A 111650-nucleotide genomic window follows, 5' to 3' on the forward strand; every position below is an offset into this window, starting at 1 on the left:
GGCGAGGACGAGCTGCTGTCGTCGTGGAAGATCAAGTCCATCATCCGCAAGTACTCGGACCACATCTCGCTGCCTATCGTGATGCAGAAAGAAGAGTGGGATCAAGAGAAAAACGAAACCGTCCTCAAAGACGAGCTGGAAACCGTCAATCAGGCCAGCGCGCTGTGGGCCCGCAGCAAGTCCGACATCACGCCGGAACAGTACGACGAATTCTACAAGCACGTGTCGCACGACTTCCAGCCACCGCTGACCCACACCCACAACCGCGTGGAAGGCCGCAGCGAGTACACCCAGCTGCTGTACATTCCAACCAAGGCGCCGTTCGACCTGTGGGACCGCAACAAGCGTGGCGGCATCAAGCTGTACGTCAAGCGCGTGTTCATCATGGACGACGCCGAACAACTGATGCCGACCTACCTGCGCTTCGTCAAGGGCGTGATCGACTCCGCTGACCTGCCGCTGAACGTCTCGCGCGAAATCCTGCAAGAGTCGCGCGACGTAAAAGTGATCCGCGACGGCTCGACCAAGCGCGTGATCGGCATGCTCGAAGAACTGGCCAACGCCGACGAGCAAGAGAAGAAGGACAAGTACCAGACCTTCTGGACCGAATTCGGCCAAGTGCTGAAAGAGGGCATCGGCGAAGACGCGGCCAACAAGGACCGCCTGGCCAAGCTGCTGCGCTTTGCTTCGACCGCCAATGACAGCGATGAGCAAATCACCTCGCTGGAACAGTACATCGCGCGCGCCAAGGAAGGCCAGGACAAGATTTACTACGTCACCGCCGATAACTACGTGGCCGCGAAAAACAGCCCGCACCTCGAAATCTTCCGCAAGAAGGGTGTCGAAGTGCTGCTGCTGACCGACCGCGTGGACGAATGGATGCTGTCGTTCCTGACCGAGTTCGAAGGCAAGGAACTGGTCTCGGTGGCCAAAGGCGGCCTGGATCTGGGCGCGCTGGAAGATGAAGCCGAGAAGAAGGAACACGAGGAAACCGAAACCTCGTACAAGGATCTGGTCGCGAAGATGAAGGAAGTGCTGGCCGATAAAGCCAAGGACGTACGCGTGACTTTCCGCCTGACCGATTCGCCTGCCTGCCTGGTGGCGGACGAGCACGAGCTGTCGGGCAACCTGCTGCGCATGCTAAAGGCCGCAGGCCAGGCGGCGCCGGAGTCCAAGCCTATCCTCGAAATCAATCCTGACCACCCGCTGGTGCAGCGCTTGAAGACCGAAGACGTGGCCAGCTCGTTCAGCGACTGGTCTAACCTGCTGTTCGATCAAGCCTTGCTGGCTGAAGGCGGCTCGCTCAGCGATCCGGCTTCCTTCGTCAAGCGCCTGAACGAACTGCTGCTGGCAAAATAAGCTGTGCAGTGTCCCGGAGTGTTGTGATAACTTTACGTTTCACATCACTCCGGGGCGTTTATGAAGAAATCCGCACTTGCGCTGGCCGTTCTGGCCAGTGCGCTCCTTTCCGCACACGCGCAAAATTCGCTGCCGAGCGAAACGCCTGATGAATTCAAGGCGCCGGTCGACAGCTTCGATTACGTCAAGCGCTCGGTCATGATCCCGATGCGCGACGGCGTCAAACTTAATACCGTCATCGTTATCCCGCGCAAAGCCCGCAACGCGCCGATGCTGCTTACCCGCACGCCGTATAACGCCGCCGAGATGACCAATCACGCCGAGAGCTCGCAGATGGAATCCATCTTGCAGGGCTATGACAACGAAGCCGCCATCATTGCGCGCGGCGGCTATATCCGCGTGGTACAGGACGTGCGCGGCAAGTACGGCTCGGAGGGCGATTACGTGATGAATCGCCCGATGGCCGGCACCGCGCTCAATCCCACTCAGGTCGACCATTCCACCGATGCGTGGGACACCATCGAATGGCTCACCAAGAACGTGCCGGAGTCGAACGGCAAGGTTGGCATCATCGGCGGTTCCTACGATGGCTACTTGCCGCTGATCGCGCTGGTGAATCCGCATCCGGCGCTGAAAGTGGCCGTGCCCATGAATCCGATGGTGGACGGCTGGCGCGGCGACGACTGGTTCCACAACGGCGCTTTCCGCCAGATCAACCTGCCTTACATACTTGAGCAGGGCGTCACGCGCCGCAACGAGGCGCGCTGGTTCACCAGCCATTACGACGATTACGATGTTTATTTGCGCGCCGGGTCGGCCGGCGAGCTGGCGCGCCAGCGCGGCCTGGATCAGAGCGGTTTCTGGCGCAAGGTAGTGGCGCATCCTTCCTACGACGAGTTCTGGCAAAGCCAGGCCGTCGACAAGATACTCGCCAAGCAGCCGGTCACGGTGCCGACCATGCTGGTGCATAGCCTGTGGGATGCCGAAGATATTTACGGCGCCATCGCGGTCTACAAGGCGATGAAGCCGAACGACAAGGACAACAAGGTCTACCTCGTAATGGGGCCTTGGGACCACGGCGGCCAAAGCGGCGACGGTAACAAGCTCGGGCCGGTCAAGTTCAACAGCGATACCGGCCTGCTGTTCCGCGAAGAGATTTTGCGCCCCTTCCTCGACCGCTACTTGAAAGACGATGCGCCGTTCATCAATCTCGCGCCGGTGACCGCGTTCGAGACCGGCATCAACAAGTGGCGCGCGCTGGAGCGGTGGCCGGCCGGCTGCTTGTCCGGCTGCGCCATCACGCCCGCTACCTTGCGCCTGGCCGCCAACGCCAAGCTCAATTTGACCAACGCCGCTCCCGTGCCACTGGGCGCGCCCGCGCAAAAGAACGGCTACGACGAATACATTTCCGACCCTGCCAAGCCGGTGCCGTTCCGCCAGCGTCCGATCCTGCCGGTCGGCTACGACGAGGCCAAGGGCCAGACCTGGTCGCGCTGGCTGGCCGACGACCAGCGCGAAGCTTCCGGCCGTACCGACGTGCTGACTTATACCAGCGGCGTGCTGACCGCGCCGGTGAAGATTGCCGGCGAACCGATCGCCAACCTGCTGGCCTCCACCAGCGGCAGCGATGCCGACTGGGTGGTCAAGCTGATCGACGTTTATCCAGACCAAGTGGCGGCGCAGCCGGAGATGGGCGGTTACCAGCTGATGATTTCGGCCGACATCTTCCGCGGCCGCTACCGCGAAAGCCTGTCCACGGCCAAGCCGATTACCGCCAATACACCGCTGGCTTACCGCTTCGCGCTGCCGACGGCCAACCACGTGTTCCTGCCCGGCCACCGCATCATGGTGCAGATCCAGTCCAGCTGGTTCCCGCTGTATGACCGCAATCCGCAGACCTTTGTGCAGAATATCTTCTACGCCCAGCCTGCGGATTACAAGAAGGCCACCCAGCGCATCTACCACGACAGCTACATCGAGCTGCCGCTGGTCAGCGCAACGGTCAGGTAGCCCTGGGCTTGCGGCGGCGCGCCACCAGCAGTACCGCAGGCAGCCCCAGACCCAGCATGGCGATGCCGGCCGGCTCGGGCACCGGTGTGGCCGGCGCGAGGAAGCCGCGAATCTCGCCATTTGGATAAGCCGTGGTGTGGATGTTGAGGTAGGCGCTGCCAGCGTTGAGAGCCGCGAGCAGTGCCGCCTCGGCGCCGGCCGTAGTGCCGCCATTGGCGCTCAGGAAGGCTGAACTCCAGCTGGCAGCCAGCGAAGTGTTATAAACATTGTGGTAGGCGCCAGTTTGCACGCCCACGGGGAAGCCGCCAAAGGTCGGCGTCTCGGTCGCCACGCCTGCTGTGCCGTCGCCTGGCGTACTGGTGCAGCAATGGATATGGGCCGCCGTGCTGTCACTGAACAGGCCCGCGAAGGCCGCGTTGATTTCCAATACGTGGGTGGTAGTGTCGAACTTGACGGAGGCTGCACCGATCCCCTCCGTGGTGTTGGGCGGCGCCTCTTTGGCCCCAGTGAGGATGGTGGTGTAGGTGGCGGCGCTGGCGCTCGCCATGGCGGCGCACATCAGGCCAGTTGCGCCTGCTGCGGCCGCCCAGTTGCGGATGTTTTGTTTCATACTTCCTCCCTTTGTTGGTGTTTAACTTAGAGAGGGCAGCCGCGCGCAAGTTCCCTGGTTAGAGTGCTGTTCGGAGGGCGAACAGTTCGGGGAACAGTACCACGTCCAGCATCTTGCGCAGGTAGCTGACGCCGGCCGTGCCGCCGGTGCCGGTCTTGAAGCCGATGATGCGCTCGACCGTGGTCACGTGGCGGAAGCGCCAGAAGCGGAACGCGGTTTCCATGTCCACCAGTTTCTCGGCCAGCTCGTACAGCGCCCAGTAGCGGGTCGGGTCGCGGTAGACTTCCAGCCACGCTTGCTGAACCGATTCGTCGGCAGCGGTCGGCTGAGTCGGGTCGGCGTTCAGGCGTTCGACGGAAATCGGCAGGCCGTTGCGGGCCAGCAGCTTGATGGCCTCGTCGTAGATCGACGGCGTGGCCAGCGCTTCTTGCAGCAGCGGGAATTCCGGCGTGGTGGCGTGCACGTTGAGTAGCGCCGCGTTCTTGTTACCGAGGATGAACTCGATCTCGCGGTACTGGTAGGACTGGAAGCCCGACGAGGCACCGAGGTAAGGGCGGATCGCCGTGTATTCCGGCGGCGTCATGGTGGCCAGCACGTCCCATGCATGCACCAGCTGGTCCATGATGCGGGCCACGCGGGCCAGCATCTTGAAGGCCGGCGGCAAGTCGTCCGCCTGCAGGTGGGTGCGCACGGCGCGCATTTCGTGCAGCATCAGCTTCATCCACAATTCGCTGGTCTGGTGCTGGATAATGAACAGCATCTCATTGTGGTTGGGCGACAGCGGGTGCTGGGCGTGCAGGATCTGGTTCAGGCCCAGATAGTCGCCGTAGCTCATATCGTTGCTGAAGTCCATTTGCGCGCCGTGCCACTTGGCGTCGGCGGCAGGCGCGGCGGCATGCATCGGGCAGCCGGATGGTTTGTTATCGCTCATACTGTTTATCTCGTTATTAAGTGACGGCGTCGCGCTTGGCATCGACATTGTAGTCTTGGCGGTCGAGGATATCGCGCAGGATTTCCACCGCATCCCATACATCAGCATAGCTGGTGTACAGCGGCGTGAAGCCGAAGCGCATGATGGCCGGTTCGCGGTAGTCGCCGATCACGCCGCGCGCGATCAGGGCTTGCATCACTGCGTAGCCGTGCGGATGGGTGAAGCTGACGTGGCTGCCGCGCTGGGCGTGCTCGCGCGGCGTGACCAGGCCCAGAGGATGGGCGGCGCAGCGCGCTTCCACCAGTTCAATAAACAGGTCGGTCAAGGCCAGCGACTTGGCGCGGATGGCGGCCATGGTGGTCTGGCGATGCACATCGAGGCCGCATTCGACCAAGGCCAGCGAGACGATAGGCTGGGTGCCGCACAGCGCGCGGGCAATGCCGTCGGCCGGCTGGAAGTCGGGCGCCATGGCAAACGGCGCGGCGTGGCCCCACCAGCCGGACAGCGGCTGCTGGAAGCTGGCCTGGAGCTTCTTCGGCACCCAGATGAAGGCTGGCGCGCCGGGGCCGCCGTTCAGGTACTTATAAGTGCAGCCCACCGCGAGGTCGGCGCCGTCCTTGTTCAGATCGACCGGCACTGCGCCGGCCGAGTGCGCCAAATCCCAAACGATCAGCGCGCCGGAGGCGTGGGCGAGGGCGCTGGTGGCCTGCATATCGTACTGGTAGCCGGTGCGGTAGTTCACGTGGGTCAGCATCACCACGGCAGTGTCGGCGTCGACGGCGGCCGGCAGCTGTTCCGGGCTGTCGATCAGGCGCAGGGTGTAGCCGCGATCCAGCCATGCGGTCAGGCCTTGGGCCATGTAAATATCGGTCGGGAAGTTGGAGCGCTCGGTGACGATCACGCGGCGGCCGGCGCGCACCGGATCGTGCGCTTGCATCATCAAGGCGGCGGCCAGCGCTTTGAACAGGTTGATCGAGGTGGTGTCGGTGACGACGACTTCGCCGTCGACGCCGCCAATCAGCGGCGCCAGCAGGTTGCCGAGGCGCTTGGGCAGCTCGAACCAGCCTGCGCTATTCCAGCTGCGGATCAGGTCGTGCCCCCATTCCTGTGCAATCACTTGCTGGGCGCGGGCGAGGGCGGCTTTCGGGCGAGCGCCCAAAGAGTTGCCATCCAGATAAATAACGCCGGCCGGCAGGTCGAATTGATCGCGGAGCGGGGCGAGCGGATCCTGTGCGTCGCGCTCCAGGCAGTGATTGCGAGTAGTCATTTGGACAAATGTTTGAGGTCTAAAGCAGCGAGTTTAACCTGAAAAACACGCTGCCGAGCCGCTTTTTCAGCGGCCCAACCGCTCGCAAACCCGCATGAATGCTGGGCTTGAGCACTTTTTTAAAAATTTTTCGATTTTTTTCAAAAAAACCCTAAAGTTCCCAAAATCGCTGCCGTTACCGTTCTTAGATGTGCGGGAAACCGTGCATCGAAGCAGTTGAAAACTTTTTTGAAAATTTTTAAAAATTTTTCGAAAAAACCCTAAAGTTTCCAAAAGGGCTGCCGTTACTGGTTTAGATGTCGCAAAAAAGAGTCGTTTTCCCGCTTTATTTTTCGATCAAAACAAGGCTTTTCTTGAAGCTTGTATCCAGCAAGAAACCTACGCTGCAAGGGCGTAGATGAGTGATCTGCGAGTGTTTGTCAGACAAACACCGACAGGTCGCGTTCGTCATTTCCCGACTAAAAATACGGAGAGTTACCTCTTCTCGGCATTTTGTTGCTCAAGCAGAATGTATCTCAACGGAAACGCAAATGTGTTCCGACAGAGAGAAAACTGTGAGGAGTAGGGAAAATGACCGCAAACGACATGATGGCTGAAATTCGCGACGCAAACCTGAGCTACTTGATGCTGGCTCAGCAAATGATCCGCGCCGACAAAGTCACCGCGATCTTCCGCCTCGGCATCGCCGCCGAAATCGCCGACCTGATCGAAGGCATGAGCAATGCGCAGATCCTGAAGCTGGCAGGCGGCAATATGATGCTGGCCCGCTTCCGCTTTGACGACAGCGCCATCCTCTCCATGCTGACCAACTACAACAAGGATCGCGTGCTGGCCCAGTCGCACGCCGCCATCCTGATGGCCGGCCAGCCGGTTGAAGAGATCGTTTAATCGTCAGCGCACCGGAGCACAGATCATGGCCACCAAGAAAAGCGTCGTATCGGAAGCCCAGGAAATCCAGCTGGCCATTGAACTGATCCAGCTCGGCGCCCGCCTGCAACTGCTGGAGTCGGAAGTGTCGCTGTCGCGCGAACGCCTGCTCAAGCTGTACAAGGAGCTGAAAGGCGTGTCGCCGCCGAAGGGCATGCTGCCGTTCTCGACCGATTGGTTCCTGACCTGGCAGCCGAATATCCATTCCTCGCTGTTCATCAACATCCACGCCTTCCTCGTGACCCACGCCGGCGCCACCGGCATCGAGGCGGTGATGAAAGCGTACAAGCTGTATCTCGAACAAATGCCGCCGGAACCGGGCGAAGAGCCGCTGTTGTCGCTGACCCGCGCTTGGACGCTGGTGCGCTTCTTCAGCAGCAAGATGCTGGAAACCGCGCCGTGCACCAAGTGCCAAGGCAAATACGTGGTCAACGCCATGGATCTGAACGGCAGCTACGTTTGCGGCCTGTGCCACATGCCTTCGCGTGCCGGCAAGACCAAAAAATCCCGCGAAGTGGAAGCATTGGCGGCATAATGCCAGCGTGACCTCACCTTATTTTCAACGCATCGCCCGCGCACCTGCCGTCCGGGCCATGCTGATCCAGTGCGGCGCCATGCCGCTCACGCTGGCCGTCATCTACATGGCGGCCAGCTTTCGTTTCCCCGTTGATTATCTGACCGTGGCCGTGGTGCAGGGCGTGCTGGCGGCCGCGCTGACCTGGAAGCTGGCGCTGGCCGGCTGGTGGTGGCGTGCGATCCAGCTGCTGTTCCCGCTGGCGATTCTGACCGCACTGGCGCTGCAACTGCCAACGTGGCTGTTTGGCGCCGCCTTCCTGCTGCTGCTTGGCTGGTACTGGTCGACTTTCCGCACCCAGGTGCCGTACTACCCATCCAGCCCGGCCGTGTGGGATGCGGTGCGCCAGTTGCTGCCGGCCGACAAGGCGCCACGCGTGATCGACATCGGCAGCGGACTTGGCGGTTTCGTGCTGTATTTATCGCGGGTGCGGCCCGATGCGCAGGTCAGCGGTATCGAACTAGCGCCGCTGCCGTTCTTATATAGCTGGCTGCGCGCCAAGCTGGCCGGCGGCCGCGCCCAGTTCCTGCTCGGCGACTACGAAAAACTCGACTTCAGCCAGTTCGACCTGGTGTTCGCCTATCTGTCACCGGCCGCCATGCCGGGATTGTGGCGCAAGGCATCGGCTGAAATGTGTCCCGGCTCGATGCTGGCAAGCTATGAATTTATCGTCGAGGAAAGATCGCCGGATCGCATCGTGCATGCCACAGAGGGGGACGTTCCACTCTACATATGGTACTTTTAAGCATCATTTGACGTTATTCACTTGCCCGCCTACCCCTACTCAGGATATTGTAGTTCTATATGTAAATTATTTAAAAACCGGCCGCGACCAGACACAATTCGGCCGGTTTTCGCACTGGGGAGTCAGGACACTTGTTAGTCATCATTGGATATGTAGTGGTCTGCGTCGGCGTGTTCGGCGGCTTTGCCATGAATGGCGGGCATTTGGCCGCACTGTTTCAGCCGCTGGAGCTGGTCATGATCGGCGGCGGGGCGGCGGGCGCGTTCTTGGTTGGTAACAATACCAAGACCCTGAAATCCACGCTGGCCGCGATTCCGACCCTGTTCAAGGGCTCGCGCTACACCAAGGATCTCTATATGGAGATGATGTCCTTGCTGTTCGACGTGCTGTCCAAGGTGCGCAAGGAAGGCCTGATGTCGATCGAGGGCGATATCGATAGCCCGGAGCAAAGCCCGCTGTTCAGCAAGTACCCGAGCGTGCTGGAAGACCACCACATCGTGGAATTCATGACCGATTACCTGCGCCTCATGGTGTCGGGCAATATGGATGCGTTCCAGATCGAGAACCTGATGGACATCGAGATCGAGACCCACCACCACGAGGGCGCCGCGCCGGCCCACGCGATCGCCAAGCTGGGCGACGGCATGCCGGCTTTCGGTATCGTGGCGGCGGTGATGGGCGTGGTGCACACCATGGAATCGGTGGGCTTGCCGCCTGCCGAGCTGGGCATCCTGATCGCGCACGCGCTGGTCGGTACCTTCCTCGGTATTCTGCTGGCTTATGGTTTCGTCGGCCCGCTGTCGAGCCTGCTGGAGCAGAAGCTGGATGAGTCGACCAAGATGTACCAGTGCGTCAAAGTCACGCTGCTGGCCAGCCTGAACGGCTACGCGCCTGCGCTGGCGGTGGAATTCGGCCGCAAGGTGCTGTACTCGACCGAGCGCCCGACCTTCAACGAGCTCGAAGATCACATCAAGAAATCGAAGTCGAAGTAAGCCATGCAGCGCACTATTACTAGCTTAAGGAATCATCATGGCTGAAGAGGGCTTACGGCCTATCATCGTCAAGCGCATCAAGAAGGGCGGCGGCGGACACCACGGCGGCGCCTGGAAGATTGCGTATGCCGACTTCGTGACGGCAATGATGGCCTTCTTCCTGCTGATGTGGCTGCTCGGCTCGACCACCAAGGGCGACCTTAACGGCATTTCCGAATACTTCAAGACGCCGCTCAAGGTTGCTATGCAAGGCGGCTCGGGCAGCGGCGACAGCTCCTCCATCCTGCAAGGCGGCGGCAAGGACTTGACCCGCACCGAAGGACAGGTCAAGGCCAGCGACGACCCCACCGTCAAGAAAACCTTCAACCTGACCGCGGCCAAGGCGGCCATGGAAGCGGAAGAAAACCAGCGCCTGAAAGCGCTCAAGGAAAAGATCGAGAACAAGATCGAGGCCAACCCGCTGCTCAAGAAATACAAGGAACAGCTGCTGCTCGACATCACCAACGACGGCCTGCGGATCCAGATCGTCGACGAGCAAAACCGCCCGATGTTCGCGCTGGCCAAGGCCGAGCTGCAGCCGTACACCAAGGAGATCCTGCACGAGATCGGCTTCGTGCTGAACGACGTGCCGAACCGCATCGGCCTGTCCGGCCACACCGACTCCACGCCCTATATGAGCGAGACCGGCTACAGCAACTGGGAACTGTCGGCCGACCGCGCCAACGCCTCGCGCCGCGAGCTGATTGCCGGCGGCATGAACGACGCCAAGGTGCTGCGCGTGGTGGGGCTGGCCTCGGCCGTCAACCTCGACAAGGCTGATCCGTTCAACCCGATCAACCGCCGCATCAGCATCGTGGTGATGAACAAGCGCGCCGAAGAGAGCGTGCTGCGCGATGGCCGCAAGATGGAAGTCGGGGCGGAGGAAGAGCCGGCGCCGGCCGCCGCACCCGCTGCCGCGCGCTCCGGCCCACCGGTGAGAAAGTAAGCAAGCGAAGTAGAACGAGACTGTTATGACGAGAAAAAAAATTCTGGGTTCCCACGTCAAGCGCCTGCTGTCCGGCGTGTCTGACCACGGTCGCCGGCACCTGACCGAAGTCGAGACCGACCTGATCCAGACTGGCCTGCTGCTGGAGGAAGCGATAGAAAAGCTGTCCTTCAACTTCATGGCCATCCACCAGACGGTGGAGGCGGAACAGGCCACCATCCAGTTGCTGCTGGACGGCGGCACCGCCACGCCCGAGCAGCGCGCCCAGCTGGAGGCGCTGCAAGGGCAGGTGGGCAATTACGTGAACGCCGCTATCACCAGCCTGCAATTCCAGGACATGACCAGCCAGTTGCTGGACCGTACGCTCAAGCGTGTGACCGGCTTGCGCGAGTTTCTCGGTACCTTGGGCGCCCATGGCGCGGAAATGCTGCCCGAAAGCGATAACGAGCAAATCGTCGAGCTGCTGGGCAAAGTCAGCATGGCGCTGGCCATTCAAAGCCTGGAGTTGCGCAGCGTGCTGCGCAAGGCGGTCAGCCAGCAACACCTGGAGAGCGGCGACATCGAGCTGTTCTAAGAACTATTAAACATGATTTACTGAGTGAGAAAAAGATGGCTAAGACTATACTTGCGGTTGATGATTCCAGTTCCCTGCGCCAGATGGTGGCCTTCAGCCTGAAAGCGGCCGGCTACCAGGTGGTGGAAGCCGTGGACGGCCAGGACGGCCTGGAAAAAGCCAAGCTGCAGAACGTCGACATGGTGCTGACCGACCAGAACATGCCGCGCATGGACGGCCTGGAACTGATCAAGCTCCTGCGCGAGCTGCCAAGCTACGCCAAGACCCCCATCCTGATGCTGACCACCGAATCGTCCGACGAGATGAAAGCCAAGGGCCGCGCCGCCGGCGCCAATGGCTGGCTGGTCAAGCCTTTCGACCCACAGCGGCTTATCGAGGTAGTGAAAAAGGTCATCGGCTGATAGAGAGCGCGCAATGATGCTGACTGTACAAGCCATCCGTATCGGAGTATCACCATGACCATCGATATAAGCCAGTTTTACCAGGTCTTTTTCGATGAGGCCGAGGAACTGCTGGCTGAAATGGAACGGCTGCTGCTGGCCGTCGACGTGGAATCGCCCGATGCCGAAGATCTGAACGCGATCTTCCGCACCGCCCACTCCGTGAAGGGCGGCGCCTCCACGTTCGGCGTGACCGACATGACCGAGGTCACCCACGTGCTGGAAACCCTGCTGGACCGCATCCGCAAGGGCGAAATGGCGTTGACCGCCGAGCACGTGGACGCCTTCCTGGCCGCCAAAGACATCCTGAAAATGCAGCTGGACGGCCACCGTCTGGGCAGCGACGTCGATCAAGACGCCGTCGCCAACGTGCGCATGATGCTGCAATCGCTGGCGCAAGACGTGCCGGTGGGCGCGCTGGCGCCGGTGGCGCCGGCCTTCAATGCGCCGGAGACCAAGCAGGTCGATCACAGCGGCGGCCGCCGCTACCGGCTTGAACTGCCGGCCATGCAGCACCGCGAGGTGCAGGCGCTGGGCGAGGAGCTGGGCCTGATGGGCCACGTCTCGATCACGCCGCTCGATAAAGACCGCAATTCGATGGTGGTCACCACGCACGAAAGCCTGGACGACATCATTGCCATCTGCTCCTTCGTGCTGAACCCGGACGAGATGAAGATCGACGAGTTGCCGGCGCTGACCGACGACCAGGCCAGGCTGGAAAACGCCGCCCGCGCCAAGGTCGAGGACGAGCTGGGCTACGGCTTCTTCGACGTGGCCGAGCTGAAGCCGGCTGGCGCCAGCGGCGAAGGCTATGGTTTCTTCCAGCCGCTCGACGAGATCCGCGCCAACGCCAGTGCCGCCTCTGAAGATGCGCAAGGCTATGGCTTCTTCCAGCCGGTCGAGCAAATCCGCGCCGCTGCCGGCATCGTGATTGAAACGCCGCCGGAAGAAGAAAAGAAAGTCGTCAAGAAGGAAGAAAAGGAAAAGGAAAAGGAAAAAACGCCGCAGGGCGCCGAGTCTTCCTCGATCCGCGTGTCGATTGAAAAGGTCGACCAGCTGATTAACCTGGTGGGCGAGCTGGTGATCACGCAAGCGATGATCGAGCAGCGCGTCGACACGCTCGATCCGATGGTGCACCAGCGACTGCTCAACAGCGTCAGCCAGCTGACCCGCAACACCCGCGACTTGCAAGAAGCAGTGATGTCGATCCGCATGATGCCGATGGACTTCGTGTTCTCGCGCTTCCCGCGCATGGTGCGCGACCTCGCGCACAAGCTGGGCAAGAAGGTCGATTTCATCACCAACGGCGCCGCCACTGAGCTGGACAAAGGCCTGATCGAGCGCATTGTCGATCCGCTGACCCACCTGGTGCGCAACTCGATCGACCACGGCATTGAAATGCCGGACGTGCGCCGCGCCGGCGGCAAGAGCGACGCCGGCCGCCTGTTCCTGTCGGCCTCGCACCAAGGCGGGAACATCATCATCGAGGTGTCGGACGACGGTGGCGGCCTCAACCGTGAGAAAATCCTCGCCAAGGCGCAGCAGAACGGCTTGCCGGTGTCGGACACCATGAGCGATGCGGAAGTCTGGCAGCTGATCTTCGCGCCGGGCTTCTCCACCGCCGAAACCGTGACCGACGTGTCGGGCCGAGGCGTGGGCATGGACGTGGTCAAGCGTAATATCACTGCCATGGGTGGCGTGGTGGACATCCGCTCGGCCAAGGGCTTCGGCACCACCATCTCGATTTCGCTGCCGCTGACGCTGGCGATCCTGGATGGCATGTCGATCCGCGTGGGCGAGGAAATCTACATCCTGCCGTTGGGCTTCGTGATCGAGTCGCTGCAGCCGGCGCCGGAAGACGTCAAGGAAATCAGCGGCAAGGGCCGCGTCATCAAGGTGCGCGGGGAATACCTGCCGCTGGTGCCGCTGTACCAGATGTTCGACATCACGCCGCGCTTCGCCGACCCGTGCAAGGGTATCGTCATCATTGTTGAAACCGATGGCCGCAAGGCCGGCCTGTTTGTGGACGAGCTGGTCGGCCAGCAGCAGGTGGTGGTCAAGAACCTCGAATCCAACTACCGCAAGGTGGCGGGCATTTCCGGGGCCACGATTTTGGGCGACGGCGGCGTGTCGCTGATTCTGGATGTCGCCGCGCTGATCCGCTCGTCGCGCCAGCTGGCGGACGAATCGATTTTTTCTTCATAGGGGGCCAACATGGCAGAGATACAAACCGCGGTAGCAGCAAGCGACATCGCCGGCCACGAATACCTGGCCTTCAAGCTGGGTTCGGAAGAGTACGGCATCGACATCCTGAAGGTGCAGGAAATCCGCGGCTACGAGGCGGTCACCCGCATCGCCAACGCGCCGGAATTCATCAAGGGCGTGATCAACCTGCGCGGCATCATCATTCCGGTGGTCGACATGCGCATCAAGTTCAACCTGGGCTCGCCGGTGTATGATCAGTTCACCGTGGTCATCATCTTGAACATTGCCGGCCGCATCGTCGGCATGGTGGTGGACTCGGTGTCCGACGTCACCACCCTGACGCCGGAACAAGTGAAGCCGGCGCCGGAAATGGGCACCGCCTTCAGCAGCGATTACATGATCGGCCTGGGCACCATCGATGAGCGTATGCTGATCCTGGTGAACATCGACAAATTGATGTCCAGCCCGGAAATGGGCTTGATCGAACAACTGGCCGCCTGATTCCAGGCAGCCAACCCGCCGGCGCCCCGAACCTGCGCCGGCCTCGCATGACTACGGACGCGTCCCAAAAAGAAGGCCGCGCCGCCATATCACGACACAGCATAGACAAGAGGGGAGATTCACAATGAATTTACGCGACTTCAAAATCGGCGCACGGCTGCGCATCGGTTTCGGCATTATTTTGCTGATCTTGGTCGCCATTGTTTTAATGACCAACTACCTGAACTACAGCAATAAGAGCAAGCTGACGCAGGGGTTGGAAACGGCTACGACCAAGAATCTGCAAGCCGGTACCATGAAGAGCGCGATGCTGGAAACCGGCATTGCCATGCGCAATATCGGCCTGCAATCGGACGTCAGCCTGATGCAGAAGGAAGAGCAAAAGGTCAAAGACCAGCGCACCCGCTACGACAAGGCCTTGAACGAATTGAAGGCGCAGGGCGTGAACGAGGCCGAGAAGAAAGTGCTGGCCGACCTGGCCGCGCTGGAAGCCGACACCGACGCCGCGTTTAAAGAAGCTATCGGCCAGATCCTGGCGTTTAACAGCGAGGGCGGCGCCAAGGTGATTTCCGGCCGCATCGACCCGCTCAATAACCAGACGCTGGTACTGATTAACAAGCTGGTCGATATGCAGCAGGCCAACGCCAAGGAAGTGATGGCCGGTTCGGTTACCGCCGACCGCAGCCTGATGGTGGTGCTGTTCGTGCTGGGCGGCGTGGCCGTGGCGCTGGGCGTGGTATGCGCGACCGTGATTACCCGTTCGATTACCATGCCGCTGTCGGGCGCGGTGGGAGTGGCGCAGAAAGTGGCTGCCGGCGAACTGACTTGCCACGTGCAGGTGGAAGGCAAGGATGAAACCAGCGAGCTGCTGCAGGCGCTGAAAGACATGGCGGAAAGCCTGGCCAAGACCGTGGGCGACGTGCGCAACGGCACCGAGCTGATCTCGACTGCCTCGCAGGAAATCGCTTCCGGCAATGCCGACCTGTCGGCGCGTACCGAGTCGCAGGCCAGCTCGCTGGAAGAAACCGCGTCGTCGATGGAAGAACTGACTTCGACCGTGAAGCAGAATGCGGACAATGCGCGCCAGGCCAACCAGTTGGCAGTGAGCGCGTCGTCGGTGGCGGAGAAGGGCGGTACGGTGGTGTCGCAAGTGGTGCAAACCATGGGCTCGATCACCGAATCGTCGCGCAAGATTGCCGACATTATTTCGGTCATTGACGGCATCGCCTTCCAGACCAATATCCTGGCGCTGAATGCGGCGGTGGAAGCGGCGCGCGCCGGTGAGCAAGGCCGCGGCTTTGCGGTGGTGGCGTCCGAGGTGCGCAACCTGGCGCAGCGTTCGGCTGGTGCGGCAAAAGAAATTAAAGAGCTGATCAGCGATTCGGTGGAGAAAGTCGATGCCGGCAGCAAGCTGGTGGACGAAGCCGGCCAGACCATGGATCTGATCGTGACCTCGATCCGCCAGGTGGCCGACATCATGGGCGAGATCACGGCGGCAACGCAAGAGCAGAGCAACGGCATTGAGGAAGTCAACCAGGCCATCTCGCAGATGGATGAAATGACGCAGCAAAATGCCGCGCTGGTGGAACAAGCCGCCGCCGCCGCCGAGAGCATGCAAGAGCAGGCCGAGCTGCTGTCGCAAGCGGTCAGCATCTTCAAGCTGTCGCACGACGAAGGCATGCGTCGCGCAGCACCGGCGCCACGTCGCGCTCCGGTGGCAGCTGCACCAGCACCGGCGCCGGCGCCAGCCATTGCCGCGCCGCGTCCGAAGCCAGTAGCCGCACCAAAGAAAGCCCCAGCCCCCGCCGCATCGGGTGGCGATGAGTGGGAAGAGTTTTAACCCGTCGCACCGGCGAAAGCCGGTGTCCATGCTGAGTGTGTATGGACACCGGCCTGCGCCGATGTGACGTGGCCATAAAGGATTTAAGCTATGCCGCCATCTAAAGACACAGTCAAGGAATTTGACTTTAACGCCAAGGATTTCGAGCGCGTTCGCGGCTTGATCTACAAGCGCGCCGGCATCTCGCTGGCCGACAGCAAGCAAGAGATGGTCTACAGCCGACTGGCGCGGCGCCTGCGCGCCACCGGCATTGGCTCCTTCGCCAAATACCTGGACGACCTCGAAGCCGGCCGCCTCGGCGAAGAGTGGGAATCGTTCACCAACGCCCTGACCACCAACCTGACCTCGTTCTTCCGCGAGGCCCACCACTTCCCGCTGCTGGCCGAGCACATCAAGAACAAGCGCGAGCCGCTGACCATCTGGTGTTCCGCCGCCTCCACCGGCGAGGAGCCGTACTCGATCGCCATGACCGTGTGCGAAGCGTTCAATACGCTGACGCCCAACTGCCAGATCATCGCCACCGACATCGACACCAATGTGCTGGCGCACGGCGCGCAAGGCGTCTACACCATGGACAGGCTGGACAAGATGGCGCCCGAACGCCAGCGCCGCTTTTTCCTGAAAGGCAAGGGCGACCGCGAAGGCCAGGCCCGCGTGCGGCCGGAGTTGCGTAATATGATCACCTTCAAGCAGCTGAATTTGCTGGCCGACAGCTGGCCGATCAGCGGCCAGTTCGACGTGATCTTCTGCCGCAACGTGATGATTTACTTTGATAAGGCGACCCAGCGCAAGATTCTGTCGCGCTTCGTGCCGCTGATGAAACCGGATGCACTGCTGTTTGCAGGGCACTCGGAGAATTTCCTGTATGTCTCGGAGTCGTTGAAACTGCGCGGCAAAACCGTCTACGAACTGGACGACAACGCTGCGGCCCGCAAAGCACCGCAACGCACATGAGAATAAAACATGGACCTCGAACAATTTGCCACGAACGTTTATTACGATAGGACGTTCGACTGCCAGGCCGCCAAGATTTTGCCGGGCGAGTACTATCACACCAACAAGGACATGCTGATCGTGACCGTGCTGGGTTCCTGCGTGTCGGCCTGCATCCGCGACCGCACCACCGGCCTGGGCGGCATGAACCACTTCATGCTGCCGGATGGCGGCGGCGATACCGGCAGCCCGGTGTCGGCTTCGGCGCGCTACGGTACTTACGCCATGGAGATCCTGATCAATGACTTGCTCAAGGCCGGCGCCAAGCGCGAGAACATGGAAGCCAAGGTGTTTGGCGGCGGCGCGGTGCTGAAGGGCTTCACCGCCATCAACGTCGGCGAGCGCAACGCGGCTTTCGTGCTGAACTTCCTCAAGGTGGAGAAAATCCGCGTGGTGGCGGAAGACTTGAACGATATTTATCCGCGCAAGGTCTACTTCTTCCCGCGCACCGGCAAGGTGCTGGTCAAGAAGCTGATGCAAAGCCATAACGATACCCTGGTCAAACGCGAAATCGAATACGCCAGCCGCCTCAAAGTGGCGCCTGTCGGCGGTGAGATTGACCTGTTCTAAATGCTTAAGAAGGTAGTACTGTGATGAAGACCAAAGTTCTAGTGTGCGACGACTCCGCACTGATCCGCAGTGTAATGACCGAGATCATCAATTCCCAGCCTGACATGGAAGTGGTCGGCGTGGCCCCCGATCCGCTGGTGGCGCGCGAACTGATCAAGCAAACCAATCCCGACGTGCTGACCCTGGATGTCGAGATGCCGAAAATGGACGGCCTCGACTTCCTCGAAAAACTGATGCGCCTGCGGCCGATGCCGGTGGTGATGGTGTCCTCGCTGACCGAGCGCGGCTCCGAGATCACCATGCGCGCGCTGGAGCTGGGCGCTGTCGATTTCGTCACCAAGCCGAAGATTTCGATCCAGGCCGGTATGCGCGAGTACACCGACCTGATCACCGACAAGATCCGCGCCGCCTCCAAGGCCCGCGTGCAGGCGCGCCGCCTGCCGCAGCCGGGCGCCGAGGGGCATGGCGCGACGCCGCTGTCGGCCTTGCGCAACCCGCTGCTGTCGTCGGAAAAGCTGATCATTATCGGCGCCTCCACCGGCGGCACCGAGGCGATCCGCGAATTCCTGATGCAGATGCCGTCCGACTGCCCGGGCATCCTGATCACCCAGCACATGCCGGAAGGCTTTACCCGCTCGTTTGCCAAGCGCCTGGACTCGCTGTGCAAGATCTCGGTGCAGGAAGCGCAGGGCAATGAGCGCGTGCTGCCGGGCCACGCTTACATCGCGCCCGGCCACTCGCACTTGTACCTGACCCGTAGCGGCGCCAACTACATGACCCGCATCGACCAGGCCGAGCCGGTCAACCGCCACCGGCCGTCGGTCGACGTGCTGTTCCGCTCCGCCGCGCAGTGCGCGGGTAAAAACGCGGTTGGGGTTATCCTGACCGGCATGGGCAAGGACGGCGCGGCCGGCATGTTGGAGATGAAGAACGCCGGGGCGTATAATTTTGCGCAGGACGAGGCGAGCTGCGTGGTATTTGGCATGCCGCGTGAGGCGATCGCAGTCGGTGCGGCGCACGAAGTTGGGGCATTGCAAGCACTGCCTGGCATGGTACTAGGTTACCTCGCGCAGCACGGTATGCGTGCTCTGCGTGTTTAAATCTACAACTGTGACGTTTTACTGCTACTTTGTTCGCCTTCAAGCAACGAAAATGCTATCCTACAACTTGTTGCCAATTGTAGGCACTATTAACAACCGCGTAGAGAATCAACGGAGCAATTCATGGCTGATCCAAAGATGAAATTTTTAGTTGTTGACGATTTTTCGACGATGCGTCGCATCGTCCGAAATCTGTTAAAAGAACTGGGTTATGCCAATGTCGACGAGGCAGAAGACGGCGTGATGGCGCTGGCTAAACTGCGTGCAGAGCAGTTCGACTTCGTCGTGTCCGACTGGAACATGCCGAATATGGACGGCCTGACCATGTTGCAAAACATCCGTGCCGATCCAGCGCTGGCCAAGCTGCCAGTGTTGATGGTGACTGCCGAAGCCAAAAAGGAAAACATCATCGCGGCGGCGCAAGCCGGCGCCAACGGCTACGTGGTGAAACCATTCACCGCGGCCACGCTGGACGAAAAACTGAACAAGATCTTCGAGAAACTCGGGGCTTGATATCGTTGAGCAATAAAGCGGGGTTGCGGGCCTGCTTCACGCGATAGCGCCATGCACCAAACCAACTTCCTCGTCCGTGAGCCCCTGCTGGATCCCAAACAGCGGGTGGTGGGGTACGAGCTGACGTGGCAACAAGCCACGGCAGGCGGCTCTTCAACGCTTGATGCGCTGGAGTCGCTGGTTGGATTTGTAGCCAGCCAAGTCCTGGATGAGGATGACGGTTGGCTGCTTCGTGACAAAATCCTTTTCCTAGAAGCAGTGCCGGCGATGTTATCGACCGACGCATTGCACGAATTACCGCCAGAGCGCACCGTACTCTCGATCAAGGCGGCAGAATTAGCCCATCCCGATACTATGGCAGCCGTGCAAGGCTTGCGCGCCGGCGGCGTGGGCGTATTGCTACGCGAGGCGGATCTGACTCGCATCGGCACCCGCTTGCCGACCATGGCCTCGTACGTGGAAATGCGCTTCTCGGGCGCCGACGTGGGCTCGCAGGCGCGTACCTATGCGGCGCTGAAACAGTCTACCGTGGGCATGATTGCGCGCCCGGTCAGCAATTGGGCTGACTTTGACGCTTGCGCGGCGCTGGGCTTGAACGCCTTTGTCGGCAAGTTGCACCTGACCCCGCGTCCCTCGACCGACAACAAGGGCCTGAATCCGGCCCAGACCATCATCATGCAACTGATGCAGATGGTGCGGCAGAATGCCGACATTGCCCAGCTGGAGGCGGTGCTCAAGCGCGATGCAACGCTGTCGTACAAGCTGCTGCGGTTTATCAATTCGGCGGGCTTTGGCGCGGGCAGGGAGGTGCAGTCCTTGCGCCAGGCCTTGACCTTGCTGGGCTACACGCCGCTGTACCGCTGGCTGACCTTGCTGTTGGCGACGGCCAGCACCTCAGGCTACTCGCCGGTGCTGCTGGAGACGGCGGTGGTGCGTGGCCGTCTGGCCGAGTTGCTGGGGCAGGCTGCCTTGGGCAAGAGCGAGGCGGAGAATATCTTCGTGGCGGGTATGTTCTCGCTGCTGGATCGGCTGCTGGGCATCCCGATGCAGGAAGTACTGGCCAACATCCAGCTATCCGAAGACGTGGTCGCCGCACTGCTGACGCGCAGCGGCAAATACGGGCCTTACCTGGCCTTGGCCGAAGCCTGCGAACTGAATTCCGACCTGGTGGCCTCGCTGGCCGCAACGCTAAAGTTGAGCCCGCTGGACGTCAACAAAGCCCACCTCTCGGCCCTGTCCTGGGCCCAAAACGTCGCCGCCTGATCTACATCAAACACTGAACGTGTGATCGTTGACGCACCGGATTGCGCGGCGCATAGTGGCTGCACTATGAACACCAATTCCGACAGAGAGTACATCGATGGCAAGGTTAATGACTTGCGCTCGACGACAGGTGAGCGTTTTGAAGGTGTGCGCATGCAGCACGAAGGGATCAACGCGACGCTAAAAGCGTTAGACCTTAAGATCGATAGCGTAGTCGAGGCCGCAAAGGCAGAGATTATCAAGTGGCTAGCAGGCCTGCTGGTTGCGATGATCACGATGTTTATTGCGACATTCCTCGGGATGGCCAGCTTGATGGTGAACCTGCTGTCGCATCAACCTTCCGCAGTGCTGCCCGCTGCGGCGTCCATCAGCACTCCGGCCGTCATCATCCAGCTAACGCCGCAGGGCACGACCGTGTTGCCGGCCGCGCCGCCTGCGGGTAAGCCTTAGATTTCCAGATTGTCGATCAGGCGGGTCGAGCCGAGCTTGGCTGCGGCCAGCACCACCAGCGGTGCGCCTTGGGCCAGGTCGCCGGCGTTTGGCGGTTGCAGGTCGTTACGCTTGCGGATCGAGATGTAGTCCGGTTTCCAGCCGCGCTTGGCCAGGTCGTCCATCGCCTTGTGCTCCAGCTGGAACACGTCCAGGTGGCCCGAGCGCATTTCGTTGGCGACGAAGTTCAAGGTCTGGTACAGCGCCGGCGCTTCAGCACGCTCCGTCTCCGACAAATACATATTGCGCGACGACAGTGCCAAGCCGTCATCGGCGCGCCACGTTTCAGCCGCGATAATCTCGGTCGGCATGGCGAACTGGCGCGTCATGTTACGGATGATCATCAGCTGCTGGTAATCCTTCTTGCCGAACACCGCCACGCGCGGCTGCACGCATGAGAACAGCTTGGTCACCACCGTGCACACGCCATTGAAGAAGCCCGGGCGGAACTCGCCCTCCAGCGTGTTGCCGAGGCCGTCCGGCGGCTGCACGCGGTATTCCTGCGGCTCTGGGTACAGGTCTTTCTCGGTTGGCGCGAACAGCACGTACACGCCTTCCTTCTCCAGCTTCTCCACGTCCGCCTGGAAGGTGCGCGGGTACTTGTCGAAGTCCTCGTTCGGGCCGAACTGCAGGCGGTTGACGAAGATCGACGCCACCACCGGGTCGCCGTGCTTGCGCGCCAGGCGCATCAGCGACAGGTGGCCCTCGTGCAGATTGCCCATGGTCGGGACAAACGCCGTGCGCAGTTGGCCGCTCAGTTGGTCGCGCAGTTCTTCAATGGAGGTGATGATTTTCATGGTGGTGTACTCATTCTGGTTGCCGGCTCACGCCGGCGAGTAGGCGAGCCGCACGTAAATCGGTGCGAATGGCTCGGCCTGGGTAATTTCAATCAGGGTTTCCTTGGCCAGCTCCAGCAGCGCCACAAAGTTCACCACGACCACCGGCACACCGCCGGCGATATCGAACAAATCGGCAAACTCGACGAAGCGGCTCGATTGCAGGCGGCGCAGGATGCCGGTCATGTGCTCGCGCACCGACAGCTCCTCGCGGCTGATCTTGTGATGCTGGGTCAGCTTGGCGCGCTTCATCACGTCCAGCCAGGCTTGCTGCAAATCGACGGCGGCCACGTCCGGCCAGGTCGGGATCAGGCTTTGCTCGATGAAGATTTGCGTGCGGACGAAATCGCGGTCCACCTGCGGGATCGCGTTCAGGTCGTAGGCGGCCAGCTTGATTTGCTCGTATTCCAGCAAGCGGCGCACCAGCTCGGCGCGCGGGTCGTCCGCTTCGACGTCCAGATCGGCCTGGCGCTGCGGCAGCAGCATGCGCGATTTAATCTCGATCAGCATCGCGGCCATCAACAAGTACTCCGCTGCCAGCTCGAGATTGGACAGGCGGATCTGGTCGACGTACTTCAGGTATTGCAGCGTCAGCTGCGCCATCGGGATGTCGAGGATGTTGAAGTTTTGCTTGCGGATCAGGTAGAGCAGCAAGTCCAGCGGGCCTTCAAACGCGTCGAGGAAGATTTCCAGCGCGTCGGGCGGGATGTACAGGTCGGTCGGCAGCTTGAGCAGGGGCTCGCCGTACAGGCGGGCGAGGGCGGAGACTTCCTCCGTGAGCGCGGCCGCCTCGGCGACTGCGGCATCATTGGCCGCAACCTCGCCAACCGGAACGCCGGCATCGGCTTCCGGTACTGGCGGCTCCAGGTCAGCCGTATCGTCTGGCAACATCCTTGCCGCCCCGCGTGGTGCTTAGACCTTGTTCTGGTAGACGTAAGCTTGTTGCTTCACAGCCGATTCCAGCTGACGCTGTTGCTCATCCAGCGAAATCGGTGGACGATCCCACAGCAGCGCGCGGCCTTGTTGCTGGCCAGCTTCAATGCCAGGATTCTTTTCCTTCAACGCCTTGATGAACAGGGTGTGCTCGGATTCGTACATCGAATGTTGTTTAGAAAGTTTCATATTATCTAAGTGGGTGGATCAGCAACGGCTATTTTACCGCGCCCCGGCGCTCCCGCGCTATTTCTATCGCTCGCCAATGGCGGGATCGGGTATGCTCTAGCCGATAATGTTGCAGGTTTCATAAAAATGAGCTTCCCATGACTGCGCGCCTCACGCCAAAAACCGTTTTCCTGCTGACTCTGCCGCCGCTGCTGTGGGCCGGTAACGCCATCGTTGGCCGCCTGGTGCACGATATGCTGCCGCCGGTGCTGCTGAATTTTCTGCGCTGGGGAATCGCCTTCTTCATCTTGCTGGCGCTGGCCGGGCCGGTATTCCGGCGCGAGGCCGGTTTGTGGCCGTACTGGAAGACCTACGCCTTGCTCGGACTGCTCGGCATTGGCATGTACAACGCGCTGCAATACATGGCGCTGCAAAGCTCGACGCCGATCAACGTCACGCTGGTGGCGTCCGGCATGCCGGTGTGGATGATGCTGACCGGCTGGCTGTTCTTCGGCGTGCCGGTCAGCCGCAAGCAGGTGGCGGGCGCGGTGCTGTCGATAGCCGGTGTGCTGCTGGTGCTGGCGCGCGGAGAATGGCGCCACGTGCTGGAGTTGCGGCTGGTGGCGGGCGACTTGTTCATGATCCTTGCCACGATTGCGTGGTCGCTGTACAGCTGGCTGTTATTGCGCGCCAAGGAGCCAGCTGCGATCCGCGCCAACTGGGCCAGCTTCCTGCTGGCGCAAGTGGCGTTCGGCGCGGTGTGGTCGGGCGCGTTTGCGCTGGGCGAACAGGCGCTGGGTGCTATCCCGGTGCATTGGAGCTGGACGCTGGCGGCGGCCTTGCTGTACGTCGCCACCGGCCCGGCGATTGTCGCCTTCGGCTGCTGGGGCGCTGGCGTGCGCGAGGCGGGGCCGTCGGTCGGCGCCTTTTTCGTCAACTTGACGCCGCTGTTCACTGCGCTGCTGTCGTCGGCGTTCCTCGGCGAGGCGCCGCACGGCTATCACGCCGTGGCGTTTGCGTTGATCGTTGGCGGCATCGTGGTTTCCTCCCGCCGGGGCTAGCCGCCGGTTGCCGCCTTGAGCGCATCGATAAACACGCGTACTTTTTGCGGCAGGTGCGAGCTGGCGGGGTAGACCGCGTGGATATCGCTCTCCGGCTGTGTCCAGTCCGGTAGCACGCGCACCAGCCGTCCCGCCGCCACATCTTCCTTGACCGAGAACGTGGTGGCGCGCAGCACGCCGTCTCCAGCCAGCGCGGCGGCGCGGGTGGCGTAGGCGGTGTTGGTGGAAAATACGGTGTTCTGCATGCGCACATCGGTCGAATTGCCGCTGCTATCGCTCAGCGTGAATTGCGCCGGTTGCGGCAGCACGGAGAGGGAGATGTAAGGCAGCTGCGGCAAGTCCTCCGGCGTGGCCGGGGTGCCATGGCGGGCGAGGAAGTCCGGGCTGGCGACCAGCCATCGGCTCAGCGTGTCCACACGGGCCGCCATGAGGCCGGAATCGGCCAGCTTGCCCAGCCGTACCGTCACGTCGATGCCCTCGGCGATCAGGTCGATAATGTGGTCGCCGCAAGTCAGGTCAATCTTCAACGCCGGGTAGCGGGCGCGCAGTTGCGACAGCACCGGCGCCACCACGATCAGCCCGTAATCAATCGGCGCCGCCACCCGCAGCGTGCCTTGCGGCATGTCGCGCCCGCTGCGCGCCTGCTCGATGGCTTGCTCGGCCGCTTGCAGCAGTTGACGGCTGGCCTCGTAAAAGGTGCGCCCGGCCTCGGTGAGACTGAGCTTGCGGGTCGAGCGCACCAGCAGGCCAACGCCGATTTCCTGCTCCAGCAATTGCATGTGCTTGCTTACCATGGACTTGGCCAGCCCCAGCCTTTCGGCGGCGGCCGTGAGCGAACCGGCCTCCACCACGGCAACAAAGGTGGTCAGGCGGTTCAGGTTGATGGTATTGAGATCAATCATCGCTCAATTGTACACTTTAAGTGGACTGTGATTCCTCTTTTGTCCGGCTTATCAGCACGATGATGGCTGCCTATACTTGCTTCATTCACTCAACCAGCAAGGAGTCTTCATCATGAAACTGTACGGCGTTCCACTTTCCGGCCACACCCACCGCGCGCAATTGTTCCTGAACCTGCTGAACCTGCCGTACGAGTACGTGTCGGTCAACCTGGCCAGCGGCGAACACAAAAAAGAGCCGTTCCTGAGCATGAACGCCTTCGGTGAAATCCCCGTGCTGCAAGACGGCGATGTGACGCTGGCCGACTCCAACGCGATCCTGGTCTACCTGGCCTCCAAGTACGACGACAGCGGCCGCTGGCTGCCGCGCGATCCGGTCGCCGCCGCCCACGTGCAGCGCTGGCTGTCGATCGCCGCCGGCAAAGTGGCTTTCGGCCCAGCCACTGCCCGCCTGGTGACGGTCTTCGGCATGCCACGCGACCACGAGGCAGCCAAGGACATCGCCGTGCGCCTGTTTGACGTGATGGAGCGCGAACTGCAAGGCCGCCGCTGGCTGGTGGGCGAGCACCCAAGCATTGCTGACATTGCCGGCTTCAGCTACATCGCCCATGCACCGGAAGGCGGCGTCTCGCTGAAACCATATCCAAACATCCGCGCCTGGCTGGACAACGTCCGCGCGCTGCCGGGCTTTGTCCCTATGCCGGCCAGCAAAGCCGGTCTCGCTCCTGAGGAGGTATAAATCATGACGCCCTTCCATGCCGGTGAATTGGCGATTCAGCAGCGCGTTGGCGTGGCCGAACACATGGCCGGCGCCGCAGCCTTCATCCGTGAATTCATGCCAGAGCAGCACCGCCAGTTTTATGGCCAGCTGCCGTTCTTCTTCCTCGGCGCGCTGGATGCAGCGGGCCAGCCATGGGCGACCATGCTGGCGGCCGACGCGGGCTTCATCAGCTCGCCGGATGAGCGCACGCTGAGCATCGATGGCGGCATGCTGGCCGGCGATCCGCTGGAAGGGCAATTACACGTCGGCGATCACGTCGGTGGCCTCGGACTGGAGCCGACCACGCGCCGCCGCAATCGCGTCAACGGCGAGATTGTCGCTGCCGACGACGGCACGCTGCACGTCGCGGTGACGCAAAGCTTTGGCAACTGCCCGCAGTACATCCAGCATCGCCAGCACAGCGCTGCGCCGAATGATGGCCGCAAAGTGCAAGTGCTGCGCGGTGTGGCGCTGACGGCGGCTGACCGTGAGCTGATCTCGCGTGCCGACACGTTCTTCATCGCCACCGCCAATATGAACGAGGAAGCGGGCCGTGGCCGCGGCGTCGATGTGTCGCATCGCGGCGGCCGTCCGGGCTTCGTGCGGATCGACGATGACCGTACGCTGACTTCACCTGAATTCGTCGGCAACTTCTTCTTCAATACGCTGGGCAATGTGAACGAATATCCGCGCGCTGGCCTGCTGTTCATCGACTTCGAGCGTGGCGACATGCTGCACATCGCCGTGGATGCTGAAATCATTTGGGACGGTCCGCAACTGGAAGCCTTTGCCGGCGCCGAGCGCCTGCTGCGCTTCCACGTGCGTGAGGTGGTGCGCAACGTCGCCGCGCTGCCGTTCCGCTGGACCGATGCCAAGCCTGCCATGCAAGTGGCCCGCACCGGTAGCTGGAGCGAGGCAGACAACGCGCAGTCAGCCGCCGAGCTGGCGACCAGCTGGCGCTCGTTCAATGTCGTGAATGTGGTGGAGGAGAGTGCCGACGTGCGCTCGTTCTACCTCGAGCCAGCCGATGGCTTGGGCGTGGCTCCACACCAGCCGGGCCAATATATTTCCGTGCGCGTGCCGGAGTGGGCTGAGGGTGGTGCAGCTTTGCAGGAGCGCAGCTACACCATTTCTGACGCCGCCAACGGCCGCCATTACCGCATCAGCGTCAAGCGCGCAGGCGTGGTGTCATCCTGGATGCACGCACACCTGGCGCCGGGCGCCCAGATCGAGTTGATAGGGCCGGCAGGCGACTTTACGTTTGAAGAGGGAACTGGACGGCCGGTAGTGATGCTGTCGGCGGGCATCGGCATCACGCCTATGGTCGCCATGCTGAACAGCGTGCTGGTGAACGGTAGCCGTACGCGCCACCGCCATCCGATCTACTTCATCCACGGCGCGCGCGAAGTGGCGCATCCGTTTGCCGTGCACCTGCAAACCATGGCCGCAGGCCATGAAAACCTGCTGGTGCATGTACAGCGCAAACGCATCGACATTAACCTGCTGCGCGAACTGCCGAAGGACGACTACGACTACTACCTGTGCGGCCCATCCAGCTTCATGCAGTCCATGTACCAAGCACTGCGTGAGCTGCACGTTCCCGACCAGCGCATCCGGCTGGAATCGTTCGGCCCATCCAGTCTGGCACGGTAAGACCTAACGTTTGACGTCTGGATGTGGCGTGGTGGGTGCCGCTTCCGGCGTGGCGGCCTTGCCATTATGCTTGCCGCAATTGGCGCTGTTGGCGGCTGTGGTTTTGCTGGCCTTGGCCTGCACTTCCACGGATTCGCCGCCGCTGGCGTCAACACCGCCCTGCATGCCGCTGCAATCGTTTTTGGCAGGGCTCTTGGCCTTGGCGGCCTTGCTCTCGCTGGTCTTGGATGATGATTGGGGAGTTGTTTGTTGGGCAGTGGCCGTAGCGCTCAGGGAGCAGGCTAGCGCCAAAGTCATCCAGATGTTTTTCATGATGGCCTCCGTTGGAATCAGCCATTGTTTCACGCAGTTGCGTGCGATGGCGTAGGACAAGCTCTCGTGCGCTTGTCAGTGCCGTAGCGAGCGTCGCATTACCAGCGGGGCGGGTTCCAGGGGATTGGCGTGGGAGTATTCAAGTTCTTCCGCCAGTTCGAACTCGTAGGCGGTGTAGAAGTCGATCAGCTTGGGCTGGTCGGCGCGCACGGCGAGGCGGACTTCTTCCACGCCGGACGCCAAGCCGTGGTGGATCACGGCTTCCAGCAAGTGCTGCGAGAGGTTGCTGCCCCGGTACTCAGGCAGCACGCCCATGCGGCACACTTCCCACACGTCCTGTTCGGAGTCCAGCGGCAGCCAGCGCACCGAGCCGATGGGCTTATCATCGAGCTCCAAAACAAAACCGCCGCCATCGCGCAGATGTTCTGCAACGAGGACGGCGGTTTCGCGGTGGCCGCTGGAAGTAACGCTGACCTTGCCGGCCCACGCAGCGCGCGTGAGACCGGCGATTAGCTTGGCATCATCCTGTGTCGCTTCTCGCACTACAAGGTTCATGCCTGCGTTCCTTAGCTGATGCGCATGCCCGGCTCAGCACCCGGCCATGGATTCAGGATGTAGATGCCCGGCTTGGTTTTCTCATCGACTGCCGAAGCGGCCATGACCATGCCTTCCGACACGCCGAACTTCATCTTGCGCGGCGCCAGGTTCGCGACCAGCACGGTGAGCTTGCCGATCAGGTCTTCCGGCTGGTACATCGACTTGATGCCCGAGAAGACGTTGCGCAGGCGGCCTTCGCCGGCGTCCAGCGTCAGGCGCAGCAGCTTGTCCGAGCCTTCCACGTGTTCGCAGTTGACGATCTTGGCGATGCGCAGGTCTACCTTGAAGAAGTCGTCTACCGAGATTTCCGGTGCGATCACTTCGATGCCGGTTTCGGTCACGGCTACTGCTGGTGCGGCCTTGGCTTTGGCTGGTTTCTCGGCTTTGACGGCTGGTGCGGCAGCAGGAGCAGTGCCAGCAGCAGCGCCGGCAGCAGGTGCGTCGAACAAGTCTTCAATCATCTTCGGATCAACGCGGGTCATCAGGTGCGAGTATGCGCCGATGGTGCGGCCCAGCATGGCGCTCGACACCACGCCGCTGGCGACATCGGTTTGCGTCCAGTCGAACTGCTCGTCGTTGAGGAACTTGGCGACGTTGGCGGCAACGCCCGGCAGTACCGGCGACATCAGGATCGACAGCTGGCGGAACAGGATCAGCGCGGTGGTGCACACATCGTGCAGTTCAGCGGTTTTCGATTCATCCTTGGCCAGGATCCATGGCTTGTTCTCGTCCACGTACTGGTTGGCGAAGTCGGCGATCTCCATGATCTCGCGCAGCGCCTTGCCGAATTCGCGCGACTCGAAGTTGGCGGCGATGTTGGCTTGGCGCTCCACGCCGTCCGCCGTGACCAGCGCGCGCTTGATCCACGATTGCGCATTCTCGGACAGGCTGGTGGCCAGCTTGCCGTCGAATTTCTTGGCGATGAAGCCGGCGCAGCGCGACGCGATGTTCACGTATTTGCCGATCAGGTCGGAATTCACACGCGCCACGAAGTCTTCGCCGGTGAAGTCCAGGTCTTCCACCTTGGAGTTCAGCTTGAAGGCGATGTAGTAGCGCAGCCATTCCGGGTTCATGCCCAGGTTCAGGTAGCGCAGCGGCGAGATGCCGGTGCCGCGCGACTTGGACATTTTCTCGTTGTTGACGGTCAGGTGGCCGTGCACCGCCACGCGCATGCGCTCGATGGTCGGGTGATCGGCAAACTTCAGCATGGCCGGCCAGAACAGCAGGTGGAACGAGACGATGTCCTTGCCGATGAAGTGAATCTGCTCGGCCTCAGGATCTTTCAGGAAGGCGTCGTAGTCCAGGCCTTTCTTGCCGAAGTAGTTTTTCAGCGAGGCCAGGTAGCCGACCGGCGCGTCCAGCCAGACGTAGAAGTACTTGCCCGGTGCGTCAGGAATCGGGATGCCGAAGTACGGCGCGTCGCGCGAGATATCCCAGTCGGCCAGCTTTTCGCCGGCTTCGCCCAGCCATTCCGAGACTTTGTTGACCATCTCAGGCTGCAGGCGGCCCGGCGTGTTCAGCCATTCCTTCAGGAACTCGTAGCAGCGCTTGTCCGACAGCTTGAAGAAATACTGTTCCGACGGCTTGAGCACCGGGGTGGCGTTGGTGAATACCGAGAACGGGTTCACCAGGTCGGTCGGCTGGTAAGCCGCGCCGCACACTTCGCAGTTGTCGCCGTACTGATCCTTGGCGCCGCATTTCGGGCATTCGCCCTTGATGTTGCGGTCGGCCAGGAACATGCCTTTGACCGGATCGAAGAAACGATCCACGGTTTTGGTCTGGATCAGGCCGGCATCGCGCAGCTTGCGGTAGATGCCTTGCGACAGTTCGACGTTTTCCGGCGAATCGGTCGAGTACCAGTTATCAAAGGCGATGTGGAAACCGTCCAGGTACTGGGCGCGGCCAGCAGCGATCTTGGCCACGAATTCCTGCGGCGTGATGCCTTCCTTCTCGGCGGCGATCATGATCGGGGTGCCGTGCGTATCGTCGGCGCCCACAAAGTGGACTTCGCGCGCAGCACCGCCGTCGCGCTGCATTCGCTGGAACCGAACCCAGATGTCGGCCTGGATGTACTCCATCATGTGGCCAATATGGAAAGCGGCGTTAGCGTAGGGCAGGGCAGTGGTGACGAACAGCTTGCGAGTCATGGTTGTTGCACTTTGTGGGTGGAAAAAGAGCATTTTAACAGCGGATGCGGCGATTGCGCATGTTGCGCTAGAATGAGCACCTAATTAACGGAGAGTTACATGAGCATCGCAGTAGAAGACGTGAAGGCCGCCCTGTCCAAAATCGTTGATCCAAATACAACGAAAGACTACGTAAGCGGCAAGTCGGTAAAGAATTTGAAGGTCGATGGCAGTGATATTTCGCTCGACATCGAACTGGGCTACCCGGCCAAGAGCCAGATCGACGGCATCCGCAGCAGCGTGATCGCCGGCCTGAAAACCCTGCCGGGCGTGGGCAACATCAGCGTCAGCGTGTACAGCAAGATCATCGCGCACACCGTGCAGCGCGGCCTGAAGCCGATGGTGAACGTGAAGAACATCATTGCCGTGGCCTCGGGCAAGGGCGGCGTCGGCAAGTCGACCACCGCCGTCAACCTGGCGCTGGCGCTGGCTGCCGAGGGCGCTTCGGTCGGCCTGCTGGATGCCGACATCTACGGCCCGTCGCAGCCGATGATGCTGGGCGTGTCCGGCCGTCCTGAAACCAAGGATGGCAAATCGATGGAGCCGCTGGAGAACTACGGCGTGCAAGTGTCGTCGATCGGCTTCCTCATCGACCCGGACGAGCCGATGGTATGGCGCGGCCCAATGGTCACGCAAGCGCTGCAACAGCTGCTGGAGCAGACCAACTGGCGCGATCTGGACTACCTGGTGGTCGATATGCCGCCGGGCACCGGCGACATCCAGCTGACCCTGTCGCAAAAAGTGCCGGTCACCGGCGCCGTGATCGTCACCACCCCGCAAGACATCGCGTTGCTGGACGCGCGCAAGGGCTTGAAGATGTTCGAGAAAGTCGGCATCCCGATTTTGGGCGTGGTGGAAAACATGAGCGTGCACATCTGCACCAACTGCGGCCACGCTGAAGAGATCTTCGGCCACGGCGGCGGCGAAAAAATGTGCAAGGACTTCGGCGTGGACTTCCTCGGCGCGCTGCCATTGACCATGGCAATCCGCCAGCAGGCCGATTCCGGCAAGCCGACCGTGGTCGCCGACCCGGACGGCAAAGAAGCGGCGATCTACAAGCAAATCGCTCGCAAGGTGGCAGTGCAAGTGGCTGAGAAGGCCAAGGATATGACCAGCAAGTTCCCTACCATCGTCGTCAAAAACGACTAAACAGGAGAATCACCATGATGAAATCGGTATTGGCTGCAACCCTGATGACCTTGAGCGCTGCGGCGTTCGCCCAGCAATCGGTATCTTTCGTTGAGCCGGCGAACGGCGCGACGGTCAGCAGCCCGTTCAAAGTCAAGTTTGCAGTGTCGGGCATGGACGTCAAGCCTGCCGGCGACATGACAGCCAATACCGGTCACCATCACTTGCTGGTCAACGCCACGCCGATCAAAGCCGGCGAAGTGATCCCGGCCGATGAAAAGCACATCCACTTCGGCAAAGGTCAGACCGAGACCGAGCTGACCCTGCCGCCGGGTAACTACACCTTGACCATGCAGTTCGCCAACGGCCTGCATCAGGCTTACGGCCCCGCCATGAACAAGGAAATCAAGATCACCGTCAAGTAATGCCCGCACGTCCGGCTGTCCTCGGCATCCGCAAAGCTCCGCGCCAGCGCCGCGCCGCCCACACGGTGGACGCGCTTCTGGAAGCGGCCGCGCTGGTGCTGGAGGCGGATGGGTTGGAAGGCTTCAACACCAATGCCGTGGCGCGCCGCGCGGGCGCGAGCATCGGCACGCTGTACCAGTACTTTCCCAGTAAAGATGCGCTGACACTGGCCCTGCTTCAGCGCGAAGAAGGCAAATACCGCGAAGCCGCCGCCGCTGCGGCCGCGCTGCCTGAATGGCGCGAGGCGCTGATTCAATTCATCGCCGTCTCCGCGCACCAGCAGTTGGAGCGCCCGAACCTGGCGCGCCTGCTCGACCAGGAGGAAGGCCGGCCCGACATCCGCGCCGCGCTTGACAAGGGCCACAGCTTCATCGTCCTGATGGCCACGATTCTGGAAAAGGCCGCCATCGAGGGCAACGCCATGCGCGCCGCCGCCGACCTGCTCGCCATCATCCGTGGCATGACCGATGCCGCCGGTGAGCGCGGCGAACGCGATCCCGCCGACCTGGCCCGCCGCATCAACGCCGCCGTCTTCGGCTACATGACGGCCGTCTCCTGATTCCTTATCTGCCCGCAGGTTTATACGGTTGGAACTGTCCCGCCATCGATCACGTATTCCGAGCCCGATACCGACGCAGCGCGCGGCGACACCAGGAAGGTGATCAGGTCAGCGACCTCGTGCGGTTTCGCGGGACGGCCGAGCGGAATTCCGCCGAGCCAGTCCATCACCACCTGTTTGCCGCCCGCGTAGTCTGTGCCTGACTGGGCAGCGATACGCTCGACGAAGGCAACCGAGGCCTCCGTTTCAATCCAGCCCGGCGAGACGCGTAAAACACGCACACCCTTCGGCGTGACCTCCTTGGACAGGGACTTGCTGTAGGTCGAGAGCGCGCCTTTCGCCGCCGCGTAGGCAGTAGTCGACTCTGGTATCGGCAGCACGCGTTGAATCGATGTCACGTGCAGCACGACACCGGCGCCCTTGGCCAGCATTGCTGGCAGCAGCGCGCGGTCAAGACGTACGGCGGACATGAGGTTCAGATTAAGCTCATCGAACCATACCGCGTCATCAAGGGCGGCGAAACCGCCGGCCGGCGCGCTGGAACCGCCGAGGCAATTAATCAGGATGTCGACACCGCCCCAGTGGTCTTTGACCGCGCGCGCCAACGCGTTCACGCCTTCCGCCGTTTTCAAGTCGGCCTCGACATATATCACGCCTTCCTGCGGCGCTTCGGGAATAGCGCGCGCAGTGGTCATCACCAGCACGCCGGCCTGCCGGAGGCTCTTCACGAGCGCGGCGCCCAAGCCCTTGGTACCGCCCGTAACGAGGGCACGCTGCCCGTTCAGTTGGAGGTCGAAGCTCATACTTTGATCTCCAGCGATGCGATCAGGGAGCCTTCAAGGCGAAAGCGGTAGGTCAACACGACCGGACTTCCTGGGAAGTTGCCGCTTACGTTGGCGCGCACCACCTGGTGGCCGTCCTGTTGATCAAGGGCGAACGGTACGGTGGTGGCGTTGTACTTGGCCGATGCCTCCGCCAGCATCGCCTTGATAGCAGGGATGCCCGTGTAAGTGTGGCCATCGTCCTTCACAATGGCCTGCGCAGTGAAGCAGTGGTCGAGGACGTCGGGATTGTGCTCACCCGTAAAGTAGGTGGCAATTGGCTCGGGGAGGATCAAGGCATTCATGTTATTGGGATTCCGTGTGGTTGCTGAAGGCCCCATGATGCGCGCCGGGCTAAGATTAGGGAATATCCTATAATTAGGATGGGTTATGTAGAAAGGAGTGCATAATGCGGGGATCGGAATTCGCTGAGCTGAAAGCTTTCGCCGCAGTGGTTGAACGGGCGAGCTTCGCGCGCGCAGCGGAGTATCTTGGCCTGTCGCCCTCAGCGCTCAGCCAGACTATCCGGCTGCTGGAACAGCGCCTCGGCTCGCGGCTGCTGAACCGGACTACGCGCAGCGTGTCGCCCACGGCCACCGGGGAGCAGTTATATGGGCGCATTGCGCCGCTGTTTCGGGAGATGGCGGAAGCGGTTGCGCAAGCGAGCGCAGCAACAGGGCAGACGGGCGGAGTGCTGCGCATAAATACGTTGGGCATGGCGGCCAGGCAGGTCATCGCGCCACGGCTAGGCCGTTACCATCGCGCGCATCCTGAGGTTATCCTGGACATCGTAGTGGACGACGCGTTAAGCGACATCGTTGCCGGACGCTTCGATGCGGGTATTCGCGTGGGCCGGCGACTGGAGAAGGACATGGTGGCGGTGCGCCTGACGCCAGACGTGAAGATGGTTGCCGTCGCGTCGCCCGACTACCTGGCGCGTCGCGGCACTCCCGTTTCACCGGCCGACCTGCACAGCCACGCCTGCATTAATTGGCGGCTGCCGGTCGACGGAAGCGCTCACCGCTGGGAGTTTGAGAAAGCGGGAAAGCGGATGGATATGGCGGTCGAGGGCCCCTTGGTGACGAACAATTCGGACATCGGCGTGGCGGCCGCGCTGCAGGGGCTGGGCATCCTCCACGCATTTGACCGCGAGCGTGTCGATGCGCATCTTGCCAGCGGGGAGCTGGTTCCGGTGCTAGAGCAATGGTCGATCACACAACCCGGGCTATTCCTGTATCACCCTAGTCGGCAACACTTGCCTAGCGCGTTACGTGCTTTTATCGACTGCCTCTTGGACAAAGACCTGGGAAGTGCCGGCATTGTTGCTGGTAAATGCGAGCAATAAGTGCATGGCGGTGCTAAGTCCTTGAGCTGAAAGGCCTTTCAGCGCAAGGAAAGCGAGTTGAGGGCAGGGCGCGCGGCGCCTATTCTGTTGACTTCACCAACAGGAGAAATACCGATGAAATTCAATCACCTCAGCTTCCCATCCAGCGACGTTCGCGCCACTGCCAACTTCTTCGTGCAGCACCTCGGCTGCTCGCTGGAGTCCATCAGCCCGGCCGCCGCCATGCTCAAGCGCGCCGGTTTCGATATCGTCATCGAAGCCAAAGACCACGCGGTGGTGTGGCCGCACAACTTCCACCTCGGCTTCGAGCTGTCTTCGGTCGACGAACTCAGCGAGCTGTACCAGCACCTGCTGGCCCAAGGCGTGACCATGCAGACTGGCCTCTTCAAGCACGAACGCGGCTCGCGTTTCTTTTGTGCCGCGCCGGGCGGCCTGCTATTCGAAATGAACACCCGCGCCGATGCCCATGAGCGCTACCGCGCCAGCTTTGAACGCCAAGCCCTCGCCGACGCGGTAAAATAGCTGTTTTATATTTCAGCATTTTTACTTCGATGACGAATGTTCCAACACCGGCACCAGCCAAGCCAGTCCGTACCCGTTTCGCTCCTAGCCCGACCGGCTACCTCCACCTCGGCGGCGCCCGCACAGCGCTGTACTCGTGGGCTTTCGCCCGTCACTTCGGCGGCACCTTCGTGCTGCGTATTGAAGATACCGACCTGGAGCGCTCGACCCCGGAAGCGGTGCAAGCCATTATCGAAGGCATGGCGTGGCTGGGCCTGAACCACGACGAAGGCCCGTTCTACCAGATGAAGCGCATGGATCGCTACCGCGAAGTGGTGGCGCAGATGCTGGAAGCGGGCACCGCCTACCACTGCTACTCGTCGCCGGAAGAAGTGCAGGCGATGCGCGACAAGGCCACCGCAGCCGGTGAAAAGCCACGCTACGACGGCACCTGGCGTCCAGAAGAGGGCAAAGTGCTGCCGGCCATTCCTGAAGGCCGCAAGCCAGTCGTTCGTTTCAAGAACCCCCTGGACGGCGAAGTAACGTGGAACGACTTCGTCAAAGGCCCCATCACCATCGGCAATAAAGAGCTGGACGACCTGGTGATCGCGCGTCCTGACGGCACGCCTACTTACAACTTCTGCGTTGCCATCGACGACCTGGACATGGAAATCAGTCACGTCCTGCGCGGCGACGACCACGTGAACAACACTCCGCGCCAGATCAATATCCTGCGCGCCATCGGTGCACCGCTGCCAGAGTATGGCCACCTGCCGATGATCCTCGGCTCGGACGGCGCCAAGATGTCCAAGCGCAAGGACGCAGTCAACGTCATGCAATACCCAGCCGAAGGCTATCTGCCGGAAGCGATCCTGAACTACCTGGCGCGCCTGGGCTGGAGCCACGGCGACGACGAGGTGTTCTCGATGGAGCAGGTGTGCGCATGGTTCGACGGTTCGCACCTGTCGAACTCGGCTGCGCAGTTCAACATCGAAAAACTGAACTGGCTGAACAACCACTATATTAAGCAAGCCGACAACGAGCGCCTGGCCGAACTGGCCAAGGCGCGCATGGAGGCCAACGGCGCCGTGTTCGCAGGCGCGCCGGCACTGCCTGTCGTATTGGGCCTGCTGAAAGAGCGCACCAATACCGTCAACGAACTGGCCGACGCCGCCATGCTGTTCTACCGCGAGCCGCAGCCGGACGCCGCGCTGCTGACCCAGCACGTCACTGACGCCGTCAAGCCGGCGCTGGCCGATTTCGCCGAGCGTTGCAAAACGGTTGAGTGGAACAAGGCCGCGCTGGCCGCCATGATTAAAGAAGTGCTGGCTGCCCACGGTTTGAAGATGCCGCAAATCGCCATGCCGCTGCGCCTGTTTATTACCGGCCAGCTGCAAACGCCTGCCATCGACGCGGTGCTGGAAATCTTCGGCCGCGACACCGTTGTGGCGCGCCTGGCAAAGTTCCTCTAAGTTTTTCATTGAAGCAGGGGCAAAGTTGCAAAAGGGTATTTGCATAATACGGAGCCTCTGCTATACTCTTGTCTCTCGCGCAAACGGGGGTATAGCTCAGCTGGGAGAGCGCTTGCATGGCATGCAAGAGGTCAGCGGTTCGATCCCGCTTACCTCCACCAGTTTGCAGAGATTGTAGTACGGTAGTTCCAAGGTCCCCATCGTCTAGAGGCCTAGGACATCACCCTTTCACGGTGAGTACCGGGGTTCGAATCCCCGTGGGGACGCCAGCTTCGCCAAGGCTGGTTAGCAGTAAAGCTTCTGTGCCCTGAGGGGGTATAGCTCAGCTGGGAGAGCGCTTGCATGGCATGCAAGAGGTCAGCGGTTCGATCCCGCTTACCTCCACCAACAAGCACAGGAGAGTAGTTAAAGTAGTTCCGAGGTCCCCATCGTCTAGAGGCCTAGGACATCACCCTTTCACGGTGAGTACCGGGGTTCGAATCCCCGTGGGGACGCCAGCGATGCCAACGCTGGCCGGTAGTAGTGAATGTGTTTTACGCCCGGGGGTATAGCTCAGCTGGGAGAGCGCTTGCATGGCATGCAAGAGGTCAGCGGTTCGATCCCGCTTACCTCCACCAATCGCGTAGAATACAAATTGTAGAAGTTCCTTGGTCCCCATCGTCTAGAGGCCTAGGACATCACCCTTTCACGGTGAGTACCGGGGTTCGAATCCCCGTGGGGACGCCAAAAAGCGCAAATGATTGAGCCGCCATGAGCGGCTTTTTGTTTTCTGCGCCTCGGTTTGTGTTGCGCATGTTCGACTTCTTCGAAGCTAGCGTGGCAAACTTTCCACTTCCTTCTTGCTGAGCATGGCCTCATACTTGTCGGTTTCCCATCACCGCATTTGCCATGAAACTCAGCCTAAAACTCCCCCTCGCTTTTATCGCCGTCCTGCTGGTCGCGCTAGTGGCTGGATTGGCGGGCATTTACAGCCTTAACCGTGTTGTCGTCGAATCCGGCCAGACCGTGCAGGACAATTTTGCGCGCGAGCGCGCGGTCGGCTACATCGCCGTCGCTTACAAGGTGGAAGTGCTGCACTGGAAAAATCTGCTGTTGCGCGCCGCCGATCCGGCCGAGCAGCAAAAGCAGTGGGATGCTTACCTGGCGGCCGAGAAAGAAGTCGACAGCAAGGCGCGCGCGGTGCTGGAGCAGCTGGATGGCGACGCGCGCCGCACCATGACGCGCTTTGTCGAACTGCATGCGCAGCAGCGCGAGCGCTACACCGCCGCGCGCGCCATGGTGGCCGATGGCGGCGCGGCGGCAGCCGATGCCAGTGTGCGCGGCATCGATGTCGAACCGGCCAATCTGCTGGCGGAGAGCATCGGCCTGCTGACCAAGTCCAGCGCCGCGATTACCGAGCAGGCAGCCGCGAGCGGCTCGCGCACGGTCACGATCACCACGGTGCTGATGCTGCTCGTGGCCGTAGTGGTGGTGGCGGCCAGCCTGGCGCTGAGCCGCGCCATCATTCGCCCGCTGCATGGCGCGCTGGCGGTGGCGCAAGCGATTACCAACGGCGACCTCACCGGCCGCAAGCCGCCTCCGCGTCCTGATGAAATGGGCCAGATGCTGACCGCACTCGGCGAGATGACTGCCAGCTTGCACCGCATCGTCACGCAGGTGCGCAGCGGCACCGACGCGATTGTGACTGCATCGGGGGAGATCGAGGCCGGCAATGCCGACCTGTCCGCGCGCACCGAGCAGCAAGCCGGCGTGCTGGAAGAGACGGCCGCCTCGATCGAGGAGCTCACGGCCACTGTGCGCCAGAATGCAGACAACGCCGACCAGGCACGCCAGCTGGCGGCCGGCGCTGCGGACGTGGCGCAGCGTGGCGGCGAAGCAGTGGCGCAAGTGGTTGCCACCATGGCCGGCATTCAGCGCGCCGGGCAGGAAATGGGCACCATCATCGCCACGATTGATGGCATCGCTTTCCAGACCAATATCCTGGCGCTGAATGCAGCGGTAGAGGCGGCGCGTGCCGGCGAGCAGGGGCGCGGCTTTGCCGTGGTGGCAGGCGAAGTGCGCACGCTGGCGCAGCGCAGCGCCGAGGCGGCGCGCCAGATCAAGCAGTTGATTGATGCATCGAGCGAACAGGTGGAGCAGGGCGGCGTGCTGGTTGACCGCGCCGGCGCCACCATGACCGAGCTGGTCGGCAGCGTCAACCGTGTCAGCGACATCATCGCGGAAATCAGCCACGCCAGCCAGGAGCAGCGCGCCGGCATCGAGCAGGTCAACCAGGCCATCGGCGACATGGATCAGGTGACGCAGCAAAACGCCGCGCTGGTGGAAGAGTCGGCCGCCGCTGCGGGCGCGATGCGCGAACAGGCCGTTGGACTGGCAAAACTGGTTGCCGTGTTCGAGTTGCAGCGCAAGCGCTACTGAGATTGCGGCGAATCCGTTGCAGACCTGCCAATCTTGCTCTGATTTTTCAGCAAAAACAAGGGTTTGCTATTGCGTTCGGGGAATGACGCTGCCATAATACGCGCCTTGGAAATGTCCCCATCGTCTAGAGGCCTAGGACATCACCCTTTCACGGTGAGTACCGGGGTTCGAATCCCCGTGGGGACGCCAACAGACCTTTCCAAGTGAGTAGTGCAAGGCCAGTACGGACAGTTTCTGTCCCCATCGTCTAGAGGCCTAGGACATCACCCTTTCACGGTGAGTACCGGGGTTCGAATCCCCGTGGGGACGCCAAATCATGCAAAAAGCCGCCTAGTGCGGCTTTTTGCATTTCCGGCCCTACCACGCCAGCGGCGCGTACTGCACGGCCGGACGATAGAACGGCATCACGCCCAGCGCGTAGGGATCGTAGAGCGGCGCCATCATCGGCATCATCCCCATCGATTGCGGCTGCATCGCCTGCGGCGCTGCGCCGGCTTGCGCTTGCAGTCCCACTGACACCAGCACGTCCGGCAAGCCATAGCCGATGCGGCTTTGATCGCCAAGGCTGACGCGGCGCGCGCTGCTGCGGATGATCTGGAACAGCCGCTCAACCCGCGCCGCGCCGCGCGCCTTGTACTGCTGCGACTGGAAGTCCGGGTGGTGCGCGAGGCAGAGCGCGGCCAGCCCGGTCACGTGCGGCGCTGCCATCGAGGTGCCATCCCACGCGGCGAAATTATTCGGCGGCACGCAGGAGGTGATGGCCACGCCCGGCGCGCACACCGCCACTTGCGGCCCGAGGCAGCTGAACTTGGCAGTGAAGTAGCCGTAGGCGTCGACGTTGCTGTCCAGCGTTTGCGCGTGGTAGCTGTCGGCCGGGAATTCATCGAGCTTGCCGATGGCCGCCACCGCCAGCACATTGGGCGAGGACGCCGGGTACTGCACCGCGCCGCCCGAATTGCCCGCAGCGACAATGCAGGCAATACCGGCCCGCTTGGCGCGGATGATTTGCTGCTCCAGCGCTTCCGATATTTCCGCGCCGCCGAGGCTGAGGTTGACCACGTCGATCTGCTTGTCGATGCAGTACTCCAGCGCGTCGATCAATTGGCTGATTTGGCCGCCGGGGAACAGTTTGCAGGCATGGACTTCGGCATCGGGCGCAAAGCCGCGCATGCCCGATGCGATGTCGGCCGCCGCAATCACGCCCGCGCAGTGCGAGCCGTGGCCGATGCTGTCCTGATCCCAGCCGTTGGGATTGGTCTGCTTGTTGAGTACATCAAAGCCGGCGTGGATGGTGCGCAGATTGTCGTGCGTAGTCGCGGCGCCGGAATCGATGATGGCAATCTTCACGCCTTGGCCGCGATAGGAGGCGGGCAGTTGGTCGAGCCGCATGGCTTTCTGGCCCCAGCCATAGCAGCGCTGTTGCGGGAAGCCCTTCAGCGCCGGCCAGTCGGACAGGGCGCGCAGCACCACCACGTTGGCGTCGTCGCTGCTGATGTCGGGATCGCGCTGGTAGAAGCTCCAGTAATCGGCTTTCGGCTTGACATACAGGCCGCGCACGGTGTCGGCGGTTTCGCCGAACAGCGATAGCGTGACTTGGCCGTTGGCGCCAGTCACGCCGCTGGCCGGCAACATGCTGCCGAACAGCGAGACCTCGGCATTCGCCTGCGGCGCGCCATCCTTGCCGAACACGCTGATGATGGCGTTCAGCACCGGCCCGCTGCTGTCGATCGGCGCCACGCCCGTGACCATGGCCGGCTGCCGCAGCGACGGCTCCATCAAATTGAGATGCTGGTCATGCTCGACCAGCAGCCGGCCTTGGCCTTGCTGGTGCAAGGCGGCGGCTTTTTGCTCGGTCATGCGCGCCACCAGCACGCCCTGGTTGCCGCCCATGCCGTCGGCCAGCGCGCCGAGCACCGACTTCGGCCCAACCTTGTCGATCACTTCGATATCGTCGCTGTCGCGCAGCGCTTGCTCCAGCGCGGCGAACTGCAAGGGCTGCAAGCCCAGCGTCTGCAAGCCTTCCGCCAGTCGCGGCGCGATCACGTATTGTTTTTTGCGGGCGCCGACATTGCGGCCCGTGCTGTCGGCGCGGCCATTGGTGCGCGGCGCGGGTTCGGCGCTGTCGACTGGCGCACTGAGGTCTGGCGGCGTGCTGCCGCCGCCGTTGGGATTTTTAGGCATGATCTTCCTTTCAAAAAGGATCGAAGGGGCCGCTGTCAAACATCGACAAGGGCCGGTCGGGTTCTATGGTTAATTGGTGCGCGGGTGTGCCGGTCAGGCGGAAGTGCTGATCCAGCAGGCGCGCTTTGTCGGCTGTGATTTCCACCACCGCCGTGTGCGGCCGTTCGCGCGGGCCGATCACGTCGACCACGGCGATGTCGGCATCGCTGGACGCCAGCGCCAGAAAGTCGGTGAGCGGCGCGCCGCGCGCGGCATGAATCAGGAAACGGGATTTGGTGCTCGGGGAATCGGGCATGGCGGTACTCCTTATGGCAGCGCCCTCCGGCAGCCGCGGCCGCAGGAGGGCAGGATGGCGGGCGCTACCAGTTGCAGCGCCACGGCATCAATGCAGTGTTTGTTGGCCTTGCTGCGCAGCCTGTTGTGCCAGCTGTGCCAGCTGCGCTTGCTGCTGGGCGTAAGCGGCGGTCAGCGGATCCATGCCGAACGGCTGCATGTCTGCGCCGAACGGCACTAGGTTGGGAGGCTGCGGGATGAACGGGTTGTAGACGCTGCTGTACGGATGCGCCTTGCGCAACAAGTCGCCGAACAGGCTTTGTGGCGCCAGGCCTTGCTGCGCGTAGGCTGCTGCGACGGGGTCGGCTCCGAACGGCAGCATGCCGCCCAGATGGCCGGCGATGCCGCCGATAGTGTTGCCGATGCCGGCGTTACCAAACGCGCCGCCGATGGCGCCGCCCAGCGGGCGCGCCACGTTCTTGATGATGTTGCCGAACCAGCCCTGCGGCGCAAGCTGGCCGGCTTGGCCCAGCTGCGCCAGTTGGGCTTGTTGCAGCAAGTGTTGTTGTAGCTGCTGCTGTTGCTGTTGCTGCTGTTGCTGCTGTTGTTGTAGTTGCTGTTGTAGTTGCTGCTGCAGCTGCTGTTGTAACTGTTGTTGTAATTGTTGCTGCTGTTGCTGCTGTTGCTGCTGCGCGTACGCGGCGCTCATCGGATCGGCGCCGAACGGCAGCAAGCCGCCGCCGATGCCGCCGGCCGCCTGGCCGATTTGTCGTCCGAGGTTGGCATGGCCGAACAGGCCGCCGATGCCGCGTCCAATCAAGCCGCCCAGCGGCGCGCCGATCAGGCCGCCGAAGAAGCCTTGCGGGGACAGTTCACCGTATTGTTGTTGGGGCATTAGCTGTTGTGGGTAGAATTCGTTCATGACATCTCCTTGTTGTGGTTGGCAGCGGGCCGGTAGGCCGCGCTGGTAGGATTGGACTGACAGGCGTGCATGAAGTTTTGATATTCTTGGTTCCTGCCCGACGTTAATCAGGTATCATCCAGCCTCGATTTTTCCCTGCCCTCCGACCATGAACCAATTCCGCCGACTCGACCTGTTCTGCCGCGTAGTCGATAACTACGGCGACATCGGCATTTGCTGGCGCCTGGCCAGGCAGCTGGTGCGCGAGCACGGTCTGGCGGTGACCTTGTTCGTCGATGACCTGGCCAGCTTCCAGCGCATCTGCCCGCCGGTCGATGTGCAGGCCGCGCTGCAGCAAGTGGAGGGCGTGACCGTGCGCCACTGGGCCAATCAGGACGGCGTCTACAGCAACGATGACGTGGCCGACATCGTGATCGAATTCTTCGCGGTCGATATCCCGCCCGGCTACATCGACGCCATGGCGCAGTGCGAGCCGCGCCCGGTATGGTTCAACCTGGAAGGCTTGACGGCGGAGGAGTGGGTGGAGGGCTGCCACCGCCTGCCGTCGATGCAGCCGCGTGCGATGACCAAGCATTTCTTCTTCCCCGGCTTTACCGGTAAAACCGGCGGCCTGCTGCGCGAGGCGGAGCTTGAGCAGCAGCGCTTGCAATTCGCGCCTGCCGAATTCTTGCGGCAATTAGGGCTGACGCCGGCCGAACTGGCGGCCACCAAGGTATCGCTGTTCTGCTACCCGCACGCGCCGGTATCGGCGCTGTTTGAGGCATGGCTGCAGGGGGCAGCACCGGTGGCCTGCCTGGTGCCGGAAGGCGTGGCGGCCGACGCCGTGCGCGCCTTCACCGGCAGCGATGGCATGGCGGGCAGCGTTGCCACGCGCGGTGCGCTGACGGTGCGGGTGCTGCCGTTCGTGCCGCAGCCGGACTACGACAAGCTGCTGTGGGCCTGCGACCTGAACTTCGTGCGCGGCGAGGATTCGTTTGTGCGCGCACAGTGGGCCGGCAAGCCGTTCATCTGGCATATCTACCCGCAGGACGAGAATCTGCACCACAAAAAGCTGCGCGCTTTCCTGCAGCGCTACGCCGGTGAACTGCCGGCCTTGGCCGATTTCGCTCTGCGCTGGAACGGTGCACCCACCAGTGGCGAAGTGGACAACTGGGCTGCCTCGTGGTCTGCCTTGGCGGCCGAATCCAGCGCCGCCACCGCGCGCGCCGCAGCGTGGCAACAACAGATGCTGTCCCTTGGCGATCTGGCAAGCAATATGCTGGCCTTTGCCGCCACGCTGAGATAGGCGCTTAGCCAAAAAACAGGTACAATGCCGGGTTTAGCTCTGTACCGCTTTTTTCGATCAAACGTCAGACGACGATGATCTTTACGCAACCACCTTATTAAGTAGATTCGCTATGAAACCAGCAAAAGAAATTCGCGTCGGCAACATTATCATGGTTGATGCTAAGCCATTCATCGTACTGCGTTCGGACGTCAACGGTTCGAGCCGTACCGGCTTCACCTACAAGTGGAAAATGAAGAACCTGCTGACCAACGCTCCTTTCGAAAGCGTGTTCCGCGGCGACGACAAATTCGACGTAGTGGTGCTGGACAAGAAGCCAGTAACCTACTCGTACTTCGCTGATCCACTGTACGTGTTCATGGACGCAGAATACGAACAGTACGAAATCGAAGAAGAAAACCTGGGCGACGCCCTGAACTACCTGAAAGACGGCATGGAATGCGAAGCCGTGTTCTACGACGGTAAAGCAATCTCGGTTGAACTGCCAACCACCATCCAGCGTCAAGTTGTGTACTCGGAGCCAGCTGTTAAAGGCAACACCTCGGGCAACGTGACCAAGGAAGCCAAGATCGAAAACGCGATCGAAGCCAAGCAATTCTCGATCCAGGTGCCACTGTTTGTTTCGCAAGACGACATCGTCGAAATCGACACCCGCACCAACGAATTCAAGAAAGTGGTTCGCGGTTAATCGACCGTTTCCCTTCCGAAGCACGCCCGCGCAAGCCGGCGTGCTTTTTTTTCATTAATTTTTGTGGTGTAACTAGCAATGTGCTGATATATTTATGCAACGCAACAAATGCGGCGCATTAGTGAAACCAACCACGAGGATGGCATGAATCGCAGGGATTTCGTAAGACTCGGCACTCCGCCGGGCAAACAGCTGGGCACGGGCGGCATCCTCGACGCTGGTGTCGACGAGCAGCAACGTCTGATGGAAGTGGGGAAATTGACGTCGCATTGGCTGACGTCGCAGTACCTCACGCGCATCAAGTTGGCTGGCAAGTCGGGGATTGAGATTCATCCGCACGCGCTCAAGCTGGCGCTGGATATGGACCGCGAGCGCAACCTGAAGCGGGTGCGCGGGCCGCTGCACGGCATTCCGGTGCTGCTCAAGGAGGGCAACGAGGTCGCCGCAGTTCAGCTGCGCGAGGCCGGTGCAGTCCTTATCGGCAAAATCAAGCAGGACGAGTTGGCCGACCAGGCGGTTGGCGTGCTAGTTTTTCAGAACGTGGCGGAAAGTGGGCTCGATGCCCATCGCGTGCAGGTGCAGGACAATCTGTTCCAGCGTAGCGTCTTTCAATAACAGGCCTGCCGGCGTAGTGTGGGCATCACGCGCTGGCGGCGCCGATGCCGCAGCGGGCGCTTGCGCCGCTGCGTCTTGCTTGCCGCGCAGCTTGGCCAGCGCCTGCGCGAATTCTTCTTCGGTGATGCTGCTTAGGCGTTCGAGGAATGCAGCTTGCGCGGCTTCCGGCGGCATCATCTCCAATCCCAAATCCTCGGCCAGCGCGCCGCCCATGCTCGGGTTGACGAAGGCTGCCCACAAGCCGGTGGCGCGGTTCTGCGACGGCGGCAAATCTATGCGGCTACGGCCGAAATCAATCTGCTCATCTTCAAAGTAAGCCTTATGCAGCAAGGCGAGGAACTGCTTTGCTTGGGTCTCCGGGATCGGCTGCTCCAGCGACAACCACAAGCGATAGCACTCGCCGCCCGATACGCTGACGGCCGGCGCAGGCAAGCCTAGCTCCGTTTGCAGCGCGTTGGCGACGTCGCACAAGCGCGCCCAGTGCTGTTCCTCGGCCGCCTTGTGGAAGTCGATGACCAGCGTGCGCACCATGCCGGCGGCGTTGACGAGGTCTAGCGCCGCGCCATCAAGTTGCTGGCCAGCGAATAAATATAGTCTCTGTAGCTCAAATGTTAACTTTTCCATGCTTACATTGTACTATGCCCCTTGTCGCGGCCGCGGAGCCGCATCACCTGGGGAGTCTTGATGCGTAAGTTTGCTTTTGCAGTATTGGCTTTGAGTGCAGGTTGGACGATGGCGAGCGAGTTCGCTGTGCCGCATCTTTACGACGTTGGCGGCGGCCGCAAAATGCATATGTACTGCAGCGGCCAAGGCCCGCTGACCGTGGTGTTCGACGCGCCATCCGGTGATGCCGGCTGGTCGTGGTATCGCGTGCAGCCGGAAGTGGCGAAGCATGCGCGTGCCTGCGTGTTCGATCGCGCTGGCTTTGGCTTCAGCGATCCTGTTCAAACGCCGAACACCTCTGAGAGCGTGGCGGCGGACCTGCACAAATTGCTGGCGGCGGCAGGCGAGAAGGGGCCATACGTCATGGTCGGCAATTCGCTGGGCGGCGCCAATGTGCAGGTGTTTACCTACCGCTATCCGTCCGAGGTGAAAGGGCTGGTGCTAGTCGAAGCGCAGCATGAAGACGAAACGGCGCGTTTAAACAAAGTCACCAACGGCAAGGTAAAAGAGATTTACGCGATGGTCGAAGGGCAGGGCAAGTACTGCCTGGCTGCTGCCCGGAAGGGCTTCGCCAAGGATGCCGAGGCGCAGAAGAACTGTATCGGCGAACCGCTGAAAACCTTCGGCCCGCAACTTGGTGCGGCGTTGCTGGCGTCTGAATCCAAGCTGTCGTATTGGCAGGCCAACGTGGCGGAATATGCTGCCATCGCGAAAAGCGATGAACAGCTGCGTAAGCTGCGCCGCCCATTTGGCGATATCCCGCTGGTGGTGCTGACGCGCGGCGTGAGTCCATACGCGGTACCGGGCCAACCTCAAAGCGCGATGAACAAGGCATTTGAAGACGAGAACTTCGCGGTGCAAAAGGAGTTCACCAAACTCTCCACGCGCAGCACGCAGCGCGTGGTCGCCGGCGCCGGCCACGTGATTCAGGCTGAGATGCCGGACGCGGTGGTCGACGCCGTGCTGGAGGTATTGAAGCAGGCCACGCCCTGATTACATCGCTTTGCGGACCAGTACAGCATCGGCCCTGTACAGGTCTGGTGCGATGCGCTTGAGATCTACCAGCTTGGGCGCATCGTTAAAGACGATGTAGGGATCGTTTGGATGCAGCGTTAGGTAGTTCTGATGATAGGACTCTGCGGTGTAGAACTTTTTGTCCATTTCGATCCTGGTCGCCAGCGGCTTTTTGTACACGCGCGAGGCGTTCAGCTGAGCGATGTACTTCTCGGCCACGGCGCGCTGCGACGCCGTTTGCGGGAAGATGGCGGAGCGGTACTGCGTGCCGCTGTCCGGGCCTTGGCGGTTCAGTTGCGTAGGGTCGTGCGCCACCGAGAAGAACACCTGCAGCAGTTTGCCGTAGCTGATTTGCGTCGGATCGTAGGTGATCTTCACGGATTCGGCGTGACCGGTGTCGCCGCGCTCGACCCATTCGTAGCTGGCGGTGCGCTCCTCGCCGCCGGTGTAGCCGGAGACCGCGTTGGTCACGCCTTTCACGTGCTGGAACACGCCTTGCACGCCCCAGAAGCAGCCGCCGGCAAAGATGGCGGTGGCGGTGTGTTCGGCGCCGGCCGGTTCATCGACGGCCGGTGGCGCGATGACGACTGAAGGTTCGGCCGCGCAGGCGGTGAGGGCGCTGAGCAGGGCAAGCGGTGCGGCCAGTTTGAATGTGATGTTTTTCATGTTGATGCTCCTGTTTAACCGAAGGTGAAGGCGTAGGCTTGTACGCCGGGATCGAGGAATTCAATGCTGAAGGTGTGGTCGCCCACCGCGCCGGATTGGCGCACCAGCTGGTAAAGGCGCTGGCTGTCGATCTTGCCGCTGCCATCGGCGGCCACGTCTGCGCCGTGATTCTTGCCCGGCGCTGCGCCATCGATCGTCACGCGGAAGCGCACCGGCTTGCCGTCCTTGGTCGGGCCAAGCACAAGGTGCAGGTCGCGTGCATGGAAGCGGTAGACGATGCTGCCGCTGCCTTGATTCAGCGTGATCTGCTCCGCTTGCGACAGCCAGTTGCCGGACAAGCCCCATTGGTTCAGCGCTGGTTTGGCAGGCGCCGTGTACTGGCGGGCGGCGTTGGCTGCCTGCTTTTCCGGCGAGGCGAAGTTTTCGGCGCGTTCGTAGCCCAGGTAGGTCTCCGGCGAGCCGACTTGGCCGATGTCCGACTGCTGCTGGATGCCTTGCGCGTCTTCTGCGCTGACCACGGTGTTGGTGACGTTTTTGCGGCCCGCTTCTTCCAGCAGTTGCTGGATCACTTGCTCGGACTGGGCGTAGTCGCCTTCACCGAAGTGGTGGTGGCGGATCTGGCCCTTGGCGTCGATGAAGTAGTGGGCTGGCCAGTATTGGTTGCCGAAAGCGCGCCAGATAGCGTAGTCGTTGTCGATGGCGACCGGGAAGGTGATGCCTTGGTCTTTCACGGCTTTGCGGACGTTGTTGACGTTGCGCTCGAAGGCGAATTCCGGTGCGTGCACGCCGATTACTACCAAGCCTTGGTCGCGGTATTTGTCGGCCCATGCCTTGGTGTAGGGCAGGCTGCGCAGGCAGTTGATGCAGGAGTAGGTCCAGAAGTCGACCAGTACCACCTTGCCTTTCAATTGTTCGGCAGTGAGCGGCGCGGAATTCAGCCACTCGACAGCGCCGTTCAGCGAAGGCAGCTTGCCTTCAACCGGCAGCGCATCGGCGGCAGCAGCCACTGCGCGCCGCGCCATCATGGCCGGGCCGCCAGCGCCATTCGTAATGCCAGCCATCGCGGTGCGCGACATCATCGCGCCACCCGCCGCCTCATCGCCAGCCGCCGCTGCGCTGCGCATCATCGCGCCACCGGCTGGGGCTTCGGTTTGGCCGCCGCGCGGAGCCAGGGTGTCGATCAGCTTTTGCTCCACGCCCGCCGTGGCGACGGTCGATACCTTCGTCAGCAAGCCGGTATCGAGCCCGGTCGCAATCGCGGCCACGCCGGCCAGCATGGCAGCGCCCAAACCACGGCGTACCCATTCACCAGCGCCCAGCGAACGCTTCATCGCGCTGAAGACTTTACCGCCAACGAGCAGCGCCAACGCCAGCGAAGTCGCCGCACCAGCCGCATACGCCAGCAGCAGCAAAGTCGTGCCCACGCTAGCGCCATTCAGCGCCGCGCCAGTCAGTACCAGGCCAAGCACCGGGCCCGCGCAAGGAGCCCACAGCAAACCGGTCGCCACGCCAAGCAGGAACGACGAACTCGCGCCGGAGCTGTCGCCATCCGCTGCCTTGTTGGACAGCTTGTCGCCCAAGGCCACCAGCGGCTTGGTCAAGCGATCCGCCAGGTGCGGCAGCATCAAGGTCAAACCAAAGAACGCCATCAGCACCAGCGCCGCCCAGCGGCCATACTGGTTAGCCTGCACCACCCAGCCGCCGCCGACCGCCGCCAGCGTCGCCACCAGTGCGAAGGTCAACGCCATGCCAAGCAACAGCGGCAAGCCACTACGCACAAACGGTTGCCCCGTGCGCGCAAACACAAACGGCAGCACCGGCAAAATGCAAGGACTGAGAATCGTCAGTGCCCCACCAAGATAAGACAGCAGAATTAATAACATGATGACCTCCGATCAGGCTTCGCCGGGAACAAAGTTAAGCGCCACGCCGTCGATGCAGTAGCGCAGGCCGGTCGGTTCCGGGCCATCGTCGAACACGTCGCCCAGGTGGCTGCCGCAGCGGCGGCACACCACCTCCACGCCATACATGCCGAGAGAAGTAGTGCGGCTGGTGAAAACGCCGCGATCCAGCGGCTTCCAGAAACTCGGCCAGCCGGTGCCACTATCGAACTTGTTCTTCGATGTGAACAGCGGGTTCTGGCAACCGGCGCAGAAGAACTTACCGGCGCGGTGTTCCTTGTACAGCGGGCTGCTGAACGGCCGTTCGGTGCCGTGCTTGCGCAGCACCTCGTACTGCGCCGGCGAGAGCAGGGCGCGCCATTCGGCGTCTGTATGGGTGACTTCCCAAGCGGCGGCCGGTGCGGCCTGCGTTGCGCGGAAGGCAATGCCCGCCAGCAGGGCTGCGCCGCTGGTCAGGATGAAAGAGCGTCTGTTTGTCATGGTGTTCTCCGTAAGTGGAATAACGATGGAGCCATTCTGCGCCCGGAGTGGTGACAAAATCCTCACGTAAACTTAAACGATTTGTGATACTTTTCAGCGCAAGAATCCTGCACAATGACGGCCATGGAACCAGCTAAACGAGTATTAATCGTCGAGGACGACATTCATATCGCAGACCTGCTGCGCATGCACCTCCAGGATGAGGGGTATCAGGTCACGCACTGCGCCGACGGCACGCAGGGCCTGGCACAAGTGCGCACCGGCGGCTGGGATGCGCTCATCCTCGACATCATGCTGCCCGGCGTGGATGGGCTGGAGATTTGCCGCCAGGCGCGCGCCATGACGACTTACACGCCCATCATCATCACCAGCGCGCGTTCCAGCGAAGTGCACCGCATCCTTGGTCTTGAACTGGGCGCTGACGATTACCTGCCCAAGCCCTTTTCCGTGCTGGAACTGGTAGCGCGCGTGAAAGCGCTGCTGCGCCGCGCCGATGCGATGTCGCGCAGCCAGCGCGCAGAAGGCGGCATGCTGGAACTGAACGGCGTGCGGGTCGATCCGATCACGCGTCAAGCCCACTTGCAGGGCGCGGCGCTCGACTTGACGCCGCGCGAATTCGATTTGCTGTACCACTTCATCAAGCACCCGGAAAAAGTATTTTCGCGGCTCGATCTGCTGAACCAGGTGTGGGGCTATCAGCACGACGGCTACGAACACACGGTCAACACCCACATCAACCGCCTGCGCGCCAAGATCGAAGCCGATCCGGCTGATCCAACGCGCATCCTCACCGTGTGGGGCAAGGGCTATCGTTACGCGGGCGGCGCATGAACCTGACGCTGTCGCAGCGCTTGTCGCTGGCTTTTTGCTTGCTGCTGCTGGTGTGCTGCGGCGCCTCCGCATGGCTGCAAATCCGCGCCAACATCATGCACGAGAAGGAAGTGGTGCAAGGCCTGTCGCTGGGACTGGCGCGCAGCATCGCGCTCGATGCGCAACTGATGCAGGCCGATGATGATACTGCGGCGCCAAGCGAAGGACTCGGCCCGGCGGCCGTGCGCCGCCTGTTCAATAAGCTGATGAGCGTTAATCCCAGCGTGGAAGTGTATTTGCTCGATAACGATGGCCGCATCGTCGGCCACGCGGCGCCGGCCGGCCACCTGAAGCGCGAGCGCGTCGATCTGGCGCCGATCCGCCGCCTGCTCAACAAAGAACCCTTGCCGATACAGGGCGATGACCCGCGCAGCCAGCGCGGACGCAAAGTTTTCAGCGCCGCCATCCTGCGCTCGGGCGAGCAGAAAATCGGCTATATCTACGTCATCCTGCAAAGCGAAGAACATGACCGCCTGGCCGCGCGCGCTACCGCCAGCTCCGTGCTGCGCACTACCTTGTGGTCGATGGCGGTGGTGGCCTCGCTGGTGCTGGTCGCCGGCTTGATCGCTTTCCGTCTGATTACGCGGCCGCTGCATCGCCTGACCACCACCATGCAGCAAATCGACACCAAGGCCGATCAACTGCTGCTGCCGCCACCGCAACGCGGCGGCCCGCGCGACGAAATCGCCATCCTTGAGCAGTCCTTCTCCGATATGGGCGCACGCATCAACGAGCAATGGCAGACCATGCGCCAGCTGGATCACGACCGGCGCGAAGTGGTGGCCAATATCTCGCACGACCTGCGCACGCCGCTTGGTTCCCTGCACGGCTACCTTGAAACGCTGTCGCTCAAGGATGAATCGCTGGATGCGGCGACGCGCCAGCATTACCTCGGCATCGCACTGGCGCAGAGCCAGAAGGTGGGGCGCCTGGCGCAAGCCTTATTTGAATTGGCACGCCTGGAACACGGCTCGGTAACGCCGGAGCTGGAGCCGTTCTCGCTGTCCGACCTGATACAGGACGTATTCCAGAAATTCGAGCTGCAAGCTGCCGAGCGCAATGTGCGGTTGATGGCGACACTGCCGCATCCCGCACCGATGGTGAGCGCCGATCTGGGCATGATAGAGCGGGTGCTGACCAACTTGTTCGATAATGCTATCCGCCATACACCTGCTGGCGGCACGGTCGAAATCACCGTCAAGCCTTCTCACGGCGGCATGGTGGAAGTGACGGTTGCCGACACCGGGCCGGGCGTGCCCGCTGCCATGCGCGAGAGCCTGTTCCGCCGCCCGGTTGCACTGCAAGGCGAGTACCGCGTCGGAGGGCTAGGGCTGCTGACGGTGAACCGTATCCTGCAACTCCACCGCAGCAAAATAGAATTGGTGAGCGAGCCGGAAACCGGCGCGGTGTTCCGCTTTACGCTGGCCGCAGCGTAAGCGGCGTGCGCCACTCGCTCAGGTAGTACTGCGGTGTCTTGCCGAGAATGCGGCGGAACATGGCGCTAAACGCGCTCGGACTTGCATAGCCAAGCGCCGTCGCAATTGCACCTACGCTGTCGCCCTGCGCCAGGCGGCCGAAGGCCTCGGCCAGATGCACCTGCTGCACCCACTGCCGATAATGCAGGCCGGTCTCCTTGGGGAATAGCCGGATCAGCGTGCGCGCGCTGGCGCCCACTTCATCGGCCCACTGCTCGATATTCTTGCTGCTGCCCGGATCGGCCATGATGGCGGTGCACACCGCTACCAGCCGCCGGTCGCGCGGCCATGGAATCGCTATCGGCACCGTCTCCGCTGCCGCCAGTTCGGACAGAATCAGCATCGCCAAGTGCTCGCCGCGTCCCGGCAGCGGATATTCAATCGGCTCGTCCAGCAGCGCCAGGATCAACTCGCGCAGCAGCGCACTGACTTCGATCACGCGGCAGTTATCGCCAAAGGCCTTGGCCGCATTGGCCTCCACGTAAATGGTGCGCATGGTGACTTTGCTGAGCGACGTCCAATGATGCACCACGCCGGGCGGTATCCACAGCGCGCGGCGTGGCGGCAGTATCCACACGCCGGCATCGGTCTGCACGCGCATCAAGCCCTCGGTGGCATATAGCAGCTGCGCGCGTTCGTGGTGATGCGGCGCGACCGACACGCCATGCAACTCGTCGCGCGCCATGGCGGTGACGATGCGCGGCACGCGCTGGTAGTCGCGGTGATCGCTGCTACGGTGTGGCGTGGTCATTGTCACTTGTTCGACGAAAGTTGGAATATCAAGCTTTGTCGACTATATTACACTCGGCAGATGAATACTACCGCTACCTCTATCGGCCGACCTCACGGCGAAACCGTTATGCAGATCCTCGGCGCCGTGGCCCTGGTTCACCTGCTGAACGATCTGACGCAGGCCATGCTGCCTTCGATTTACCCCATGCTGAAGGCGGAGTTTGGCCTCAGCTTCACGCAGGTCGGCCTGATTACGCTGACCTTCCAGTGCACCGCCTCGCTGCTGCAACCGTGGATTGGTTTGTACACCGACCGTCGTCCCATGCCTTTCCTGCTGCCGATGGGGATGGTGGCGACGCTGATCGGCGTGCTGATGATGTCCTTTGCTTCGACCTTCCCATCGCTGCTGCTGTCGTCGGCGCTGATCGGCGTCGGCTCCTCGACGTTCCACCCTGAAGCCTCGCGCGTGGCGCGTGCTGCGTCGGGTGGTCGCTTCGGCTTTGCGCAATCTCTGTTCCAGGTGGGCGGCAACGCCGGTTCTGCGCTTGGGCCGGTGCTAGCGGCGGCGGTCATCATCGGCCGCGGCCAGGCCAATATCGCGTGGTTCGCATTGCTGGTCGTGGCAGCGATTGCGGTGCTGGTGTACGTGAGCCGCTGGCATAGCCATCACCTCGCGCAACCGCGCAAGGCTGCCGCACCGGCCGTTTCGCCTTTACCTAAAGCGCAGGTGTATGGCGCGCTGGCGGTGCTGGCGCTGCTGGTCTTCTCCAAGTACATATACATGTCCAGCCTGACCAGCTACTACACCTTCTACTTGATCGATAAATTCGGCGTGTCGGTGTCGTCGGCGCAGATGTATTTGTTCCTGTTCCTGGCCGCCGTCGCTGCCGGTACGTTCATGGGCGGGCCAATCGGCGACCGCATTGGCCGCAAGCGCGTGATCTGGATTTCCATCCTCGGCGCCGCGCCGTTCACGCTGGCGCTGCCTTATGTGAATCTGTTCTGGACTGCGGTGCTGACGGTGATTATCGGCTTCGTGATTTCTTCCGCCTTCTCCGCCATCGTGGTGTTTGCGCAGGAGCTTATGCCGGGCAAGGTTGGTATGATCGCCGGGATTTTCTTCGGCCTGATGTTTGGCGTGAGCGGCATCGGCGCGGCGGCCATGGGCCACATTGCGGACATCAGTGGCATCGCTTACGTGTATAAGCTGTGCTCCTACCTGCCACTGCTGGGGATCTTGACGGTGCTGCTGCCCCATATCGAGCAGCAGCGTCATTGATGCTGATTATTCGCCGATAAAGCGCATCTTGAAGTTGCGGCCCTTGAAGGCGCCGAAATCGCCGCCGAGCGGATTGCCTTTGTTAAGGCGCGCGTAGGCGTCGTAAGCGACGCGGCGGTCGATGGCGACGTAGGTCTGGAATTCGGTCACATTGATCTTGCCGACTTGCTCCTTGCTCAGGCCTGCGTCGCCAGTCAGTGCACCCAGTACGTCGCCCGGACGCAGTTTGTCCTTTTTGCCGCCGGAGATCACCAGCGTCATCATCGGCGCTGGATCGACGCCGTAGTCGTTTTCATCGAGGCTGTCCAAGTCGAACCATTCGACTGGCTGGCCTTGATATTCTTCGATCAGTTTGACCCACTTTTTCTCGTTTGGTGCGCACAGCGACAGCGCCATGCCTTGTTCGCCGCCACGGCCGGTACGGCCCACGCGGTGGATGTGCACCTCGGTGTCCTTGGACACGTCTACGTTGATCACTGCTTCCAGGTTCGGGATATCGAGGCCGCGCGCGGCAACGTCGGTGGCCACCAGCACGGAGCAGCTACGGTTGGCGAACAGGATCAGGATCTCGTCGCGTTCACGCTGCTCCAGTTCACCGTACAGCGCCAGTGCAGAGAAGCCTTTCTGCTGCAAGGACTCGACCAGCTCGCGGCACTGCACTTTGGTGTTGCAGAAGGCGATGGCCGATACCGGCTTGTAGTGGCCGAGCAGGCGCGCCACGGCGTCGTTGCGGTTGTCGAAACCGATCTCGAAGAACAACTGTTCGATCTGGCTGTTGTCGTGCTGCGCTTCCACCGTCACTTCGATAGGATCGACCAGGAAGTCGTCCGTAGCGCGGCGGATGTCGTCCGGGTAGGTGGCCGAGAACAGCAAGGTCTGACGGCGTTTCGGGCAAGCGCTGACGATGCCGGCGATTTCGTCGTAGAAGCCCATGTCGGTCATGCGGTCGGCTTCGTCCAGCACCAGCGTGCTGACTTTCGACAGATCCAGCGTGTTGCGGCCCAAGTGATCGCGCACGCGGCCTGGCGTGCCCACGATGATGTGGGCGCCGTGTTCCAGCGAAGCGATTTGCGGGCGCATCGGCGAGCCGCCGGTCAGCACCAGCACCTTGACGTTGCCGGTCGAACGTGCCAGGCGGCGCAGTTCACCGGCGACTTGGTCGGCCAGTTCGCGGGTAGGGCATAGCACCAGCGCCTGCACCGCGAACCACGCAGGATTGAGCTTGTGCAGGATGCCGATGCCGAAGGCGGCGGTCTTGCCGCTGCCGGTTTTCGCCTGGGCGATCAGGTCGCGGCCTTCCAGCACCGACGGCAGGCTTTGCGCCTGGATCGTGGTCATCTCCTTGTAGCCGAGCGAGTCGAGGTTATCGAGAAAAGCGGGATTCAGCGGCAGGCTGGAAAAGGCGGTGGATGTCATGGCGGCGAACCTGTTAAAAAAGGACGTGGACACAGTCTAACAGGCGGGTAGCCGTCACTGTGCAGGAACTGTATGAGAGGTGTGCGGATGTTGTACCGGTGCTGTACCGGTTCAATCTCGTTTCCATACCGGCAAACCGGTCAGGTCGAGATTCTCGTCGCGCACCCAGATCGGCAGACCGGTGGTATCGGTCGGTTCCAGCAGTTCCAGTTGCTCTTGTTTGAGCGTGGAACGCCGGGCGCGCGGCGGCGGCGGACGCTTGGCTTCCGGTTCGAGCGGCGCGGCAGGAGCAAAGCCCGGCAGGTCGAACGTAGCGTTATCTTTTTTATCTCTCATCAGGGAAAAAACAAAAGCCCGGCTGGATTAGTCGGGCTTCGTTAGCTTACAGAATTGCGCGCAGTGTAACACAAAGCGCAATATCAGCGGAAGCTCAGGGCTCCCGTCAGGTCGCCCGGCGGCGTGGCGTGGCGCGCGGCGAAGGCTTCGTTGCGGGTCTTCAGGCCTTCCAGCAGCGGCAGGCCGTGCAGGCGGGTGATGAAGCGCATGATCGAGGTAGTGTCGTAGAAACTGTGATCGACGTGGCCTTTTTTCGCGTGCGGCGAAATGATGATGGCCGGGATGCGCGAGCCCGGGCCCCAGCGGTCGCCCTTGGGCGGCGCCACGTGATCCCACCAGCCGCCGTTTTCGTCGAAGGTAATCACCACCAGCATGTTCTTGAACTGCGGGGATTTCTTCAAGTGTTCGATCACGTTGGTGATGTGGGCATCGCCCGATTCGATGTCCGAGTAGCCGGCGTGCAGATTCAGGTTACCTTGCGGCTTGTAGAAGGTCACGGCCGGCAGCTTGCCCGCTACCGCATCGGCGATGAATTTGTTGGAGATTGGGCTATCGCCCAAGCCGCCGTCGCGCAGGTGCTCTTCGCGGGCCTTGGTGCCAGGCGCGAACTGCTTGAAGTAGTTGAACGGCTGGTGGTGGTACTGGAAGTTTGGCTTCTCGCCGCCACCGCGCGCATCGAGGGCCGCTTGCCACGCGCCGCCGTACCACGCCCAGCTCACGCCTTTGCGCGACAGCAGGTCGCCGATGGTGTCGTAGGTTTGCGGCGGCAGGGTGCCGGCGTCTTTTGGATCGGCGTGCAACGGATCGCCGTCGTAGGCTGGGCGGATGTAGCTCGGCTGGTAGGGCGGGGCCATGGTGTTGACCGCGTAGCCGTCCGGCGTAATGGCGCCGTTGTTGACGAAGTGCGGGTGGCCGTCCATCGCCGATGCCGGCGAGTCCTGCGTGACGGACAGGCGGAAGCCGGTCGGGCCGTCGTCCAGCACCGCGATCTTCTTCTTGGCCGCAGTGTCCTTGGCGTTGAAGTATTCCGGCACGCGGCCGGTGATCAGGAATTGGTGGTTCAGGTAGGAGCCGCCGAAAGCCGCCATGAAGAAGTTATCGCACAGCGTGTACTGTTCCGCGATTTTCCACAGGCCGAGGTTCTTATCAGTCTCGCCGTAGTAGCCCATCACCATGCCGCCGGTGTTGCCCCATGCGGCGAAGCCGTCGTTCTTGCCGCCGTTGATCTGCATCTGGTTTTGGTAGAACAGGTGCCACAGGTCGCGCGTGATGACGGCTTCCGGCAGCGGCTTGCCCTCGGTGTCGACCAGTTTGAACGGCGCGTTCGGCAGGCCTTTGACGTCGTCTTCCTTGACCACGTATTTTTTACCGCCGATGTCCTGCGTATTCGGCACCATGCCGCCCCAGATTTTCGGCAGCGACGGCAGCACCGAACCATCGCGGTCGCGCTGCGCGCAAGCGGCGGCCGGCGCGGCCGACAACGGATTGGCGGTGCCGGGGAAATTGGCGAACAGATTATTGAAGCTGCGGTTTTCGAGGTAGATCACTACCACGTTCTTGATATTGGCCTTGAGTTTATCGTCGAGCGAGCCCTTGGCGGCGGTTTTGGCCGGAGCGGCTTCGGTCAGCGCGGGCAGGGTAGTGGCCAGGCCGGCCGCGCCTGCCGCCTGGAAGATGCGGCGACGGGAGGGATTGGCCGGAGCATCTTGCTCTTGTTGTTCTGCTAGTACCTGATCCTTCACGCTCGCCTCCTTGGCTGACCTAAAAGAGCAATTGTGACAGCTTTATGATGGATTTGGTATGGCACTAGGTTGATAAGCCTGCTTGCCTCGTCGAGAAATCTGAATTAGTTTGGATGCTCGAGAAGGAGGCCATCATGCAGCTTAAGATGAAAAAGAGTGTTGCAAAAGACGCATCCGAGAAAACGGTGGCTGAACCCAGCCTTCCGGCGGAGTTCTTCTCTTTAATGGATCAACTGAATCGAGACACCCAAAAACGCCGCACTGCTGCCGTCAAAATAATGAAGAAGGCTGGCGTCAAATGAAATTTCTATTAGATACCAATGCTGTCATAGACTACCTGCGCGGACATCCGTTGCTTGTCGAGGCGATTGGCAGTGCTGCGGGAATCACTATCAGCGCGATTGTGGCCGCAGAATTCTACATCGGATACCACGCCGTTCTTCCTTCAGCCACGAAGGCGACCAAGGATGAGGTGAAGGCACTGTTTCGAAATTATCCAGTACTGAGATTTGATACCGAGGATGCCTACGAATTGACGTTTTTAGGCGTAATAACTAACTAAGCCGTATCGCTCACTATGCCGAAAATGGAAAAAGCCGTTGATTTTCTTATGAAAATCAACGGCTTTTCGAATTTGGTTGCGGGGACAGGATTTGAACCTGTGACCTTCGGGTTATGAGCCCGACGAGCTGCCAGACTGCTCCACCCCGCGTCTGAGGCCATAATTATATACAAGTGTCCTGCATTGCGCAAGGGCCGATTATGCGGCGGCCAGTTTCCACAGCGAGGTCACCTCGGCGGCGCGGGCGGCGTGGAGGGGATCGGTGGCGTCCGAGGCGCGCGGGTGCACCGGACGCACATCGATGCGGTCGACGACTTTCAGGCCGGCGGCGGCGATCCATTCCAGCAGTTGCTCGCGCGGACGCAGGCCGAGGTGTTCGGCCAGGTCGGACAGGATCAGCCAACCTTCGCCGCTGGGCGTAAGGTGCGCGGTCAGGCCGGACAGGAAGCCGCGCAGCATGCGGCTTTCTGGATCGTAGACCGCGTACTCGATTGGCGAGCTAGGACGGGCTGGCACCCATGGCGGATTACAGACCACCAGCGGCGCGCGGCCTTCCGGGAACAGATCCGCGACGCGCAGTTCTACTTTATCGTCCACGCCCAGCAAGGCCAGGTTCTCGCGCGCGCAGCTCAGGGCGCGCTGGTCTTGGTCGGTGGCGATCACGCGCTTGACGCCGCGCTTGGCCAGCACCGCCGACAGCACGCCGGTGCCGATGCCGATGTCAAACGCCAGCGAGGTGTCTTTCGGCAGCGGAGCATCGGCCACCATCTGCACGTATTCGCCGCGCACTGGCGAGAACACGCCGTAGTGCGGGTGGATGCGCGCGCCCAGCGCCGGAATCTCAACGCCGGTGCGGCGCCATTCGTGCGCGCCGATCAAGCCAAGCAGCTCGCGCATCGAGGCGATGAACGGTTCTTCGTAACGGCCATAAGCCTCGTTGCAGGCCAGCTTGACGTCCGGCGCGCGGCGCAGCGGGATGCTGTAATCGGCGTCGAAAGGAATCAGCAGCATGGCCAGCGTGCGGGCGCGCTGCGATTGCGCCTGGCGATGCAGGTGGAAGGCTTCGGTCGGCGTCGCAGGTACTTTGGCTGGCTTGGCTTTTTTGCCGGACTTGCCCTTGTGATCCGCGCGGCGCGCCAGCGCTTGCAGCAGTTGGCGCGCATTCTGGAAGTCGCCGCGCCACAGCAGCGCCGTGCCTTCGCAGGCCATGCGGTAGGCGATATCGGCGTTGGTGCGGTCGTCCGCGATGACCACGCGCTTAGGCGGCGGCATGCCGGCTTCCGAGCGCCAGCGCGCGGAGTGCTGTACGCCGTTCTCCTCCCAGTGAATGAGCAATGGAGCGGATGCAGGAGAGGTTTGTACGGACATGTTGGGGCAATCGACAGAAATAGGGACGCGCTACGCGCAGGCCGCGTAGCGGAGAGTGTCGCTATTATACCGGTCGGCGGCCCGTGCTTAGGCTGCGGCGTTTTCCGCAGGAGCTGCGGCGCTGGCGGCAGGTACAGCTGCGGCATCGTCGGCGGCCGGCGATTCGGCCGGTGCCGGCGTATCGGCGTTAGCTGGTGCATCGCTTGCGCCAGCAGCTGCCTTGGCCTTATCCGCAGCGCTAGGCGCGTTGTAGGTGTTGGTGTCTTTGCTGTCGACCAGATTCAAAAGACGCAGCGACAGGCTGCGCAAAGTGTTGCGGTCGATGCCGTCGCCGGTTTTGCTGTTGTTGTCGCTGCTGCTGGCCAGCGCGGTTTGCAGGTCGCGGCCGATCAATTTGAACAGATCCGCCAGCGTGCCCGGGAAGTCGATATTCGGCAGCTGCACGGTCGGCAGATCCTTGGTCGATGGCTGGTCGCTGCTGTCGTCCGGCTTCGGCAACGGCTTGGCGCCGCTGGTTTGGCTGGTGGCGGCATTCAGTTCGTAGTTGTATTGGACTTCCACTTCGAAATCGAACTTGCGGCCATCGGCCGTGGTGATGGTGCCCTTGCCGATGAAGTGCGAGCTGTCGGTCAGGCTGAAGGCCGCAGCGTCGGTGACGCCGTTGGCGCCTGCGCTGTGCTGGTAGCCGACGGCGTAGCTGGACGAGGCTTCAAGGCTGGCCGAATCGAAGTCGATCACCGCGCCCTTGGCGGCATCGCCAAACAGCGCTTGCGTGAAGTTGCTGACGAAATCCTGTGCGAAATCCACCGTGGCGTTACCGACCGAGGCAACGCGGCTGTCCAGATCCAACGGGTTGCTGGATTTGGCGGCAGGGCTAGTCCCCTGCGTTTTTTGCAGGGCCGAGGCCTTGCTGTCGCCAGGCTGGGTGCCGGTGTACAGGGAAGGCCAGCGGCCGCCCAGGTTCGAAATGGTAGACATGATGGATTCCGTTTGATAGTACTTCTACAACTGTTTAACGGTATCGTAGCCGATTACTTGAGGGCGCGGCGCAAATTAGTGGTGGTGAGTCCAGCCTTCCGGGGCCGCCAGGTAGGATTCCACGGCGTCTTTCTGGCCGATGGCGTGGTGGCGCACCTCGCCGCAGGCGCAAACGCCGACGTAAGGCTGGATGTGCGAGCAGGCCGAGACTTTTTGCAGGCGAACCTGCACGGCTTTGGCGCACTTGGCGCATTTAAAGGTGAGGGAGCGTGGTGCTTTTAACATGATCTGGTGCCGGTGTAAAAATACAAAGGCGCGATTTTATCATTCAGGCGTAGACATCGAGCGTGGGGGATGCCGCCGGTTCGGCTTCGTAGGCGCGCTGCGCCAGTTCGGCGCGGGCCTGCACTTCCATTTGCTGCGCCTGTGCTGCTACCGAGCGGTCGGCGCCTGATGGTTCGGCCGGGGCAAGGGCGGCGGCCTGGATGGTGCGGGCGCGCTGGATGGTTTCTTCGGGCGTGGCCCCGGGCGAGGTGTCGATATTGACTTCGCCGCCGATGGCGTAACTGACGCCGTTCGGGCCGCGCTGGTAGGTGTAGCTGGCGCCCGAGGTGGCAAGTCCGCCCGCGGCGGCCATGTGGGCCTGTTCATGCTGGCGGACTTCGAGGTCGCGGGCCTTGAGTTGGTCGATCAGCGCCAGGGCTTCGGCGGAGAGCTGGGTGGTGGAGGAGGTGGTTTTTTCAGCCGCTGGGGGCGATGGCTCCCGCACCGGCGGCTGTTCGCGCGCCGGCGTGTAGCTGATAGAACTCGGTGATAGGGCGCCGATGCTCATGTTTGTGCCTTTGGGAGGCACCATGATAGCACCGGCGCGGCTTACATGACGCTAATCGTGCTGCGGCCGCCGGCCGAGGGCTGGACGAGGATTTTGGCCGAAATCCGCTCGGTCATTTCCTGCACGTGCGAGATGACGCCGACTTTGCGGCCCATCGCTTGCAGGCCGTCCAAGGCGTCCATGGCGACGCGCAGGGTGTCGGCGTCCAGGCTGCCGAAGCCTTCGTCGATGAACAGCGATTCGACGCGCACGCGGTTGGACGACAGCGAGGCGAGGCCCAAGGCCAGCGCCAGCGAGACCAGGAAGGATTCGCCGCCGGAGAGCGAGTGCACCGAGCGCATTTCGCCGCCCATGTCCTGGTCGCGCACCAGCAGGGCGAGCGACGGCGCGGCGTTGTTTTGGATGCGTTCCAGCTGGTAGCGGCGCGACAGATGGTTAAGGTGGGCGTTGGCATAGCCTAGCAGGACGTCCAGCGTGAATTGCTGGGCGTAGTTGCGGAAGCGTTTGCCGTCGGCGGAGCCGATCAAGTCATCCATGCGCGCCCAGCGCTGGGTGATGGCTTCTTGCTGCTCGATTTCGGCCAGCATGGAGGACGAGCGGCGGCGCTTCTCGTCGTCCTGCGCCAGAGCGAGTTGCAGTGCGGTGGCGTGGTCGTTGGCGGTTCTGCGTTCGACCAGCAGGGCGTTGAGGGCGTGCGTGACGGCTGCGATAGGCGATTCGACCGGGGCGGGTGCGTCGTTGGTCGGCTCGGCCGGCGTAGGCTCGGCATCGAACCAGAGGTCGGCGGTTTCCCGGCTGCCGGCGGCATCGGTAACGCTTGCCGCGTTGCGCGCATCGGCATCGAGGGCGGGCGGCACGGCTGCGACGCGGGACGGCGGGGCGGTGAGCTGATGTTGCTCGCGCTGGCGCTGGCGTTCTTGCAGGACGGTCGCGGCTTGGTCGGCCGCGCGGGCGAGGGCTTGCAGGGCGGCGCGTTCGGCGTGGATGTCGTCGCTGGAGCGGGCCAGCAGGTCGTGCAGGTGCTGCAGATCTTGCAGGCCGGCGTCGGGCTGGCGGTGCTGGAATGCGGCCAGCCAGTCGTTCAGGCGCACGGCGGCGGCGCTGGCGGCGGCTTGCAGTGATGCGAGCTGCTTGCCTGCTTGCGCCAAGGCTTCGTCGTTGCGTGCCTTCGCTTGCGCCGCTTGTTGTGCTGCGTTTTGCGCGGCGGCGTGGCGGTCCTTGGCCGCATCGATAGCCGCTTGCAGTGAAGCCTCGACGTCGCGCACTTCTTTGCCGCCCCACATCGACATGCGCTGGTCTTGGCTGGCCTTCAGCGCAGCATCGGCCGCGTTGAAGGCAGTGCGGGCGGCGAGGGCGTCTTGGCCTGCTTTGGTCAACGCTTCGCTGAGCGCATTCAGTTCGACGTCGAAGCCAGCCAAGGCGGCGAGACGCTCATCGTAAGCGGTGCGATACGCCAGCCATTGTTTGCTTTCGGCTTGGCGCGCCTGGTAGAACCGCGCCGGGCCGGATTTCCAGTCTTCTTTCCACTCTTCGCTAGGAATATCGCCACCGCTGAAGGCCGCGTCCAGATCGGACAGGAGGCCGCTCAGCGTGAGTGCGACTTCGATGCGCTGTTCTTCCAGCGCCTTGTACTCAGCATTGGCTTGCGCCAGCGCGGTGCGCGCGCTGGCGGCCACGGTTTGCAAGCGCGTATGCTCGGCGGCGGCGCGATCGTAAGAGGCTTGCGCCTGATCGCGTGCCACGCGAGCCGCGTGCAGTGCGCGTTCCTGCTGCTCGACGGCTTGCAGCGCCTTGTGCGTTTCGGTTAGCTGCGCGATGAACCACGCAGTGCGCTCGGCCTCGGGCGGCAGCGCGACAGCGGATTGCGCATGCTGGGCGTGCAGCGGATGTGCCGACCATGCGGCGGTCACGCGCTCCAGCGCCTGCGCCAATGAGCGCTGCTCGATGGCGAGCACGTTCAACTGCTCTGCGCTGCTCTGCGCAGTGGCACGGTACGCTGCTTGCTGGTTGACGTTGGCCTCCATCTGCTGGCGGCAACTTGCGACATCCGACTGGAACTCGCGCAGCATGTTTTGCAGGCTATCGTCATTGTGGCGATAAGGATGATCCGGCGCGCCGCACACCGGGCAGGGCGTATCGTCCTCCAGCGTTTGACGCAGCGATTCCACGCTGGCCGTGCAAGCGGCTTCCGCCAGCTTGAGCGCGCGTTCGGCCTGCGAGAACGCCGCCATGATGGCAATGCCTTGCTGCTGCGATGCCGCCAGTTGCGTCTCGGCGGATGCCATGGTTTGGCGAAGGGAGACTGATTGCGCCTCGATCTGGCCATGGCGCGATTGGCGCGTTTCCAGGTCGAGCCAGATTTTCTCCGCGCTGGTCAGCAAATCGCGGCGCTGCTCATGGCTGCTGCGTGCAGCTTGCAGCTGCTCAACCGAATACGCGGCCATGGCCTGCGCGGCCTGCTGGCGCTGGAGATCCAGCTTTTGCAGTGCCTCGACGGCGGCGGCCAGCTTGGTGCTGGCGTCAGCTTCCTCATCACGGTGGACCTGCGCATTGCGCTGCAAGCGAGAGAGGCCGGACGCCAACTGATCTGCGCGTGCAGCCGATTGGCCGGCCTGGACGAACAGTACATCCCAGCGCTCCCATTGCAGCGCCAGCGCCTTCCAGTGCTTGTGCTGTTGCAGCCACGCGATGCCTGCTTGCTGCTGCGCTGCCAGGCGGGCCTGCTCGTTTTGCTTCGCTTGCAGCGCTGCCCTGGCGGCGGCATCGGCTTGCTCGGCCTTCTCGCAGGCTGCAGATGTTTGGCGATACGCGGGCAGCATCGCTTCAATGCGGGCATCCAGCGCCTTGGCCTGATCCAGCTGCGGCGCAGCAGCGCGTTGTGCAGCTTCGGCTTCCTGCTGGCTGGTGGCCGACTGCGCGAGAGCGGTGTTGGCCTGATCCAGTGCCTGCGCGGCCTGCTGCATGTTTTGCGTGCTGGTGAGGATGGTGTTCTGCGTGCCGGCGATATCGGCATCAATGCGGCGGATATCGTCAGCCAGCGGGCGCGCGGGCTGCACGGCGTCGATCAATGCCAGTGCAGCATGGCGCGGCGCGGCGGCTGTGACGTCGGCTTGTGCTGCGGCGACGGCTTGTTGCGCGGCCTGTTCGTCCTGCGCCAGTTTTTCCGCTTGCTGATGCCAGCGCAGTTCCTGCTCCAGTTCCGCTTTTTGCTGATCCAGCGCTTGCAGCGCTACAGCGGCATCGGCGCTTTTCGCTTCGATCTCGGCGCGCTGGTCGCTGCCCAGCGGCTTTTGATCGGCCAGGCGGAGATTCAGTTTTTGCAGTGCCGCTTGTTCCAGCTTGTTGCGCTCAAAGGCGCGGATCGAGATTTCGGAGTAGACGGTACTGCCGGTCAAAGTCTCCAACAACTCGCCGCGTTCATTGTCCTCGGCTTTAAGGAAAGCGGAAAACTCGTTCTGCGCCAGCAGCACCGCGCGCGTGAACTGTTCGAACGACAGGCCGATGCGCTTCTCGATTTCGGCTTTGACCTCGGTCTTGGTCGCGCCGATAGGCTGTTCGGACGGCAGCAATTTCAGCGACATGGTGGTCGCCTGCAAAATGCCTTCCGCCTTGTTGCGGGAGCGGCGTACGGCCCAGCGTGCGCGATAGGTCGCGTTGTCGCTGCCTACGAAATCGACTTCGGCGTAGCCTTCCGCCGTGCCACGGCGCAGCAGTGTGCGCGGGTCTTGCGTGGAGACGGTTTCGTTGCCCACGTCGGCCAGGTAATTGCGGCCGGCCACGCGCAACAGGCGCGGTGTGGCGTCGTACAGGGCGAGGCAAAGCGCGTCCAGCAAGGTACTCTTGCCGGCGCCGGTCGGGCCGCTGATGGCGAACAGGCCGGTCGAAGCCAGAGGTTCCGCTTCAAAATTAACGCTGAATTCCTCGGCCAGCGAAGCCAGGTTTTTACCGCTGATTTTCAGGATTCTCATGGCAGCATCAACTCCGCGAAGGCGCTCAGTTGATCGGCCGGCGCTTCATTGCCGAAGCGCTGTTGATAGAGCTGCTTGAAAATATCGTCTGGCTTGAGTTTTTCCAATTGATCCAGCGTCATTACCTCTTTATCGATGGACGAGGCGCGGGCGGCTGTGGAGGTTTCGATTTTTGCGAGGCGCACGGCCTTGCCATCCAAAGCCGCTTCGATGCGCGCGCGCAGGCCGGGTTCCGGCTGTTCCAGCAGCACGCGCACTTCCAGATATGGCTGCTGCTCCGGCGGCGCTTCCGGCGGCGATAGCGCCGTCAGCTCTTCCAGCACCTGCGTCAGCGGCGCGGGCTTGGACGGAATACGCAGCAACTCCACTGCGCGCGGCACCGGCACCGGCGCGATTTCGCGCACGGCCGCGCCATCCAGATCGATGCGCAGGATCTGGTGCGCATAATTCACCTCCGCGAACGACAGCGGCAAGGGGCTGCCGCAATAGCGGATGTGCTCTTGCTTGCCAACGTTCTGCGCCAGGTGCAGGTGGCCCAGCGCCGCGTAGGCGATGGCCGGATCGAAGATCCCGGCCGGCAGCATCTCGGTGCCACCGATGACGATGCGGCGCTCGGAATCGCTGGACATCTGGCCGTCCACCATGTGGCAGTGGCCCATGGCGATGATGGCTTGTCCATCCTGCCGCTTCGACTGCGCCAGTTCAAATGCCTGCTTGTAGAGTAGGGCGATGCCGGCGAGGTAAGGATCGGCGCCGTCTTGCGCAGCGATGCGCGGCACATCGCCGGGACGCAAAAACGGCACGGCCAAGCACCATGCCGCAACCGCGCCATCGCGCCCGGTCAGTGGCAGCACCAGCGATTCCACATCAATCTCGCCATCGGCATTACGCTGCACAGCGCCGATCACGCGCGTGCCGTGCGCTTCCAGCAAAGGCCCTGGCGCATCAAGCCGGCCCGGCGAATCGTGGTTGCCGGCGATGATAATCAGGTTCAGACGTGGCGCGCGCTCCTTGGCCAGACGCAGAAAACGGTATAGCTGCTTTTGCGATGCCGCCGATGGATTGGCGTTGTCGTAGATATCCCCCGCGATCAGCAGCGCGTCGGCCTGCTCGGCAACGATAGCGTCCAGCAGCCAGTCGAGAAACCGCTGGTGCTCATAATGACGCTCAAAATTATGCAAGGATTGGCCGAGATGCCAGTCGGAGGTGTGCAGCAAACGCATGGGAAGTTCAGTCGAAACAGCCGGAAAAGCGCCAATATAGCGCAAGCCGGCCGTCCCCGGTTTGATTTATGCCGCGTTGCTTGCAGGTTGTAGCAGCGCCGGGCCGGCGCGGAAGGTGTTGCGGCCTGCTTGCTTGGCCTCGTACAGCAGGATGTCGGCGCGGTTCAGCAGTTCGGCTGGGCTCATATCCTCGTCGCGGTAGAACGTCAGGCCAATGCTGGTGGAGATGGACACCACCGTGCCGTCCAGGTCAAAGTCAGCCTGCATGGCGGAGACGATTTTTGCCGCCAGCGCCGCCGCGTCGTCTATCCGGTGGATGCGTTCCATGATGATGGTGAACTCGTCGCCGCCCAGCCGCGCAATGGTGTCGCTGGCGCGCATGGTGTGGGTCAAGCGCGCCGAGAAGGCCTTCAGCAGCGAGTCGCCGACCGCGTGGCCGAAGGTGTCGTTCACCGGCTTGAAGCGGTCGATATCCATGTACATCACCGCCATCAGGTTGCCGTTGGCGCGCGCGGCGTTCATGGAGTCGTGCAGTTTTTGCAGGAAGCCGGCGCGGTTGGTCAGGCCGGTCAGGGCATCGACCTGCGACAAGCGCAATAGCCGCTGCTTCTCGCGCTTCTGCGTGGTGATGTCCTGCCGCATAACGTGGAAGCCGATGACGGTGGTTCCATCTTCGTCCATCTGCGGAATGTAGACTACTTCGTAGGTGCGCTCGGTGGCCTCGCTGTTGTCGTCTTCTTCGAAGGTCAGCGTTTCGCCGGCCAGCGCGCGCAGCACGTAGGGTTCAAGGAAGGCGTAGCGCTCCTCGCCCATGGTTTCGCGGATGGTGCGGCCCAGTACCGTGGTGCCGGTGCGGTTGAATTCCCGCTCGTAGGCCAGATTGTGGAAGCGGTAGGTTTGCTCGGCATCGATGTAGGCCACCATGGCTGGCAGCGTGTCGGCAATGGTGCGCAGGCGCGCTTCGCTTTCGCGCAGCGCGATGACCGATTTGCGGATATGGGTGATGTCGTCCACCGTACCGACGTAGCCATACACCTTGCCGTCCACCTGCATCGCGGCGATCTTGAACGACACCCACACGATCATGCCGTCCGGGTGTACGCAGCGCAGCGTATCCTGGTAGGGCGCGCGGGTGACGGCCATGTGCTTGAGCGCGGCCTTGAGCACCTCGCGGTCTTGCGGGTGGACGGCGCGCATCCACGCATCGCCGACGGCTTCCTCGCGCGTCAGGCCGGTGATCAGTTCAAATGTGCGGTTGACGTAGGTGCAGTGGCCGGTGGCATCGGCGCGCAGCAGGCCAAGCGGGGAGGCGTCGTTGACGGCAGCCAGTTCGGCCTGATTTTGGCGCACCGCCAGCTCGGTTTCCTTGCGCGAGGTGATGTCGCGCACGTTGACGGCCACGCCGTCGGTGATCGGCACGATCTGGTGGTGCAGCCAGTGGACATCGCGGTTGGGCAGGAAATCGACCTGGAATTCTTCTTCCAGCGGCTGGCGCGATTCCAGCACGTGGCGGTATTTTTCTACAAAGCCCTTGGAGTGCAGCTCCGGCAGTACCTCGATCAGGCGCTTGTCCTTGATGTCGGCGCTGCGGTAGCCTAGCAGCTGCGCGCCGCGTTCATTCAGGTCGGCGATGGTGAAGTCGAGAATTTCACGGCGCGCGCCGCGCATGCGGCAGGCTTTGAACAGGTAGACCGCATCGAGGCTGGCGTCGGCGGCGGCGCGCAGCATCAATTGCGCCTCGATCACCATGCGCGTGCTGCGGCGCAGGCGGTGCGCCTGCTGCATCAACAGGTAGACGAACATCAGCACCAAGCCCGAGGCGACGATGGCGGCGCCGTAGTAAATGTTGCGGCGTCGTTCAAAGCGGGCCATCGCGCTGTCGACCGGGTTGCCGACTACCGCCATCAGCAGGAAGCGCGGCATTTCGGTGTAGCCGTAAATCCGTTCAATCGCGTCGAACTGGCGTTTCAGCAGCATTTCCTCGCCGGGCTGGCTGTTGCTGGCCTGCGCCACGCTGAAATCGATGCTATCGCTGATCATGATCTGGTCGTCGATGCGGGCCGAGGACATGCCGTTCTCGCGGCTGATCAGCATCACCGCGCCGCCGGGATCGACGTTCAGGCGGTCGTAATCTTCGACGAAGTAGGCCGGATCCATCATCACCAGGATCACGCCGGCGAAGCTGCCGTCCGCATTATTCAGGCGGCGCGAGATCTGGATTTGCCATTTCTTGGTGCGGCTATCGACCACCGGGGTGGAGACCTGCGACACGTCGGCCGTGTTAGTGGAATGGCTATAAAAGAATTGGGTGTACTTGAGATCCGGCGCGAAGTAGCCGTTCATGCTGTCGATGACCAGCCCCTGGTGATTGAGGATGGCCATCGGCAGATCGAGCTTGGTCGGCAGCAGCGAATCGAGCAGGCCGTTCTTGCGCGCGAATTCCGCCAGCCGCAAACGGCCGTCGGTTTCCTCGTATTTGAGCTTGAACAGCTGGGTGGCGTGGTCGGTCTGGCGCAGCAGGTGATTGGTGTGTTCGGCCAGCGTGCGCGCCAGCGACTGGCTATGCAAGACCGCTTCGTGACGGGCCGTCAGCTTCTCTTGCCGTACCTGGTACGCCACCGACGACCATGTGAAGACCAGCAGCGCAGCGCCGAAGGCGGGCAGCAGGATGGCGCGGTATAGTCGACGGAGAAAATCACGCATCGGTTGATGGTCCTCTTCATTGGGCGGATGACTCTGCGGTTATTCTGCACGGAAATATCCCTTTTGGCGTGAAAGGCGTGAAAAAAGTCGTATTTCGATCACAGGCAATGTTGATTTCTTTATTAGAATAGGGCCATGACCGAACCGATATTGAGCCTGCCCGCCGCGCGGGCGCTGCACCTGGCGGCGCAAGGCCTGTTACAGCCGCGCCGCCGCAAGGCGCGCCAAGCCGACCTGCTGGAAGCGATCCGGCAAATGGGCGTGCTGCAAATCGATACCATACACGTGGTGGCGCGCAGCCCCTACCTGGTGCTGTGGAGCCGCCTGGGCGACTATCCGCAACCATGGCTGGAGCAGGCGCTGGCCGCCGGCGAGTTGTTCGAATACTGGGCGCACGAGGCCTGCTTTGTGCCGGTCGAAGATTACGGCCTGTATCGCCATCGCATGCTCGATCCCGAGGCCATGGGCTGGAAGTATTCGGCCACGTGGATGAGGGAGCGCCGCGCCGACGTTGAGGCGGTACTGGAGCATATCCGCATCAACGGGCCGACGCGGTCTTCGGACTTTGAACGCGCCGACGGCCAAAGCGGCGGCTGGTGGAGCTGGAAGCCGGAGAAGCGTTCGCTGGAAGTGCTGTTCACCACCGGTGCGCTGATGATCGCCGCCCGCCACAACTTCCAGCGCATCTACGATTTGGCCGAGCGCGTGCTGCCGCATTGGGACGATAGCCAGCATTTGCAGTCCAAGGACGACGTGCAGCGTGAGTTGGTGCTGAAGGCCGTGAAAGCCATGGGCTGCGCGCGCGCCGCTTGGATCAGTGACTACTTCCGCACCCGGCCGCCGCGCCTCGATCCTGAAACGCTGGTCGAGCAGGGTGCCTTGCTGCGCGCGTGGGTGGACGATTGGGACGACCCGATTTATGTCCATCCCGATCACGCGGCACTGCTGGAACAAGCCGCCGCCGGCGCGCTGGCGCCGACCCTGACCACCATCCTGTCGCCGTTCGATCCGGTGGTGTGGGATCGCCGCCGCGCGCAGGAATTGTTCAACTTCGACTACCGGCTGGAATGCTACACGCCCGCTGAAAAGCGCAAGTATGGCTACTTCACGCTGCCGATTCTGCGGCGCGGTGCGCTGGTCGGCCGGGTGGACGCCAAGGCGCACCGGCGCGACGGCGTATTCGAATTGAAGTCACTGGTGCTGGAGCTGGGCGTGCGCGTCAGCGAGCGCTTCACGCGGGACATCGCCGGCGCCTTGCAGCGGCTCGCCGATTGGCACGAATGCCCGCACATCCAGATAACACAAGCGACGCCCGCCAGTTTCGGCGCGCTCATACAAAAGGAAGTTGCATGACCCTGCCCGCCGCACCTGCCAGCCTGTTGGCCGCAGACGGACAACCGCTGTTTGGACGCTTTGCCGGCCAAGTCGGCAATATCGATTGGAGCCAGCTGGCCAAGCCGTTTGCCCGCAGCCCCTTGTGGCGGCGTTTTCACCACAAGCGCTGGCACTACGTGGCGCTGTGCACGGAGGAGGTGTTCTGCGCGGTGGCGATCGTGGATCTGGGCTGGATCAGCACTGCCTTTGCCTATGCGTTTGACCGCCGCGATGGCGACATGCTGGCCAATTTTTCGCAGGACGGCTTGCCGCTGGTGTCGGCCAAGCTGGCGAACCACGCGGGCGAATCGAGCAGCTTCAAGGCCAAGGGCGCCCATATCGCGGTGAATGCGCAGGGCGACGGCAGCTATCAATTAACGCTGCAATGCGACTACCTTGAGATCGACGCCAGCTTCGGCCCCAGCCCGTCGCCGCTGCTGCTGGCCACCGGGCCTATCGAAAAAGGTTCGGTGCACGCGACCCAGAAATCGTCGGCCATGCCGCTGCGCGGCGAAGTACGCACCTGGCGCGAAGAGTACAAGCTCGATGGCGGCGTGGCCAGCTTTGACTATTCCAACGGTCTGCTGGCCCGCAATACCGACTGGCGATGGGCCTCGGCGCATAATATGGAGCTGGGCTTCAATCTGCAAGCCGGCTATTTCGGCGCGCATGAAAATGCGCTGTGGCTGGACGGCGACTTGATTGCGCTGGCGCCGGCCCACTTCCTGTACGATAAAAAGGATGCGCTGTCGCAGTGGCATATTTTTACCGAAGACGATATGCTGGACCTGATATTTGTGCCGGAAGGCGCGCGCCGCGACAATAAGAAGATGGTAGTGGCGGCCAGCCGCTACCTGCAACCGATCGGCACTTTCAGCGGCTGGGTGCGCAGTGCGCCGGATCAGCCCAAACGCATGGTCACGCAGTTGATGGGCGTGACTGAAGATCATTCATCGCGCTGGTAAATTCCATGAGCATTCGTAATCTTGACCGCCTGTTCCAACCACGCTCGGTGGCCGTGATCGGTGCGTCGGATAATCCGCAGCGCATCGGCACGCGGGTGCTGGCGAACCTGCTGGACGGCGACTTTGTGCGCGAAGGCGGCAAAGTGTGGGCGGTCAATCCCAAGCACGATACGCTGCGCGGCATGCCGTGCTATCCGCGCGTAAGTGCGCTGCCGGCGGCGGCCGACCTGGCCATCATCTGCACCCAGCCTGCCACGGTGGCCGGCTTAATTAATGAACTGGGACAGGCCGGTACCAAGGCCGTCATCATGATGACGGCCGATCCGGCCCATACCGGCGGGCGCGGTTTGCGCGCGCCGATGCTGGATGCCGCCAAGCCTTACCTGCTGCGCATCCTCGGCCCCGGCAGCGTGGGCCTGCAATCGCCGGCGCTGGGGCTCAACGCCAGCTTCACGCAAATGGCGGCGGGGAAGGGCAAGCTGGCTTTCGTGTCGCAATCTGGCGCGCTGGCGACGGCGGTGCTGGATTGGGCCGGACAGCGCGGCATCGGCTTCTCGCGCTTTGTCGCCATGGGCGACGGCGTCGACGTGGACTTTGGCGATTTGCTCGATTATCTGGCCGCCGATGCCGACACCGAGGCGATCCTGCTGTGCATAGAACACGTCAGCAGCGCGCGCAAATTCATGTCGGCGGGCCGCCTGGCGGCGCGCGGCAAGCCGGTCATCGTTTTGAAAGTCGGACGCGATGCAGCGCCCGGTGCAGACCTGGTGTTCGACGCAGCGATCCGCCGCGCCGGCATGCTGCGCGTGTACTCAACCGAGGATTTGTTCGACGCCGTTGAAACGCTGGCGCGCCAGCGCCCGCAGCGCGGCGAGCGCCTGGCGGTGCTGACCAACGGCGGCGGCCTCGGTTTGATCGCCGCCGACGCGCTGGCGTGCAGCGGTGCGCAATTGGCGCCGTTGTCGCCGGAGACCAGCAGGCGCCTGCTGCAAATGGGCGCACCGCAAACCAATCCGCTGGACTTCCTGGCCGATGCGGCGGTCGAACATTACACCGGCGCGGTCGAAGCGCTGCTGCGCGAACCGCAAGCCGATGCGCTGCTGTTCCTGCACGCGCCGACCGCCATGGTGGCAAGCGACTTGATTGCGACTGCGGTTGCGCCCTTGATGCAAGCCGCGAACAAGAATGTTTTGTCCTGCTGGTTGGGCGGCGGCTCGGTGGCGCAAGCGCGCCAGGTGTTTGCCGACGCCGGCCTGCCGACTTACGACACGCCGGAAAAAGCCGTCAACGGCTTCCTGCAAATTGCGCAATACCGCCGCAATCAAGAACTGCTGATGGAAGTGCCGGCCGGCCTGCCGACCACCAGCGCCGGCGAGCGTTCGACGGCGCGTGGCCTGGTGCAAGCGGCATTGGCAGCCGGACGCACCGAGCTATCCGATACCGATGCGCGCGCGTTGATGGCCGCTTACGGCCTCGCACTGGCTACACCGCAGCAAGCTGCGCTGACCGGCGCCACGCTGGCGGCGGCGCGGATTCAAATTAGCCACGACCCGGTGTTCGGGCCGGTGGTGTTTTTCGGACAGGGCGGGATTGCAGCCGACGTGGCGGCCGACCGCGCTGCCGGGCTGCCGCCGCTGAACATGGCGCTGGCGCGCGATATGGTGAGCCGCACCCGCGTCTCGCGCCTGCTGGCGCAAAGCCAAACCGCCGCCGATGCCGAGGCGCTGATCCGCACGCTGGTGCAAGTGGCCGATATGGTGGCCGATTTGCCTGAGCTAACCGAGCTTGATCTCAACCCGCTGCTGGCAATCGGCGGCAGCGTGGTGGCGCTGGGGGCGCGCATGCAGTTGGCGAAAGCACGCGCGCGGCGCGCTGCGCTGGCGATCCGCCCGTATCCGCAAGAGCTGGAAGAACGCGTGGATTGGGGCGGTGGACAAATTCTGCTGCGTCCCATCCGGCCGGAAGACGGCGCGCAGCACCAGGTCTTTTTCAGCGCCCTGGAGCCGGATGACGTCCGCCTGCGTTTTTTCTCGGCCATGCGCGAACTGCCGCCGGCCCAGCTGGCGCGGCTCACGCAAATCGACTACGACCGCGCCATGGCCTTCATCGCCACCCGTCCTAATGCGGCCGGCGAGCCGGAAACGCTGGGCGTGGTGCGTGCCGTGACCGATCCTGACAACCAATCGGCCGAGTTCGCCATCATCGTGCGTTCCGATTTGAAAGGACGCGGACTGGGCTACATTTTGTTCCAGAAGCTGGTCGATTATTTCCGCGCCAACGGCACGCGCGAGATCGTTGGCGATGCTTTATCGGAGAACGGCGGCGTGCAAAAACTGATACGGCATTTCGGCGGCGTGGTATTGCCGCATCCTGAAGCAGGAATGGTGCGTTTACAACTGCCTTTGCGATAGCGTTCGCGTTGCGCTTGATATATATTTGGGTTAACGACATGGCTCGGGGTTTGTGCTAGGTCAAAGCATCACTGTCGGGAATCTTTACACTTTTACTTCCACCACACTAGTCCTTGGGAGTCAGAAGAATGTTGACCGCCACATATACTCTGGTTGCTTTATCGGTCGAGCAGGCGAGCGTTCGTCTCAGCCTGCTATCGTTCCAGAAGTATATGCGCAGCACGCTCATGCAACAGAACAGCATGACGCTGTCGCAGCTGGAATATGCTTGCGAAAACCTCAACACCCTGTATCAAGCCTGCCATTGGCGCAAAACCGAGATGTATCTGATCCCGGCGCTGCGCGACGCCACCGAGCGCGCCGATCACTTGCTCGATGAACTCAACCGCCTGAACCAGGCCGCGCTGACCTCGATCCGCCTGCTGCAAGACAAGCTGGGCGCGCTGGCCGATGTGCGCGACGAGCAGGTCAGCGAGGTATGCGACAGCATCGACACCTTCTGCGCCTCGCTGCTCAAGCGGCTGGAGAAAGAGGAGCAGGAGCTGTTCGCGCTGGCGCGCAACGCCATTGCCGGCGAAACCTGGTTCTCGATCGCCAATCAGTTGATGATGCACGATAAGCATCTCGATGAAATGAAGCGCTCCGGCCTGCCGCCGGCCGAAGCGGCGCAGGTAACGGCGCGCCGCCGCGCACTACCGGGCGGCGAGACTGACGACGGCCAGATCTCGATTCCCGGCCTGCAAGTGCTGCCCATCGTTAAGCTGGAAGAGGCGCCGAGCCGGCCGGTGCCACGGCCGCAGCGGCAGTCGTCGCGAGACGATGTCATTATGAAATAACCACCCTGTAGCGCACTCGCAGGGCAAATTTCTCCTGCGCTGCTATGATGGTGGTTTTAGCCATCACCATAGCGCACCATGTTTGAATTCCTCTTTAAGCGTGCCAACGAAACATCGGCCATCCCATCCTCGCCGGCAGCGGCGCCGGAACCGGATGCGGCCGCCGCTAACCGCCGTGATGAGCAGGCCCTGCGCGCCGCCAGCCTCAACGGCAATGAGGCGGCCGCGGTTGCCCTCATATTAGAGAGCGAATTTGCCGGCGTGCGGCAGGCAGCCGCTGAGCACGTGCACACGCAAGCTGCCCTGGAGCAGGTGTTGCAGGCGGTGCGCAATTCCGATCGCCGCGTTGCCAAGCTGATGCAGGGGCGCCTGGATGCGATCCGCTACCAGCAAGCAGAGCAACAAAAAGCACAGGCGTGCCTGGATGTCGCGCAACGCTTGTTGCAGGACGAGAAGCTGACGCCGAACCAGGTGGCGGAGCTGGATCGCCAGTGGCAGGTGGTGGCCGAGGTGCCGTCGCTGGCCGGGCAGTACGCATCTGCGCGCGCAGCGCTGGCGGCGCGCCTGGAGGCGCAGGTCAATTTGCAGCGCACCATTATTGATGCGATGGCGGCGGTGCGCAAATTGCCGCAAGCGGGCTTGCCGGCGGAAGAGGCATTGCAGGCGCTGGAGCGCCATGTTGCCGCGCAAAGCGGCTACCAGGAAGCGCCAGAACACAATGCGCTGCCGCGGCATTTGCTCAGTGATTTCGCCCAAGCGCTGGAGCAAACGCGCGCCACGCTGGCGACGCCGCCGAAGCCAGCACCGGCGCCTGAACCGGCGCCAGTTGCCGCACCGGCAGCGGTGGAGGCTGCACCGGCCAAGCCGGTTGCGGCCAAACCATCCAAACCTGCACCGAAAGAAACCGACAAGAAATTCCTCGAAACACTGGAAGCGCTGGAGGCTGCGCTGGAGCACGGCCAACTGCACATCGCTGCCGAGCACGACAAATGGCTGCGTGACCACAAGACGCATTTGAGCCATGCTCAAACCGAGCACCTGAACCACGTCCGCGCCGAGTTGAAACGCTTGGGCGACTGGGCGCGCTGGGGCGGTAATGTCTCGCGCGAAGAATTGGTCAAGGCCGTGGAAGATCTGCCAGCCCAAAAACTGCCGATGAGCGAACTGGCCAAGAAAGTCGGCAGCATGCGCGATCGCTGGAAGCAGCTGGACGCCGTCTCCGGCCACGCGCCGAAATCGCTGTGGGAACGTTTCGACGCCGCCTGCACCAGCGCCTACGCGCCGGCCGCCGCGCACTTCAAGCACCTGGCCGACGAACGCCACGCCAACGCTGCCAAGGCCCAAGCCCTGATCACGGAAACCGAAGCGCTGGCCGCATCGGTGGCGGCCGGTGGCGCCGATCTGAAAAACGTCGCCGCTGCCGGCCAGCGCCTGCGCCAGATGTGGGGCCGCCTCGGCACCATCGACCGCAAGGAAAAGCGCAAGCTCGACCAAACCTTCGACAAGGTGCTGGCCGGCATGCTGGCGCCGCTGTCCGACCAGCGCAAGATCGAAGCCGCCAAGCGCGAGCAACTGATCGTGGAAGCGGAAGCGCTGGAGCCATCCGACCGCCACACGCTGGACAAGCTGCGCCGCCTGCAAGAGCGCTGGCAAGAGCAAGCCAAGGCGCTGCCACTGGAACGCAAGGTGGAGCAAGCGCTGTGGCAGCGTTTCCGCGCCGCGTGCGACGCCATCTTCGCCAAGCGCAAGGAAACCGCCCACGCTGCCGATCACGAGCGCAAAGCCCATCTGCACGCGCGCGAGGCGATCTGCAAGCAGCTCGAAGAAGCCACTTTCAGCGGCGAAGACAAGGCGCAACTGGCCGCCATTGCCCAGGCCTTGAAAGACGCCGCGACCGCATGGCACGCCACCGGCACCGTGCCGCGCGCGGCCGAGGCACGTATCAACCAGCGCTACCACAACGCGGTCGGCAAAGTGCAAGCGCAGGCGGACGCCATTAAGAAACGCGCCGGCGCCGCCCAGGCCAACGCGCTGCGCGACAAGCTGCGCCTGTGCCAATCGCTGGAAAGCGCGATCGGCTCGAACGGCGACGCCATCGACGCCGCCGACTGGCAAGCCAAGTGGTCGGCGCTGCCATCGCTGGGCAACGACTACGAGCGCGCGCTGCAAGGCCGCTTCAACGCCGCCTTGTCCGCCACCGACGGCAAGCGCGACGCCTATGCGCAGGAACTGGAGCGCAACCGCGCCAAGCTGCTGGACGAAATCCTGCGCCTTGAAATCGTCGCCGGCGTCGACAGCGGCGCCGAGTTCGCCCGCGAGCGTTTGAAGATGCAAGTGGAAGTGCTGCAATCGTCGCTGAAATCGGGCCAGAAGCCGCAGTCGGCCAGCGCCGCTTACTTGCAACTGTGCGCCATGCCGGCCCTGGCCGACGCCCGTACCGCCAGCCGCATCGAACAGCTGTTCCGCCGCATCGGCGCTTCGGAGCGCGCATGAGCTTGAATGAAGTTCGGATCCAGACCGACGATTTCGATCTGTCCACGGAAGTGGCCCAGCTGCGCGCCGGTTATCCCAAGGTTGGCGGCGTGGTGACGTTTGTCGGCACGGTGCGTGACTTGAACGAGGGCGCAACGGTGTCGGAAATGGAGCTCGAGCATTACCCCGGCATGACCGAGCAGTCGATCAGCAATATTATCGATCAGGCAAAGCAGCGCTGGCCGATTTTCAGCGCCTTGGTGATCCACCGCGTCGGCCCGCTCAAGCCCAAGGATCAGATCGTGCTGGTGGCCGTGACCTCGGCCCATCGGGGCGAAGCGTTTGCGGCTTGTGAATTTATTATCGATTACCTCAAGACCGAGGCGCCGTTCTGGAAAAAAGAGCAGACGCCCGACGGCGCGCGCTGGGTCGATGCCCGGGTAAGTGATGATGCGGCCTTGAATAAGTGGAAGTAGCTCCTATGTAAGCGATAAGTTAAATTTATCGGAGCAACACCCATGCGTCACGACAAACTTACCACCAAACTTCAAGAAGCCCTCTCGGACTCGCAAAGTCTGGCCGTGGGCAACGACAATCAATACATCGAGCCGGTGCACCTGCTGACCGCGCTGCTGAATCAGGACGACGGCAGCGCCCGCTCGCTGCTGCAGCGCGCTGGCGTCAATGTCGGCGGCCTGACCAAGGCGCTGACCGGCGCGCTGGAGCGCCTGCCGAAGGTCTCCGGCACCGGTGGCAACGTGCAAGCCAGCCGCGAGCTGGTGGCCGTCCTGAATCTGGCTGATAAAGAGGCGCAAAAGCGCGTCGACCAATTCATTTCCAGCGAAATGGTGCTGCTGGCGCTGACCGACGACAAGTCGGACGCCGGCACCTTGGCGCGTGAAAACGGCCTGACCCGCAAATCGCTGGAAGCCGCCATCGACACCGTGCGCGGCGGCGCCAAGGTGGACTCGCAAGAAGCCGAAGGCCAGCGCGAAGCCCTGAAAAAATACACGCTCGACCTGACCGAGCGCGCCCGCCTGGGCAAACTCGACCCGGTGATCGGCCGCGACGATGAAATCCGCCGCGCCATCCAGGTACTGCAACGCCGTTCCAAGAACAATCCGGTGCTGATCGGTGAGCCTGGCGTGGGTAAGACCGCCATCGTGGAAGGCCTGGCTCAGCGCATCGTCAACAACGAGGTGCCGGATTCTTTGAAAGGCAAACGCGTGCTGGCGCTGGATATGGCCGCGCTGATCGCCGGTGCAAAGTATCGCGGCGAGTTTGAAGAACGCCTCAAGTCGGTGCTGAAGGAACTGGCCATGGACGAAGGCCAGACCATCGTCTTTATCGACGAGATGCACACCATGGTCGGCGCCGGCAAGGCCGATGGCGCCATGGATGCGGGCAATATGCTGAAGCCAGCGCTGGCGCGCGGCGAGCTGCATTGCGTCGGCGCGACCACGCTGGACGAGTACCGCAAATACATCGAGAAGGACGCCGCGCTGGAGCGCCGCTTCCAGAAAATCCTGGTAGACGAGCCGACCGTGGAAGCGACCATCGCCATCCTGCGCGGCTTGCAGGACAAGTACGAGCTGCACCACAAGGTGGCCATTTCGGACGCGGCGATTATCGCGGCGGCTGAATTGTCGCACCGCTACATTACTGACCGCTTCCTGCCCGACAAGGCCATCGACCTGATTGACGAGGCCGCTGCCAAGATCAAGATCGAGATCGACTCCAAGCCGGAAGTCATGGACAAGCTGGAACGCCGCCTGATCCAGTTGAAGATCGAAAAGGAAGCCGTCAAGAAGGAAAAAGACGAGGGCTCGCGCAAGCGTCTGGAACTGATCGACGAGGAAATCGAGCGCCTGACGCGCGAACTCAACGACTTCGAAGAAATCCTCAAGGCCGAAAAAGCCGTGGTGCAGGGCAGTACCCACATCAAGGAAGAAATCGAGCAGATTAAGCAGCAGATGGAGCAAGCCACGCGCGAGAGCAACTGGCAGCGCGTCTCGGAATTGCAGTATGGCCGCTTGCCGCAGCTGGAGGCCGAGCTCAAGCTGGCCGAAGCCGCATCGGCCAAAGGCGTGTCGCTGGAAAAAGATACGCCGCCGAAGCAACGCTTGCTGCGCACCGAGGTCGGCTCGGAAGAAATCGCCGAGGTGGTGTCGCGCGCGACCGGTATTCCCGTTTCGCGCATGATGCAGGGCGAGCGCGAGAAGCTGCTGCACATTGAAGACAAGCTGCACGACCGCGTGGTCGGGCAGGATGAGGCGATCAGCGCCGTGGCCGACGCCATCCGCCGTTCACGCGCCGGCTTGGCTGATCCGAATCGTCCGTATGGCTCGTTCCTGTTCCTGGGCCCCACCGGCGTCGGCAAGACCGAGCTGACCAAGGCGCTGGCCGGCTTCCTGTTCGATACGGAAGAATCGCTGATCCGCATCGATATGAGCGAGTTCATGGAGAAGCACTCGGTGGCCCGCCTGATCGGCGCGCCGCCGGGCTATGTCGGCTACGACGAGGGCGGCTACCTGACCGAGGCCGTGCGCCGCAAGCCGTACAGCGTGATCCTGCTGGACGAGGTGGAGAAGGCGCACCCGGATGTGTTCAACGTGCTGCTGCAAGCGCTGGACGATGGCCGCATGACGGACGGGCAGGGCCGCACGGTGGACTTCAAGAACACGGTCATCATCATGACCTCCAACCTGGGCTCGCATAAAATCCAGTCGATGGAAGACTCGGATCCGGGCGTGGTCAAGCTGGCGGTGATGGCCGAGGTGCGTTCGCACTTCCGTCCCGAGTTCATCAACCGTATCGATGAAATCGTGGTATTCCACGGCCTGGATGAGAAGAACATCGGCGCGATTGCGCGGATTCAGTTGAGTATTCTGGAGAAGCGCCTGGCCAAGATGGATATCGGCCTGGACGTCACCGACGCGGCCTTGCACAAGATTGCCGAGGCTGGCTACGATCCGGTGTATGGCGCGCGTCCGCTGAAACGCGCGATCCAGCAGCAGATTGAAAATCCGCTGTCCAAGCTGATCTTGCAGGGCAAGTTCGGGCCGAAGGACACCATCCACGTTGATGCGCTGGATGGGAATCTGAGCTTCAACTAAGCGGGTCTACTCGCTGACGATGCGGTTGCGCCCGTCGCGCTTGGCGCGGTACAGCGCATCGTCGGCGCGTTTCAGCACTTCCTCGTAAGAGGTGTCGCCCAACGTCATTTCGCTGAGGCCGCCGCTGATGGTGGCGCCGCGGCCCAGCGAGCCCAATTCCCGCAAGCCTTCCGCAATTTTCACGCGCAAGCGTTCGGAGATGGTCATGGCGTGCTCCAAGCCGGTATGCGGCATCAATACCACGAACTCATCACCACCCAGCCGCGCCGGGAAGTCGGTGGCGCGCAGCTCGCGGCGGCAGACTTCGGCCGTGGTGCTGATGGCCTTGTCGCCAGCCAGGTGGCCGTACTCGTCGTTGATGCCCTTGAAGTGGTCGATATCGAAAATCAGCACCGAGGTTGGCGTCTTGTAACGGGCGAATAGCTCGAAATGCTCGGTCAGCCCGCTCATCAGCTTGCGGCGGTTGGCCAGGCCGGTCAGCGCGTCGGTCTCGCTTTGCATGCGCAGCAGCGCTTCCAGTTTCTTGCTGGCGGTGATATTGCTGGCTACCCACAGCACGGCGTCCTCATCCATCACCTGATATTCCAGCGGCTGCACGCGGCCTTCAAACCAGATGGTTTCCATCGGGCCGTCCGCGCCTACGCCTTTGACGTCGCCGGCGGCCAGCGGGTACTCGACCACGTGCAAGCCCTGCGAAGCCAGCGCGATGGCGATCTGCGCGTGGAACCACGCTGCTTTCTCCGGATTCAGCACGTCGGCAATCGACTTGCCGATCAAGCCGCTGCCATCGTGGTAGTAGCGGCTGTCGGTGCCGCCGAAGATGGCGGCATAGCGGCCGCTGCGGGTGAGAATGAATGCCGGGTCCGGCAGCGCCGACAGCAGCGCTGCAATTTGGTCGTTTGAGAAGAGGGACAGGTCCGCCATTCGATATCGATTTTCTATTTGATGAGTTTCCACTAATGTACCGTACTTTTCTCCAAGCTCACGTTATCGGCAGAAAAAATGAAAACTTAACAGGTGGTTACTATTGTTGTTTTTTAAAGAACGAGGAGGGCGAGCAGCCGAAGGTTTTGCGGAACATGGCCGAGAACGCCGACTGGCTGGCGTAGCCCAGTTCCGCCGCCACCTGTGACAAGGGCGTGCCGCGCGCAATCAGCGGCGCGGCGTGCGCCAGCCGGGCTTGCTGGCGCCAGTGGCCAAAGCGCATGCCCAGCTCGCGCTCGAACAATCGGGTGAGGGTGCGCTCGGAGGCGCCGACCTGGGCGGCCCAGTCGGCCAAGGTGAGCTCGGCGCCGGGGTCGGCGATCAGGGCGTCGCACAGCGATTTGAGGCGCTTGTCGGCCGGCAGCGGCACGCGGATGGCGTGCTCGGCGCAGCGCGGGATTTCATCGAGGATCATTTCCATCAGCAGGTGTTCGCGCGGCGATTGCTCCTGGCGGTCGTGCTCCTCCAGCGCCAGGAGCAGCTCGCGCAGCAGGGCCGACAGTTCCAGCACCTTGCAGTCGTTGCCGGGGAAGGGCGCGCGGCCGGCGTAGACGCGCATCGGCCGCAAGTGGGTGTTTTCCAGCACGATGGTGCCGTGGACGACGCCGGGCGGTATCCAGACGGCGCGCTGCGGCGGCACGATCCAGCTGCTGCTGTTGGCTTCGACCCGCATCACGCCATGCACGGCGTAGGTGAGCTGGCCCCATTCGTGGTGATGCGGCTGCATCACGGCGCTGGCCTTGAGGTCGCGGCCGGCGATCATGATCGGCTGGGCGGCGGTGGGCGCGTCCAGTTCCCAGTCGAAGCGGGTGTGGTTGACGATGGGGATAGCCATGGCGGAAATGCGATAAAAGTTGTCCCTCTATCTTAAATCAGACGGCGCCAAATTGCTTAAACTTGTGAAAACAACAGGAGAGAGCAGCATGAACGACACCACTTTGCTGCGCCAGGACGCCCGCGTGATTACGCTGGTCGGGCTGGCGCATGGCACTTCGCACTTTTATCACGTCATTCTGGCGGCGCTGATTCCTTGGCTGAAGCCGGAATTTGGCCTTAGCTACTCGGAGCTGGGGCTGCTGATGACGATTTTCTTCGTGGTTTCCGGCGTTGGGCAGGCCATGGCTGGCTTCGTCGTCGACCGCTTCGGCGCGCGCGCCGTGCTGTGCAGCGGAATTGCGCTGCTGGGCGTGTCGGCGGTGCTGCTGTCGGGCGCGCACAGCTATGCGCAGCTGATGCTGGGCGCGTTCCTTGCCGGTTGCGGCAACAGCGTGTTCCACCCGGCCGACTACACTTTGCTCAACCAGCGCGTGTCCAAGGCGCGGCTGGCGCATGGCTTCTCGGTGCACGGCATCAGCGGCAATATCGGCTGGGCGATGTCGCCGCTGTTCCTGACCTTCGTGGCGGCGCGTACCGACTGGCGCACCGCGCTGCTGTGCGCGGCCCTGTTGCCGTTGCTGGTGCTGGCGCTGCTGGTCTGGAACCGCCACGCGCTGCGGCCCGAGCCGATTGCGGCGCCGATGGCCGGCGCGCGGGCCGCCGGCGGCGGCGAGGGGGCGTTCAGCTTCCTCAAGCTGAAGGTGGTGTGGCTGTGCTTTGCCTTCTTCTTCATTTCCGCGGTGGCGCTGGCCGGCGTCCAGACATTTGCCGCCACCAGCCTGGTGAGCCTGTACGGCATGTCGCTGGCGACGGCAACCTCGGCCTACACCTGCTACATGATCGCCTCGGCGGCGGGCATGGTGTATGGCGGCTTCCTCGGCGCGGGCAGCCGCAATCACGACCGCATCATCATGATTGCATTCGCGACGGCGGCCGTGCTGGCGATGGTGCTGGCAGCGGCGGTGGTGCCGGCGTGGGTGGCGGTGGTGCTGATGGGCTTGATCGGGCTGGTGACCGGCATTTCCGGCCCGTCGCGAGATCTGATGATACGCGGCGCGGCGCCTGCCAATGCCACCGGCCGCGTGTTCGGCGTGGTCTACTCCGGGTTGGATAGCGGATTGGCGGTAGGCGCAGCGCTGTTTGGCATGGTGATGGACGCGCGGCATCCGGCCGGCGTGTTTGTCGTCATCGGCATCTTCCAGGCACTGGTAATTTTGACGGCGCTGGGCGTGGGCAGCAACAGCCGCGTGACCGCCGTGCCGAAAACCGCATAGAATGAAGTCATCTTAACAACTATGCAAGAGGATGACGATGAGCTTTGCCACCACCGATTTATGCGACGACAACGCCAACCTGCTGGAGGACGGCCGCCTGGCCGTGCTGCCGCCGGTGTTCCAGCACTACGGCAAGAGCACGCGCTTTTCCGGTCGCGTGGTCACGCTGAAAGTGCACGAGGATAACGCGCTGGTGCGCTCGACCCTGGAGACACCGGGCGACGGCGCCGTGCTGGTGGTGGATGGTGGCGGCAGCCTGCGCCGCGCGCTGGTCGGCGGCCAACTGGGCTTGCTGGCGCAGGACAATGGCTGGGCCGGCATCATCGTCGATGGCTGCATCCGCGATACCGACGAAATCAACGCGTGCCACATCGGCGTGCGCGCACTGGCCGCTCACCCTCAGAAAAGCAGCAAGAAGGGTGTGGGCGAGCGCAATGTGCGGGTTCACATCGCGGGCGTGCCGGTCAATCCTGGCGACTGGGTCTATGCCGATGCCGATGGCGTGCTCATCGCGCAGCAAAAACTGGTGCCGTAGTACGGGATTCGGTGTGCAAAACGGGAAGCGGCAGCGACACAATCGCTGCCGCTTTGCCTTTATGGCTGCTGCTGTTGATGCTGTTGCAGGTGGCGGCGCAGGCGCTGCTGGAACTCGTCGATGTCGTCGACTGTGGCCAGATCGTCGTCGACTTCGATCATGTGGGTGGCGTGGCCGGTCGAGAACGACACGGTCGCCTCCACGCCATCCTTGCTCTCCGTCAGGTTATGCCCCTGGACGGCGCCCAGCACGTTGCCGTGCACGTCGGTCACGATGGTCATCTTCATGACATACCTCCGCCTTGCAGGTTGTGGAAGCAGCCGCCGACACCTTGGTTATGGATGTTGACGAAGTACGTTGCGTTGCCGTTGTTGTCCTTGCGCTTGCGCTGCTGGTCGGCCATGTGCACCGCGCCCTGGTTGGGCGCCTTTACATCGGCCGAAGCGAACTGCGTGCCGTGGTCGGCGCCGTAGGTGTAGCTCCAGAACGCGGTTTGACCGGGCGCCAGGAACGTCAGCGGCCCTACGTTGTTGAAAGCCATAATCTCCTCCATGAAAGAAAGCTGCACACGCGGATGCGTGCGCGGCAGTTCCATCTTAGTCAGGCTGGATGCGCGCGCTTTGATGCAAACGATATCGAGGCTTTTTTGGTGGTGCGCGCGTTCTGAGGGATAATGTCGGATTGAATCAATCAGGATCACCAGCTTATGTTCTCATACCGCCACGCCTTCCACGCGGGTAACCACGCCGACGTGCTCAAGCACTTTGTCACCATCCAGTTGCTGCAGTACCTGAATCAAAAGGATGTGGCCTACAGCTATATCGATACGCACTCGGGCGCCGGCGTCTACGAGCTGGACGGCGCGTTCGCGTCCAAGAACGCCGAGTACGACACCGGTATCGGCCCGCTGTGGAACCTGACGGACATGCCGGCGCCGATCAAGGAATACGTTGACCTGATCCGCGCCATGAACCCGAGCGGCAAGATGCGCTACTACCCGGGCTCGCCGTACATTGCCGACCAGGTCGCGCGCGAGCAAGACCGTTTGCGCCTGTTCGAGCTGCACCCGGCCGATTCCAAGCTGTTAGCCGATAACTTCCGCAAGCTGGACGAGCACAAGGCGCAGCAAGGCTTCCGCTCCACGGTGCGCGGCAAGCGCGTGCTGGTGACCCGTGGCGATGGTTTCGCCTCGCTGAAAGCGCTGCTGCCGCCGCCATCGCGCCGCGCGCTGGTGCTGATCGACCCGCCGTACGAAGACAAGCAGGACTACAAAAAGACCAAGGACGTGCTGGCCGAAGCGCTGGGCCGTTTCCCGACCGGCACCTACGCCGTGTGGTATCCGCTGCTGCAGCGCATGGAATCGCGCCAGTTCGCCGACAAGCTCAAGCAGCTGCCGGCGGCCAACTGGCTGAATGTGGTGCTGACCATTAAGAAACCACTGCCCGATGGTATTGGCGGCCTGCACAGCAGCGGCATGTTCATTTTGAACCCGCCGTACACGCTGGAGCCGATGTTGAAAGAAGTCATGCCGTGGCTGGTGAAAGCGCTGGGACAAGACGCTGGCGCGCGCTTCACGCTGGAGAGCGGCACGCAAGCGACGGCTGGACGCAACACTGGTGAACGCCGTCCACCAGTTCGGCAGAAAAAAATTGTCAAGACGGCATAATTAGGTATAGGCTGGTGACAAGCGATTTAACAATGGGAGTCCCCCATGATGTTAGCCTCGTCATCGGCGCCAACCAAGCTAGCTGACAACTTCTTCCTTGCGCGCCAGCCTATCCTCAACCGGGGACAGCGGCTGGTGGCATATGAACTCCTGTTCCGCGACGCCGCTTCCTACAACGGCGCCCACGTTACCGACGATACCGAAGCCACGGCCACCGTGATTGCCCATGCGGCCGAGCTGGGCATGGGGCAGGTGGTGGGCGACCAGATGGCGTTTGTGAATGTCGATGCGGTCGGTTTGATGAGCGACTTCATCCGCTTCCTTCCGAACGACAAGGTGATCCTCGAAATTTTAGAGACGGTGAAGGCGACGCCGCAAATCTTGGCGCGCGTGAGCGAGCTCAAGCAGGCTGGCTTCAAGTTTGCACTCGACGATGTGATCGGGCAGTCGGAGGACGTGCAGAAATTCATGCCGCTGTGCGACGTGATCAAGGTCGATATCAAGGACATGCAGCCCGGCACCTTGCCGGCGCTGGCGAAAGTGCTCAAGAACCCCAAGCAAAAGCTGCTGGCGGAGAAGGTCGAGACCAACGAGGAATTCCAGGAATGCATGGAGCTGGGCTTTGAGTATTTTCAAGGCTACTACTTTGCGCGGCCGGTGATTTTAAGCGGCAAGAAGATTTCGCCGTCGCAGATGAGCGTGCTGCACTTGCTGGAGCTGCTCGATCGCGATGCCAGCAGCGCCGAGATCGAGCGCAGCGTGAAGCATGATGCGCTGATCACCTTGAACCTGCTGCGGCTGGTGAACACGCCGGCGGTGGGCGCGCGGCAGCGTATCAATTCAGTCGGGCATGCGTTGATGGTGCTGGGACGGCGGCAACTGCGGCGCTGGCTGCAAATCCTGCTGTACGTGAAGAGCGGCGGCACGCAGGAGTTCACCTCGCCGCTGCTGCAATTGGCGACCACGCGCGGCAAGACCATGGAACTGATGGTCGAGCACCGCAAGCCGGGGCAGCGCGTGTGCGCCGACATAGGCTTCACGGTGGGCGTGATGTCGCTGATGGATACGCTGTTCTCGATCCACATGCGCGATGTGCTGGAGAGCGTCAACGTGCTGGACGAAGTGAGGGCGGCGCTGCTGCACCGCAGCGGCGACTACGGCAATATGCTGAGCCTGATCGAACATGTCGAGCGCGGCCGCGATAGCAAGGTACTGGCGCAGATGCTGCACCAGCTAGACCTCAAGCCGGCCGAACTCTACGCCATCCAGCTCGCCGCGATCGAGTGGGTCACCGAGTACACCCGCGGCATCTAAATCCGGGGTCAGGTCCCCCATTTCTACACGGCCTCTACCGTAGTGTGCGCTACGGTAGAGGCCGTGTAGAAATGGGGGACCTGACCCCGGAGTTTACTGTCCGAGCAGCAGGAACACGGTTGGTTTTTTGTGGAAGTCCGGCGCGGACGCGGTTTTCCACTGGGCCGCGGTCATGGTGCGGATGGTTTCGGATGGCAGGCTGAGGTCGGTCGCCACGCAAATCAGCGTGCCCGGCGCGCACGACGCCACCAAGGCTTCCAGCATGGCCGCATTGCGGTACGGCGTTTCGATAAACAGCTGCGTCTGCTTTTCCTTGCGCGAGCGCTGTTCCAGTTCCTTGATGCGCTTGTCGCGCTGGCCCGCATCGGTCGGCAGGTAGCCGTTGAAGGCAAAGCTCTGGCCATTCAGGCCGCTCGCCATGACGGCCAGCAGCAGCGACGAAGGGCCGACCAGCGGCCGCACCGGAATCTTGTGCTGGTGCGCCAGGCGCACCAGGTCGGCGCCGGGATCGGCCACTGCTGGCACGCCGGCTTCCGACACCAGTCCGCCATCCTGGCCCGCCAGCAGCGGCGCCAGCAGGTCGCTGAGGGCGGCGGCCGGCGTGTTGACGTTCAATTCGGCGATCTTAATTTCCTGCATCGGCTTGCACAGCGGGTGCTGCGCGCCGACCAGTTTCAGGAAAGCGCGCGCAGTCTTGGCGTTTTCGGCGACGAAATAATCAAGCTGCGAGGTGATGCGCTGTACTTGCTCGGGCAGGACTTGGTTCAGGGCTTCGGTCTCGCCCAGGGTATTCGGTATTAAAAAGAGAGTGCCGGTCATATTGTTAGTTTTTGAAGAAGGTGACGCCAATCTTGCGCAGCATGCCCGTCAGCGCGATCAAAGGCAAGCCGGTGAGGGCGGTCGGGTCGCTGCTGTCGATGCGCTCCAGGATCGCAATGCCCAAGGCTTCGTTCTTGGCGCTGCCGGCGCAGTCGTAAGGCTGTTCGATGCGCAGGTAGGCATCCAGCTCGGCATCTGGCAGGTCGCGGAACTTGACCACGGTCTGGATATTCTCGACTTGGGCAGCGTTTGCCAAATTCGTGTTGCGGCCATCCCACACGCACAATGCGGTGTGGAAGATGACTTCGCGCCCGCGCATTTTCTGCAATTGTGCCAAGGCGTTGGCATGATTGCCAGGCTTGCCAATTTGTTCATCGTCGAGCGTCGCCACCTGATCCGAGCCGATCACGATGGCGCCGGGCAGTTTGGCGGCCACGGCAGCGGCCTTTTCGCGGGCCAGGCGCAGGGCGGTGGCGCTCGGGGTTTCGCCCGCCAGCGGGGTCTCGTCAATGTCGGGCACGGCCACGTCAAACGGCAGTTGCAGGCGCGATAATAATTCCTTGCGGTAGGCGGAGCTGGACGCCAGTACGAGTAAACTTGATGTCATGAGGGGAATGTTATATGCTCTGTCGCCGGCGAAAGTGCCTGTAGCCAGCGGCAGAAAAACGCGAAAAATCGCTAAGGCTTTGACTTAAATGCGAAAACCCTGCTATTATCGCAGGTTTTCCGGGGAAACTCTGTAATGAATGCTCTTGTGATCGACACCTTTGAATTCTGTCGGACCAACAGCAGCCAGCAAGGCGTCACGCCTGTGGTCGAAATGACCCGTCTGGCTAAGGAATGCGCGGACAAGTCCGGCGAGATTACCTGGAACGCAGTAGGAACGACCCACAAACTGGGCATCCCGCAGATGACGCTGTCGGTCTCCGGCAATGTGCAACTGGTCTGCCAGCGCTGCCTTCAGCCTTATGCTCACCACCTCGATTCGTCGACCGTGCTGATGCTGGGTAAGGATGATGAAGATGCAGACGAAATTGAAGAACGTATTGACGACGAGTCGATCGATGTGATCGTCGGCAGTCGCAGCATGGAGCTGATGTACCTGGTGGAAGACGAAGCATTGCTGGCCTTGCCGCAATCGCCACGTCACGATGTCTGCCCGGATTCCAGCCTGCTGGACAAGGCAAAAAGCGAGAAGATCTCGCCGTTCGATGCTCTGAAGAGCCTCAAATCCGAATAAGTAGTAAGGGGTTCGCCCCGAGTGAAGAACGTGTCAAAACGCGTGTGATATCGAGTCTTGGCAAGTTAGCAGTGCAATGTAGTAGGGCTCGATTCGCATGTTATATGCCGGTCGAATGTGTTAGAATTTTAGAACTTAGTATTAGGAGTCATTAACATGGCAGTTCAACAGAACAAGAAGTCCCCATCGAAGCGCGGTATGCACCGTTCGCACGATTTCCTGGTTGCTCCACAACTGGCAATCGAGCCAACCACCGGTGAAACCCACCTGCGTCACCACATCAGCCCTAACGGCTTCTACCGTGGTCGTAAAGTCCTGAAAACCAAAAACGACGAGTAATCGATCGCTTTTGCTGGACCCAGAAACAGGCGGTGCTGACTTGTGTAGCATCGCTTTTTCTTTTTTAATCGGCTGCAATTTGGTTTTGCACACCGTCATGTTCCAACGCGGATTCCGCCGTTTGCGGTTCTGCCGCTTGCCATAACAATGACAATCAAAATTTCTATCGACTGCATGGGTGGCGATCATGGCCCCTCGGTCACTATTCCCGCAGCTGTCTCCTTCGTTCAACGCGAGCCTGAAGCCGAACTGATCCTGGTCGGTCTCGAAGACGTCATCCGCGCCGAACTGAAGAAACACCATGCCGACGCGCACCCGCGCCTGAGCATCGTGCACGCCTCCGAACAAGTCACCATGGACGATCCGCTGGAAGTGGCCCTGCGCCGCAAGAAGGATTCGTCGATGCGCGTCGCCATCGAGCAAGTGAAAGACGGCAAGGCCCAGGCCTCCGTCTCGGCCGGCAATACCGGCGCGCTGATGGCGGTCGCCCGCTACGTACTGAAAACCATGAGCGGCGTCGACCGCCCGGCGATTTGCAGCATCATGCCGAACCAAAAGGGCGGCCCGACCTATATGCTGGATCTGGGCGCCAACGTCGATTGCGAGCCGCACCACTTGCACCAGTTTGCCATCATGGGCTCGGTGCTGGTGTCGGCCATGGAAAACATCGCGCGTCCGACCATCGGCCTGCTCAACGTCGGCACCGAAGACATCAAGGGCAACGACGTGGTCAAGGCCACCAGCAAGCTGCTGCAACTCGATCACGAGCGCGGCGCACTGAACTTCTACGGCAACGTGGAAGGCAACGATATCTTCAAAGGCACCACCGACCTGGTGGTGTGCGACGGCTTTACCGGCAATGTCACGCTGAAGGCAGTGGAGGGCGTTGCGCGCTTCTTCGCCGACACCGTCAAGTCGGAATTCACCCGCAATCCGCTGACCATCCTGAGCGCACTGATCGGTCGCGGCGCCCTGAATAACATCAAAAAACGCCTGTCGCCGTCGCGTTACAACGGCGCGAGTTTGCTGGGTTTGCGCGGCCTGGTGTTCAAGAGCCATGGCGGCGCCGATGCATATTCCTTTGAATGGGCGATCAAGCGAGCGTATGATGCTGCAAAAAATGACGTGTTGCCGCATATCTCGACGCTGATCACTGAGCTCATGCCGCGCAACACCGAGACCCCGGAAGTACCAAGCTCAACTATTTAGTGGACGGTAGAACGGCATGACTTTGTATAGCAAAATTATCGGCACCGGCAGCTATCTGCCGGCAAAGCGCGTGACCAACCAGGAACTGGCTGATCAACTCGCTGCCAAGGGCATTGAGACATCGGACGAGTGGATCGTCAGCCGCAGCGGTATCGCGGCGCGCCACTTCGCTGCGCCTGATCAAAAATCGTCGGACCTGGCGGTCAACGCCGCCAACAATGCGCTAGCCATGGCTGGCATGCAGCCTAACGATATCGACCTGATCATCGTGGCCAGCTCGACGCCGGATTTCTTCGGCAGCTTCCCAAGCACCGCCTGCATCGTGCAGCAAAAGCTGGGCATCACCAACAACGGCGCGGCCGTGGATGTGCAAGCCGTGTGCAGCGGCTTCGTCTACGCGCTGTCGACCGCAGACGCTTTCATCCGCGCTGGCGTGCATAAAAATGTGCTGGTGATCGGCGCTGAAGTGTTCTCCCGCATTCTCGATTTCAAAGACCGTACCACCTGCGTGCTGTTCGGCGATGGCGCTGGCGCCGTGGTGCTGACTGCATCGCAAGAGCCGGGCATCCTGTCGACGGCCTTGCACGCTGACGGCAGCCAGTCGAGCATCCTGTGCATGCCGAACACCTTTAGCGGTGCGACCGCCGGCGAGGCTTACCTGTACATGGATGGCCCGGCGGTGTTCAAGCTGGCCGTATCGGTGCTGGCGAAAGTCGCTGACGAGGCGCTGGAAAAAGCCAATATGAAAGCGGAGCAGATCGACTGGCTGATCCCGCACCAGGCCAACCTGCGCATCATGAGCGGCACCGCTAAGAAGCTGGGCCTGCCAATGGAAAAAATGGTGGTCACGGTGGATCAGCACGGTAACACCTCGGCTGCATCGATTCCGCTGGCGCTGGACGCTGCCGTACGCGACGGTCGTGTGCAACGCGGTCAGAACATCATGATGGAAGGCGTGGGTGGCGGCTTTACCTGGGGCGCAGTTCTGGCGAAGTTTTAAGCTGAATTAGAATTAGAGTTCTAACGGACTCAACGGTAGCAAGGCTGTCATGTTTGGATGTTAGCTTTGCAGCCAATAATAAAAGAGATGGATGAAGTTATGACTAAATTTGCTTTTGTATTCCCTGGCCAAGGTTCGCAAGCGATTGCGATGATGGACGGCTTTGCCGGCAATCCGGTAGTCGCCCAGACCATTGCTGAAGCGTCCGACGCCCTCGGCTTCGACATCGGCAAGCTGATGGCCGAAGGCCCGAAAGAAGAGCTGGATCTGACCACCAACACCCAGCCGGTCATGCTGACCGCAGCCGTGGCCGCGTACCGCGCCTACATCGCTGCCGGCGGCGCCGTGCCGTCGGTGGTGGCTGGCCACAGCCTGGGTGAATACTCGGCGCTGGTGGCTGCCGGCGTAATCTCGTTCAAAGACGCTGTGCCGCTGGTGCGCTTCCGCGCGCAAGCCATGCAGGAAGCCGTGCCGGTCGGCCAGGGCACCATGGCCGTGGTGTTGGGCCTGTCGGATGACGACGTCCGCGCCTCGTGCACCGAAGCCGCTGCCGCCGGTGGTGTGGTGGAAGCCGTCAACTTCAACGCGCCTGCGCAAGTGGTGATCGCCGGTGAAACCGCCGCCGTTGAGCGCGCCTGCGAAATCGCCAAGGCCAAGGGCGCCAAGCGCGCCATGAAACTGCCGGTGTCGGCGCCGTTCCACTCGTCGCTGCTGAAGCCGGCGTCGGACCGCCTGCGCGACTACCTGGCAGGCATCACCTTCTCGGCGCCGCAAATCCCGCTGATCAACAACGTCGACGTGGCGGTGCTGAACGATCCGGCCGCCATCAAGGATGCGCTGGTGCGCCAGGCGGCCGCGCCGGTGCGCTGGGTGGAAACCGTGCAAAAGATGGCCGCCGACGGCGTCGCCAAGCTGGTCGAATGCGGCCCGGGCAAGGTGCTGATGGGCTTGACCAAGCGCATCGACGGCAACCTGATCGGCGACGCGATTTACGATCAAGCCACGCTGGAACGCGTATTGAGCGAACTCAAATAAGCGCTTGCGCATTCAGGCACACTCAGAATTTACCGTAGAAGGACTTACATGACTTTAGCAAATCAAGTCGCCCTGGTAACGGGCGCATCGCGCGGCATCGGCAAGGCCATTGCACAAGAGCTGGCCCGCCAGGGCGCGCGCGTGATCGGCACCGCCACCACCGAGGCTGGCGCGGAAGCGATTTCCGCCTACCTCGCCGAGATCGGCGCGGAAGCAGGCAAGGGCATGGTGCTGAACGTCACCAATGCCGAAGCGTGCGCTGCCATCATCGACGACATCAGCAAAACCTACGGCGCAGTTGCCATCCTGGTCAACAACGCCGGCATCACCCAGGATCAACTGGCGATGCGCATGAAAGACGAAGAGTGGGAAAACGTCATCGCCACCAACCTGAACTCGGTCGGCCGCCTGTCGCGCGCCGTGCTGCGCGGCATGATGAAGGCCAAGGCTGGCCGCATCATCAACATCACCTCGGTGGTGGCCTCGTCGGGCAATCCGGGCCAGATGAACTACGCTGCCGCGAAAGCCGGCGTGGAAGGCATGACCCGCGCGCTGGCGCGTGAAATCGGCAGCCGCAACATCACCGTCAACAGCGTGGCGCCGGGCTTTATCGACACCGATATGACCAAGGCGCTGGGCGAAGAACAGCACGCCGCCTTGCTGACTCAGATTCCGCTGGCGCGCCTCGGCAAGCCAGAGGATATCGCCGCAGCGGTCGCCTTCCTGGCGTCGCCGCAAGCCGCTTATATTACCGGCACCACCCTCCACGTGAATGGCGGTATGTATATGAACTGATGAAAATGGGCTTAAAATAAAGCCCATTCAAATCTTTTAGTAGGTATTTCAGTATATTTAGCAGCAGACACTGAAATTAGTTTTTCGGCGCGCAAACCTGATAAAATGCGCGCTTTCCGTAACAAACAAAATGGAGCCATAACATGTCGGATATCGAACAACGCGTAAAGAAAATCGTCGCTGAACAACTGGGCGTCGCCGAAGCAGACATCAAAACCGAATCGTCGTTCGTTGACGATCTGGGCGCTGACTCGCTGGACACCGTTGAACTGGTGATGGCACTGGAAGACGAGTTCGAAATGGAAATCCCTGACGAACAAGCAGAAAAAATCACCACCGTGCAGCAAGCGATCGACTACGCTACCGCTCACGTCAAGGCGTAATTTCTGCCCCGATCGACTCTAGGAGAATCGCTTGAGAGGTTCTAAAAACCGTCGTGTTGTCGTGACCGGCCTCGGCGCCGTTTCCCCGATCGGCAATAACATTGCCGAAACGTGGAGCGCTGCCCTTGAGGGTAAATCCGGTATCGCCAACATCACCAAGTTTGACGCAACAGCTTTCAGCACCCGCTTTGCCGGCGAAGTGAAAGGCTTCAACATCGAGAATTACATCTCGGCGAAAGAAGCCCGCCACATGGATACCTTCATCCATTACGGCATGGCGGCCAGCATCCAGGCCGTGGAAGACTCCGGCCTGACCGTTACTGAAGCTAACGCCGACCGTATCGGCGTGATCGTCGGTTCCGGTATCGGCGGCCTGCCGATGATCGAAGAACAGAAGGAAGATTACGACAAGCGCGGTCCGCGCCGTATCTCGCCGTTCTTCGTGCCTGCCTCGATCATCAATATGATCTCGGGCAACCTGTCGATCAAGTACGGCATGCGTGGTCCTAACCTGTCGATCGTCACGGCTTGCACCACCGGCCTGCATTGCATCGGCGCCGCTGCTCGCTTGATCGAGTACGGCGATGCGGATGTGATGGTGGCCGGTGGCGCGGAATCGACCGTGTCGCCGCTGGGCCTGGGCGGTTTCGCCTCGGCCAAGGCGCTGTCGTCGCGCAACGACGATCCGGCTGCTGCATCCCGTCCATGGGATCAGGACCGCGATGGTTTCGTGCTGGGCGAAGGCGCCGGTGTGATGGTGCTCGAAGAGTACGAGCACGCCAAGGCGCGCGGCGCCAAGATCTACGCTGAAGTGGTCGGCTTCGGCATGAGCGCGGATGCGTATCACATGACCTCGCCTCTGGAAGATGGCAGCGGTGGCAGCAAGTCGGCGCAAGCCGCGCTGGCCAACGCCGGCATCAATCCAGACCAGGTGCAGTATGTGAATGCGCACGGTACCTCGACGCCGCAAGGCGACGTGGCGGAAGTGCAGGGCATCAAGCGCACTTTCGGCGATCACGCCAAGAAGCTGGTGGTCAATTCGACCAAGTCGATGACCGGCCACTTGCTGGGCGGCGCAGGCGGCCTGGAGTCGGTGTTTACGGTACTGGCGGTGCACCATCAAAAGTCGCCGCCGACCATTAACATCTTCAACCAGGATCCGGCTTGCGACCTGGACTTCTGCGCCAATGTGGCCCGCGATATGAAGATCGAGTATGCAGTCAAAAACTCGTTCGGCTTTGGGGGCACCAATGGCAGTTTAGTCTTCGGTAAGATCTAAGGTCGTGCCAAAAAGACCGCCGCGTCGTTGCGGCGGCTCGCCGTGCTAACGCACTGTCTTCGCCGCCGCGCCTAGCTGCGCTCATTTTGGCCCAACCTTAAAATAGTTTGAACCAATTCTCTGCTCACCTAGTCCAAACATGGTGAGCGAGAATTCGGCGCCGGCACTCGCCGGCGCCTGAATTGCCCAGCCTTTATTTTTTATTGGCTGGCGCTTCCACATAGTTTTTCCCCCGTTTTTAAATTCATGTGTTTGTGGTGCTGCCGTCATGTCGATTGCGGTGTCTGTCATCGTTCGCCCCTCGCGCGGCCTGCGTCTTGCGCACGCCGGGCTGTGTTGTTGCGTGATGGCGTCAGCGGCGATCTGCTCCGGCAGTGTGGCGCCGTTGCTGTGTTTGCTGGCGGGCGCGCTGGGTTGGCGGTTCGGGCGTCCATCGGCTATTGCACATCGGCTTGATATATCCGGTGTCGGACTGTTGCGGCTGGCGTTATACCAGCACAACGGCGCAACGATGCAATGGCTAGGCGGTTCCACCTTGTGGCCGCGCCTGCTGTTGCTGCGCCTGCAGGACGAGACCGGCCGGGTGCAGTTGCTGACGGTGTTGCCGGACTGCGTGGCGCGCCAGCAGTGGCGCACTGTGGCGCTGGCATGCCGCGCCGCTGCGCGCGCCCAAATAAACACGCCGGCAGTGTGAACTTCTTGCAGCGGGCTAACTCTATAGCATATGGCTAGACGAATCAGCAGCGCTGCAGGCCACCGAGGAATGCAGGAGTGACGACAGAACGCGAGTGCGACCAGTTGCTGGTCGAGCGGGTCCGTGATGGCGATAAGCAGGCGTTTGATTTGCTGGTGGCGAAGTATCAGCGCCGGCTCATGCGCTTGTTGTCGCGCATCGTGCACGACCCTACAGAAGCGGAGGACGTGGTGCAGGAGACCTTTATCAAGGCATACCGGGCGTTGCGGCATTTCCGTGGCGATTCGGCCTTCTACACGTGGCTGTACCGTATCGGCATCAACACCGCCAAAAACTCTTTGGCGACGCAGGGCAGGCGCATGCCGACTTCCACCGATGCCGATAGCGAGCTGGCGGAAAGCTTTAACGATGGCGAGTATCTGCGCGACATCAATACGCCGGAGTCCATGTTGGCCAGCAAGCAGATCGCCCAGACCGTCAACGCAGCCATGGACTCGCTGCCGGTCGACCTGCGCACCGCCATTGCGTTGCGCGAGATCGAAGGCCTGAGCTACGAGGAAATTTCAGACATCATGGCCTGCCCGATCGGCACCGTGCGCAGCCGCATCTTCCGCGCGCGTGAGGTGATTGCAGACAAATTGCGGCCCTTGCTCGATATGCCGGTTGACAAGCGCTGGTAAGGCGGCAATGATGCAAGAGCTGTTGGCGTCCGGCAAAAGGGCGGACTGGTTTTGACATGGCGGGATACGCGATGGATACGCAAAAAAGACTGCACGAACACATCTCGGCGCTGGCCGACGGTGAATTGTCGGACAGCGAGCGTGAGCTGGCCTTTGCCGCGCTCGATACGCCCGAGGGGCAGGCCGCGTGGCGCGCCTACCACTTGGCCGGCGACGTGCTGCGCAACACCCCTTGCAGCGAGCCCAGCGAGGGCTTCAACGCCCGGTTAAAGGCCGCGCTGGACGCCGAGCCGGCCTTGGCCGCCGCCCCGGAAGAGCCGGCCGACGCCATCATTCTTCCTTAAGCGCAACCCCTCTATAATCATGCTGCGCATCCGGCCTAGCGACTTTTCGCTTACCATGTGCTAGCCTCACGTCGCGCGCTCACCGCATCGACGGGGGAGGGCATGCATCCCGAACTTTTAGAGAACAATACTTTCCATGAAAAATAACTTCACTGCTGGTAGTAAAACTCTGTCCGCGCTGGTACTCGGCGCAAGCTTATGGATGTCCTTGGGCATGTCGCCTGCCACGGCGGCCTCGCCGGTCACCGGCGCGGTGATCGGCCTGCCGGACTTTGCCGACCTGGTCGACCGCGTCGGCCCGGCGGTGGTGAATATCCGCACCACCGAGCGTCCGAAGCAAAGCAACCGCGCCAACGGCCTGCCGGGCGACGATGAGATGCAAGAACTGCTGCGCCGCTTCTTCGGCGGCCAGGTGCCGGGGCCGCAGGGCCGTGGCCAGCGCCGCCAGGCGCCGTCCGACGAGCCGGTGAACCGCGGCGTCGGTTCCGGCTTCATCTTGTCGGCCGACGGCTACGTGCTGACCAATGCCCACGTGGTCGATGGCGCCGACGAAGTTTTCGTCACCCTGACCGACAAGCGCGAGTTCAAGGCCAAGGTACTGGGCGCCGACACCCGCACCGACGTGGCGGTACTGAAAATCGAAGGCGAGAAGCTGCCATTCCTCGTGATGGGCGATTCGGACAAGATCCGCGCCGGCGAGTGGGTGATTGCCATCGGCTCGCCGTTTAACCTGGAAAACACGGTCACCGCCGGCATCATCTCGGCCAAGGCGCGCGATACCGGCGAATACCTGCCGCTGATCCAGAGCGACGTGGCGGTCAATCCCGGCAACTCGGGCGGCCCGCTGATCAATATGCGTGGCGAGGTGATTGGCATTAACTCGCAGATCGCCACCTTGTCGGGCGGCTCGAACGGTATTTCGTTCGCGGTGCCGATCAACGAGGCGATCCGGGTGTCGGATCAGTTGAAGAAAAACGGCAAGGTCACGCGCGGCCGCATTGGCGTGCAGATCGGCGAAGTCAGCAAGGAAGTGGCCGAGTCGCTGGGCCTGAAATCGGCGCAGGGCGCGGAGGTGTCGCTGGTGGAGCCGGGCGGCCCTGCCGACAAGGCCGGCATCAAGGCGGGCGACATCATCCTCAAATTCAACGGCAAGCAAGTGAACCGTTCGTCCGACCTGCCGCGCCTGGTGGGTGAGACTGCGCTCGACAGCAAAGCCACGGTGACCCTCTGGCGCAAGGGCGCCGAGCTGACGCTGCCGGTCACGGTGGTCGAGCTCGATGGCGACAAGCCGGCCAAGGGCGGCAAAGGCAAGGGCGGCAAGGCTGAGCCGGAAGCCAACAAAGCCAATGCGCTGGGCCTGAAAGTGAGCGACCTGACGGCCGAGCAGAAGAAAGAGCTGGGCGTGAGCGGCGGCGTGGTGGTGGATTCGGCAGAAGGCGTGGCGGCCGGCGCCCAGCTGGAAGAGGGCGACGTGCTGCTGCAGCTGAACAACATCGAGATCAAGGACGCCAAGCAGTTCAACGCGGCCGTGGCCAAGCTCGATCCGAAGAAGCCGTCGGTGCTGCTGGTGCGCCGCGACGATACCACGCGCTTCATCTCGCTGCGCCCAAGCGCGAAATAAGGCAACGTGCAATTCACGCTGTATTCCCGCAGTTATTGCCATTTGTGCCATGACATGCTGGACGCGCTGCTGCGGCTGCAAACGCCGCAGCGGCCGTTCACCGTCAATGTCATCGATATCGACCAGGCCGGCGACCCCGCGTTGCTGGCCAAGTACGATGAACTGGTGCCGGTTCTGTTCGCCGATCTGGCGCAACCGGAGCTGTGCCACTACTTCCTGGACGAAGCCAAAGTGCGGCTGCTGCTGCAATCCTAGGCAAAACTGCATTTCTCGTGGCATAAATCGGGCTTTCCACTCTGAAATCCGGTAAAATGCCGGGGCAAATCATATTTCCACAAGGCGCTCGTCAGGGCATAGCCCCCGTTCGGAGCGCTTTTTTGTATTGTGCATCCGTCGTTTCAAACCCGTTTTTGAATTTTTGTTAATGAATAACATACGTAATTTCTCCATCATCGCCCACATCGACCACGGCAAATCGACGCTGGCAGACCGCATTATTCAGCTGTGCGGCGGCCTGTCCGACCGCGAGATGGAGGCGCAAGTGCTCGACTCGATGGACCTCGAGCGCGAACGCGGCATTACGATCAAAGCGCAAACCGCCGCCCTGCAATACAAGGCCCGCGATGGCGTGGTCTACAACCTGAATCTGATCGATACCCCGGGCCACGTCGACTTCTCGTACGAAGTGTCGCGCTCGCTGTCGGCCTGCGAAGGCGCGCTGCTGGTGGTTGACGCCTCGCAAGGCGTGGAAGCCCAGACCGTGGCCAACTGCTACACCGCGCTGGATCTCGGCGTGGAAGTGGTGCCGGTGCTGAACAAGATCGACCTGCCGAACGCCGATCCACCGAATGCCATCAAGGAAATCGAGGACGTGATCGGCATCGAGGCCGGCGACGCCGTCCAATGCTCGGCCAAGACCGGCCTGGGCGTGGAAGACGTGCTGGAATCGATCATTGCCAAGGTGCCGCCGCCGAAGGGCGACGCCACCGCGCCGCTGCAGGCGCTGATCATCGACTCCTGGTATGACGCCTACGTCGGCGTGGTAATGCTGGTGCGCGTGGTCAACGGTACCCTGAAACCAAAGGACAAGATCAAACTGATGGCTACCGAATCGGTGCAGCTGGTGGAAGATATCGGTATCTTCTCGCCGCGCTCGGTGTCGCTGCCGCAGCTGACCGCCGGCCAGGTGGGCTTCGTCATCGCCGGCATCAAGGAACTGAAAGCCGCGCGCGTGGGCGACACCATCACCCTGGCATCGGCCCCTGCGCCGGCGCCGCTGCCGGGCTTCAAGGAAGTCCAGCCGCAGGTGTTCGCCGGCCTATTCCCGGTCGAAGCCAACCAGTACGACGCGCTGCGCGACGCGCTGGAAAAACTGAAACTGAACGACGCCGCCCTGATGTACGAGCCGGAAGTGTCGCAGGCGCTGGGCTTCGGCTTCCGCTGCGGCTTCCTCGGCCTGCTGCACATGGAAATCGTGCAGGAGCGCCTGGAGCGCGAGTTCGACCAGGACCTGATCACCACCGCGCCGACCGTGGTGTACGAGGTGGAAATGCGCGACGGCTCCATCGTCAAGGTGGACAACCCATCGCGCATGCCGGAAAACACCAAGATCAACGAAATCCGCGAACCTATCGTCACGGTCAACCTGTACATGCCGCAAGAGTACGTGGGCTCGGTGATTACCCTGTGTATCGCCAAGCGCGGCGTGCAGATGGACATGAGCTACCACGGCCGCCAGGTCAAGCTGATCTACGAAATGCCGATGGGCGAGATCGTGCTGGACTTCTTCGACAAGCTGAAGTCGACCTCGCGCGGCTACGCCTCGATGGACTACGAGTTCAAGGAATACCGTGCCTCGGACGTGGTCAAGGTCGATATGCTGATCAACGGCGACAAAGTTGACGCGCTGGCGATTATCGTCCACCGCTCCAACTCGGCCTACCGCGGCCGCCAGGTGGCTGCCAAGATGCGCGAACTGATTCCACGCCAGATGTTTGACGTGGCGATCCAGGCCGCCATTGGCGTCAACGTGATCTCGCGTGAAAACGTGAAGGCGCTGCGCAAGAACGTGCTGGCCAAGTGCTACGGCGGTGACGTCAGCCGTAAGAAGAAACTGCTGGAGAAACAAAAAGCCGGTAAAAAACGCATGAAGCAAGTGGGCTCGGTCGAGATTCCACAAGAAGCGTTCCTGGCTATCTTACAAGTGGACGAGAAATGAACCTGCAAGTCATCTTAGGTAACTTTGCATTAATCCTGTTCGTGCTGATGGTCATCACGGGCGTGATCTGGTTTCTGGATGTGTTTTATTTGGCCAAGCAGCGCCGTGCTGCGGCCGACCGCGCGCTGGCCGAGTACGACGCCCGCAACGCCAAGCTGACTGCCGACGGCATCAAGGTCGACAACAGCGGCAACCGCGCCCAGCTGGAAGCAGGCATCCTGCGCCAGCCGACGTGGATCGAGTACTCGGGCAGCTTCTTCCCGGTGATCGCGCTGGTGTTCTTCCTGCGCTCGTTCCTGTACGAGCCATTCAAGATCCCGTCGACTTCGATGGTGCCGACCCTGCTGGTGGGCGACCTGATCCTCGTGAACAAGTTCACCTACGGCATCCGCCTGCCGGTGATCAACAAGAAGATCGTGCAGATCAACGACCCGCAGCGCGGCGACGTGATGGTGTTCAAATATCCGCTGGATATGAGTCAGGATTACATCAAGCGCGTCATTGGCGTGCCGGGTGATAAAATCACGTATGAAAACAAGCGCTTAACCGTGAACGGCGTAGAAGTGAAGTACACCGCCATGGATGACTACCTCGATGACGAGAAGCTGGTTTACCGCAAGCAATATCAGGAAAACCTGACCGGCGTCAGCCATCGCATCCTGAACAACGCGGAAGACCCGACCTACAAGCGCGAGGGCGTGCTGGCCTTCCCGAACAACGAGGCCTGCACCTACCGCTATGAAGGCTTTACCTGCGTAGTTCCAGCAGGCAATTACTTCATGATGGGCGACAACCGCGACAACAGCGCGGACAGCCGCTACTGGGGCTTTGTCCCGGATAAGAATATTGTTGGAAAAGCATTTTTCGTTTGGATGAATTTGGGTAATCTGCGCCGTATCGGCAGCATTCACTAATTCTGTGCGCAGGCTCGAAAGGGACTAAGATGCAAAAACGGCAGGATGGTATTTCGCTGGTTGGCTTGATCTTCGCTTTGGCGCTGGTGGGCTTTGTGCTGGTGCTGGGGCTGAAAATCGTCCCCACCTACACCGAGTACCGTGCGATCCAGAACGCCATCGTGAGCGCGAAAGCGACCGGTGGCTCCGTGGTCGAGATCCAGAAGGCCTTCGACGCCAGCGCCGTCAGCGGCTACGTGACCTCGATCACCGGCCGCGACTTGGTCATCGAAAAAGTGAACAACGAATTCGAAGTCAGCTTCGCCTACGAAAAGAAAATCCCGCTGGTCGGACCGGCCAGCTTATTGCTTGAATATGAAGGCACCACCGCCAAAGGCGGCGCCGCCCCCGCGAAAACCCAATAAAGAAACCGCTGATGAATCTCCAGTTATTGCAAACTCGTTTAGGCTACACGTTCCAGGATGCTGGTCTTTTACAGCAGGCCCTGACGCACCGTAGCCATAGCAGTGTGCATAACGAACGGCTGGAGTTCCTTGGCGACTCGATCCTGAACTGCGTGGTGGCGTCCATCCTGTACGACCGCTACCTGGAAATCGACGAAGGCGATTTGTCGCGCCTGCGCGCCAACCTGGTCAAGCAGCAGTCGCTGTTTGAAATCGCCCAAAAGCTGGAGCTGTCGCAGTTCCTGCGCCTGGGCGAGGGCGAGTTGAAATCGGGCGGCTTCCGCCGTCCGTCGATCCTGGCCGACACGCTGGAAGCACTGCTGGGCGCGATCTACCTCGACGGCGGCTTCAACCCGGCGCGCGACGTGATCCGCTCGTTCTACATCCCGATCCTGGATTCGGTTGATCCGCAGACCCTGGGCAAGGACGCCAAAACCCTGCTGCAGGAATTCCTGCAAGCGAAAAAAATCTCGCTGCCGCAATACAATGTGATCGCCACCCACGGCGCCGCGCACAGCCAGGAATTTGAAATCGAATGCCTGGTGCCCAAGCTGGGCATCCAGGTGTTCGGCCGTGGCGGCAGCCGCCGCGCCGGCGAACAGGCAGCCGCCAAGCTGGCCTTGGCCGCCGCTGAACAAGCCGTGCAAAAAGCGCCGGCAGCGGCCCGCAAGTCCAAGCCGCGCGCCGCCCAGCTCAAGCTGGCCGGCATCGCCACCGTGCAGGAACAGCCGAGCTCCTCGGCTAAGGCCGCCAACAAATAATAAGAGAACATCATGACCACCGAACAGACCTCTGCCAGCAACTTCCGTTGCGGCTACATCGCTATTGTGGGCCGCCCTAACGTCGGCAAGTCCACGCTGATGAATACGCTGATTGGCGCCAAGGTCAGCATCACCTCGCGCAAGGCGCAGACCACGCGCCACCGCATTACCGGCATCCAGACCTACGACGACGCCCAGTTCATTTACGTCGATACGCCGGGCTTCCAGACCCGCCACGCCAATGCGCTGAACAAGACGCTCAACAAGACCGTCACCAACACCCTGATCTCGTCGGACGTGATCGTGTTCGTGATCGAAGCGGGCACCTTCGGCCCGGCCGATCAGCAAGTGCTGGATCTGCTGCCGACCGAAGTGCCGGTGATCCTGGTGATCAACAAGGCCGACCGCGTGAAGGACAAGGCAGCGCTGATGCCGTTCGCGCAGCAAGTGGCGTCCAAGTTCAATTTCGCGGCCATCGTGCCGGTATCGGCCAAGCTGCGCTTCCAGCTCGATGGCCTGGAAAAAGAACTGAAGAAGCTCTTGCCGGAGAACGAGGCCATCTTCGATGCCGACGATATCACCGACCGTTCGGAAAAATTCATGGCGTCGGAAATCGTGCGCGAGAAGCTGTTCCGCTTTGTCGGCGACGAGCTGCCGTACACCAGCACGGTGCTGATCGAGAAGTTCGAGCAGGAAGGTGAGCTGCGCCGCGTGTTTGCCGCCATCCTGGTCGAACGCGACACCCACAAGTCGATGATCATCGGGAACAAGGGCGTCCGCCTGAAAGAAGTCTCCACCCAGGCGCGCCTGGACATGGAAAAACTGTTCGGCGGCCCGGTTTACCTTGAGATATGGGTGAAAGTGAAATCCGGCTGGGCTGATAACGAAGCAGGTCTGCGCGCCTACGGCTACGAGTAAGCGGGCCGCCCACACCAGCATGTCCACCACGCCAGACGCCACCTTGGACGCGCCGCCAGCAGCGGCGCCGGTGGACGCTGGCGCGCCTGCGGCAACTGCCGCAGCGCCGGCCAAACGGCCACGCGCATCATCGCGCGAGCGCACCGTCGGCACCAAGGTCGCCGGCCAGCCGGCCTTCGTCCTGCACAGCTATCCCTACAAAGAAACCAGCCTGATTATCGACCTGTTCACGCGCGACTTCGGCCGCGTGGCCTTGATCGCCAAGGGCGCGAAACGGCCCCACTCGCAACTGCGCGGCGTGCTGCAAACCTTCCAGCCCCTGTCCTCAAGCTGGGTCGGCAAATCCGAACTGCGCACGCTGACTGACGCCGAATGGGTAGGCGGCATGCTGCCGCTGGAGAAAACCGCGCTGCTATGCGGTTTCTACCTGAACGAACTGCTGGTCAAGCTGCTGGCCCGCGACGACGCGCATCCGGCCTTGTTCGACCACTACGTCTCGACCTTGAATCAGTTGGCGCATAATGAACCCGCGCCCATCGTCTTGCGAAAATTCGAACGGGCCTTACTTAAAGAGACAGGCGTCGCCGCCGACCTGACGCGCTGCGTTGAAACGCGCCGCTCCGTGCAAGCCGGCGTGATCTACGTGGTCGATCCCGAACGCGGCCCACGTCCCGAGCGCGCCTCCGACCCGTGGCCGCGCGTGGCAGGCAAAACGCTGCTCGACATGGAGTGCGAAAATTACGAAGACGTCGCCACCCAAGTCCAAAGCAAGCAGCTAATGCGCTTCCTGGTCGCACACCACTTGAACGGCGCGCCATTGAACACCCGCCAGATCCTGATCGATCTGTCCCAGTTATAACGAGAATAGAACCATGAGCTTCCTGCAACCATCCGGCACCATCATCGACTTGGGCGTGAACATCGACCACGTCGCCACCTTGCGCAACGCGCGCGGCACGCAGTACCCGGATCCGATCCGCGCCGCGCTGCTGGCCGAGCAGGCCGGCGCCGACTGCATCACGCTGCACCTGCGTGAAGACCGCCGCCACATCAAGGATGCCGACGTGATCGCGCTTGCGCCCAAGCTGCTGACCCGCATGAATCTGGAAGCCGCTGTTACCCAGGAGATGATCGACTTTGCCTGCAAAATCAGGCCGGCCGACGTTTGCCTGGTGCCGGAAAAGCGCACCGAAGTCACCACCGAAGGCGGCCTCGATGTCGTCGGCAACTACAACGCCGTCGAGCGCGCAGTGAAACAGCTGCAAGCGGAAGGCATCCGCGTCAGCCTGTTCATCGATGCGGAAGCGGAGCAGATGGACGCCACCGCCGCCGTCGGCGCGCCGGTGATCGAACTGCACACCGGCCGTTACGCCGACACCGAAGGCGCAGAGCAAACCGCTGAACTGGAACGCATCTATCGCGGCGTGCTGCATGGCGTGTCGAAAGGCCTGAAAGTGAACGCCGGCCACGGCCTGCATTACACCAACGTGCAAGCGATTGCCGCCATCCCGGAAATCGCGGAACTGAATATCGGCCATGCCATCGTCGCGCACTCCGTCTTCGTTGGCTGGGAAAACGCCGTGCGCGAGATGAAGGCCATCATGGTGTCTACGCGCCTCGGCCGAGGCGCGCAATGATTTACGGGATCGGCACCGACATCTGCAAAATTCCGCGCATTGAAGCGGCGCTGGCAAAACGCGGCGATCGCTTTGCCAAAAAGATTTTGGGGCCGCAGGAGTTTGAGAAGTACCTGGCGCGCAAGGCCAAGCACCCGGTGCGCGGCATCCGCTTCGTGGCGACGCGTTTCGCGGCCAAGGAGGCCTTCTCGAAAGCCATCGGCCTGGGCATGCGCATGCCGATGACGTGGCCCGCCGCGCAGATGCTGAATCACCCAAGCGGCAAGCCGATGATCGTCTGTAGCGGCGTGCTGAAAGAATTCATGGAAAAGAATAAGCTGTCGGCGCAAGTCACCGTCAGCGACGAGGAAGACTACGCGGTCGCCTTCGTCATCGTGGAGCAGGAAAAGTGAATGAAGAAGTAAGCGATCCGCGCGAAAAAGTACTAGCCACCGTCGCCAAGCTGCCCAATCTGCCGGGCGTGTACCGCTATTTCGACGCCGAGGATAAAGTCCTCTACGTCGGCAAGGCGCGCGACCTGAAAAAGCGCGTGTCGAGCTATTTCCAGAAAAACCTGAGCAGCCCGCGCATCGCCATGATGGTCGAGCGCATTGCGCGTCTCGAAACCACCGTCACCCATAGCGAAGCCGAAGCGCTGATCCTTGAGAATAACCTGATCAAGGCACTGAGCCCGCGCTTCAACATCCTGTTCCGCGACGATAAATCGTATCCGTACCTGAAAATCACCGGCGGCGATGCGCCGCGCATGGTCTACTACCGCGGCGCGGTGGACAAGAAGAACCAGTACTTCGGGCCTTTCCCTAGCTCGTGGGCGGTCAAGGAATCGATGCAGATTTTGCAGAAGGTGTTCCAGATCCGCACCTGCGAAGAGAGCGTGTTTGCCAACCGCACGCGCCCATGCCTGCTGAACCAGATCGGCCGTTGCAGCGGCCCGTGCGTGGACTTGATCAGCAAGGAAGACTACAAGCTCGATGTGGAAAACGCCGCGCGCTTCCTGCGCGGCCGCCAGTCCGAAGTGCTGGAAGACCTCGAAAAGAAAATGCACGCCTACGCGGCCGACCTCAAATTCGAGCAGGCGGCGGCGGTGCGCAACCAGATCCAGTCGCTATCGCGCGTGCTGCACCAGCAAAGCATGGAGACCACCGGCGACGCCGACGTCGACATCATCGCGGTGCTGGTGCAGGGCGGGCGCGCCTGCGTCAACCTGGCGATGGTGCGCGGCGGCCGCCACCTCGGTGACCGTGCCTACTTCCCGACCCACGTCGGCGACGCTGAAGCGATCGCGGAAAACGCGATTGAAGTGGAAGTGCTGTCGGCCTTCCTCGCCCAGCACTACGCGGACAAATTCATCCCAGGCACGCTGATCCTGAATATCGAATTCGATCACCCGGCCTTGATTCAAGCCTTGCAGGAGCAGTGCGGCCACCGCATCAACCTCGTGTTCCAGCCGCAGGATCAGCGCCGCAAGTGGCTGGAGCTGGCGCAGAAGGGCGCCGAGATTTCGCTGGCGCGGCTGCTGTCGGAGCAGGGCTCGCAGCAATCGCGCACGCGCGCGCTGGTCGAAGCCTTGCAGCTGGAACCGGAGGACATCGACACCCTGCGCGTGGAATGCTTCGACATCTCGCATACGCAGGGCGAGGCGACGCAGGCCTCGTGCGTGGTGTTCCATCACCACCAGATGCAGAACGGCGAATACCGCCGCTACAACATCAACGACATCACGCCGGGCGACGATTACGCCGCCATGCGCCAAGTGCTGTACCGCCGCTACGAGAAGGTCGCCAACGGCGACGGCGTGATGCCGGACGTGGTGCTGATCGACGGCGGCAAGGGCCAGATCGAAATGGCGCGCCAGGTGTTTGCCGAACTTGGGCTGGACATCAGCTTGATCGTCGGTGTGGCGAAAGGGGAGGGCCGCCGCGTTGGCCTGGAGACCCTGATGTTCGTCGACGGCCGCCCATCGCAGGAACTGGGCAAGGAATCGGCGGCGCTGATGCTGGTCGCGCAAATCCGCGACGAGGCGCACCGCTTCGCCATCACCGGCATGCGCGCCAAGCGCGCCAAGACGCGCCAAACCTCGCGCCTGGAGGAAATCGAAGGCATCGGCGCCAAGCGCCGGCAACGCTTGCTGGCCCGCTTCGGCGGCCTGCGCGGCGTGATGAACGCCAGCGTGGAAGACCTCAAGACCGTGGAGGGCATCTCCAGCGCCCTGGCCGAGGAAATCTACAAGCAGCTTCATTGAGCGGGCGTGGCTTCTACGGTGCTGGTTTAATGTGCTGCGTCAAGGTAGACTAGCGGCGCATTACACATTTTCATGGCCGCACTTTATTTTGAGCTTATGCCTTTCAATATCCCGATTCTGTTGACCTGGTTGCGCGTTGCGCTGATTCCGCTGGTGGTGGGTGTCTACTACCTTCCCACCACTGTGCTGCCGGTGGCGGATCAGAATCTGGCGGCCACGCTGGTGTTTATCGTTGCCGCCGTCACCGACTGGTTTGACGGCTTCCTGGCCCGCCGCTGGAACCAGACCTCGGCCTTCGGCGCCTTCCTCGACCCGGTAGCGGACAAGCTGATGGTGGCCGGCGCCTTGCTGGTGCTGGTGCAGCTGGATCGGGCCAACGCCGTGATGTCCTTCATCATCATCGGCCGCGAGATCGCCATTTCGGCGCTGCGCGAGTGGATGGCGCAGATCGGCGCTTCCAAGTCGGTGGCGGTGAGCTCACTGGGCAAGATCAAGACCACGGCGCAAATGACCGCCATTCCGCTGCTGCTGTTCCATGACGTGCTGTGGGGCGCCGTCGACAGCCAGTTCTGGGGCGCGCGCCTGCTGGAAGTGGCGGCGGTGCTGACCGTGTGGTCGATGTTCTACTACCTGCGCCTGGCATGGCCGCTGATCAAGGAAAAGTCGGGCCAGCTCTAACCGTATAAACAATATTTTTCATTCAGCAAATTTTTACCATTGACAGCCTCTGTAGAACCTCTATAATGCTGGCCTGTTGTTGATGACGACGAAGCAAAGCGGGAGTAGCTCAGTTGGTAGAGCGCAACCTTGCCAAGGTTGAGGTCGAGAGTTCGAGACTCTTCTCCCGCTCCAAGCGTAGTCATCGAAAACAAGTAGTACTAGCAAAAACAGCAGTCACCTGCTAATATGCTGGACTCGAAATGCGGGAGTAGCTCAGTTGGTAGAGCGCAACCTTGCCAAGGTTGAGGTCGAGAGTTCGAGGCTCTTCTCCCGCTCCAGTTTCCTCGGAAACGCGAGTGTTCGTAGTAAAAGCAGTACAAACTCCATGCGGGAGTAGCTCAGTTGGTAGAGCGCAACCTTGCCAAGGTTGAGGTCGAGAGTTCGAGACTCTTCTCCCGCTCCAGAATTTCGGATTGCAGCGCGTAACCAGCTGTTATCTCGTAGTAAATGTTTCCTCTGGCGAGGTAGCAAAGCGGTTATGCAGCGGCCTGCAAAGCCGTCTAGGTCGGTTCGACTCCGATCCTCGCCTCCAAAGCTCCTCAGCGGGAGTAGCTCAGTTGGTAGAGCGCAACCTTGCCAAGGTTGAGGTCGAGAGTTCGAGACTCTTCTCCCGCTCCAAGATGAAGAAGGGCAGCCGATGTGGCTGCCCTTTTTGTTTTATCCTTGCCTGCCGTTCCCCGCTACGGCGCGAGCGTTGGTGGATTTATGAAATTCACCAACCCGCAGTACAAAATATTCCAAGTCTCCTTGCACGCACGCCGCAGCGCGTTGGCGCTGCTACCATGACCGCCATAATCAGACGGCAACCAAGGAGACCTTTTCATGCCCCGTGTTCGACCGGCGCTTCCGCCATTTCGCCCCCGTTTCAAACACCTTGCCGCCGCGTCGATGCTGGCGCTGCTCGCCCTGCGCGCGACCGCCGCGCCGGCATCGCCGCATCCCGACTGGCCGGGTGCCGGCCAGCTGTACGTCGGCACCTGCTACCAGCCGGTCGACCGCAGCGCCGAACAGATCGCGCGCGACATCGCGCTGATGCGCGAATCCGGCTTCAAGGTGGTGCGCATGGGCGACCTGTCGTGGGATTATTTCGAGCCGGCCGACGGCCAATTCAGCTTCCAGCGCTTCGACGCGATCATGGACCAGATGCATGCGGCCGGCATCAAGGTCATCCTCGACATCGCCGGCCTGCCGGCGCCGCTGTGGCTGCACCGCAAATATCCCGGCGTCGACCTGGTCACGCAGCAGGGCACGCGCCTCGATCCGGCCGAGCGCTACATGGACAATATCAGCGATCCCGACTACAAGCGCCTGGTGAAGCGCTTCGCCGACACGCTGACGCGGCGCTACGCCAGGCATCCGGCGCTAATGGCGATCGGCTTCGACAACGAGATCGGCAACGGCTTCATGTCGTATTCCGAGGCCGACCGCAAGCGCTTCATCGTCTGGCTCAAGAAGAAGTACGGCAACCTCGACGCGCTGAACCAGGCCTGGGCCACGCAGCGCTGGTCGCGCCGCATCGGCGACTGGGACGAGGTGCGCCTGCCTTACGCCGAGGGCCCCGGACCGTTCGAGCGCCAGCTCGACCTGCGCCGCTACTGGTCCGACGTCACCATCGAGACGCTGGCCGACCTGGAAGCGGTGCGGCAAAAGAACGCGCCCGACAAGCCTGCCATCTCCAACCTGTGGGACAGCGCCGGGCGCAAGGGCTTCGACTACCTGTCGAGCTACCGCCGCTACGCCCACTACGGCGCCATGGGCTTCTATCCGGGCGAGCCGGTTGGCGCCGGCTTCGAGGCGCTGATGATGAAGGCCGGCATGTCCACGCCGATCTGGTTCAACGAGTTCACCGCCGGCGGTCCCGGCTACTACGGCACCAAGGGACGCTCGCGCATGTGGGCCCATTTCGGCCTGCTGCTGGGCGCGCAGTCGGTGCTGGCGTGGACCTTCAACAGCCATCTGGGCGGCGAGGAGCAGGCGCTGTTCGGCCTGCTCGACCACGACGACCGGCCGTCCTGGAAGCTGGGCGAGTTCGCCACCATCGCGGCCGATTTCGCCAAGCTGCAAAAACTGGGCTTCCCGCGCATGACCCAGCCCAAGGTCGCCATCGCCTACTCGTTCGACAACATGCAGGCCACCAACCCGGTCGGCTCGCAGCAGACCAACACCGTCAAGCCCTACCTGACCACGCCGTACATGACGCAGGCGCACAACGCCTTCGCACCGCTGCTCAAGGATAATGTCGACGTCGCCGTGATCAATATTGCGCACGAAGACTTGAGCCGCTACCGCCTGCTCGTGGTGCCCGGCATGTACCTGCTGGACCAGGCCAGCACGGACGCGATCCGCAAATTCGTCGCCGACGGCGGCACCGCCGTCATGACCGCTTATTCGGCCAAGGTCGATGGCCGCAACCAATGGTACGGCACGCCGTTGCCGGGCGGCCTGAGCGACGTCTTCGGCCTGCGCACCAACGAGTTCTACAAGGACGAGGGGCTGCTCACCCGCATCGGGGATGAGGACATCAAGAGCAGCATCCCATATTACGAGGTGCTGGAGCCGTCGAGCGCGCAGGTGCTGGCGCGCTTCACCAAAACAGAGGGCATGCCGCCGTCGGTCACCGTCAACCAGTACGGCAAGGGGCAGGCGATCTACGTCGCCACGCCGGCCCAGCCGCAGCTGATGCGGCCGCTGTACCGCCAGCTGTACGCCAGCCTCGGGATCAAGCCGGGACCGGCGACACCGGACGGCGTCTACGCGCGCGAAGTCGAGGGCAGGGTGTTGTACGTCAACACCACCACCGAGCCGCGCGAAGTCGGCATCGACGGCAGTATGGCCGGCATGCTGACCGGCCAGCGCTGGAACGGCAAGCTGGTGCTGCCGCCGTACGGCGTCGAGCTGCTGTCCAAATGAGCGCGGCACGGAGAAACCATATGAAACGCATGACCACCATGGCGATCGCGCTGGCGCTGACCTTGCCACGCCTGGCCGGCGCCGCCGGCCCGATCCCGTATGCGAGCGAGCACATCATCGCCGCCGGCGACAGCGCCGCCGTGATCGCCGAAAAAGCGGCCAAGGTGCTGCCGCGCCCGAACCAGTCGGCCTGGATGCGCATGGAACGCACCTTCTTCCTGCACTTCGGCGTCAACACCTTCAACCAGGTGGAGTGGGGCAGCGGACGCGAAGACCCGGCCATCTTCAACCCCAGCGCGCTGGACGCGAACCAATGGCTGCGCAGCGTCAAGCAGTTCGACGGCAAGATGCTGGTGCTGGTGGCCAAGCACCACGACGGCTTCGCCATGTGGCCGAGCCGCTACACCGCGCACTCGTCGGCGGCCAGCCCGTGGCGCGGCGGCAAGGGCGAC

Annotated in this window: 110 protein-coding genes and 14 tRNA genes (2 of these 124 only partly in view); 86 read left to right on the forward strand and 38 right to left on the reverse strand. The window is 62.0% G+C overall.

Annotated features, from left to right (window positions below; genetic code table 11):
- A protein-coding gene (gene htpG, locus GTP45_RS06895; protein ID WP_161013128.1) for a molecular chaperone HtpG crosses the window boundary here: on the forward strand, positions 1-1359 show its 3' portion. Its footprint begins 552 nt before the window's first position; the window shows 1359 of its 1911 coding nt (coding positions 553-1911); the start codon falls outside the window, past its left edge; the stop codon is at positions 1357-1359.
- A gap of 60 nt (positions 1360-1419) precedes the next feature.
- Positions 1420-3369: a CocE/NonD family hydrolase gene (locus tag GTP45_RS06900; protein WP_161013129.1), complete on the forward strand. Its 1950-nt coding sequence runs from the start codon at positions 1420-1422 to the stop codon at positions 3367-3369.
- On the opposite strand, the gene GTP45_RS06905 is transcribed toward GTP45_RS06900, so the two are convergent.
- From GTP45_RS06905 to kynU, 3 genes are read right to left on the reverse strand one after another with little or no spacing between them, the layout of a single operon-like run.
- Positions 3362-3979, reverse strand: a complete 618-nt coding sequence (locus GTP45_RS06905; protein WP_161013130.1) for a CHRD domain-containing protein — start codon at positions 3977-3979, stop codon at positions 3362-3364. The two genes, GTP45_RS06900 and GTP45_RS06905, sit on opposite strands and share 8 nt — an antisense overlap.
- Positions 3980-4037: 58 nt before the next feature.
- Positions 4038-4910, reverse strand: coding sequence for a tryptophan 2,3-dioxygenase (gene kynA, locus GTP45_RS06910; RefSeq protein WP_161013131.1), 873 nt, complete (start codon positions 4908-4910; stop codon positions 4038-4040).
- Positions 4911-4926: 16 nt separating this feature from the next.
- Entirely contained in the window at positions 4927-6177 is a 1251-nt protein-coding gene (kynU, locus tag GTP45_RS06915; protein WP_161013132.1) for a kynureninase, read from the reverse strand.
- Positions 6178-6747: 570 nt separating this feature from the next.
- Here kynU and flhD point away from each other — a divergent pair.
- From flhD to GTP45_RS06995, 16 genes are all read left to right on the forward strand, one after another.
- The gene (flhD, locus tag GTP45_RS06920; protein ID WP_090177486.1) at positions 6748-7065 is read left to right on the forward strand and encodes a flagellar transcriptional regulator FlhD; all 318 of its coding nucleotides are present in this window, start codon (positions 6748-6750) and stop codon (positions 7063-7065) included.
- A 25-nt stretch (positions 7066-7090) separates the two neighbouring features.
- Positions 7091-7639, forward strand: coding sequence for a flagellar transcriptional regulator FlhC (flhC, locus tag GTP45_RS06925; protein ID WP_161013133.1), 549 nt, complete (start codon positions 7091-7093; stop codon positions 7637-7639).
- A gap of 58 nt (positions 7640-7697) precedes the next feature.
- Positions 7698-8423 (forward strand): class I SAM-dependent methyltransferase, encoded by a 726-nt coding sequence (locus GTP45_RS06930; protein WP_161013463.1) that lies wholly within the window; start codon positions 7698-7700, stop codon positions 8421-8423.
- A 131-nt stretch (positions 8424-8554) separates the two neighbouring features.
- On the forward strand, positions 8555-9415 hold the full coding sequence (gene motA / locus GTP45_RS06935; protein WP_161013134.1) for a flagellar motor stator protein MotA: 861 nt from the start codon (positions 8555-8557) through the stop codon (positions 9413-9415).
- A gap of 37 nt (positions 9416-9452) precedes the next feature.
- Positions 9453-10400, forward strand: a complete 948-nt coding sequence (gene motB / locus GTP45_RS06940) for a flagellar motor protein MotB (RefSeq protein ID WP_161013135.1) — start codon at positions 9453-9455, stop codon at positions 10398-10400.
- A 25-nt stretch (positions 10401-10425) separates the two neighbouring features.
- Entirely contained in the window at positions 10426-10974 is a 549-nt protein-coding gene (locus GTP45_RS06945) for a chemotaxis protein (RefSeq protein ID WP_161013136.1), read from the forward strand.
- A 35-nt stretch (positions 10975-11009) separates the two neighbouring features.
- Entirely contained in the window at positions 11010-11375 is a 366-nt protein-coding gene (locus tag GTP45_RS06950) for a response regulator (protein ID WP_092273000.1), read from the forward strand.
- 54 nt (positions 11376-11429) lie between these two features.
- Positions 11430-13619 (forward strand): chemotaxis protein CheA, encoded by a 2190-nt coding sequence (gene cheA, locus GTP45_RS06955; protein WP_161013137.1) that lies wholly within the window; start codon positions 11430-11432, stop codon positions 13617-13619.
- A gap of 9 nt (positions 13620-13628) precedes the next feature.
- The gene (locus tag GTP45_RS06960) at positions 13629-14120 is read left to right on the forward strand and encodes a chemotaxis protein CheW (RefSeq protein WP_161013138.1); all 492 of its coding nucleotides are present in this window, start codon (positions 13629-13631) and stop codon (positions 14118-14120) included.
- Positions 14121-14244: 124 nt separating this feature from the next.
- Positions 14245-15960 carry a methyl-accepting chemotaxis protein gene (locus GTP45_RS06965; protein ID WP_161013139.1) on the forward strand — a complete coding sequence of 572 codons (1716 nt, stop codon included), beginning with the start codon at positions 14245-14247 and terminating at the stop codon, positions 15958-15960.
- Between the two features lie 90 nt (positions 15961-16050).
- Positions 16051-16914 (forward strand): CheR family methyltransferase, encoded by an 864-nt coding sequence (locus GTP45_RS06970; RefSeq protein ID WP_161013140.1) that lies wholly within the window; start codon positions 16051-16053, stop codon positions 16912-16914.
- Positions 16915-16923: 9 nt separating this feature from the next.
- A complete protein-coding gene (gene cheD / locus GTP45_RS06975) occupies positions 16924-17523 on the forward strand; it encodes a chemoreceptor glutamine deamidase CheD (protein ID WP_161013141.1) in 600 nt (199 codons plus the stop codon).
- 23 nt (positions 17524-17546) lie between these two features.
- A complete protein-coding gene (locus tag GTP45_RS06980) occupies positions 17547-18623 on the forward strand; it encodes a protein-glutamate methylesterase/protein-glutamine glutaminase (RefSeq protein WP_161013142.1) in 1077 nt (358 codons plus the stop codon).
- A gap of 123 nt (positions 18624-18746) precedes the next feature.
- Positions 18747-19136, forward strand: coding sequence for a chemotaxis response regulator CheY (cheY, locus tag GTP45_RS06985; protein WP_028104141.1), 390 nt, complete (start codon positions 18747-18749; stop codon positions 19134-19136).
- Positions 19137-19187: 51 nt separating this feature from the next.
- Positions 19188-20399, forward strand: coding sequence for an EAL and HDOD domain-containing protein (locus GTP45_RS06990; protein ID WP_161013143.1), 1212 nt, complete (start codon positions 19188-19190; stop codon positions 20397-20399).
- 66 nt (positions 20400-20465) lie between these two features.
- Positions 20466-20849 (forward strand): hypothetical protein, encoded by a 384-nt coding sequence (locus GTP45_RS06995; protein WP_161013144.1) that lies wholly within the window; start codon positions 20466-20468, stop codon positions 20847-20849.
- On the opposite strand, the gene panC is transcribed toward GTP45_RS06995, so the two are convergent.
- The 3 genes from panC to GTP45_RS07010 are packed head-to-tail and all read right to left on the reverse strand — an operon-like array spanning position 20846 to position 22846.
- On the reverse strand, positions 20846-21685 hold the full coding sequence (panC, locus tag GTP45_RS07000) for a pantoate--beta-alanine ligase (protein ID WP_161013145.1): 840 nt from the start codon (positions 21683-21685) through the stop codon (positions 20846-20848). The genes GTP45_RS06995 and panC overlap by 4 nt on opposite strands.
- A gap of 27 nt (positions 21686-21712) precedes the next feature.
- Complete coding sequence (locus tag GTP45_RS07005; protein WP_161013146.1) at positions 21713-22615, reverse strand: segregation and condensation protein A; 903 nt, start codon at positions 22613-22615, stop codon at positions 21713-21715.
- Between the two features lie 21 nt (positions 22616-22636).
- Positions 22637-22846, reverse strand: a complete 210-nt coding sequence (locus GTP45_RS07010; RefSeq protein WP_161013147.1) for a DUF3460 family protein — start codon at positions 22844-22846, stop codon at positions 22637-22639.
- A gap of 137 nt (positions 22847-22983) precedes the next feature.
- Here GTP45_RS07010 and GTP45_RS07015 point away from each other — a divergent pair, with 137 nt between their 5' ends.
- Positions 22984-23886 carry a DMT family transporter gene (locus GTP45_RS07015; protein WP_161013148.1) on the forward strand — a complete coding sequence of 301 codons (903 nt, stop codon included), beginning with the start codon at positions 22984-22986 and terminating at the stop codon, positions 23884-23886.
- Here the strand turns inward: GTP45_RS07015 and GTP45_RS07020 are convergent.
- Complete coding sequence (locus tag GTP45_RS07020) at positions 23883-24788, reverse strand: LysR family transcriptional regulator (protein WP_161013149.1); 906 nt, start codon at positions 24786-24788, stop codon at positions 23883-23885. The genes GTP45_RS07015 and GTP45_RS07020 overlap by 4 nt on opposite strands.
- A 112-nt stretch (positions 24789-24900) precedes the next feature.
- Here GTP45_RS07020 and GTP45_RS07025 point away from each other — a divergent pair, with 112 nt between their 5' ends.
- The gene (locus GTP45_RS07025; protein WP_161013150.1) at positions 24901-25524 is read left to right on the forward strand and encodes a glutathione S-transferase family protein; all 624 of its coding nucleotides are present in this window, start codon (positions 24901-24903) and stop codon (positions 25522-25524) included.
- Positions 25525-25527: 3 nt separating this feature from the next.
- The gene (locus GTP45_RS07030; protein WP_161013151.1) at positions 25528-27198 is read left to right on the forward strand and encodes an FAD-binding oxidoreductase; all 1671 of its coding nucleotides are present in this window, start codon (positions 25528-25530) and stop codon (positions 27196-27198) included.
- A 3-nt stretch (positions 27199-27201) separates the two neighbouring features.
- Here GTP45_RS07030 and GTP45_RS07035 read toward each other — a convergent pair whose 3' ends face one another.
- The 3 genes from GTP45_RS07035 to metG all read right to left on the reverse strand — a co-directional run bounded on the left by GTP45_RS07035 (position 27202) and on the right by metG (position 30287).
- Positions 27202-27510 (reverse strand): hypothetical protein, encoded by a 309-nt coding sequence (locus GTP45_RS07035; protein ID WP_161013152.1) that lies wholly within the window; start codon positions 27508-27510, stop codon positions 27202-27204.
- Between the two features lie 75 nt (positions 27511-27585).
- Positions 27586-28065, reverse strand: coding sequence for a GNAT family N-acetyltransferase (locus GTP45_RS07040; protein WP_161013153.1), 480 nt, complete (start codon positions 28063-28065; stop codon positions 27586-27588).
- Positions 28066-28076: 11 nt separating this feature from the next.
- On the reverse strand, positions 28077-30287 hold the full coding sequence (metG, locus tag GTP45_RS07045; RefSeq protein WP_161013154.1) for a methionine--tRNA ligase: 2211 nt from the start codon (positions 30285-30287) through the stop codon (positions 28077-28079).
- Positions 30288-30353: 66 nt separating this feature from the next.
- Between metG and apbC the strand changes: the two genes are divergently transcribed.
- From apbC to GTP45_RS07060, 3 genes are read left to right on the forward strand one after another with little or no spacing between them, the layout of a single operon-like run.
- Positions 30354-31442, forward strand: a complete 1089-nt coding sequence (apbC, locus tag GTP45_RS07050) for an iron-sulfur cluster carrier protein ApbC (RefSeq protein ID WP_161013155.1) — start codon at positions 30354-30356, stop codon at positions 31440-31442.
- A 14-nt stretch (positions 31443-31456) separates the two neighbouring features.
- Entirely contained in the window at positions 31457-31846 is a 390-nt protein-coding gene (locus GTP45_RS07055) for a DUF4399 domain-containing protein (protein WP_161013156.1), read from the forward strand.
- Entirely contained in the window at positions 31846-32445 is a 600-nt protein-coding gene (locus GTP45_RS07060; protein WP_161013157.1) for a TetR/AcrR family transcriptional regulator, read from the forward strand. Before GTP45_RS07055 ends, GTP45_RS07060 begins: the two co-directional genes overlap by 1 nt.
- 20 nt (positions 32446-32465) lie before the next feature.
- Here GTP45_RS07060 and GTP45_RS07065 read toward each other — a convergent pair whose 3' ends face one another.
- Both GTP45_RS07065 and GTP45_RS07070 read right to left on the reverse strand, forming a co-directional pair.
- Positions 32466-33248, reverse strand: coding sequence for an SDR family oxidoreductase (locus tag GTP45_RS07065; protein WP_161013158.1), 783 nt, complete (start codon positions 33246-33248; stop codon positions 32466-32468).
- Positions 33245-33607, reverse strand: coding sequence for a nuclear transport factor 2 family protein (locus tag GTP45_RS07070; protein WP_308494587.1), 363 nt, complete (start codon positions 33605-33607; stop codon positions 33245-33247). The genes GTP45_RS07065 and GTP45_RS07070 overlap by 4 nt, the downstream gene beginning before the upstream one ends.
- Positions 33608-33675: 68 nt before the next feature.
- On the opposite strand from GTP45_RS07070, the gene GTP45_RS07075 reads away from it, so the two are divergent.
- The 12 genes from GTP45_RS07075 (at position 33676) to GTP45_RS07130 (ending at position 39314) form a co-directional block, all read left to right on the forward strand.
- Entirely contained in the window at positions 33676-34611 is a 936-nt protein-coding gene (locus GTP45_RS07075; protein ID WP_161013159.1) for a LysR family transcriptional regulator, read from the forward strand.
- A 114-nt stretch (positions 34612-34725) separates the two neighbouring features.
- Entirely contained in the window at positions 34726-35133 is a 408-nt protein-coding gene (locus tag GTP45_RS07080; RefSeq protein WP_161013160.1) for a VOC family protein, read from the forward strand.
- 29 nt (positions 35134-35162) lie between these two features.
- Positions 35163-36584 carry a glutamate--tRNA ligase gene (gltX, locus tag GTP45_RS07085; protein ID WP_161013161.1) on the forward strand — a complete coding sequence of 474 codons (1422 nt, stop codon included), beginning with the start codon at positions 35163-35165 and terminating at the stop codon, positions 36582-36584.
- Between the two features lie 85 nt (positions 36585-36669).
- A tRNA-Ala gene (locus GTP45_RS07090) sits at positions 36670-36745 on the forward strand.
- Between the two features lie 32 nt (positions 36746-36777).
- A tRNA-Glu gene (locus tag GTP45_RS07095) sits at positions 36778-36853 on the forward strand.
- A gap of 42 nt (positions 36854-36895) precedes the next feature.
- Positions 36896-36971, forward strand: a tRNA-Ala gene (locus GTP45_RS07100).
- Between the two features lie 34 nt (positions 36972-37005).
- Positions 37006-37081, forward strand: a tRNA-Glu gene (locus GTP45_RS07105).
- A gap of 44 nt (positions 37082-37125) precedes the next feature.
- A tRNA-Ala gene (locus GTP45_RS07110) sits at positions 37126-37201 on the forward strand.
- 33 nt (positions 37202-37234) lie between these two features.
- Positions 37235-37310: transfer RNA gene (locus tag GTP45_RS07115), tRNA-Glu, on the forward strand.
- 162 nt (positions 37311-37472) lie between these two features.
- The gene (locus tag GTP45_RS29150; protein ID WP_161013162.1) at positions 37473-39002 is read left to right on the forward strand and encodes a methyl-accepting chemotaxis protein; all 1530 of its coding nucleotides are present in this window, start codon (positions 37473-37475) and stop codon (positions 39000-39002) included.
- Between the two features lie 113 nt (positions 39003-39115).
- Positions 39116-39191: transfer RNA gene (locus tag GTP45_RS07125), tRNA-Glu, on the forward strand.
- Between the two features lie 47 nt (positions 39192-39238).
- Positions 39239-39314, forward strand: a tRNA-Glu gene (locus tag GTP45_RS07130).
- 45 nt (positions 39315-39359) lie between these two features.
- On the opposite strand, the gene GTP45_RS07135 is transcribed toward GTP45_RS07130, so the two are convergent.
- The 3 genes from GTP45_RS07135 to GTP45_RS07145 all read right to left on the reverse strand — a co-directional run bounded on the left by GTP45_RS07135 (position 39360) and on the right by GTP45_RS07145 (position 42378).
- A complete protein-coding gene (locus tag GTP45_RS07135) occupies positions 39360-41183 on the reverse strand; it encodes a S8 family serine peptidase (RefSeq protein ID WP_161013163.1) in 1824 nt (607 codons plus the stop codon).
- Positions 41184-41193: 10 nt separating this feature from the next.
- Positions 41194-41478, reverse strand: coding sequence for a hypothetical protein (locus tag GTP45_RS07140; RefSeq protein WP_161013164.1), 285 nt, complete (start codon positions 41476-41478; stop codon positions 41194-41196).
- 87 nt (positions 41479-41565) lie between these two features.
- Positions 41566-42378 carry a hypothetical protein gene (locus tag GTP45_RS07145; protein WP_161013165.1) on the reverse strand — a complete coding sequence of 271 codons (813 nt, stop codon included), beginning with the start codon at positions 42376-42378 and terminating at the stop codon, positions 41566-41568.
- A 148-nt stretch (positions 42379-42526) separates the two neighbouring features.
- On the opposite strand from GTP45_RS07145, the gene earP reads away from it, so the two are divergent.
- The 3 genes from earP to GTP45_RS07160 all read left to right on the forward strand — a co-directional run bounded on the left by earP (position 42527) and on the right by GTP45_RS07160 (position 44966).
- Positions 42527-43663 carry an elongation factor P maturation arginine rhamnosyltransferase EarP gene (gene earP / locus GTP45_RS07150; protein ID WP_161013166.1) on the forward strand — a complete coding sequence of 379 codons (1137 nt, stop codon included), beginning with the start codon at positions 42527-42529 and terminating at the stop codon, positions 43661-43663.
- 112 nt (positions 43664-43775) lie between these two features.
- Positions 43776-44351, forward strand: a complete 576-nt coding sequence (locus GTP45_RS07155) for an elongation factor P (protein ID WP_161013167.1) — start codon at positions 43776-43778, stop codon at positions 44349-44351.
- Between the two features lie 144 nt (positions 44352-44495).
- Positions 44496-44966: an amidase gene (locus tag GTP45_RS07160; protein WP_229258365.1), complete on the forward strand. Its 471-nt coding sequence runs from the start codon at positions 44496-44498 to the stop codon at positions 44964-44966.
- Here GTP45_RS07160 and GTP45_RS07165 read toward each other — a convergent pair.
- Complete coding sequence (locus GTP45_RS07165; protein WP_161013169.1) at positions 44877-45590, reverse strand: hypothetical protein; 714 nt, start codon at positions 45588-45590, stop codon at positions 44877-44879. The genes GTP45_RS07160 and GTP45_RS07165 overlap by 90 nt on opposite strands.
- A 60-nt stretch (positions 45591-45650) precedes the next feature.
- Here GTP45_RS07165 and GTP45_RS07170 point away from each other — a divergent pair, with 60 nt between their 5' ends.
- Entirely contained in the window at positions 45651-46622 is a 972-nt protein-coding gene (locus GTP45_RS07170; RefSeq protein WP_161013170.1) for an alpha/beta fold hydrolase, read from the forward strand.
- On the opposite strand, the gene msrA is transcribed toward GTP45_RS07170, so the two are convergent.
- From msrA to msrB, 3 genes are read right to left on the reverse strand one after another with little or no spacing between them, the layout of a single operon-like run.
- Positions 46623-47309, reverse strand: a complete 687-nt coding sequence (gene msrA / locus GTP45_RS07175; protein ID WP_161013171.1) for a peptide-methionine (S)-S-oxide reductase MsrA — start codon at positions 47307-47309, stop codon at positions 46623-46625. It lies immediately after the preceding gene.
- A gap of 14 nt (positions 47310-47323) precedes the next feature.
- Positions 47324-49192 carry a cytochrome c biogenesis protein DipZ gene (locus GTP45_RS07180; RefSeq protein ID WP_161013172.1) on the reverse strand — a complete coding sequence of 623 codons (1869 nt, stop codon included), beginning with the start codon at positions 49190-49192 and terminating at the stop codon, positions 47324-47326.
- 12 nt (positions 49193-49204) lie between these two features.
- Complete coding sequence (gene msrB / locus GTP45_RS07185; protein WP_161013173.1) at positions 49205-49690, reverse strand: peptide-methionine (R)-S-oxide reductase MsrB; 486 nt, start codon at positions 49688-49690, stop codon at positions 49205-49207.
- A gap of 123 nt (positions 49691-49813) precedes the next feature.
- Here msrB and GTP45_RS07190 point away from each other — a divergent pair, with 123 nt between their 5' ends.
- Together GTP45_RS07190 and GTP45_RS07195 are read left to right on the forward strand one after the other, a co-directional pair.
- On the forward strand, positions 49814-50521 hold the full coding sequence (locus GTP45_RS07190) for a response regulator transcription factor (RefSeq protein ID WP_161013174.1): 708 nt from the start codon (positions 49814-49816) through the stop codon (positions 50519-50521).
- A complete protein-coding gene (locus tag GTP45_RS07195) occupies positions 50518-51996 on the forward strand; it encodes a HAMP domain-containing sensor histidine kinase (RefSeq protein ID WP_161013175.1) in 1479 nt (492 codons plus the stop codon). Before GTP45_RS07190 ends, GTP45_RS07195 begins: the two co-directional genes overlap by 4 nt.
- On the opposite strand, the gene GTP45_RS07200 is transcribed toward GTP45_RS07195, so the two are convergent.
- Positions 51977-52786 carry an AraC family transcriptional regulator gene (locus GTP45_RS07200; protein WP_161013176.1) on the reverse strand — a complete coding sequence of 270 codons (810 nt, stop codon included), beginning with the start codon at positions 52784-52786 and terminating at the stop codon, positions 51977-51979. The genes GTP45_RS07195 and GTP45_RS07200 overlap by 20 nt on opposite strands.
- A gap of 108 nt (positions 52787-52894) precedes the next feature.
- Here GTP45_RS07200 and GTP45_RS07205 point away from each other — a divergent pair, with 108 nt between their 5' ends.
- The gene (locus GTP45_RS07205; protein ID WP_217363313.1) at positions 52895-54046 is read left to right on the forward strand and encodes an MFS transporter; all 1152 of its coding nucleotides are present in this window, start codon (positions 52895-52897) and stop codon (positions 54044-54046) included.
- A gap of 6 nt (positions 54047-54052) precedes the next feature.
- On the opposite strand, the gene dbpA is transcribed toward GTP45_RS07205, so the two are convergent.
- The 3 genes from dbpA to GTP45_RS07220 all read right to left on the reverse strand — a co-directional run bounded on the left by dbpA (position 54053) and on the right by GTP45_RS07220 (position 57540).
- Entirely contained in the window at positions 54053-55462 is a 1410-nt protein-coding gene (gene dbpA / locus GTP45_RS07210) for an ATP-dependent RNA helicase DbpA (protein WP_161013178.1), read from the reverse strand.
- A 111-nt stretch (positions 55463-55573) separates the two neighbouring features.
- Positions 55574-55798 carry a hypothetical protein gene (locus GTP45_RS07215; protein WP_161013179.1) on the reverse strand — a complete coding sequence of 75 codons (225 nt, stop codon included), beginning with the start codon at positions 55796-55798 and terminating at the stop codon, positions 55574-55576.
- Between the two features lie 83 nt (positions 55799-55881).
- On the reverse strand, positions 55882-57540 hold the full coding sequence (locus tag GTP45_RS07220; protein ID WP_161013180.1) for an acid phosphatase: 1659 nt from the start codon (positions 57538-57540) through the stop codon (positions 55882-55884).
- Between the two features lie 134 nt (positions 57541-57674).
- Between GTP45_RS07220 and GTP45_RS07225 the strand changes: the two genes are divergently transcribed.
- Positions 57675-57842 (forward strand): hypothetical protein, encoded by a 168-nt coding sequence (locus GTP45_RS07225; protein WP_161013181.1) that lies wholly within the window; start codon positions 57675-57677, stop codon positions 57840-57842.
- Entirely contained in the window at positions 57839-58102 is a 264-nt protein-coding gene (locus GTP45_RS07230; RefSeq protein ID WP_161013182.1) for a type II toxin-antitoxin system VapC family toxin, read from the forward strand. The genes GTP45_RS07225 and GTP45_RS07230 overlap by 4 nt, the downstream gene beginning before the upstream one ends.
- Before the next feature lie 73 nt (positions 58103-58175).
- Here the strand turns inward: GTP45_RS07230 and GTP45_RS07235 are convergent.
- The 8 genes from GTP45_RS07235 to GTP45_RS07270 all read right to left on the reverse strand — a co-directional run bounded on the left by GTP45_RS07235 (position 58176) and on the right by GTP45_RS07270 (position 69174).
- A tRNA-Met gene (locus GTP45_RS07235) sits at positions 58176-58252 on the reverse strand.
- A gap of 48 nt (positions 58253-58300) precedes the next feature.
- Complete coding sequence (locus GTP45_RS07240; RefSeq protein ID WP_161013183.1) at positions 58301-59470, reverse strand: methyltransferase; 1170 nt, start codon at positions 59468-59470, stop codon at positions 58301-58303.
- 87 nt (positions 59471-59557) lie between these two features.
- Entirely contained in the window at positions 59558-60448 is an 891-nt protein-coding gene (locus GTP45_RS07245) for a hypothetical protein (protein ID WP_174821637.1), read from the reverse strand.
- A gap of 75 nt (positions 60449-60523) precedes the next feature.
- The gene (locus GTP45_RS07250; protein WP_161013184.1) at positions 60524-60733 is read right to left on the reverse strand and encodes a hypothetical protein; all 210 of its coding nucleotides are present in this window, start codon (positions 60731-60733) and stop codon (positions 60524-60526) included.
- 43 nt (positions 60734-60776) lie between these two features.
- Complete coding sequence (locus GTP45_RS07255) at positions 60777-61280, reverse strand: putative metalloprotease CJM1_0395 family protein (protein ID WP_161013185.1); 504 nt, start codon at positions 61278-61280, stop codon at positions 60777-60779.
- Between the two features lie 41 nt (positions 61281-61321).
- Positions 61322-65248 (reverse strand): AAA family ATPase, encoded by a 3927-nt coding sequence (locus GTP45_RS07260; protein ID WP_161013186.1) that lies wholly within the window; start codon positions 65246-65248, stop codon positions 61322-61324.
- Positions 65245-66471 carry an exonuclease SbcCD subunit D C-terminal domain-containing protein gene (locus GTP45_RS07265; protein WP_161013187.1) on the reverse strand — a complete coding sequence of 409 codons (1227 nt, stop codon included), beginning with the start codon at positions 66469-66471 and terminating at the stop codon, positions 65245-65247. Before GTP45_RS07265 ends, GTP45_RS07260 begins: the two co-directional genes overlap by 4 nt.
- Before the next feature lie 66 nt (positions 66472-66537).
- Positions 66538-69174, reverse strand: a complete 2637-nt coding sequence (locus GTP45_RS07270) for a sensor domain-containing diguanylate cyclase (RefSeq protein WP_161013188.1) — start codon at positions 69172-69174, stop codon at positions 66538-66540.
- 135 nt (positions 69175-69309) lie between these two features.
- Between GTP45_RS07270 and GTP45_RS07275 the strand changes: the two genes are divergently transcribed.
- From GTP45_RS07275 to clpB, 7 genes are all read left to right on the forward strand, one after another.
- Entirely contained in the window at positions 69310-70527 is a 1218-nt protein-coding gene (locus GTP45_RS07275; RefSeq protein ID WP_161013189.1) for a winged helix-turn-helix domain-containing protein, read from the forward strand.
- Entirely contained in the window at positions 70524-71513 is a 990-nt protein-coding gene (locus GTP45_RS07280; RefSeq protein ID WP_161013190.1) for a DUF2804 domain-containing protein, read from the forward strand. Before GTP45_RS07275 ends, GTP45_RS07280 begins: the two co-directional genes overlap by 4 nt.
- Before the next feature lie 5 nt (positions 71514-71518).
- Complete coding sequence (locus GTP45_RS07285; protein WP_161013191.1) at positions 71519-73924, forward strand: bifunctional acetate--CoA ligase family protein/GNAT family N-acetyltransferase; 2406 nt, start codon at positions 71519-71521, stop codon at positions 73922-73924.
- A 227-nt stretch (positions 73925-74151) separates the two neighbouring features.
- Complete coding sequence (locus GTP45_RS07290; protein ID WP_229258366.1) at positions 74152-74760, forward strand: hemerythrin domain-containing protein; 609 nt, start codon at positions 74152-74154, stop codon at positions 74758-74760.
- Between the two features lie 78 nt (positions 74761-74838).
- Positions 74839-77253 (forward strand): DUF349 domain-containing protein, encoded by a 2415-nt coding sequence (locus GTP45_RS07295; RefSeq protein WP_161013193.1) that lies wholly within the window; start codon positions 74839-74841, stop codon positions 77251-77253.
- Positions 77250-77708, forward strand: a complete 459-nt coding sequence (gene moaE / locus GTP45_RS07300; protein ID WP_161013194.1) for a molybdopterin synthase catalytic subunit MoaE — start codon at positions 77250-77252, stop codon at positions 77706-77708. Before GTP45_RS07295 ends, moaE begins: the two co-directional genes overlap by 4 nt.
- Positions 77709-77750: 42 nt before the next feature.
- Entirely contained in the window at positions 77751-80348 is a 2598-nt protein-coding gene (gene clpB / locus GTP45_RS07305; RefSeq protein ID WP_161013195.1) for an ATP-dependent chaperone ClpB, read from the forward strand.
- 6 nt (positions 80349-80354) lie between these two features.
- On the opposite strand, the gene GTP45_RS07310 is transcribed toward clpB, so the two are convergent.
- Both GTP45_RS07310 and GTP45_RS07315 read right to left on the reverse strand, forming a co-directional pair.
- Positions 80355-81272 (reverse strand): GGDEF domain-containing protein, encoded by a 918-nt coding sequence (locus tag GTP45_RS07310; protein ID WP_161013196.1) that lies wholly within the window; start codon positions 81270-81272, stop codon positions 80355-80357.
- A 100-nt stretch (positions 81273-81372) separates the two neighbouring features.
- Positions 81373-82167 (reverse strand): helix-turn-helix transcriptional regulator, encoded by a 795-nt coding sequence (locus GTP45_RS07315; protein ID WP_161013197.1) that lies wholly within the window; start codon positions 82165-82167, stop codon positions 81373-81375.
- A gap of 88 nt (positions 82168-82255) precedes the next feature.
- Between GTP45_RS07315 and GTP45_RS07320 the strand changes: the two genes are divergently transcribed.
- On the forward strand, positions 82256-83482 hold the full coding sequence (locus GTP45_RS07320) for an MFS transporter (RefSeq protein WP_161013198.1): 1227 nt from the start codon (positions 82256-82258) through the stop codon (positions 83480-83482).
- A 37-nt stretch (positions 83483-83519) separates the two neighbouring features.
- Positions 83520-84017, forward strand: coding sequence for a ribonuclease E activity regulator RraA (gene rraA / locus GTP45_RS07325; protein WP_161013199.1), 498 nt, complete (start codon positions 83520-83522; stop codon positions 84015-84017).
- A gap of 59 nt (positions 84018-84076) precedes the next feature.
- On the opposite strand, the gene GTP45_RS07330 is transcribed toward rraA, so the two are convergent.
- Together GTP45_RS07330 and GTP45_RS07335 are read right to left on the reverse strand one after the other, a co-directional pair.
- Entirely contained in the window at positions 84077-84304 is a 228-nt protein-coding gene (locus GTP45_RS07330; protein ID WP_161013200.1) for a hypothetical protein, read from the reverse strand.
- Positions 84301-84558, reverse strand: coding sequence for a hypothetical protein (locus tag GTP45_RS07335; protein WP_092277697.1), 258 nt, complete (start codon positions 84556-84558; stop codon positions 84301-84303). Before GTP45_RS07335 ends, GTP45_RS07330 begins: the two co-directional genes overlap by 4 nt.
- 165 nt (positions 84559-84723) lie before the next feature.
- Here GTP45_RS07335 and GTP45_RS07340 point away from each other — a divergent pair, with 165 nt between their 5' ends.
- Positions 84724-85683: a 23S rRNA (adenine(2030)-N(6))-methyltransferase RlmJ gene (locus GTP45_RS07340; protein WP_161013201.1), complete on the forward strand. Its 960-nt coding sequence runs from the start codon at positions 84724-84726 to the stop codon at positions 85681-85683.
- Between the two features lie 45 nt (positions 85684-85728).
- Positions 85729-86997 (forward strand): EAL and HDOD domain-containing protein, encoded by a 1269-nt coding sequence (locus GTP45_RS07345; protein ID WP_161013202.1) that lies wholly within the window; start codon positions 85729-85731, stop codon positions 86995-86997.
- A gap of 93 nt (positions 86998-87090) precedes the next feature.
- Here the strand turns inward: GTP45_RS07345 and GTP45_RS07350 are convergent, their stop codons facing one another.
- Positions 87091-87816 carry an SAM-dependent methyltransferase gene (locus GTP45_RS07350; RefSeq protein WP_161013203.1) on the reverse strand — a complete coding sequence of 242 codons (726 nt, stop codon included), beginning with the start codon at positions 87814-87816 and terminating at the stop codon, positions 87091-87093.
- A gap of 4 nt (positions 87817-87820) precedes the next feature.
- A complete protein-coding gene (locus GTP45_RS07355) occupies positions 87821-88423 on the reverse strand; it encodes a Maf-like protein (protein WP_161013204.1) in 603 nt (200 codons plus the stop codon).
- Between the two features lie 135 nt (positions 88424-88558).
- Here GTP45_RS07355 and GTP45_RS07360 point away from each other — a divergent pair, with 135 nt between their 5' ends.
- The 8 genes from GTP45_RS07360 (at position 88559) to fabF (ending at position 95096) form a co-directional block, all read left to right on the forward strand.
- Positions 88559-89056 (forward strand): YceD family protein, encoded by a 498-nt coding sequence (locus GTP45_RS07360; RefSeq protein ID WP_161013205.1) that lies wholly within the window; start codon positions 88559-88561, stop codon positions 89054-89056.
- A 156-nt stretch (positions 89057-89212) separates the two neighbouring features.
- Positions 89213-89395, forward strand: coding sequence for a 50S ribosomal protein L32 (gene rpmF / locus GTP45_RS07365; protein WP_072783806.1), 183 nt, complete (start codon positions 89213-89215; stop codon positions 89393-89395).
- Between the two features lie 147 nt (positions 89396-89542).
- A complete protein-coding gene (plsX, locus tag GTP45_RS07370; RefSeq protein WP_161013206.1) occupies positions 89543-90604 on the forward strand; it encodes a phosphate acyltransferase PlsX in 1062 nt (353 codons plus the stop codon).
- Between the two features lie 16 nt (positions 90605-90620).
- Positions 90621-91604 carry a beta-ketoacyl-ACP synthase III gene (locus GTP45_RS07375; RefSeq protein WP_161013207.1) on the forward strand — a complete coding sequence of 328 codons (984 nt, stop codon included), beginning with the start codon at positions 90621-90623 and terminating at the stop codon, positions 91602-91604.
- A gap of 99 nt (positions 91605-91703) precedes the next feature.
- Positions 91704-92639: an ACP S-malonyltransferase gene (gene fabD / locus GTP45_RS07380; protein WP_161013208.1), complete on the forward strand. Its 936-nt coding sequence runs from the start codon at positions 91704-91706 to the stop codon at positions 92637-92639.
- A gap of 48 nt (positions 92640-92687) precedes the next feature.
- Positions 92688-93434, forward strand: a complete 747-nt coding sequence (gene fabG, locus GTP45_RS07385; RefSeq protein ID WP_161013209.1) for a 3-oxoacyl-ACP reductase FabG — start codon at positions 92688-92690, stop codon at positions 93432-93434.
- A gap of 143 nt (positions 93435-93577) precedes the next feature.
- Complete coding sequence (gene acpP / locus GTP45_RS07390; RefSeq protein ID WP_055936274.1) at positions 93578-93817, forward strand: acyl carrier protein; 240 nt, start codon at positions 93578-93580, stop codon at positions 93815-93817.
- 31 nt (positions 93818-93848) lie between these two features.
- The gene (gene fabF / locus GTP45_RS07395; RefSeq protein WP_161013210.1) at positions 93849-95096 is read left to right on the forward strand and encodes a beta-ketoacyl-ACP synthase II; all 1248 of its coding nucleotides are present in this window, start codon (positions 93849-93851) and stop codon (positions 95094-95096) included.
- 81 nt (positions 95097-95177) lie between these two features.
- Here fabF and GTP45_RS07400 read toward each other — a convergent pair whose 3' ends face one another.
- Positions 95178-95387, reverse strand: coding sequence for a hypothetical protein (locus GTP45_RS07400; RefSeq protein WP_161013211.1), 210 nt, complete (start codon positions 95385-95387; stop codon positions 95178-95180).
- A gap of 220 nt (positions 95388-95607) precedes the next feature.
- Between GTP45_RS07400 and GTP45_RS07405 the strand changes: the two genes are divergently transcribed.
- The 22 genes from GTP45_RS07405 to GTP45_RS07510 all read left to right on the forward strand — a co-directional run.
- A complete protein-coding gene (locus GTP45_RS07405) occupies positions 95608-95790 on the forward strand; it encodes a hypothetical protein (RefSeq protein ID WP_161013212.1) in 183 nt (60 codons plus the stop codon).
- A 77-nt stretch (positions 95791-95867) separates the two neighbouring features.
- Positions 95868-96470 carry an RNA polymerase sigma factor RpoE gene (gene rpoE, locus GTP45_RS07410; protein WP_161013213.1) on the forward strand — a complete coding sequence of 201 codons (603 nt, stop codon included), beginning with the start codon at positions 95868-95870 and terminating at the stop codon, positions 96468-96470.
- 71 nt (positions 96471-96541) lie between these two features.
- Positions 96542-96814: a sigma-E factor negative regulatory protein gene (locus tag GTP45_RS07415; RefSeq protein WP_161013214.1), complete on the forward strand. Its 273-nt coding sequence runs from the start codon at positions 96542-96544 to the stop codon at positions 96812-96814.
- Positions 96815-96950: 136 nt separating this feature from the next.
- Complete coding sequence (locus GTP45_RS07420) at positions 96951-98435, forward strand: DegQ family serine endoprotease (protein WP_371874416.1); 1485 nt, start codon at positions 96951-96953, stop codon at positions 98433-98435.
- A gap of 6 nt (positions 98436-98441) precedes the next feature.
- Positions 98442-98690, forward strand: a complete 249-nt coding sequence (locus tag GTP45_RS07425) for a glutaredoxin family protein (RefSeq protein ID WP_161013215.1) — start codon at positions 98442-98444, stop codon at positions 98688-98690.
- A 169-nt stretch (positions 98691-98859) separates the two neighbouring features.
- Entirely contained in the window at positions 98860-100653 is a 1794-nt protein-coding gene (gene lepA / locus GTP45_RS07430; RefSeq protein ID WP_161013216.1) for a translation elongation factor 4, read from the forward strand.
- Entirely contained in the window at positions 100650-101567 is a 918-nt protein-coding gene (lepB, locus tag GTP45_RS07435) for a signal peptidase I (RefSeq protein WP_161013217.1), read from the forward strand. The genes lepA and lepB overlap by 4 nt, the downstream gene beginning before the upstream one ends.
- A gap of 29 nt (positions 101568-101596) precedes the next feature.
- Positions 101597-101971: a DUF4845 domain-containing protein gene (locus tag GTP45_RS07440; RefSeq protein WP_161013218.1), complete on the forward strand. Its 375-nt coding sequence runs from the start codon at positions 101597-101599 to the stop codon at positions 101969-101971.
- 11 nt (positions 101972-101982) lie between these two features.
- Positions 101983-102771, forward strand: coding sequence for a ribonuclease III (gene rnc / locus GTP45_RS07445; RefSeq protein ID WP_161013219.1), 789 nt, complete (start codon positions 101983-101985; stop codon positions 102769-102771).
- A 12-nt stretch (positions 102772-102783) separates the two neighbouring features.
- On the forward strand, positions 102784-103689 hold the full coding sequence (era, locus tag GTP45_RS07450; protein WP_161013220.1) for a GTPase Era: 906 nt from the start codon (positions 102784-102786) through the stop codon (positions 103687-103689).
- 19 nt (positions 103690-103708) lie between these two features.
- Positions 103709-104548 carry a DNA repair protein RecO gene (gene recO / locus GTP45_RS07455; protein ID WP_161013221.1) on the forward strand — a complete coding sequence of 280 codons (840 nt, stop codon included), beginning with the start codon at positions 103709-103711 and terminating at the stop codon, positions 104546-104548.
- A 13-nt stretch (positions 104549-104561) separates the two neighbouring features.
- Positions 104562-105326 carry a pyridoxine 5'-phosphate synthase gene (gene pdxJ, locus GTP45_RS07460; RefSeq protein WP_161013222.1) on the forward strand — a complete coding sequence of 255 codons (765 nt, stop codon included), beginning with the start codon at positions 104562-104564 and terminating at the stop codon, positions 105324-105326.
- Positions 105323-105718, forward strand: coding sequence for a holo-ACP synthase (gene acpS, locus GTP45_RS07465; RefSeq protein ID WP_161013223.1), 396 nt, complete (start codon positions 105323-105325; stop codon positions 105716-105718). The genes pdxJ and acpS overlap by 4 nt, the downstream gene beginning before the upstream one ends.
- Positions 105715-107568: an excinuclease ABC subunit UvrC gene (gene uvrC / locus GTP45_RS07470; RefSeq protein WP_161013224.1), complete on the forward strand. Its 1854-nt coding sequence runs from the start codon at positions 105715-105717 to the stop codon at positions 107566-107568. Before acpS ends, uvrC begins: the two co-directional genes overlap by 4 nt.
- A 96-nt stretch (positions 107569-107664) precedes the next feature.
- Positions 107665-108246: a CDP-diacylglycerol--glycerol-3-phosphate 3-phosphatidyltransferase gene (gene pgsA, locus GTP45_RS07475; RefSeq protein ID WP_161013225.1), complete on the forward strand. Its 582-nt coding sequence runs from the start codon at positions 107665-107667 to the stop codon at positions 108244-108246.
- Positions 108247-108344: 98 nt separating this feature from the next.
- Positions 108345-108420 (forward strand) — tRNA-Gly (locus GTP45_RS07480).
- Between the two features lie 70 nt (positions 108421-108490).
- Positions 108491-108566: transfer RNA gene (locus GTP45_RS07485), tRNA-Gly, on the forward strand.
- A gap of 49 nt (positions 108567-108615) precedes the next feature.
- A tRNA-Gly gene (locus GTP45_RS07490) sits at positions 108616-108691 on the forward strand.
- A 55-nt stretch (positions 108692-108746) separates the two neighbouring features.
- Positions 108747-108820 (forward strand) — tRNA-Cys (locus tag GTP45_RS07495).
- A 10-nt stretch (positions 108821-108830) separates the two neighbouring features.
- A tRNA-Gly gene (locus GTP45_RS07500) sits at positions 108831-108906 on the forward strand.
- 204 nt (positions 108907-109110) lie between these two features.
- Positions 109111-111198 (forward strand): beta-galactosidase, encoded by a 2088-nt coding sequence (locus GTP45_RS07505; RefSeq protein WP_161013226.1) that lies wholly within the window; start codon positions 109111-109113, stop codon positions 111196-111198.
- A gap of 20 nt (positions 111199-111218) precedes the next feature.
- Positions 111219-111650, forward strand: partial view of a discoidin domain-containing protein gene (locus tag GTP45_RS07510; RefSeq protein ID WP_229258367.1) — the start only. Its footprint extends 1884 nt past the window's final position; only the first 432 of its 2316 coding nucleotides appear in the window; the start codon lies at positions 111219-111221; its stop codon lies off the right edge, out of view.

The sequence above is a fragment of the Duganella rivi genome (assembly GCF_009857435.1).
Lineage (GTDB): Bacteria > Pseudomonadota > Gammaproteobacteria > Burkholderiales > Burkholderiaceae_D > Rugamonas > Rugamonas rivi.

Excerpts from the sequence above, each read along its gene's own strand:
- kynU (WP_161013132.1), bottom strand. The coding sequence starts at position 6,177 with ATGACTACTCGCAATCACTGCCTGGAGCGCGACGCACAGGATCCGCTC.
- GTP45_RS07025 (WP_161013150.1), top strand. The coding sequence starts at position 24,901 with ATGAAACTGTACGGCGTTCCACTTTCCGGCCACACCCACCGCGCGCAA.
- GTP45_RS07505 (WP_161013226.1), top strand. The coding sequence starts at position 109,111 with ATGCCCCGTGTTCGACCGGCGCTTCCGCCATTTCGCCCCCGTTTCAAA.
- GTP45_RS07225 (WP_161013181.1), top strand. The coding sequence starts at position 57,675 with ATGCAGCTTAAGATGAAAAAGAGTGTTGCAAAAGACGCATCCGAGAAA.
- GTP45_RS07215 (WP_161013179.1), bottom strand. The coding sequence starts at position 55,798 with ATGAGAGATAAAAAAGATAACGCTACGTTCGACCTGCCGGGCTTTGCT.
- apbC (WP_161013155.1), top strand. The coding sequence starts at position 30,354 with ATGAGCATCGCAGTAGAAGACGTGAAGGCCGCCCTGTCCAAAATCGTT.
- GTP45_RS07330 (WP_161013200.1), bottom strand. The coding sequence starts at position 84,304 with ATGAAGATGACCATCGTGACCGACGTGCACGGCAACGTGCTGGGCGCC.
- GTP45_RS07335 (WP_092277697.1), bottom strand. The coding sequence starts at position 84,558 with ATGGCTTTCAACAACGTAGGGCCGCTGACGTTCCTGGCGCCCGGTCAA.
- GTP45_RS07260 (WP_161013186.1), bottom strand. The coding sequence starts at position 65,248 with ATGAGAATCCTGAAAATCAGCGGTAAAAACCTGGCTTCGCTGGCCGAG.
- GTP45_RS07080 (WP_161013160.1), top strand. The coding sequence starts at position 34,726 with ATGAAATTCAATCACCTCAGCTTCCCATCCAGCGACGTTCGCGCCACT.
- GTP45_RS07415 (WP_161013214.1), top strand. The coding sequence starts at position 96,542 with ATGGATACGCAAAAAAGACTGCACGAACACATCTCGGCGCTGGCCGAC.
- GTP45_RS07420 (WP_371874416.1), top strand. The coding sequence starts at position 96,951 with ATGAAAAATAACTTCACTGCTGGTAGTAAAACTCTGTCCGCGCTGGTA.
- flhD (WP_090177486.1), top strand. The coding sequence starts at position 6,748 with ATGACCGCAAACGACATGATGGCTGAAATTCGCGACGCAAACCTGAGC.
- GTP45_RS07280 (WP_161013190.1), top strand. The coding sequence starts at position 70,524 with ATGACCCTGCCCGCCGCACCTGCCAGCCTGTTGGCCGCAGACGGACAA.
- fabD (WP_161013208.1), top strand. The coding sequence starts at position 91,704 with ATGACTAAATTTGCTTTTGTATTCCCTGGCCAAGGTTCGCAAGCGATT.
- GTP45_RS07405 (WP_161013212.1), top strand. The coding sequence starts at position 95,608 with ATGCAATGGCTAGGCGGTTCCACCTTGTGGCCGCGCCTGCTGTTGCTG.
- GTP45_RS06970 (WP_161013140.1), top strand. The coding sequence starts at position 16,051 with ATGCCGCCATCTAAAGACACAGTCAAGGAATTTGACTTTAACGCCAAG.
- GTP45_RS06965 (WP_161013139.1), top strand. The coding sequence starts at position 14,245 with ATGAATTTACGCGACTTCAAAATCGGCGCACGGCTGCGCATCGGTTTC.
- GTP45_RS07205 (WP_217363313.1), top strand. The coding sequence starts at position 52,895 with ATGCAGATCCTCGGCGCCGTGGCCCTGGTTCACCTGCTGAACGATCTG.
- GTP45_RS07275 (WP_161013189.1), top strand. The coding sequence starts at position 69,310 with ATGACCGAACCGATATTGAGCCTGCCCGCCGCGCGGGCGCTGCACCTG.
- GTP45_RS07285 (WP_161013191.1), top strand. The coding sequence starts at position 71,519 with ATGAGCATTCGTAATCTTGACCGCCTGTTCCAACCACGCTCGGTGGCC.
- pdxJ (WP_161013222.1), top strand. The coding sequence starts at position 104,562 with ATGAGCTTCCTGCAACCATCCGGCACCATCATCGACTTGGGCGTGAAC.
- GTP45_RS07200 (WP_161013176.1), bottom strand. The coding sequence starts at position 52,786 with ATGACCACGCCACACCGTAGCAGCGATCACCGCGACTACCAGCGCGTG.
- GTP45_RS07320 (WP_161013198.1), top strand. The coding sequence starts at position 82,256 with ATGAACGACACCACTTTGCTGCGCCAGGACGCCCGCGTGATTACGCTG.
- earP (WP_161013166.1), top strand. The coding sequence starts at position 42,527 with ATGAACCAATTCCGCCGACTCGACCTGTTCTGCCGCGTAGTCGATAAC.
- GTP45_RS07230 (WP_161013182.1), top strand. The coding sequence starts at position 57,839 with ATGAAATTTCTATTAGATACCAATGCTGTCATAGACTACCTGCGCGGA.
- GTP45_RS07270 (WP_161013188.1), bottom strand. The coding sequence starts at position 69,174 with ATGCGTGATTTTCTCCGTCGACTATACCGCGCCATCCTGCTGCCCGCC.
- GTP45_RS07310 (WP_161013196.1), bottom strand. The coding sequence starts at position 81,272 with ATGGCGGACCTGTCCCTCTTCTCAAACGACCAAATTGCAGCGCTGCTG.
- GTP45_RS07020 (WP_161013149.1), bottom strand. The coding sequence starts at position 24,788 with ATGATTGATCTCAATACCATCAACCTGAACCGCCTGACCACCTTTGTT.
- GTP45_RS07345 (WP_161013202.1), top strand. The coding sequence starts at position 85,729 with ATGATGTTAGCCTCGTCATCGGCGCCAACCAAGCTAGCTGACAACTTC.
- GTP45_RS07055 (WP_161013156.1), top strand. The coding sequence starts at position 31,457 with ATGATGAAATCGGTATTGGCTGCAACCCTGATGACCTTGAGCGCTGCG.
- GTP45_RS07145 (WP_161013165.1), bottom strand. The coding sequence starts at position 42,378 with ATGAACGAATTCTACCCACAACAGCTAATGCCCCAACAACAATACGGT.
- pgsA (WP_161013225.1), top strand. The coding sequence starts at position 107,665 with ATGCCTTTCAATATCCCGATTCTGTTGACCTGGTTGCGCGTTGCGCTG.
- flhC (WP_161013133.1), top strand. The coding sequence starts at position 7,091 with ATGGCCACCAAGAAAAGCGTCGTATCGGAAGCCCAGGAAATCCAGCTG.
- GTP45_RS07315 (WP_161013197.1), bottom strand. The coding sequence starts at position 82,167 with ATGGCTATCCCCATCGTCAACCACACCCGCTTCGACTGGGAACTGGAC.
- GTP45_RS06900 (WP_161013129.1), top strand. The coding sequence starts at position 1,420 with ATGAAGAAATCCGCACTTGCGCTGGCCGTTCTGGCCAGTGCGCTCCTT.
- GTP45_RS06990 (WP_161013143.1), top strand. The coding sequence starts at position 19,188 with ATGCACCAAACCAACTTCCTCGTCCGTGAGCCCCTGCTGGATCCCAAA.
- msrA (WP_161013171.1), bottom strand. The coding sequence starts at position 47,309 with ATGAAAAACATCACATTCAAACTGGCCGCACCGCTTGCCCTGCTCAGC.
- GTP45_RS07135 (WP_161013163.1), bottom strand. The coding sequence starts at position 41,183 with ATGCCTAAAAATCCCAACGGCGGCGGCAGCACGCCGCCAGACCTCAGT.
- GTP45_RS06950 (WP_092273000.1), top strand. The coding sequence starts at position 11,010 with ATGGCTAAGACTATACTTGCGGTTGATGATTCCAGTTCCCTGCGCCAG.
- gltX (WP_161013161.1), top strand. The coding sequence starts at position 35,163 with ATGACGAATGTTCCAACACCGGCACCAGCCAAGCCAGTCCGTACCCGT.
- lepA (WP_161013216.1), top strand. The coding sequence starts at position 98,860 with ATGAATAACATACGTAATTTCTCCATCATCGCCCACATCGACCACGGC.
- moaE (WP_161013194.1), top strand. The coding sequence starts at position 77,250 with ATGAGCTTGAATGAAGTTCGGATCCAGACCGACGATTTCGATCTGTCC.
- era (WP_161013220.1), top strand. The coding sequence starts at position 102,784 with ATGACCACCGAACAGACCTCTGCCAGCAACTTCCGTTGCGGCTACATC.
- fabG (WP_161013209.1), top strand. The coding sequence starts at position 92,688 with ATGACTTTAGCAAATCAAGTCGCCCTGGTAACGGGCGCATCGCGCGGC.
- GTP45_RS07255 (WP_161013185.1), bottom strand. The coding sequence starts at position 61,280 with ATGAGCATCGGCGCCCTATCACCGAGTTCTATCAGCTACACGCCGGCG.
- GTP45_RS07340 (WP_161013201.1), top strand. The coding sequence starts at position 84,724 with ATGTTCTCATACCGCCACGCCTTCCACGCGGGTAACCACGCCGACGTG.
- lepB (WP_161013217.1), top strand. The coding sequence starts at position 100,650 with ATGAACCTGCAAGTCATCTTAGGTAACTTTGCATTAATCCTGTTCGTG.
- acpP (WP_055936274.1), top strand. The coding sequence starts at position 93,578 with ATGTCGGATATCGAACAACGCGTAAAGAAAATCGTCGCTGAACAACTG.
- GTP45_RS06930 (WP_161013463.1), top strand. The coding sequence starts at position 7,698 with ATGCTGATCCAGTGCGGCGCCATGCCGCTCACGCTGGCCGTCATCTAC.
- GTP45_RS07010 (WP_161013147.1), bottom strand. The coding sequence starts at position 22,846 with ATGAAACTTTCTAAACAACATTCGATGTACGAATCCGAGCACACCCTG.
- panC (WP_161013145.1), bottom strand. The coding sequence starts at position 21,685 with ATGAAAATCATCACCTCCATTGAAGAACTGCGCGACCAACTGAGCGGC.
- GTP45_RS07075 (WP_161013159.1), top strand. The coding sequence starts at position 33,676 with ATGCGGGGATCGGAATTCGCTGAGCTGAAAGCTTTCGCCGCAGTGGTT.
- cheD (WP_161013141.1), top strand. The coding sequence starts at position 16,924 with ATGGACCTCGAACAATTTGCCACGAACGTTTATTACGATAGGACGTTC.
- cheY (WP_028104141.1), top strand. The coding sequence starts at position 18,747 with ATGGCTGATCCAAAGATGAAATTTTTAGTTGTTGACGATTTTTCGACG.
- GTP45_RS07030 (WP_161013151.1), top strand. The coding sequence starts at position 25,528 with ATGACGCCCTTCCATGCCGGTGAATTGGCGATTCAGCAGCGCGTTGGC.
- plsX (WP_161013206.1), top strand. The coding sequence starts at position 89,543 with ATGACAATCAAAATTTCTATCGACTGCATGGGTGGCGATCATGGCCCC.
- GTP45_RS07155 (WP_161013167.1), top strand. The coding sequence starts at position 43,776 with ATGAAACCAGCAAAAGAAATTCGCGTCGGCAACATTATCATGGTTGAT.
- GTP45_RS07350 (WP_161013203.1), bottom strand. The coding sequence starts at position 87,816 with ATGACCGGCACTCTCTTTTTAATACCGAATACCCTGGGCGAGACCGAA.
- GTP45_RS07290 (WP_229258366.1), top strand. The coding sequence starts at position 74,152 with ATGCAACAGAACAGCATGACGCTGTCGCAGCTGGAATATGCTTGCGAA.
- cheA (WP_161013137.1), top strand. The coding sequence starts at position 11,430 with ATGACCATCGATATAAGCCAGTTTTACCAGGTCTTTTTCGATGAGGCC.
- GTP45_RS07440 (WP_161013218.1), top strand. The coding sequence starts at position 101,597 with ATGCAAAAACGGCAGGATGGTATTTCGCTGGTTGGCTTGATCTTCGCT.
- GTP45_RS07400 (WP_161013211.1), bottom strand. The coding sequence starts at position 95,387 with ATGACAGACACCGCAATCGACATGACGGCAGCACCACAAACACATGAA.
- GTP45_RS06905 (WP_161013130.1), bottom strand. The coding sequence starts at position 3,979 with ATGAAACAAAACATCCGCAACTGGGCGGCCGCAGCAGGCGCAACTGGC.
- GTP45_RS07170 (WP_161013170.1), top strand. The coding sequence starts at position 45,651 with ATGCGTAAGTTTGCTTTTGCAGTATTGGCTTTGAGTGCAGGTTGGACG.
- dbpA (WP_161013178.1), bottom strand. The coding sequence starts at position 55,462 with ATGACATCCACCGCCTTTTCCAGCCTGCCGCTGAATCCCGCTTTTCTC.
- recO (WP_161013221.1), top strand. The coding sequence starts at position 103,709 with ATGTCCACCACGCCAGACGCCACCTTGGACGCGCCGCCAGCAGCGGCG.
- rpmF (WP_072783806.1), top strand. The coding sequence starts at position 89,213 with ATGGCAGTTCAACAGAACAAGAAGTCCCCATCGAAGCGCGGTATGCAC.
- GTP45_RS07355 (WP_161013204.1), bottom strand. The coding sequence starts at position 88,423 with ATGACATCAAGTTTACTCGTACTGGCGTCCAGCTCCGCCTACCGCAAG.
- GTP45_RS07165 (WP_161013169.1), bottom strand. The coding sequence starts at position 45,590 with ATGGAAAAGTTAACATTTGAGCTACAGAGACTATATTTATTCGCTGGC.
- GTP45_RS07060 (WP_161013157.1), top strand. The coding sequence starts at position 31,846 with ATGCCCGCACGTCCGGCTGTCCTCGGCATCCGCAAAGCTCCGCGCCAG.
- clpB (WP_161013195.1), top strand. The coding sequence starts at position 77,751 with ATGCGTCACGACAAACTTACCACCAAACTTCAAGAAGCCCTCTCGGAC.
- GTP45_RS07005 (WP_161013146.1), bottom strand. The coding sequence starts at position 22,615 with ATGTTGCCAGACGATACGGCTGACCTGGAGCCGCCAGTACCGGAAGCC.
- GTP45_RS06980 (WP_161013142.1), top strand. The coding sequence starts at position 17,547 with ATGAAGACCAAAGTTCTAGTGTGCGACGACTCCGCACTGATCCGCAGT.
- GTP45_RS07040 (WP_161013153.1), bottom strand. The coding sequence starts at position 28,065 with ATGAACCTTGTAGTGCGAGAAGCGACACAGGATGATGCCAAGCTAATC.
- GTP45_RS07375 (WP_161013207.1), top strand. The coding sequence starts at position 90,621 with ATGACTTTGTATAGCAAAATTATCGGCACCGGCAGCTATCTGCCGGCA.
- GTP45_RS06995 (WP_161013144.1), top strand. The coding sequence starts at position 20,466 with ATGAACACCAATTCCGACAGAGAGTACATCGATGGCAAGGTTAATGAC.
- kynA (WP_161013131.1), bottom strand. The coding sequence starts at position 4,910 with ATGAGCGATAACAAACCATCCGGCTGCCCGATGCATGCCGCCGCGCCT.
- GTP45_RS07070 (WP_308494587.1), bottom strand. The coding sequence starts at position 33,607 with ATGGGGCCTTCAGCAACCACACGGAATCCCAATAACATGAATGCCTTG.
- rraA (WP_161013199.1), top strand. The coding sequence starts at position 83,520 with ATGAGCTTTGCCACCACCGATTTATGCGACGACAACGCCAACCTGCTG.
- GTP45_RS07065 (WP_161013158.1), bottom strand. The coding sequence starts at position 33,248 with ATGAGCTTCGACCTCCAACTGAACGGGCAGCGTGCCCTCGTTACGGGC.
- msrB (WP_161013173.1), bottom strand. The coding sequence starts at position 49,690 with ATGACAAACAGACGCTCTTTCATCCTGACCAGCGGCGCAGCCCTGCTG.
- GTP45_RS29150 (WP_161013162.1), top strand. The coding sequence starts at position 37,473 with ATGAAACTCAGCCTAAAACTCCCCCTCGCTTTTATCGCCGTCCTGCTG.
- GTP45_RS06945 (WP_161013136.1), top strand. The coding sequence starts at position 10,426 with ATGACGAGAAAAAAAATTCTGGGTTCCCACGTCAAGCGCCTGCTGTCC.
- GTP45_RS07195 (WP_161013175.1), top strand. The coding sequence starts at position 50,518 with ATGAACCTGACGCTGTCGCAGCGCTTGTCGCTGGCTTTTTGCTTGCTG.
- GTP45_RS07240 (WP_161013183.1), bottom strand. The coding sequence starts at position 59,470 with ATGTCCGTACAAACCTCTCCTGCATCCGCTCCATTGCTCATTCACTGG.
- GTP45_RS07140 (WP_161013164.1), bottom strand. The coding sequence starts at position 41,478 with ATGCCCGATTCCCCGAGCACCAAATCCCGTTTCCTGATTCATGCCGCG.
- GTP45_RS06960 (WP_161013138.1), top strand. The coding sequence starts at position 13,629 with ATGGCAGAGATACAAACCGCGGTAGCAGCAAGCGACATCGCCGGCCAC.
- motB (WP_161013135.1), top strand. The coding sequence starts at position 9,453 with ATGGCTGAAGAGGGCTTACGGCCTATCATCGTCAAGCGCATCAAGAAG.
- GTP45_RS07250 (WP_161013184.1), bottom strand. The coding sequence starts at position 60,733 with ATGTTAAAAGCACCACGCTCCCTCACCTTTAAATGCGCCAAGTGCGCC.
- GTP45_RS07360 (WP_161013205.1), top strand. The coding sequence starts at position 88,559 with ATGAATGCTCTTGTGATCGACACCTTTGAATTCTGTCGGACCAACAGC.
- rnc (WP_161013219.1), top strand. The coding sequence starts at position 101,983 with ATGAATCTCCAGTTATTGCAAACTCGTTTAGGCTACACGTTCCAGGAT.
- GTP45_RS07295 (WP_161013193.1), top strand. The coding sequence starts at position 74,839 with ATGTTTGAATTCCTCTTTAAGCGTGCCAACGAAACATCGGCCATCCCA.
- GTP45_RS07015 (WP_161013148.1), top strand. The coding sequence starts at position 22,984 with ATGACTGCGCGCCTCACGCCAAAAACCGTTTTCCTGCTGACTCTGCCG.
- GTP45_RS07035 (WP_161013152.1), bottom strand. The coding sequence starts at position 27,510 with ATGAAAAACATCTGGATGACTTTGGCGCTAGCCTGCTCCCTGAGCGCT.
- GTP45_RS07245 (WP_174821637.1), bottom strand. The coding sequence starts at position 60,448 with ATGTCTACCATTTCGAACCTGGGCGGCCGCTGGCCTTCCCTGTACACC.
- GTP45_RS07180 (WP_161013172.1), bottom strand. The coding sequence starts at position 49,192 with ATGTTATTAATTCTGCTGTCTTATCTTGGTGGGGCACTGACGATTCTC.
- GTP45_RS07160 (WP_229258365.1), top strand. The coding sequence starts at position 44,496 with ATGAATCGCAGGGATTTCGTAAGACTCGGCACTCCGCCGGGCAAACAG.
- GTP45_RS07190 (WP_161013174.1), top strand. The coding sequence starts at position 49,814 with ATGGAACCAGCTAAACGAGTATTAATCGTCGAGGACGACATTCATATC.
- metG (WP_161013154.1), bottom strand. The coding sequence starts at position 30,287 with ATGCTCTTTTTCCACCCACAAAGTGCAACAACCATGACTCGCAAGCTG.
- acpS (WP_161013223.1), top strand. The coding sequence starts at position 105,323 with ATGATTTACGGGATCGGCACCGACATCTGCAAAATTCCGCGCATTGAA.
- GTP45_RS07265 (WP_161013187.1), bottom strand. The coding sequence starts at position 66,471 with ATGCGTTTGCTGCACACCTCCGACTGGCATCTCGGCCAATCCTTGCAT.